Source organism: Pseudobacillus sp. FSL P4-0506, assembly GCF_038003025.1.
Taxonomy (GTDB): Bacteria; Bacillota; Bacilli; order Bacillales; family Domibacillaceae; genus Pseudobacillus.
In genome coordinates this window covers 222,844-338,186 of record NZ_JBBOOI010000001.1, presented here as the reverse complement: position 1 = coordinate 338,186, position 115,343 = coordinate 222,844, and the positions used below count along the sequence as shown (strand labels likewise).

Here is a 115,343-nt window from a genome sequence, read left to right as displayed (position 1 = left end):
CCAAATGTTCAGGCCTCCTTTAGGTATAATCCATGTAACCCCTTCAGGTGCATGTTTTTCTAACAAGGCAATCGTTTGGTCTCTTCTTAGTTCAAGCGCAATACGCAGCTTTTCCAAATGTGTATTCATTCTGTTTGAGCTTAAAAATGGAATCAGCGCTTTTTGTGTTAAAAGCGGGCTGCCCAGGTCCGTACAAGATTTCGCTGTTAGCAATCGCTGGTGAACGGTCCCGTTTGAAACCATTACACCAATTCTGCAACTGGGTGCTAAAGCTTTGCTAAACCCTTTTAAATAAATCACATGACCGCTGGTATCCAGAGATTTAATAGTGGGTGGCGGTGGGGTATCATCAAAATAGATTTCATTCCATGAGTCGTCCTCTACAATAAGAAAGCCGTTCCTCTGGGCCAGTTCTAGTAAATCTCTTCTTCTATTTTCACTTAAAACCGTACCTGTTGGGTTGTGAAATGTAGGAATGGTATACACCACTTTTGGTTTTTTAGCTAAACAAAAAGAAGCTAAAATATCTGTCTGCATGCCTTCTTCGTCCACAGGAATAGGAATAATATGCGCTCCTCGATTTCGAAAAACATCCAGTGCTGCCGTATAGGTAGGAGCCTCTGTAATCACCATGTCTCCAGGACCGATAAAAGTTCTTGCCACTAGGTCGATTCCTTGCTGCACACCGCTGGTAATGATGATTTCTGAGCTTGTTGTTTGAAGCTTACAATATAGCTGTAAATATTTTTTTATGACCTCTCGAACTTCGTCATCTCCTTGAATGGGACCGTATCGGGCTACAATTTGTGGATCGTCCTGCAACACTTGGTTTATTTCTTTTATTAAATAAGTGGAGGGCAGTAATCCGGGGTGTATAATGGCACTGGATAGTTTAAGCGCATTTTCCGGTCTCGAGTTTAACATGTACTGTGAACGCTGAATATAATCTGGAATGGCTAGCTGCCAATCATAACTCTCGCTTTTCCTTGTTTTCCTCTTTTCTGTCTTCCGAACAAAAGCCCCCTTGCCATGCATTAAATGAATGTATCCATTTCTCTCTAAGAGGCTATAAGCCTTGCTTACTGTAACGAGGCTAACTTGATTTTCTTTTGAAAATTTCCGAATTGAAGGCAATTGGCTGCCTTCTTCTAAAAAACCTGAACGAATTTTCTCCGCTAGAATGTTCGAGATCTGATGAATTAAAGATTGATCTGATTGGCGGTTAAGCTTGATTTTCATGTTTCCTCCTACTGTTATATTCGTTCGTTGACTGTTATGCATATCACTATATATCGTAAAAATAGTGAAAGGCAAGAAAAAATGGTTAAAAGAGGAGAGAGCAGAGGATGAATGTCATGCATCAAGATCAAAAAGAGTTTGAACAGATAGTAGCAGAAGTCGTACAGCATGTAACCAATTTTTATCAGGGCCTTGAAGATAGATGTGTATCGATTCCATACTATGAAATGCCCAAAAATGAACTATCTGAATTAGGTATGGGTGCAAGTGCAGCCCTTAAATATTTCACTCAACACTACGCTAAAGGCTTAAGCGGAAGTGTTGGTTCAAGGTATTTAGGTTTCGTTACAGGGGGCTCTACACCGGCATCTATTGTAGGAGATTGGTTAGTTAGTGTCTACGATCAAAATGTAGCTGGCTCACAAGATTCAATTGCCGGGTTCATTGAATTGGAAACGATTGATATGCTAAAGGAATTATTTCATTTAAGCCATGAGTACAGTGGCACCTTCCTAAGCGGGGCAACTATGGCAAATTTCGCAGGTCTTGCTCAAGCAAGGCAATGGATTGCTCATCACTATGGAAAAGACACCTCCATGGAAGGCCTGTACGATATTCCTCCGGTTAAAATTCTGAGCGGTGCCCCGCACTCAAGTGTTTTTAAAGCAACTTCCATGCTCGGCATAGGAAGAAAATCGATTCATTTAATACCTTGTCAGGAAAATCGCGAGGCGATCAATATTGAAAAGTTAACTGAATTTCTTGAACAGCATAAAAGTGAACCATGTATTGTTGTGGCCAATGCCGGAACAGTTAACACGGTAGACTATGATGATTTAGATGCTATTGGGAAGCTTAAAAAGCACTACCGCTTTTGGTTGCACATTGATGCAGCCTTTGGTGGTTTTGCCGCTTGTTCTCCTATGTATAGGGAATTAGTAAAAGGAATGAATCATGCGGATTCTATTACCATTGATGCGCATAAATGGCTGAACGTTCCCTATGACTCTGCGATGCAATTTACTCGTCATAAGCCACTTCAAGCAGAAGTGTTTCAAAATAATGCTGCTTATCTTGGCGGTTCGATTGAAAACCCGGAGTTTTTTGATCTTACACCCGAAAACTCCCGAAGATTCCGTGCCTTGCCAGCATGGTTTACGCTAAAGGCATACGGTAAAAGCGGTTACCAAAATCTCGTTGAGCAAAATGTTAAACTGGCTAAACAGCTAGGAGACAAAATAAATAACAGCCAGGAGTTCAAATTATTATCACCTGTAAGATTAAACGTTGTTTGCTTTTCTTTAAACGAAGAATCCATCACTGCTGAAATGAACAATCAATTTCTTGCTGCCTTAAATCAGCAAGGAAAAGTATTTATGACGCCCACTATCTATAGTGGTGTTCCTGCAATCCGCGCTGCTTTCAGCAATTGGCGCACAGAGGAAAAGGATGTAGAGATTATATGGGAAGCATTGCGATCAACCATTCGATCCATCAAATAGCTGGAGGCTTAGTTGAATAGAGAAAGGGTTGAATGTAATTTTTCCAGTCTACTTATGTATTTTCTTTATCCGAGAGTCTAAGAAAATGATCAACCTTTCCTTTAAGGCTTGAATCAATACTATTAGGGTTCCTAAAATCATATAATAACCTCTTTAAAATATCTTTAGAGGTTGATGTAGCCTCTTTATTATAAATCATGTAAAAAATACAAAAGATAGTTGCGAACGTTTGTTCTGTATTGTATAATCAAGATAACAACAAGAAGCAGGCCAAATAGAAAAAATATTATGATTGTAGGAGCTGATGATAGTGACAGTGCAGTTAATTCCTTACTTAGTGATGAATGGAAATGCCAAGGAAGCCATCCATTTTTATGAAAAAGCTTTAGGGGCAGAGGTTCTTCATATGCAATCTTTTGGAGAAGGCCCAGAAAATCCGGACTTTCCTTTACCCGAAGAAGCAAAAGGCCGCGTAATGCACGCGACAGCAAAGGTGGGGGAAACATTACTTATGTTTTCTGATACGTTTCCTGGTCAATCTCATCAGACTGGAAATCAGGTAACCATCTGTATTTCGACCGACAATCCAGAAGAAGCAAAACAAATGTATGAGGCATTACAGCAGGACGGTCAAGTGACTATGCCTTTACAAGAAACTTTTTTTAGCCCGGCTTACGGCAGTGTTATAGATAAATTTGGTGTAAACTTTCAAATTTTCACTGAAGGTCAGCAGTAAATTAATTCTAGTCATGCTACTATTTAGTATCTGCCTTGTGTCATTGGCTTTTAATATGTTTATTACCAGTAAAGATAGCATGACGGAACCGGGCATTCCCCTATAAAACTCATCATGTGATCGTACATACAGAATGTAATAATCCGGCTTTGTTTGCAGCACTGTAATCGGCCGTTTTCTTTTTCTTAAAAAGTTAAGCTTACTATAAAGTTGATTAATGAAGTCATAGTATGCAATTAAAGGGTGCTTTAACGGAGCAACGAAAATAGCCTCATGTCTCATTCTAATATTGAGACATGAGGCTGTTTCATATTGAGACACTTTAGCGTGTTACATCTGCTTTCTGCCATCTATTTATGTTAAGGGTCTTTTTTATTTTTCATTTCTCGAGCAAAAGCGAACGGCACGGCTTACTACCGTTGGCACGACAGAAGCATGATTTTCATCAGGAGCTATATAAAGTTCTGTGCTTAAATGATGTTCATTTAGTAAAGCCCTGATTCTGTTTGCATCCTCTACCATAAAACCTTCATGTTCACCGGCTGCGATAAATACATGATGTTTCCCATGGCTTGCTCCGTTTTCAACCAAAAGGTGAGCCATGTTTAGCAGTTCCTCGCTATTCCACCATACAGATGGGCTAATCGCGATATAATTTTTAAATGCCCGCGGGTTTGTGTATAAGCACCATAAAGCAAAGTAACCACCAAGTGAATGACCAAATAGATATTGAGCTTGGCGGTTCACAGAGTAGTGTTGCTCAATATAAGGTTTTAATTCCAATTCAATAAACTTAAAGAATCGTTCAGCTCCACCATAACCACTTGGCAGTTTCCCTTTTGCACGCTCGGGCATAATTACATGTTTAGCTGGTGCCGTAAAGTCGATAAAGCGCTGTTCTCGCATTTCTTCTTTTTGATGGCAAATACCGATAACAATAGCAGGATTGACACCTGTTTTCCCTCGATTTAATTGTTGAATACGTACAACATCGCGGACAAATGAAAAATAATACAGCCCGTCTAATACATAGTAAATAGGCAACCCTTCACTAGGCAGTTCTGTCTCCGGAATGTATATCTCGATGTCATATGTTTTATTGGTGTATTTAGAAGTCAATTGACTATGGCTCATAGATACTACCCTCATTTCCTGTTGATTGTTATAATAAAGAGAATGATAATCATTTTCATTTAAATAGTCAATATGGGAAGTGAAGAGATGGAATTGACAATCAATCAAATCATTGAATACTTTGCCCACTCATCTATACAATTTGTGGATGTCTTTATAAGCAGGCTGGATGCTTCGAGAACGGATACCGGTAGAAAGACTGCCCCGGGGGTTTGTGGGATGATTATTCCAATTAAAGGTTCTTCCTGTTTTTCCCTTAATGGCACGGCATATAGAATGAATCAGCGTACAATAGTTCATGCAGGATCGAGGATGGATATTGAAATTAAAACGTTTGAAAACGAGTGGGAGTATGCAGTGATCCATTATAGGATTATCGAGACAACACCGGCTTATAAAGAAATGCTGAACCACCATTTTTTGATTTCTATTGATGGTTCAGCAAAAATTCAGCAACTTGTACACTATCTTCTGCAACAACAGATAAAACCAGATAATATATCCAAATTTAAAGTGCAAAATGTATTTATGAATTTATTGGAAGTGATATTGCTGTCAGCAAGAAATGAGTGCTATGAAAATAAAATGGATCCTATTTTGGCTGCACTTGAATATATTCAGCTTTATTATGCTAAAGAACTATGTGTCAGTGAACTTGCTCAACAATTTGGCATGGAAAGAAGAAAATTTTCTTATTTGTTTGAACAGCTGACTGGCTTAACACCGATACAATACATTACAGAATACAGAATTAGGCGTGCAAAGGAGCTTTTAAGAACAAGTAATTTGCCAATTGCTGATATTGCAGAAGTGGTCGGCTATCCGGACAGCTTTTACTTTAGCCGGGTATTCAAAAAACTTACTAAAATGCCGCCTTCTATTTACAGAAAGCAATAGAAAAAAGTCCATATTTCACTATAATTTGTTCTTATGTAAGGCCGTTTCTATATAATGACACTATTTTCGTTATCGCTTCTTCATCTTCAACAAACAGGCAAATGTCCATGTTTTCTGGAAATTTGTCCATTCAATTCCCCATAGCTATTTGATAAAATTCATCTATAAATAGTAATGATAATCAATATCAATTAGGGGGGTTAACCATATGAAAAAGCATTGGTTATTAGGAGGTGCGGCACTTTTAGCAATATCTCTTGCAGCATGTGGATCGACAGAAGGAGCAAGTGAATCAGGTGCCAAAACAGAAGCAGTTGAAGCGGATGGCAAGAATACGGCTTCTACATCTGAAGAACAAGCAAAGGAAACAAAAATTAGCTATTTAGGTGATGAATATACATTCCCAAATCCAGCTGAGAATATCGTAGCGGCAAGCCTTGAAGCGATGGAGGATGCGGCAGTCTTGGGGGTTAAGCCAGTAGGTGTACTAGAGATCGCTGGTGAAGTTCCAGGTTACTTAGCAAAAGAATTAAAAGGAGCAGCATTAATTGGTGACAAATTTTCACCAAATGCAGAAGCGATTCTTTCACTTGATCCAGATGCCATCATCGGGACTTCCAAGTGGAATGAAGAGGTCATGGCAAAAATGAATAAGATAGCAACAACTTTACCTTATTCACATATTTCAACCAATTGGAAAGATAATTTATTGGCGTTTGGACAATTAACAGGAAAAACAGCAGAAGCAGAAAAAGTCATTTCAGATTATGATACGAAAGCGGCAAAAGCGAAAGCTGAGTTAGGCAATTCAGCAGCAGATAAAGAAGTATTAATTATTCGTGTTCGTGGGGGATTAATGAATATTTATCCTGCAGGCGTTTATTTGAATCCGGTGTTATATGAAGACTTAGGCTTGAAAGTGCCAGAAACATTAACAGCTGCTAAAGCGCAACAGGAATTAACGCTTGAAACATTATCGAAAATCAATCCGGATATCATCTTCCTTCAATTTGAAAAATCTGAAAACGCGGATGCACCAAGCGCTTTAAAGGATTTGCAAAAAAATCCTATTTTCACCAATTTAAAAGCAGCTAAAAATGGAGATGTTCATGTAAATGTTATTGATCCACTTGCACAAGGCGGTACAGCATGGTCAAAAGTTAAGTTTTTAGATGCAGCAGTGGAGAAACTAGTGAAATAAAGGGTTGTCCTACTCAAACTGTCTCTCAGACCTCCGCTTTAATAGAGCGAGGGCAACGAAAGTGTATAAGTAAGAGGGGAAGAGACAGTAGTTTCACTTTATAGAGAAAAGGTGTCAAAATTGAAGCAATCTGCCAAAAGAACCTTAATGATTTTTATCTTGTCTTCCATCCTCATTGTATTCATCGCTCTAGCCTCTATTATGTTGGGAACAAAGGACATAAGCATGCGGGTGGTTTGGGACTCCATCAGTCAATTTGATGCAAACAATGCAGATCATCAAATTGTTAGAACAGGACGAATGCCCAGGGCGATAGCAGTTTTGCTTGTAGGTGCTTTTTTAGCAGTTGCAGGGGCAGTAATGCAAGGAATCACACGTAATTATTTAGCTTCGCCTACGCTCATGGGCGTAAACGACGGCTCTGCTTTTATGATCACGTTAGCCGTTGTTTTTTTTCCGGGTCTGCCAAGCTATCAAATGATTTTATTGTCCATGTTGGGATCGGCAATAGGCGCTGCATTCGTGTTTGGATTTGGCTCGATTATCAAAGATGGTCTTTCGCCCGTTAGACTGGCCATTATTGGAACTGTTATTGGAACATTTTTAAGCAGTATCGCCTCAGCTATAGCAATGTATTTCCAAGTGTCACAAACAGTGGCAGCTTGGTATAATACCAAACTACAATCTGTCGACCCAGATATGCTGTGGTTATCAATTCCATTCGGAGTGATTGGGATACTGTTGGCTATTGCCAGTGCACGTGCTATCACTATTACATCTCTTGGTGAGGATGTGGCTGCTGGACTCGGACAAAAAACAAAAGCAGTACGGTTGCTTAGTATGTTTTCCGTCGTGTTACTTACTGGAACAGCCGTGGCGCTTGTTGGAAAAATTGCATTTGTTGGGCTAGTGATCCCTCACATTGTTCGGTTTTTAGTAGGGGAGGACTATCGATTTATTATTCCTAGCTCTCTTGTAGTGGGCGCCTGTTTTTTAAGTTTTTGCGATTTAATTAGTCGGTATTTAAACTATCCATTTGAAACACCAATAGGGGTTGTTACATCGATTATTGGTGTACCGTTCTTTTTATATTTGATTCGGACACGTGGAGGTGAAAAGCATGCTTAACTCCACGCCTAAAAGATTTTTTTTGCTGATCTTTATGTTCCTGGTCATTATTTTCGTTGGCTTCTATTTGCATATTACCAACGGGATGTTTGATATGTCTATTTTAGATATCATTCGCACTTTGTTAGGCTATGAAAGCAATGAAAAATTTAAGCTGGTTATCTTCGATTTTCGATTACCTAGAATCATCATCGCGGCTCTTGTTGGCATTGGGCTAGCTGTGGCAGGAGTTGTTTTTCAGGGAATAACGAAAAATGGGCTAGCTGATCCGGGAATATTAGGTATTAATGCAGGTGCAGGCGCTGCTATTGTCATTTTTATGTACTTCTTTCAATTCCAAGCATTACTATCGGATGGAAGCGATTGGGTTACTATTATGGTCATGCCGCTATTCGGTTTTGTTGGCGGTACAGTAGCAGTCACTCTTATTTTTGTATTGGCATTGAAAAATGGACGTCTTGACATGCAACGTCTTATTTTAGCAGGGATTGCCATTAATAGTGGATTCGGCGCCTTATCCATGTATATTTCCTTAAAAATGAATGAAAAGGATTTTGAATCGGCAGCTGTTTGGCAAGCTGGGTCCATTTATAATGCGAACTGGATTTTTATTTTAGCGATGCTGCCCTGGATTGTTGTTCTTGGCTTCTATCTGTATAAAAAAGCTTATTTACTTGATTATTTTCAATTAGAGGAAAACACAGTTGTCAGTCTTGGTATTAAGCTAGAGAAAGAAAAAATAGGTATGCTGCTTGCGAGTGTGGGATTAGTGAGTGCCTGTGTTTCTGTTTCAGGAAGTATCGGTTTCATCGGTCTCATGGCGCCTCATATTGCTAAACAACTGGTAGGAGTCCGACATAAATATGCGCTGCCGATAAGTGCATTAACTGGTGCAGGATTATTAATTTTCTCGGACTTTATTGCGAAAACCGCTTTTGCACCATCTGAACTGGCAGTTGGGATTGTTGTATCGATTATTGGTATCCCATATTTTTTATATTTACTTGCGAGAGTAAAGTAGGAGGAAGAACATGCAAACAGCATTTCGCATTGAAGAACTAACTGCTGGATACGATAAATCCATTATTTTTGATAACTTGAGTGTGAGAATAGCACAAGGCAAAGTGACCACTATCATTGGTCCCAACGGATGCGGAAAATCAACTTTACTGAAGACCATCGGTCGGATCTTAAAGAAAGAAAAAGGAAAGATATATTTGCAGGATCAAGATATGCAGCAGCTTTCAACAAAAGAAATAGCGAAACGCTTGGCTATTCTTTCCCAATCACCTACTGCGCCATTTCAATTAAAAGTAGAGGAGTTAATCTCGTACGGACGTTATCCGCATCGCAAGAATATCAACCGATTGTCTAAAAAGGATACCGAAATGATAGAGTGGGCAATGGAAGTGACACATACGCTTGAATTTCGTAATCGTGAGTTGGCGGATTTATCCGGTGGACAACGGCAGCGAGTTTGGCTAGCGATGGCGCTTGCCCAAGAAACTGACATCCTTTTATTGGATGAGCCGACCACTTACTTAGATATGGCGCATCAGCTGGAAGTGTTAAATATTGTCCAAAAATTAAATAGAGAACATCACTGTACCATCATTATGGTTCTTCATGATATTAATCATGCAACACGTTATTCTGATGAATTAATTGCAATGAAAGACGGAGCCATTATGAAGTGTGGATCACCCTCAACGATTATGACGCGAGAGGTTTTAAAAGAGGTGTTTAATATTGAAGCAAAAATCATATACGACAAAGAACTCGATACACCACTTTGCCTTTCGTATGATGTTTCGAAATAAAAACATGAGAATGCTGGCCGTCAAAAACAGAAGGAACCTGAAAGAGGGAGAAGGATGCTTATCCAATCAATCAATATAGAAGGATATATGGTAAAGGTTGTTTTACCTTACAATTACGGACAGTCGGCCACAGCTTATCCAGTGGTGTATGTACAAGATGGCGGGGATATGGTCATGGATGGCTATAATCAGCTGGATTACTTGGCTCGTACAAAACAAATAGAACCCTGTATATATGTAGGGATAGAGCCGATTGATCGTAACCATGATTATACACCTTGGCCAGCTCCAAGACTCGCTGAGCGCGCATCAGACTTTGATGGAAAAGCTGAAAGTTACTTGCATACTTTAGTAACATGGATTAAGCCATATATCGATAAAAATTACCGCACAAAACCAGGAGCAAGGTATACAGCTATAGCGGGCGGCTCATTTGGGGCGTTAGTTTCTTTATTTGCTTCTTATTGGTGCCCTGATACTTTTGGGAAGTATATTCTATTGTCTGCTTCTGTGTGGTATGAAGGAGTCATGGAGTTTTTAAGAGAAGAAAAATCCGTTATCAATCGAGACAAGCATAAGATGTATATGTATGTCGGGGATTGTGAAGGGATCTACCATTTAACACGCCAACGGCACATGGTACCATGTTCCAAAGAAGCCGCGGAGTTGTTAAAACGAGAGAATTCTCATTGGTTTGAATTTGTGATGAAGGATGAAGGGACACACGATGCTCATTTCTTTGCCTATTATTTTATTGAAGCGATGAAAAAGTTGTTTCCGGCAAGATAAGGAACGATGTTTCATTGAGCTGAGAGAGCTGTTGGCTTGGTTTTTAAGTCAGCCCATCCAACTCAAAGATCGTCAATTGATAGACAACTTGATAAACAGAGAAGCTAAATAAAGTGATTTAAGGCAAGAACAGAGCCCATCCACTGTAAAATGGGACTCCGTACATGGTTTTCACATACATACGCCGGCGAATCAGTAATGACAAAACCGCAGCGGCAACGACTAAACTAATTGTTACTAATGATGTGTAGGCAATGACCTCTATTTCCAAACTATATCAACCGATTTGCCTTTTCTATGAAATGGACTTGCTTTTTACTTATAGCCTCGATGTGGGCAGCAATCTTTTCAATTCCCGGGCGGATTTGCTCTTCATCGACTTGCGAAAGGCACAGCCGAATTAAGTTCCCTTTGCGGTATTCGGGCAAGAACATTCTGTCTGCCTGATCGACAAGTATATTTTCTTGTTGTAAAGACTGGGCGAGACGTTTGGAATGAACTGTTTTTGGAAGGTAAATAGATAAATAGAACCCTGTTGCAGGCTCAGTAAAGGAGGCGGTGGCCGGCAAATAATCTCGGCAGGCTGCGATCGCTAGCTCCATTTTCCGGCGGTACATGTCTCGAATATGGTGAATATGACTGTTGAACATGCCGTTTTTTAGGTAGAGCTCTAACGCGCCTTGGGAAATAGATGGGCTGAATAAGTCCTCCGAAAACTTAAACCGCCGGAAGGAATGGATCATTAATTCTGGAAGAACAGTCAGCCCAATTCTTAACCCAGGGAGCATTACCTTTGAAAAGCTCTTAATATAAATGACTCTTCCTGAAGGATCGAATGCAAACATCGGATCAATTTTATGGTTATAATCCAAATCCCCAAAAATATCATCTTCGACTATATACACATCATATTTATTAGCCAATTCCACAATTTTTTTCTTTTGTTCGTTCGTATAGCTATGTCCGAGGGGATTGTGAAATCTAGGAATCACATAAAAGAACTTAATATCGTTGTTGCGAAACATGTTTTCCAGGCGGTCCAGGTCGATGCTGTCCATGGTTAAATCAATGCCAAAGGTCGTAATATCATGTACTTGAACAGATTCAACTATGCCAAAATAGGACGGCTGTTCTATTAAAATATTTGATTTTCCATTCGGAAAGGGCATTTGGACAAGCAGGTTCAGCGCTTGCTGTGAGCCGGAGGTAATGAACACTCTCTCCGCCGCTGTAAATACCTGGTTGTTCTGCAGGTGATTAACAAGCTCTTGACGCAATGAAAGGAGACCTTGCTCATCTGAATAAGTGAAAAGCTCTTCCTTATATAGATCGATCGCTTGGTTCATACAATGTTGAACATCTTTGTAAGGAAGGGCCCTTTTATCCGGACCAGCTGATAGAAAGTCAATCTTATTTTGGTTACATGTATTTGTTGATAAATGAGAGTCATGAACAACAAAATATCCACTTTTTGGAACGGAATAGATCACATGCAGCTTTTCTAATTCCTCATACGCTTTTAGAACAGTGTTTTTGCTGTAACCATACTTTTCAGATAAATAGCGGATCGATGGAATTTTATCGCCGGCTTTTAACGTCCCTGCTATGATCTGATTTTTGATCTCGCTCATTATATTCATATATTTTATATTCATTTAAATTCCTTTCAACCTGTGCCTGCACAGATTAATAAAAAATGGATTTTTGTAATTGTCTGAATTTCGCATGCTTTGATTATATCAAATAAAGTTGCAAGAAGAGTGATTTCTATGGAGTGATACAGAGAGGATTATATGGTTAGTAACCATCTGAAAAGATAAAATTTTTTCTAATAATAAGACATTAGAAGTCAACTATGAACGATTTGAAATTTTACACTCTCGATGCATTTTCAGAAAGAAAATATGCGGGAACCCAATTAGCCGTTTTTACTGAAGGGGCCGAGCTTGCTAGGGAGGATATGAGACCCGCATGTTTATACAGGAATACAGTTGATTTCTAGAATGCTGGAGTTACAGGATGATCGAAAGGTTTTATGAATAATAAAAGATTCCAAAAAGCAAGGCGGTATGAGTGCACATCGTCCTTTTCCATATCATGTATAATAAATGAAATGTTTCGCAAACAGACAGGATGGAGGGAAAAAAATGAAGATTATCGAACTACCCATTGAGTTTGAATTTAATGGGCAAAAAAGCCGTCTTTACCCTAGCTTAATTGTATTGAATAATGAATTAACACTAGTTGATACAGGGTATGCCAGCTTTTTGCCTCTAATTGAAAATGAAATAATAAAAAACGGATATGAGATGAAGAACTTACAGAATATCATCATTACCCACTATGATGATGACCATATAGGTTCTTTACATGATTTTAAAGAGAAGTACCCGTGGATTAACGTTATAGCCAGCGAGGGGGAAGCAAAATACATTAGTGGAGAAATAAAGTCTGAGAGGTTAGTTCAGGCCGAAGACATGCTGGAAAATTTGCCAAGTGAAGACATCGAATTTGGCAGGTGGTTTATACAGCAATTAAAAAGCTTGAAGCATGTTTCAATCGATGAAAAGGTACAGGACGGTGATTTGATTTTAGATAATCAGTGTAGAATAATAGCCACACCAGGGCATACTTCAGGTCATATTTCATTATATTTCCCAAGCTTAGGGAGTGTCATTACAGGTGATGCGGCTGTTAATGAGAACGATGAATTGGTTATTGCTAACCCACATTTTTGTTTAGATATGGAGAATGCCAAGCAGTCTTTGAAAAAGATTAAGGATCTTCAAGCGGAAACTTACTATTGTTATCATGGCGGAAAATGCATTTTATAATTAGGATATAAATGTAAACATACAATTCTATGCATGGGAGTAGCAGCAGGAATATAGAATCGACATTGAATCATTGAATCGAGCATATGATGTATCGTTCTTATGACAGGCGCGATTCATGCACATACTTTAGGATTCATCAACATATAACAGTGAAGATCCCTGCTTCAAGTTGTTTAATTATTTCAAACATTGTCTGTGGAATAAAGGAGCAGTAGAAAAATCGGCTGTTAGGCATTCAGCCTTGTGCTAATGATTAAGTTTTCTGGGTAAACTGTGTTAGACTGGAAAATAAATAGCAAGCTTAAACTAAAATGGAAAGAGGTAAACAATGTTTAAAAAAATATTGAAGCAAATTAAGCATCTTTCCCAAGGAAGCAGCGAGCGAAGAAGTGGCTACTATCGCCGGGGCAGCAGTAGCAGCAGCCGACGGCATAAACGGTCACCGATGAGTGGAAGCAAATATTACAAGCGAAAGGGCCGGAGCAGCAGCTAACTTTCTCCCCCGGCCGTTAAGTGGCTTTTCCTTCCGCTTTAAGTGCCGCGCAAAGATCGGTTGAAATTTCACTAGTATTAGAGTAAGGCTCTTCAATACGTAATAGTTTCTTTAGCAGATAAACGGTTTCTGGTTCTAAAGAAAGTTCTTCTGTCCAAGGAAGAGCTTTTTTGTTTTTGGCAGAGTATGTTGTATAAAGCAAATATAACAATATTTCTCCTAAGTCATAGTAGTCCTGCTGTTGCAGTTCTTGCTTATTGAATGAAGAATTAAATGAGGTCTGAAGTGAGTCAGCTGCAGCTCCATGCTTTGATAAACCAAAATCGATCAAAAAAAGCTCCTGTTTGTTTAGCAAAATGTTTGGAATACGTAAATCTTGATGGTAAATGTTGTTCTGATGGAGGTAATCTATTAATTCAAGCAGTCGTGAGAGAAGGAGTAAAGACTCTTTCTCATTAAATGTTTTTTTGTTTAAAAAAATTTGGTCTTCCAGGTTATCCCCGTCAATAAGATTCATGGCATAAAACAAATAGTTATCATGTGTAAAAGCTTCAAATAGTGTTGGGATACTTCTATGGTTCAGCAAACGTAACACGGAAACTTCATTTTCAAACAATTCAATGTCTTTTTTGCTATGACGCTTGCTCGGACGAAGCTGTTTGATTACTTTATTGTCGTGTGTTTTTAGATCATGACAAAGATAAACGATTCCATAGCTTCCAGTCCCTATAACGCGGAAAATCTTATAGCGATCATGTAAGACTGTTCCTCTTTTCATCGGTTTGTCTGCAAAAAACTGATAAAGCTTCCGAATGGCACGCAAATCGAAACTCTCCTCCCTTCTATGGATTTTCATTCATGATTATTAATCGAAAAAGCCTCATGAAGATGTTTTTTTGTTGGAAACGGATCAAACTTTTATGATGCCGTTATCACAAGATATCATAATAAACCTAAAGGATGATAACAAATAATTTACATTATGAGGGACGGTATTTAGCGTTATATTTTTCCAGGTGATTTATACTATTCAATAGAGCATTCAAAATAAGGACAGCATTGGCAGGCTAACATCTAAAACAATAGGGGGAGTGGCAATGAGTGAGCAATGGACAGAAGATTTACAAGTCGCCCAAGTACGTATGGCGAGACCGACGGATCAGTTATCGGAAATAGAGCGGTTTTATTGTGAAGGAGTCGGATTACACAAAATCGGTTCGTTTACAGGACATCGGGGATATTCGGGTCTTATGCTAGGTTTGCCAAATGCCAGCTACCATTTGGAATTTACAGAGCATGTTAATGGCAGCCCATGTCCCGCTCCGACAAAAGATAATCTTCTTGTATTGTATATTCCGGATATAGAAAAGATCGAACGCATCAAAACAAGATTAGAACAAATGGGGTATCCAGAAGTTGAACCAGAGAATCCCTATTGGGCAGAAAAAGGGACGACTATTGAAGATCCGGATGGATGGCGTGTTGTGCTCATGAATACAGAGGGGATATAACCTTTCTATAGCCTTGCTACGCTAACATGATCGTACTCCATTTTCCTTTTTTAGACACTTATGCTACAATATCTTTACTAAAACATAGAAGGGATGATGGGTGGACGATGGACAAATAATCTTATTTTCAACATTTGAAATCGCATATTTCAAATCATACGAAATAGGATTAGTCTGCCCATTTTCTATATACTGTACAGCTATTTGAATCAAATAGCTTATTTGAGCAACGTAAAAATGCGACTAATCCTTCCAGATCAATTGGGAGGATTTTTTTGTCCTCCCTTTAAAAGAGAGAGGGATCAATTATATGAAAGAGCTATGTAAACTGCAGAATATTAACTTTGAACTAACGGATTTTATGGTTTTTGAAGGCGTAACTGCCAGCATCCAGCAAGGAGAGATCATCGGAGTTATTGGCAAAAATGGGGCTGGGAAATCTACTTTGCTGAGGATAATTAATAATAACTTGGTTCCGACGGCAGGACAGATCCGATGGCTGCAGCCGAACGTGAAAGTCGCTTTCGTTGAACAAGAACAAGAATCGTATTCCTTTGGAGAAGTGACCTCTTTAGAAGAGACCTTGCTAAAAAAATGGCAAGTACCAGCCCGCCATTTTTCGCAATTAAGCGGCGGAGAAAAGTTGAAAGCGCGATTGGCGAAGGGGCTTTCTGAAGATGCTCATCTTTTATTATTAGATGAACCAACTAATCATCTCGATGAACAAAGCACTGAGTTATTGATTGAGCAAGTGAAGAACTATAAAGGCACGATCATTTTCGTTTCCCATGATCGTTATTTTTTAGATGCGGTTGCCACAAAAATATGGTCGATTGAGGGGAAACAGCTAATTGAGCATAGAGGAAATTACACCAGCTATATGGACGCTCGCCAACAAAAAAGACTGACTCAGCAACGCGAATATGAAAAGCAGCAAAAAATGGTTGAGCGCATTGAATCACAAATGAAAGAACTCACTTCCTGGTCGAAAAAAGCCCATGCTCAATCGACGAAACAGGAAGGTTTCAAAGAGCACTATCGAGTAAAGGCAAAGCGGATGGATGCGCAAGTAAAATCAAAACAAAAGCGTCTTGAGAAAGAATTGGAAAAGGCCAAGGCAGAGCGGGTTGAACCAGAATATGAAGTGCACTTTTCAATGAAAGCGAGCAACAGGACAGGAAAGCGGTTTTTGGAAGTTAAAAACTTAACCAAGGCGTTTAGCGGACGTCCATTATTTGAAAATGCCAACTTTACCATTCAGCACGGGGAGAAGGTGGCAATTACAGGTCCAAATGGCAGCGGCAAAACGACTTTATTAAAAGTGATCGTTGGCGAGGAAACGGCAGAAGGAAAGGTGTGGGTTTCTCCTTCTGCCACCATTGGTTATTTAACACAGGAGGTCTTTGATTTACCACTTGAACAAACACCGGAACAGCTATTTTACCAGGAAACTTACGAAGCAAGAGGCCGGGTTCAAAATGTCATGAAGCATTTGGGATTCACAGCCTCTCAGTGGAAAGAACCCATTGAAAACATGAGCATGGGTGAGCGTGTAAAGTGCAAGCTGATGGCGTATATACTAGAAGAAAGAGACGTCTTAATTTTAGATGAGCCAACGAATCATCTTGACTTGCCTTCACGTGAACAGCTGGAAAGCACTTTAGCTCAATATGACGGCACCCTGCTTGTTGTTTCCCATGATCGCTACTTTCTTGAGAAAACGACAAGTAGTAAATTAGTCATAACAAATAACAGCATCCAAAAGCAATCGAAAGAAAATCCTAGAGAAAGAGATAATCGGGAAGAGTTGCGCCTAAAGCTGGAAACAGAAAGACAAGAAGTTTTAGGAAAGCTTAGCTTTATGACTCCAAACGATGAAGCATACAAGGAGCTTGATTTGAGATTTAAAGAGCTGACGAGGCAAATAAAGGAGCTTTCGTAAGGAGTAGAGTTCGCCTGCATAGATGTGTGAGAATTGTAAAGAGCTAATAAAGTTATGTAATTTTGGTATGAAGATATAAGAGCCTTGCTACATTTTATTGTGTAGTAAGGCTCTTTAAAGTTATTTACTTTTTATCCATCTAAGTATATTTGCGCTCAAAATCAATAATAAAGCCGTTTAATTCTTCTTCAACTAAAGCCCCCGATCGTATGATTAGATTAGCCAATATTATATTGGTTGTCCTTTTTGTTTAGGTCCTAGAATACTAATGGTAGCTGAGGTAGAACGCAAGCACCTGTAGGATTTAGACCTGACAGCTAAAAGATGCCAAAAAAGCCAGCTCGGCGCATTACCCATTAGTACTATTGTTCACCACGCCGGAAATCTTCCATCTGTTTCCGTACTATTGCTGGGGATTTTAGCAGGATATGTTCACCTTTATCATTGCAGGTGAAGATTCCTTTGAAAACTTCGGGCATGGCATCGTACTGTTTCTCTAACTGTTCATTAAATTTTTTGAAACAGTCATAAGGGTATTTTTCCAGCAGGTAGGGTATCAAAAAAGCTGATCGCAAGATTTCATATTCCTCATAATTATATGGTGTACTTTCAGGACGCTTTTTTAAGATTTCCAACATCTTGTTCATTAAAACGGCAACTTCTTCTTCGCTTGCAAAGGCAGCATATCCTCTAATGGCAGTAAGCCGCATATCCAAATATCGTTCTTTTTTATATGCTTTTAGAAAAAAGTCCTTTCCGTCCTCTGGCAAGTCAAATATCAATTGCTTTAATAAGGCATTACGTTTGGCAATATCCTTTGTATTAAAATATGTTTCCGTTTTTCCTTCGTCCATATATCTCATCTCCATTTACGGTTGGTGAGGTTACAACTTATTTTTTCGGAGCGGTTTAGTTCAGATACGGTAAGGGAGGTTAATCGTTGCTGTGTTTCTGTTGCTTCGAGAACGTACCATTTCCCCTTTTTATACTTACTAGAACCTTTTGAAAACGATTATTTATTCTTTAAATATCAAATTATACCTCCCATGACTTTTATGTTTTATATATTCTTTTCGATAATAAGGTTATTAAGGCCTCTATTCTAGTTGTACTAAACTGCCCTGTTCGTCCAATAAAAATTAAACAACCTTAATGTCACTTAATAAGAATGGGTACTAAAACGATTCCTTCGCTATTTTGTTGAAATTTCTCTTTTTGGGAATGTAGATTAACAACGGATAGGCTGATTTCGTTATGATGTTGTTTTCCGTAATTAGGTAAACATAATTTACAGGAACTAAAGGCAAAATGATAATAACAAATTACTTAACTTATGGATGTTCATGGAAAGAAAAGGTGATGAAATGGAACTGTCCAACGAAAATCAGACATATCATGCTGGGGATATTGTCTATGTTTTCTATCGTAATCCACATACTCAGGATGTAGCCAATATACAGGCGGCAGCGGTCGTAAATGACCCTGACAATTCCAATGAATTAGCTCTGTTTTTATATGAAAATTATTATCCGCTGTCAAGTGAGATGGCTATTTATCCGACAGAAGAAGAGGCAAAGCAAGCTTACCATTACTATTATGGAATGGAGTCAGAGGGGAGATTGGAATGAATAAACCATTTAACCCTAAGCTTGTATATTTTGAACCTGATGCATTGGAATATCCATTAGGCAAACAGCTGAAAGAAAAATTCGAAAAGATGGATGTCGAAATTCGATATACGACCTCTCACAATCAAGTAAGAAATCTTCCAGGTGAAAATGACTTTCAAAGATACCGAGTGGCCAAGTCTACACTAGTCGTTGGGATTAGAAAAACCCTAAAATTTGATACATCCAAACCTTCTGCAGAGTATGCCATTCCTTTTGCGACAGGATGCATGGGGCATTGTCATTATTGTTATTTACAAACGACGATGGGAAGCAAGCCGTACATCCGCACATATGTAAATGTGGACGAAATATTGGAAGCTGCTGATACGTACATGGCAGAACGCGCTCCTGAAATCACAAGGTTTGAGGCATCTTGTACATCTGACATCGTGGGGATTGATTATTTGACCCATACATTAAAGCGGGCGATCGAGCATTTTGGAGAGTCGGAGTATGGGAAGTTAAGGTTTGTAACAAAATTTCACCATGTAGATCACTTGCTCGATGCGAAGCACAACGGAAAGACAAGGTTTCGCTTTAGTGTGAACGCCGATTACGTAGTCAAGAACTTTGAGCCGGGCACTTCTCCTCTAGAAAAGAGAATTGAAGCGGCAGGAAAAGTCGCAAGAGCTGGGTATCCACTTGGGTTTATCGTCGCTCCCATTTATCTTCACGAAGGATGGGAGGAAGGATACCTTCATATGTTTGAGCGCTTGGATGCCGAATTGCCGCCGGAAGCAAGGAAGGATTTGACGTTTGAGTTTATTCAGCATCGTTTTACAAAGCCAGCTAAAAGAGTCATTGAAAAAAACTATCCCATGACAAAATTAGAGTTAGATGAAGAGAAAAGAAGGTATAAATGGGGAAAGTACGGAATTGGAAAATACATTTATCAAAAAGAAGAAGAAGAGGATATAAAAAATCATCTTTATTCCTATATGGAAAAGTTCTTCCCAGATGCAAAATTAGAATATTTTACGTAAAAGATGAATGGATTTTTTTGCAGGCAGGAAAGAACGACAAAAGGCAAGCGACTGTAGAAGTCTATATGAAAAGCAAAGGCCCCGGCTTCCTTGAAGCCAGGGCCTTGTTTTCTTAAGCTAGTTTTTTAATATTGATCTTTTGTCCTTGTTTGCGTCGCTCCCTGAATTCAGCTGTTGCTGTAAAGAGAACGTCTGTAGATGAGTTAAGGGCCGTTTCGAAAGAGTCCTGCAGAACCCCTACAATAAAGCCTACACCTACTACGGTCATTGCTACATCATTTGAAATGCCAAACAGGCTACATGCCAGTGGAATAAGCAGCAAGGAACCGCCGGCTACTCCTGAAGCACCACAAGCACATACAGCGGACAGTACGCTTAGAATAATAGCTGTAGGAATGTCCACTTGAATGCCCAGTGTGTGAACTGCGGCAAGCGTCAAAACAGAAATAGTAACAGCAGCACCAGCCATATTGATCGTTGCACCCAGAGGGATGGATACAGAATAAGTATCCTTGTCTAAATTTAATTTTTCACACAGTCTCATATTGACTGGAATGTTTGCTGCTGAGCTGCGCGTGAAGAAGGCGGTAATACCGCTTTCTCTTATACATTTAAATACGAGTGGATAGGGGTTTTGGCGTACAGCTAAAAATACAATGACGGGATTGATGACGAGAGCCACAAAAAGCATACAGCCAATTAAAACGGCAAGTAATCTTCCATAGCTGAGTAAAGCATCTACTCCGTTCGTCGTAATGGATTCAAAGACTAACCCCATAATTCCTAATGGGGCAAACTTAATAATCCATGTCACAATTTTAGATACGGCATCTGAAAAATTAGAAATCACTGTTTTGGTAGTGTCAGAGGCATGTTTTAACGCCACGCCTAGAAGAACAGCCCAGGATAATATGCCAATATAGTTAGCATTAGTAAGGGCATTTACTGGGTTATCCACCACATTCAACAGCAGCGTTTTTAGTACTTCAGAAACACCGCCGGGAGCTGCCAAGTCTTCTGTAGTCTTGGCTAGCGTTAAATTGACCGGGAATATAAAACTTACGATAACAGCGATAAGACCAGCTAAAAAAGTTCCCAAAAGATAAAGCACGATGATAGATTTCATATTTGTCTTTTGCCCGCTCTTATGCTGAGCGATCGCTGACATAACTAGAAATAACACTAATACAGGTGCAACGGCTTTCAAAGCACCTACAAATAATGAGCCTAAAATCACAACAGGTTTTGCTGCTTCTGGAATTGTTAGAGCTAGAACGATACCAACAATCAGCCCAATAATGATTTGTTTTACTAGACTCAATTGGTTCCACTTCTTAAATTGATTTTTCATAGACATCTCCTCTAATGGTTTAAGAAAAACTGCTACATTCAGTAAAATGCATGGCTATCCATTGGAAAGAATGAATAATTGCGGTACCTAAATGAAATAAAGATCTGTCATTTTACATTTTTAGCAGAGTTCTGATCAGTAAAATTATAGTGAATATTTAGATTTATTACAATAGTATTTTAAGGAAATATTACTCATCTGAACATTTGTGTAAGATAGAGAAATAAATGAATACTAGATTAAGAGGAGAAGGGGAATAGGTAATGAGCAACGAGGAAGAGGAATAGGATTTGAAAAGGCGTAAGATTCATTGTAGGAGGCAAACATGAATTTTCAAATGGAAGAAGCGATTGAGATACTGGCGCGTACACCACATACGTTGGAGTGTTTTTTATCTGGTTTATCTAAAGACTGGTTACAGTGTAACGAAGGAGATGGAACGTGGAATGCTGGTGAAGTGGTGAAGCATCTCATTGAGGGAGAAAAAGAAAACTGGCTGCCAAGGCTGGAAATGATCCTTCAGGAAGGGGAAGCTGCCCCCTTTCCATCATTTGATCGTTTTTCACATTTAAATGAAGGTACTGAGAAGCCGATAGAACAAAGTTTGCTTGAATTTAAAAAGGTTAGAGCACAAAACCTGACCAAACTGAAGGCACTTATTGAGCCGGAATTGCACCTTGAATTAACGGGCATACATCCCGAATTCGGCAGAGTAAAGCTGAGGGAGTTACTCTCTGCCTGGGTGGTTCATGACTTGACGCATATTTCTCAAATTGTACGGGTCATGGCCGATAGATACAGAGGTGATGTCGGACCCTGGCAAGAATACTTGGGTATACTAAAAAAGTAATCTTAACAGGGGAAAAGTTATCTATAGAAAATAAAAAAGAGCCTACTTTTGACTGCTCTCTTGTCAAAGCAGGTTCGTTTAGTTGAAAAGCAAGAGTTTACATGCGGGAAGTTTGATGATTTGTATATGTATTCGTTATTGAAAGATGATAAAAAACAGTACTAATAAAAGAGCAATCGGGTTATCAATTACTATCTTTATCTGTTCACGTGAACATAAAGACAGTAAATAAGCTTACAAAAGTGGAGGTAGAGCGTGTACGTTTTAAATATTGAAAATATGTTTTCTTTGTCAACAGAAGAAGTGGAGTATGAAGCGCGTGATAAAGAAATTGAACAGCAAAAACAGCAGCTATTTTATTATTTTTTGCGGCGGGCTGCCACATTGCGTGTACAAATGGACATTCATCACCGTGAACTTAAACGGTTGCTGCAAGCTCTTGATGTAAAAGGCGAAACGGCTAGGAAGAAAAAGATGGCCTATGGAAAATACGAACTAACAATTCAGTTATCACCGGTAGTCGTTGACGGTATTTTAAGATATGAAGAAGCTTTTACGCCTGCGTGTTCGCTTTGTTTTTTAGACCATCAAGGCAAAATCATGGCGCTGCTTGATCATGGTGTCATTTTCTATGAAGTGTCAGCTGATTTGCCGGACGTGAACTATATAGAAGTAGATAATGAACCTATTTATTTAGACATTTATCGTGATAATGATGCGGCTCTTATCGAAGTAAGGAATGCTGCACATCCATTAGGCATTTGGAATTGGGCAGATGACTATACGAAGGCGACGGAAGAGACAGCAAAGGCATTAGCAAAAAAGCTATTTGATTATCCGTTTTATCTCCACTTTGAGGCATATGATGACATGAAGGAACAGTTGTTAAAGGAGTGGCAGCCGTATCAGATTCGGTATCAGGATTCCAAACGAACGGTTTTAACGATGACAGCTTTGAAAGTATACCGTGCGGAAGTACCGGCATTTTCATTGGCGATCTGTGATGAGGCAGCGCTTGAAAAAGTATTTAAGGAATTGTTTTATTTGCCAATCCAAAATGAAGCTTTTACCCTTTCACAATGCGAGCAGATGCATTATCAAAGAGGCTATCAATTTGTTGATTTAAAAGAAGATGAAGCCATCATTGCTTTTGCACATGACGCTCAAGGCTGTGTGGTGTTTAGTAATAAGGCAAGTGTCAGTGAGCCTGCACACATTAAGCAATTCATACCGAATAGCTTGATTGTACAGGTGACTTAAATATATGCTTTCTAGATAAAGGCCGATGCTCAAAAAAGCAGTATCGGCTCTTTCTTTGCCCGTAAGTAGAGACTAATACTTGATTTTCGCGGCTAAGAGATCGGAATTTAAAACGTTTTCCATATAATGTATAATCGGAATAGGCAGGAGGGATATTATGGTTAAATCTATAAAGGGACAATTGATTCTATCAATATTAGTATCAATTGGATTTATGTACACAGTATTTTCATATATCGAATTCACGGAAGAGGGGCGGTTTTCCAAAATACTCTTTTACTTTGTGTTGATTTCATCCGTGTACAATACCGGTATGCTAACTGAAAAGTATCTTCAGCAAAGGAAAAAGAAATCTGTTTAATGAGCGGGATTTCCGATAACACCCTGTTATTTACACAGGATGTTATCTTTCAGTCAAGAATATGACAGCTTAGTTGTCCGAGGGAATATAAAAAAATGAGCGATCAAGTTAGAAAAGCTTTACTATCTTTCTAATAATGATTCAGTTGAAATATATAAGGATGGGGTACGAATGAGTAAACGATGTGCATGGGTAACAAAAGAACCGTTATACATTGAATATCATGATAAGGAATGGGGTGTACCAGTTTACGATGATAGATTACTGTTTGAAATGCTATGCCTGGAAGGGGCACAGGCGGGACTTAGCTGGTGGACCATTTTACAAAAAAGAGAAAATTACCGAAAAGCTTTTGATGATTTTGAAGCGGAAAAAATAGTCGATTATACAGACGAAAAATTGCAATCATTACTAGAAGACAAAGGAATTGTCCGAAACAGATTAAAAATCAAAAGCGTGGTAACGAATGCCGAGGCATTTTTGAGAATGAAAGAAGAGTACGGTTCATTTTCTAATTACATATGGGGATTCGTGGACCACCAGCCAGTCGTTAATTGGTGGAAAACAGCAAAAGAAGTCCCTGTTTCAAATGCCATCAGCGACAAAATGAGCAAACAGTTAAAGAAGGATGGATTTAAATTTGTGGGCAGCACCATTTGCTATTCGTATATGCAAGCGGTAGGAATGGTTAATGATCATACATTGGAGTGCTTTTGTCATCCATCTTATATGAGAACACTGTCTTAGGGGCTGGGTTTTATCTAGGAGCCGTATAGGTAGCGATGGTAGATAAAATGTAAATATTATTTTTAGAAGTTAGTTCATAAGAAATAACAAGTTGAAAGTCCCGGTTATTTTATAAAAAATCAACCATCTATGAAAAGAACATTTACCGATAGCCGTTGGCTATCGGTTTTATTTTACAATCGGTTTCTATCTGAATTAGAGCAAGACATAAAAAAGATGAAATTTCATGAGCCTAATTTTATGTTTTCAGGATGGTAAGGATGAAGCATGGTTTCCAATAATTTATTATCCTATAATTTAATTGTAATGAATTTAAAGGAAATAGAGTTAATTTATGTAACGAGAGGCTTAAGGCGCTTGTAAGCCTTTTGTTATTATCTTTGCAAAGAAGGAGGATCTAGTTCGATGAAAGAAATTATTGCAGTAAAGGAAATCCCCTCGTTTAAGACGCGTTCGGAAGAATTTAATCCATATGCCTGGTGCAAACAGATGCTGGAGAAAAATCCGGTAATGTACCATGAAGAAACCCATACGTGGAATGTCTTTAAATACGAGGATGTAAAGCGTGTGATTAGCGATTATGAACACTTTTCCAGTGCTCGCACTCGTACGACAATTGCTGTTGGCGTGGACAGCAAAGATGGATTTGCGCCTGACAAGACGAATCTCATTGATGCTGATCCACCGGAGCATAGAAAGCGTCGTTCGTTACTATCGGCAGCTTTTACACCTAGAAGTCTTAAAAACTGGGAACCTCGTATTCAAGAAATTGTAGATGAGCTCATTGCACAGTTGGGAACAGACACTGAAATTGAAATTGTCCAATCACTAACGAGCCAGCTTCCCATCATTATCATGTCTGACTTGATGGGCGTTCCCTCGAAAGACCGGTTACTGTTTAAGAAATGGGTAGATACTTTGTTTCTGCCTTTCAAAAAAGAAGAGCAAGAAGACATTAATAAAAAGAAACAGGTGGCCGCGAGGGAATATTATGAATATCTGTACCCTATTGTCGTGCAGAAAAGGCAACAGCCGGCAGATGATATTATATCTGATTTGCTAAAAGCAGAAGTGGATGGAGAGACCTTTACGGATGATGAAGTGATAAGGACGACGATGCTCATTTTGGGAGCGGGGATTGAAACAACAAGCCACCTGCTGGCTAATACGTTTTATTCTTTATTATATGACAACAATAAGGTCTACGAAGAACTGCATCATCATCCTGAACTGGTGCCGCAAGCAATAGAGGAGATGCTCAGATATCGTTTTCAATTATCTAAAATAGATCGCACGGTAAAGCAAGATAATAATCTGTTGGGAGTGAATCTGAAAAAAGGAGATGTGGTGGTTGCCTGGCTGAGCGCGGCGAATTTAGATGAAGAGATGTTTGAACATCCGTTTACAGTGGACATTCACCGGCCAAACAACAAGAAACATGTCACATTTGGAAACGGCCCGCATTTTTGTTTAGGAGCACCGCTTGCACGTCTGGAAGCAAAGGTTGCTCTCACCTCTTTTGTGAAGAAATATTCACGTATTGAGCCGATAACTGATTTTCATTTAGAAGAACATTTAACCGATTCAGCTACTGGTCAAACGCTGACCACTCTTCCATTTAAGGCATTTGTTCATAAGGATATGGCTGACCCTGTACAAAAATAGTAACGGGTTTACTTGTGGGGTGGAAAACAGCAAACCGCATGTAATATCTAACGATTAATCGTAGTTGTTTCATCTATACATTTACAGTATATTTCATAGAAAAAGCTTAGAGAAAAATCTAAGCCTTTTTCTATATTTATGTTTACTTCTTACTTTTTTGCATTTCCTCGCTGGTTCCTGCGGCAGTTTTTGATGATTTCCTCGTTACTTTTTAGCAAGCAGCGTACTTGCTTTGTTCTCAAGGCTGACGGGAATGCTCTTTCCGACTGTTACGCGGCGGACTACCCGGTGATGGTCTTCGTAATCGGCAACGGCGTAATGCTGGGTCGCTAAGTTATCCCAAATCACCACATCGCCTTCTTGCCATTGCCAACGCACGGTGTTTTCCAATCTTGTTACGTAAGATTGAAAGAGGCTGATCAACTTCTCGGATTCGCTCGTTGAGTAGCCGTCTATCTTTCCGGCAAAGCCCCCGAGCAGCAAATGTTTTTTGCCTGTTTCTTTGTGAACGTGAACGACAGGGTGCTGTGTCTGATAAATAGTCGATTCAAAGACAGCACGGTATTTCTTGGCTTCATCATTTAATGAATGAGACCTGTTGAAATTGGCATAATCGAATTCATTCGTGTGAATCGCCCATAGCTGCTCTGCTAATGTTTTCAGCCCCTCGGGCAGGTCCTCATACGCTGAATTTGTATTTGCCCAGACAGTGTCTCCGCCCACTTGCGGGATCGTCACCCCTCTTAAAATAGAATAAGCTGGTACTTCCGGAACGAAAGTGACATCTGTATGCCAATGGTTCGCTTTGGCTCCTAAGCGGGAGTCTAACTCAAAGATATAATTTGTCTCGTCTTTCACTGGGACAGTCGGATGGGCATAAGGTTCGCCTAGCAGTCTGGCAAATGCCTCCTGGCTTTTATCATCCACATGATGCTGCCCTCTAAAAAAGATCACTTTGTGTTCATCTAACGCTTTTTTGATTTCATTGAAAACAGCAGTATCCACATTTGCGCTTAATTGAACTCCTTGAATTTCTGCTCCAATTCTTCCTGCCGCCGGGACCACCTGAATTTGTTTTGTTGGAATAGTTGTCATGATAAACATCCTCCTAAAAATTTTTTATTTTTTGAATGCCGCATTGATATATTTATTGTTTATATGATCTTTAAATTGAAATTCTCGTTTAATGTAGCCTACCTTTGCTAACGTTTTAATTGAATCTTGCTGGGCTTTAATTCCTTGTTCTGTATAGAACATATTTGGAGGTTCAGCGGTAATGATTTTCTTTACCGTCTCAACCGGCAATTTTGTTTCTGCTGAATAGATTTCTGCTGCTTTATCGGGGTTTTCAATTTGCCAATCCGCCGCTTTTTTATAGATTCTTAAATAAGCTTCGACTATATCGGGGTGTTTTTTGCCAAAGTCTGTGCGGGCGATGATGCCGCCCGGGGCCAATATTTTCCCGTTTACTTTCAGTTCGATAGCTGTTCCTTTGTCGACGTTATTAGTGATATAGGGGTTCCATGTAGCCCATGCGTCTAATTGCTTTGTTTCAAAGGCCGCCTGGGCATCGTCCGGCTGCAGATTGATAATCTTCACATCATTTATGGATAAGCCGTGATTCTTCAAAGCCTTAATTAAATACACATGGCCCGTTGTTCCAGCAGCTACTCCGATTCTCTTTCCTTTTAAGTCCTCAATTTTCTCTACTTTTCCATTAGTCGGCACGATGATTCGTACGGCGGATTCTCCAGTTCCGGTTTGCCCAATTACTTCAAATGGAAGTTTTTTTTCAAGGCCAGCTATGAGCGCTCCGTCGCCAAGAAAAGATAAGTCAACTCGATTGGAAGCAAGTGATTCTAATAAAGGCGGTCCGCTCGGAAACTCACTCCATTTCACTTTGACATTATATTTGGCGAACTCTTCCTCGAACCAGCCTTTTTCTCTCCCGATAATGAGAGGGTTCAGACCGCCGTTAATGGCGACATTTACTTCGGTTGGTTCGTTTTTTTTCGTTAAGTTTGATCCTGAAGCTAAGCTGCATCCTAATAAGCTGGCGGCACTTACGATAAAAAACAGGACCGCTAACCAATAATTGCTATACTTCTTCATATACTCCCTCCTTTAATTTTTATTTAGCACATAGACTTACTTGGTTTACCGACAAAAAAAGAGACCCAATAAAGAACATAAAAGGTTGTTCTTTATCGAATCTCTGGTCGTCCAGTCGGTTCACTTTTCATTTATTCAAATAGTCTCATGTGCTTGAATGCATAGTAACACCAGACAAATTAAACTGTCAATACTATATTTAATAATTCTTATAAGTTTAGTGAGATTTAATAGTTGATAATGTTTAAAATAAGTGATAAGTTAATAATCAAATATTCAAACAGCTGTTGTTTATACAGTATCCAACTGAATCCACTAGACAACTGGAGATTCAGCGAAAGGGCTTAATTGCCCCTTCGTTGAGTCTCCTATTTTATTTTAGAAAGGATGATGACTCATTATGGTGACTACGCTGGAAATTCATCGTGTCAGCAAAACGTTTAAAAATGAAAAGGAAAATGTCCGCGTTCTGGAGCATTTGACCCTTCCTGTTAAAAAAGGGGAGTTTGTAGCCGTTATTGGGCCGAGCGGATGTGGAAAGAGCACATTATTAAAGCTGATTGCCGGACTGGATTCCGACTTTGAAGGCGACATCCTCGTAGAAGGAGAGAAAGTGAAAGGGCCTTCTAAAGACCGCGGGTTTATTTTTCAAGAGCACCGCTTGTTTCCCTGGTTGACTGCGGAGAAAAACATTGCAGGCAATCTGTCTCTTAAAGATCCGGATGTTCGCAACAGAGTAGGTGAGTTAGTTGAGCTCGTGAAACTCACTGGATTCCAAAAGGCGTATCCCCGGCAATTGTCCGGAGGCATGTCCCAGCGCGTAGCCATCGCTCGCGCTTTGCTGCGCAATCCGAAAGTGCTTTTGCTGGATGAACCATTTGGTGCGCTAGACGCTTTCACCCGCACGCACCTGCAAGAAGCGCTGCTGGAAATATGGAAAGCCAATCAGGCGACAATGGTCCTCGTAACGCATGATATTGATGAAGCGATCTTTCTGTCAACGAAGGTGGTAGTAATGGGAGCAAAGCCAGGACGGATTAAAGCTGTCGTCCCTATTGATTTGCCTTATCCGCGAGGAAGGGCTTCGAAGTCATTTCAAGAATACAGAACTGTTATTTTAAAGCATTTGGATCATCAGGCTTCCGATACAGAAGACTGGAGTATTTAATAAGAGAGGAGATGGGTGACATGTCTACACATACAGTTGTGCAAAATGAAAGCATTGTTATTAAAAAAGTGAAAGTAAAGAAAGGAGGGGTGATTTTCAGGGGAATGGCTCTTCCTGCTCTGGTCATAGTTTTATGGCAGCTGCTCAGTTCGATGGGCCTTTTGCCGGCTCAGCTATTTTCCTCGCCCTTCTTGATTATCAGCCGTTTTATTGAATTGATTCGGTCGGGAGAAATAGCTGTTCATTTACAAATTAGTTTAACCCGCGCTTTTCTTGGCTTCGCTTTAGGCAGCTTTTTGGGCTTGTTCATAGGCATCATTGTCGGGATGAACAAAAAATCAGAACAATATTTGAACCCAAGTATCCAAATGTTACGAACCATTCCTTTGCTCGTTATCACGCCTCTGTTCATTATGTGGTTTGGTTTCGGCGAGTTATCGAAAGTGTTGCTTATTGCATTAGGGGCCTTTTTCCCTTTGTATTTACAAACCTTTTTAGGTATCCGTAATGTGGATAAAAAGTTATACGACGTGGCCCAAATCCTGGAGTACAGCCGTTTGGAGAAAGTAACGAAGCTGATGATTCCTGCTTCGTTGCCTAACATTTTGCTCGGCATCCGTTTGGCTTTGAGCACTGCATGGATGTGCTTAGTTGTTGCTGAGTTGTTAGGGGCGGATAAAGGAGTTGGCTTTATGATTCAGGATGCCCGTTCCTTTATGCAGACAGATACTGTGTTTGTAGGGATCATCATCTTTGCTTTAGCCGGCAAACTATCCGATTCACTTGTCAGGCTGCTGGAGAATCGTTTGCTGAAATGGCAGGATAGCTTTAAAGCTTAATGAAACAGTGAGAAGGAACACTAAACAAGCTGCGCGAATCATTGCGCAGCTCAGGATGTAGATAAACTCAATGACATTCGAATTGAACGGGGACTGTTGCTTTCTATTCCAGACGCTTCGCTTTCCGCGGGGCGGGCGGTGAGCCCGCAGGAGTCTTCGCGTTCTCTATTCCAATCAACAGGGTTTGCAAAGTGAGGGTAGGTGTACGACTATATGAACTTGGAGAGGCTATCTTTCTCTCGAATGGCGTTAAAGCTAACGAAAAACCAAGAGGGGTTCGGAATGAGACGATTCCGAACCCCTTTTAGTTTTCATGTATTTACGAAAAATTATTTTTTACTGGTTAATTTCTTGTTAGTGGTGAAGCGATTTTTCTCTATGCTATCAATTTGAGTAATCTGACCATCATGTATAGTAATAACTAAAGAGCCATATTTAATATTTGTTAACATTTTTAAGATATAATTGATTTTTTCCTCTTCAATGTTTTCCATACACTTATCCCCCTTGCACTTTTAATCCACTAGGAGTGCTTGTTTCCCAATAAGAAGATTTCTTTTACTACTGTATGTAGGCGTTCGCATGGCTACAACAACATAAAGAGTATGTGTCAAAAAAAGCTAACATAACAGAAAAACTCCTTTCTTTTTATAAAAAGATAGTTTTTTCTTAATTATTTAATAATAATTTCATTATTCCGATAAGTCAAGTTGGTTTTAGGGATTGAGAATCATTTTTTCTTCAATAACGAAAAATCATTCTTGCTAAAAATCAATAAAAGAATTATAAAGATCGATCATGATTTTCTAATTATCAACGCTAGAAAGCAATTGATTTTCTAGGAAAGAAGTAGCTTTTGCAAGGTAGGTGAAACGTCTAGCAAATCAATAAAGTTAAGAATGATCTGTGAGAAGATCGTATGATTTATCATTATTTTCCTTATTTTATCTTGAAAGTAAATAAATGTATATGCTATCTTTGTGTGGATTTTAAGAGGTTGATATTTATTGTGCATAGACCTATTTGAGGATAACTAAATTCAGAGTACTGAATGGAGAGATTGATATAAAGAGGTTATTCATTTTAACAGCGTTAATCCTTACTGTAGTAGCAGCCTATTATTTCATCTCAAAATATAGTATGAAAAGTACCGGCTCAGAGGAATTAGTTGCGATTTCTAAGGCAGACAGGGAGGATCTTGATGTATCCAAACGAGAGTACTCAAGCTGGGCTTATAGGGCATTACTGGACGATTTTACGTTTAGGAAAGACATAAATTACCAATTGAAAATCGCAATTTTAGATAGCGGTATCGATGGCAAACATCCGGATTTAGCTGGCCGGATCAAGAAGGAATATAACGCCATTGACAATAATAACAGCGTAAAAGACGAGTTTGGTCATGGAACAGCTGTCGCTGGAATTATAGCAGCTAACCACAATGATAAAGGGATTAAAGGAATCAATCCGTTAGCGGCTATTTATTCAGTAAAAGTATCAAATGGTAAGGGGGTGAGTGAGGTTGCTTCACTAGTAAGAGGGATTGAATGGTGCATTAAAGAAAAGGTTCACATCATGAATATTAGCCTGGGCCTGTCCCGTAATAGTGAAGAGTTAAAGAGAGCTATAAATAAAGCGATCAAAGCAGGCATAGTAGTAGTGGCGGCCGCGGGGAACAATTATATGACTTGGACGGACTATCCCGCCCAGTATCCTAAAGTGATCTCTGTAAATGCAGTAAAACATGATTATGCTGTGGATGAAACTTACGCCGGGTACGGGAAAATAGATGTCGCGGCTCCAGGGGAAGCTATTTTAACAACCGTTCCTGGAGGCGGCTATAAAGTTTTCTCAGGCACCTCTATTGCTACAGCATACATAACAGGGATGGTGTCTTTAATCATGTCGGAGAATGAAGCTAAATTAAGGTCAATGGAAGGCGAGTCAAGGGTGGATGAAACCTTGTCTTTGTTAAAACGCAAAGCGATCCCGCTCGGAGAGGAGAAATCTTACGGAATGGGCTTCGTAAAATACTGATTGGAGGAATAAACAGTGAAAAAAGCCGGCAGTTTATTATTGATTATTGTATTCACGTTCTTCAGTGTATTCTGCTCTTCGGTAAATGCCCCTCATGCAGCAACAAATGATGAATTACAAGTTCAAAAATTAAAGAAGAAAGGCTTTAAAAACCCTAAGTTTTATAAAGATGCTAAGAAAACTCAATTTAAAGCACAAAAGAAACACAATAATAAAGAGTACGACATCATTGCCACTATGGAAGATAGCACGAAAAATGTGGTCCTTGAAGTGGAAAATGAGGGAAAGAGCAAGCCGGAAGTGTACCAGGTAGATATTCATGAAGCAGATGGTGACTTATTAGTAGCTACCTTTACAGACAAAGCTACCGGAAAGAAATATGAAGTAGATAATACAAAAGCGAAATCGAATTTTGCTTTTGTCATTCCTATAGGTATTGTGATAGGAGAAGCCCTTGTTGCCCATCTCTTAGCAGCGTCACTAGCCATTGTTGTAGCAGGGGTAACGTATGTAGCTGCTACTGAAGTTGCTTCTAAATTAAGAAAAAATAAGCGCTATGATCATTATGCTGCCAGTCTGAACAAAGCAAAGACAGCAATGTATATCGGACCTTCTTTAACTTACAATCAGGCAAAGTCCAAATTAAAAAAGGGAGATGTGTGGTCCATCTCTAAAAGTTTAGCAAGAAAGGTAGCCCAAGGTGCGGGAGGAAACCGAGTTCCTATTGGCCCGGAAATCCATAATAAAGATAAAAATGGAAAGGTGAAAAGCGGGAAATATTATTATCACTACCACACCTACAATAGAGCTGGCGGACACTCCTTTTATTAAAATATTATTGTATGAACGTTAAAATGCCGTCATCACATTGTATGATAAATATGATGTGATGACTTTTTCTTATTAATCGAAAACTTTCAATTTTATGGGAAAGGGGCTTTTTTTATGAGGGATGATTATGGTGTTTACCAGGATGTATTGAACAAGTACAAAAAATCAGGAACCGTTAAAAATTATACCTTGTCGGAGATCGTCCACATTTTAAAAAATGAATTTGGCATGATGGAATTTGATAAGAAAGAAGTGTCAGATTTGAAAAAGGATGAATTCGTCAACTTCAAGCAAATTCAATGCTGTTTGTACACAGAAGATAAAGAGATGTTAAAAAGGCTTCGCATTGAGCAAGATGATGATCTAGAAGAACCAGAAAGAGATTTATATAGAAACGAAAAGGAATTTGCACGGGCAGTCATGTATTACAAAATACAGAAAGGTGAACGAATGAACATTATTCTGGAAGGAAAAAAAGATTGCCTGACAAATTATACAGTACAGGGAGAGTCAGAATATATTTATAGACTTTTATATATACTTAGAGGGGCAGAGGAAGAAGAGCTTCAACTCTAATGGATAGATGATCATGCCGTCGTACTTTTTGGAATAATAGCTAGGAGCCAGGTGAATGAAATGACACAATTCTACTATCTTTCTGCTAAGCGGCCTTTAGATACAGGGACATTTGGCGAAGTGAAGAAGCTTTCTAAAAAAGGAAACTATGTATTCGAAACTACGGTGGATGAAGCATCCATCACAATTAAAAAGCTGGAAGACGGTGCTGTTTCGAATTTATCTTATCCTTATCAATATGAGGTGCTGACACACTTAGGCGACTTTGGCGTGAATAAGGATCATATAAATGAATGGGACAGAAAATGTCTACAAACTTTATTAAATTACTTGAAAACCGCCATTAATCAAAGTTTTGTGCTGGAATTTTATACGGCATGGGCGGGAGAAGAAGAAAAAAGCTTAGAAAAAGAACGGGAAATAACGATCGATGAGTTGACTGGTCCCGATCAATTAAAGCTGAGAAATAGAGAAAAGCTAATCGTATATCGTCAAAAATATTATTAATTGAGCAAAAGAAACGGTGCAGTTCGAAAATAGTTTTTACTAACTATTGAGCTGCCGTTTATTTTTGTCTTTGCCATGACGGGTTTCACTTTTTCTGCTCTCCCTGCGGATGTCTATTCATTTCTTCTTCTATTATGACGTGATACACTTTTTATAAAGGGAAACAAAGGAGGAATGACAAATGGGTCAATTACAAGGAAAAACAGCTATTGTAACAGGGGCAAGCAGTGGAATTGGTTTGGCGATTGCAAAAGAACTAGCGGGTGAAGGGGCCAATGTCGTCTTGGCCGCTCGCCGGATAGAAAAGTTGCAAGATCTGGAAAACGAAATTAATCAAAGCGAGAGTGCAAAAGCCCTAGCTATTCAAACAGATGTAACGAATACAGAGGATGTCCGGCAGCTAATTCAGAAAGCTCAAGAAACATTTGGACAGGTAGATATTTTGGTGAACAATGCCGGCCAAATGCTTGCGTCAACTATACGGTCAGGGGAAGTAGAAGAATGGGACCGAATGATTGATGTCAACATTAAAGGCGTACTTTATGGAATCAATGCGGCATTGCCGTCCATGCTTGAACAGATGAGCGGTCATATTATAAATATTGCCTCAGTTTCTGGTCTGGAAGTAACTAAAATGAGCACCGTTTACAGTGCAACAAAATTTGCTGTCCGTGCCATTTCTGCGGGGCTGGAAAAAGAACTTGCCAGAACGGGCGTGCGTGTGACTAACATTTCCCCTGGTATGGTAGATACACCTCTAAGCCGCAGTGGAAATGACCGAAAAAAATTAGAGGCGACTGATATCGCACGAGCCGTCGTATATGCAGTCACTCAACCCGATTATGTGAATGTCAATGAAATCACAGTTCGACCTGTCTAGAAACACTTGCTGAAAAGGCGCCTCCCGCTCGTCCAGCTTTTATTTTTTAGCACTGACATACCTTTTCTTTTATGTGAAACCGCCCTTGCTATAAGGGCGGTTTTTATTGTGAAAATAACTGAAAAAACAGCCAGGCTCTTGTTGGATAAAGAAGTATTTCTCTGTCGGAAGGGAAGGGATTACAAAGGGTTTTGTCTATAACTTTTCTGATAGCACTGACAAGAACTGCCAAACTATCTGTTTTTCCCTTCCTATACTAAAAAAAGAGGAATCTGTTACCGGGTTCTATTTTATTTGGGGAGGTTTTTGTATGAGAAAGCTGAGAGCATTTTCGAAAATCTTTGCGCCGATCTGTGTCAGTGCATTGCTTCTCACCGGCTTTAACGGCAGTCCGGCAGCAGCGTCGACTGTAGTCAATCCACCAATCGCAGAAGAGAAGGCTACATTGGTCACTATTTATTTGAAGGACAAAAAGTCGCTAGACAAGCTTGTTAATGAAGGGTTTGATCTGGTCGAGCATGTACATGAACAGAACGGAAAGCTCGAAATAGACGCTGTTGTGACTGACAGAGAACTGCAACAGTTAAAGGAGAAAGGCTATCAGGTTGAAACAGTAACGACTCAGGAACAAGTACAGAATATTTTAATCCAGCGCCAGCAAAAGGTGGAAGAGGAAGCAAAACTAACTGCAGCGGCAGATGAGATTAAGATTTTGAGAGCCAACTATTTTGAAAGTCAAAAAGAAACGTTTCTGTACATAGAAGCCAAATCTAACGCAGGAACAGTAGCAAGTGTCATATTGAACGCTTCCTGGAAAGAGAAAGGAACGAGCCAAACGGCTACTTTGCAGAAAGTTGAGGATGCAGGAGCTTACCTGTACCATTCTTTGCTTATTCCTGTTGAGAAAGTCCCGAATGAAGTAACGGTAACAAGCAATCAGGGCGGAAAAACAGCTAAAAAAGTGACAGAATGGGTCGGCGGCGGTAAGCCAGATAAGCGGAACAAGCATTATGTTTCGGACTTTGTAGACCATTATATGAATCCGACGGAAGTGACCGATAGAATTGAAGCGCTAGCGAAAGAATTTCCGAAACTTGCAGAAGTTGTAGAAATGCCGAATAAGACGAACGGGTATCGCAGAAAAGCGCAAAATATTGCCGGCAAAAAAGAAAATCATTCGTCTATCGTCATTTCTTCAAAGGCATGGGGCCATGAGGGTGGAAATGATGTAATGATAGAACTGGCTAAGCCGAGTGAGAAAGGGGCTCCTTTAAAAGTAACGGTCGATGGCTCGAAAGTAAATGTTTCGTTGGCGACCGACGAGAGTGGACAAGCAATCAGCACGGGCAATCAAGTAAAAGAAGCGATTAATCAAACTGCTGGGTCCCTTGTGACAGCAAGCAAAGCCTATCAATCTACTGGAAATGGTGTGATTGCTCCACAGACTGTAAGATTAACAGACAGTTTAAATGCGCCAGCTACCGTTTCAAGAGATCCATTCGCAATGAAGGCCCTCCGTATCGGAAAACAGCGTGATGGTTCGAAACTGGGAGTTCTAGCCTACTCACAGGAGCATGCCCGTGAATGGGTGACACCGCTTGTCTCAGTGGAAACGGCTGAGCGTTTGCTTCGCAACTATGCCACAGACAAAGAAACGCGAAACCTGGTAGACAACCTCGACATTTTTATTGTTCCAACCGTAAATCCGGATGGCGGCCACTATTCATTTTATGATTACAACATGCAACGCAAAAATATGACTAATTATTGTGAAGGCACGGAATATGGTGATCCGTCGATCAGAAATTCATGGGGCGTGGATCTGAACCGCAACCATGAAATAGGGTCCGTCTACGATGGATATAGTGGAGCCTCGACTTCATGTACCAGTGGATCATTTGCTGGACCGGAGGAAGTATCTGAGCCGGAAGCTAAAAACTTAATATGGTTAGCCGATCAAAATGCCAACATTAAATTTGCGATGAATATTCATAGTTACGGCGGCTATTTCATGTGGCCTCCAGGTGCCTATAAGGCGGAAGGGCGTGAAACACTTCCAAGACCAACAGCCGGCCAGGAAGCTTATTTCTGGGCTGCCTCCAATACCATCCTTGATGAAATCAAAAATCACCGCGGAACAGTCATTCTTCCGAGCAGAACGGGCCCGGTGCCAGATGTGCTCTATTCTGCAGCTGGAAACTCTGCCGACGCTTTATGGTATAAAAAAGGGATCTATGCATGGGATTTTGAAGTGGGAGCTGATTTGTATGATGCAGCGACAGGAAAATGGCAGCCAGTCGGGTTCCAACCGGAGTTTAAGGAAGGGCATGAAGAAGCAATGGAATTTTCTAACGGATTAATTGGCATGCTGAAAGTAGCCAATGACTATCAAAAAGACAAGAAAGCCCCTGCTTCTAAGCTGGTAAAGAAAAAAGCAACTAACGGATTTGAAGTGGAGTTTACAACGAGCGAACCAGCGACTGTGTACTATACGTTAGACGGCAGCAGGCCAACCTTCCAGTCCCCGACGATCAATTTAAGAGGGATTCGTGAAACAGATGGGGAAAAGCTCTCTATCACAAAGTCGACCGTTATCAACTGGTTCTCTATGGATGCTTCCGGAAACATAGAAAAAAACTATCATCCGGACACAAATCCTAAAAAGTATAATTCTGAAGTAATTAAAATTAAATGATCTAAATGAGCGATTGGGAAGTCCTGCTTCGGGAAGCAGGACTTTTTCTTTCTGCACAATAATATAATGAGTTGTTCAATCATTAGAAGAGAAGAATTCATTATGTAAATGGCTGGATGATTCAAGAGCAAGCTAAAAGGCATAGGGGCAGCGGGGAAGGGTCATGGCGCCCTGTTATAAAGGAAAAATAGATGAGGATTTCTCTTTCTATATGTCATTTTAATGGTACAATATCATTCAAAACAATGGTTGGGGGAGTAGTATGGTTAATGAAAAGAGCAATTTGAAGTTTGTTGTGACGGGACTTCTTCTTGGTATTTTGATGGCTGCCATGGATAATACGATTGTGGCGACCGCCATGGGAACGATCGTGGCTGATCTAGGCGGCTTTGAGAAGTTTGTCTGGGTCACTTCCGCCTATATGGTGACCGTTATGGCGGGGATGCCTATTTTCGGAAAGCTGTCTGATATGTATGGCCGCAAACGCTTTTTTATTTTTGGCCTGGCCATATTTTTGATTGGTTCAGCGTTGTGCGGAATTGCGCAGACTATGAATCAACTAATTATTTACCGAGCAATTCAAGGGGTTGGCGGCGGCGCTTTAATGCCGATTGCTTTTACGATTGTATTTGATATTTTTCCGCCAGAGAAGCGCGGAAAGATGACGGGGCTGCTTGGTGCTGTATTTGGTACATCCAGTGTGTTAGGGCCGCTTTTAGGTGCCTACATTACAGACTGGTTTAGCTGGCATTGGGTATTTTATATTAATGTTCCTATCGGTATGGTTTCTGTATTTTTAATTATTAAGTATTATCACGAATCGACACAGCATCAGAAGCAGCGCATTGACTGGGCAGGTGCCATTACACTTGTGGCTGCTGTTGTCTGTCTGATGTTCGCTTTGGAGCTTGGTGGCAAAGAATATCCATGGGACTCAGCGCAAATTCTTAGTTTGTTTGCCGGCTTTGTTATCTTTTTTGGCGCTTTTTTGTGGGCGGAAACAAAGGCAGAAGAGCCGATTATTTCTTTCTGGATGTTCAAGCGGCGCCTGTTTGCCACTTCGCAAATTCTCGCTTTCTTGTACGGTTCGACCTTTATTATATTAGCTGTCTTTATCCCTATCTTCGTGCAAGCAGTGTATGGCGGTTCAGCTAAAAATGCGGGCTTAATTTTAACGCCGATGATGCTCGGATCTGTCGCTGGCAGTGCTATGGGTGGGATTTTTCAAACAAAAACCAGCTATAGAAATTTAATGGTTATTTCAGTGATTTCTTATTTTATCGGCATGTTCTTACTTGGGAATATGACGCCTGAAACAGCGCGCTGGATGTTGACGATTTATATGATTATTGCCGGCTTTGGAATGGGCTTTTCTTTTTCTTTGCTTCCATCCGCCTCTATTCACAATCTCGACGCGCGTTACCGGGGTTCAGCCAATTCAACGAATTCTTTCTTGCGCTCGCTCGGCATGACACTCGGAGTGACAATCTTTGGGATTATGCAGCAAAACATCTTTACAGACAAATTGCAGTCCGCTTTTAAGGGAATGAGTGGAAATGGCCCAGGCATGGAGATGAATGATCCTCAGCAGTTGTTTGAGGCCGGACAGCGTGCCAAAATTCCGGACTTTATTCTAGATAAAGTGGTTCTTGCCATGTCCGATTCAATTACGGCTATCTTTTTGTTTGCCCTTATCCCGATTGTTCTGTCTGCACTAGCCATCCTATTTATGGGAAATGAGCGGGTGCGAATCAATCAGAAAGTTGAAAAAGCGGAGAATTAATGATCAATCCCGGACAGCTGTCCGGGGTTTTTTATTATTTTAAGATTTTGTGTATTCGGTTGTTTTTTCGCTACAATAAAAGAAATATGAACGAAATGGGGCCGCTGCAGGTGAGGAAAATTTTAGTCGTTGATGATGATAAAAACATACTTGAACTAGTAAGCATTCATTTAACATACGCGGGATACCAGGTGATGAAGGCGGAAAATGGAGTGCAGGCGCTCGGCATTTTGAAAAATGAATTCCCTGATTTAGTTGTTGCAGATGTGATGATGCCTGGGATGGACGGTTTTGAGTTAACAAGAAAATTAAGAGAAGACCAGGACGTCCCGGTATTGCTGCTCACTGCAAAGGGGGAGTTGGAGGATAAGGAACAGGGCTTTCTTGCAGGTTCGGATGATTATATGGTCAAGCCGTTTGAACCGAAGGAGCTGCTCTTTCGTATTGCTGCCATTCTAAGGCGCTACGATAAGCCGACAGATACGATCCTCCAGGTGGGCTCTATAACAATTAATCGCAAAAACTTTGAAGTAACTGCAGGAGCTAATATGTTAATTATGCCGTTGAAAGAATTTGAGGTGCTATCCTTGCTTGCTTCTAAACCGAATCAAGTATTTCAGCGTGCTGCTATTATGGAGAGCGTTTGGGGCTTTGATTATGAGGGAGATGAACAAACACTGAATACGCACATTAAGCGAATCCGTGAGCGCCTCGCGAAAATTTCAAAAGATGTTGAGATTGTGACGGTTCGTGGCATTGGTTACAAGTTAGAGGTACACAGCTCATGAAATCGTTGTATGGGAAGTTCCTGTTAATGACTGCATTAATTATGATATTTAGTACAGTAAGCGGCTTTCTTATAACCAATACGTACTACCATCGAGTGGTGAAAGAGCGTAATGATAAAAAGAATGTGGAGATTGCCAAGACAATTGTTAAGCATATTGAGGAGACGCCGCAACTCAACTTAAATGAGTACTTACAGACGATTAGCGATATCGGCTATCAGCTTTATGTGGTTGACGCCTCCGGCAGCGAATCTTTTTACGACGGCAAATACCGTGTGAAAAACTTAGATAAGTCAGCTGTGAAGCAGGTACTGGCGGGGCGTATTTATCATGGAATGAGGGATTTTCCACGTGAAACATTTGTGACAGGCTTCTTTGCCAATGAACTATCAAATACAATTGGAGTCCCATTCAAGTATGAGAGCAGGCGATACGCGCTCTTTATCCGGCCGGATATTAAGCTGTTATTTAGTGAAGTTCATACCCTTATGGGCGGCCTTGTGATTGCTACTGCCCTTTTAAGTTTGCTTGCGATGCTGCTTGTAGCAAAGATGCTTATCGTGCCAATTACTCAGTTAACTGCCGCGACGAAGCGTATTGCCGATGAGAAATATGACATGCAGTTAAATATTGATCGGAAAGACGAAATTGGCCAATTAGCGGCAAGCTTCAATACCATGACGGAACAGCTCCAGGAAAATGATAACATACGCAAAGAATTTATTAGCAATGTTTCGCATGACTTTCAATCACCGCTGCTTAATATTCAAGGATATGCCGGATTGCTGGAAGCGGACAATCTAGCCGATGAAGAGCGAAAAAATTATGCGGGTATTATTCAATCAGAAACCAATCGTTTGTCGAAGCTGACACGCCAGCTTTTATTGTTAACCTCTCTTGATCAGTCCTCTCGCATGGTGAAATTTAAAGATTACCGGTTAGATGAACAGCTAAAAGCCTGTATTAATAAGTACCGCTGGTGGCTCGAAGAAGAGAACATTCATTTACATTTAAGAATGGAGCCGACGATGTACCGGGGGGATGAGGCTTTATTTGAAAATGTGTGGGATAATCTGCTGACGAATGCGATTAAATATAACCTTCCCGAAGGAGAAATTCATATTGCGCTGGAGAGGCAAGATGATTATACCGAGGTAACCATACAAGATACAGGAATCGGAATTTCAGAGACAGAACAAGCTCAGCTGTTTCATCGTTTTTATCGGGCAGATGCATCGCGTACAAAAGAAGGAACAGGACTTGGCTTGTCCATCGTGAAACAAATCATTGAACTGCATAAAGGAGAAATTCATGTGGCGAGTGCACCAGGTCAAGGAACGTCATTTACGATTAAACTGCCAAATTTGTAATACAAAGTTCATATAAAGTTTATATTGACATCGTAGTATAACCTCCATGGAGATAAATATTTATGGAGGTTAATAGAATGGAGAAAAAATGGAGTCTCAGATTAATTCGGCTGGCTGCGATTTTTGGCTTATTAGGAGCGATACTCGGATCACATATGGCGGGCTCGGGCAGCTACCAGTTTCGTCCCATTCACGCGCATATTTTAGTTGTCGGCTGGTTGTCGGTTTTTGCGTGGGGCATTTTCTATCGTGTGTACACAATCAAGTCTTCAAAGCTAGTATCTGTTCATGGCTGGACGGCAGTGATCGGATCCATCGGTTTAACAGCCGGCATGTGGCTAAATGCTCTAAAGCCATTTAATGTTAATGACACATTCGCTTTAGTTTTCTATATCGTTGGCGGAACGATCCTGTTAGTCAGCTTTGGAATTTTTATTATCACTACGTTCATGATTGATACGAGAGAATGAAGGAGGCGGTCTATATGCAGACCGCCTCCTTATATTTCATCTATTTAGAAATTAGAAAGAAGAAGGATGTTTCAAATCACTTAACGGCTTTGGCTTACGAAAAAGATCGAAAGCTTCCGTAATAAAAATGCCGCCTAAAATAAATAAAATCCCCATGCCAGTGTTAAAAGTTAAGGATTCTCCCCATAGCCACCATGATAGTAAGAAAGCAAAGACAGATTCCAACGATAAAAGCAGGCTTACATGTGTAGGTGGAGAAAATTGCTGAGCTTTAATTTGCACGATATAAGCTAACAATGTTCCGATCAACAAGTCAAAGGTATACGCATACCACCCGTAAGAAGATAAAGGCGTTGGGAATGGCTCCAGCCAAACAGCAAATGGCAAACTAAATACTCCGACGATTAATAATTGAATAGCGATAAAGCTGAGTGAATCAACAGATTCGTTATTTTGATAAGCGCGGTCTACTAATATAACGTGAATAGCAAAAAAGAAGGCGCAAAGGAATACTAAAATATCCCCGGCATTGACCCCTGTCCAGCCTCCATCCCATGAAAGAATGACGAGTCCCAGGAACGTAAGCAGACTTCCTAACAATGCTCCTCTCTGGATGGCTACTTTTGACCAAAAAAAGTATAAGAAAGGAACGATGACCACCATTGTTCCGGTTAAGACTCCAGCCTTGCCGGGAGTAGTCAGCTCAATGCCTATTGTTTGCAAGGCAAATCCTGCCCATAAAGCGGTTCCGGCAAAAATACCGTATTTCCACATCTGCTTTGACATATTCTTAATATCTTTCCATTTAAATAATAAAAGAATAAGCGCAGCAAGGAAAAATCTTGTTCCAATAAAGTACAAAGGAGTAATTTCATTTAACAGATCTTTGGTCAAGACAAAGCTGTATCCCCAGCCAAGTGAGATTCCAACCAGGGAAAAGTCTGCAATGATGACTTTCTTTTTTAACGACAATCTATCCCTCCTAAGAGCAGCCCTATTCGGGGCTGTGCCATACTCTATGCAAGAATTGCACCAAAAACAAAAAAGCGGCACAGAGAAGCGTGCCAAGCAACGACAGATTGGGGATCGGATGAATGAAATGAATCTAGTAGAGACCGTCTGTATATAAGATTTTTCAAATGAAATATTCAAAAAAACATACTTTATTCCGTATAGAATAACGAGCCACCCATTCACTCGGTATTAACCGAGAACACTCTCTGGATTTAACCCTAAGGAGAATCAGGCCTACCGGTGTTACCAACCTATTCGGACGGACTGGCTGCGCTTGCCTCATGATCGTAGGCTCTTTAAGTCTCGCCTCTAACAGCCATCTCCTTTATCGGCCGGGCCCTTTCTCTTTTCTCTTTCCAAAGCAAGAAGCTAACACCAGCTAAAGTCAGAATCCCACCAGACAGTGAAAGGAGAGAAGGTACTTCCCCTAGACAAATCCATGAAATAATTAGAGCGGCTATCGGAGTTAAATAAAGAGAACTGGTTGCTTCCGAAGCCCCTGCTTTTGAGATCATATAGGCTACAGCGAAATATGGAACAATCGTCGGAAATAGGCCTAAATAAATAACAGCAAAGGTGGCAGAGGAAGAGGCTGCTACTATTTCTGCTGCAGCACCCGGTAGAAAAAATAACATAAAGAAAGTCCCGGATAAGATGGTGTAAATTGTAAACGGTATGAATCCATATTTGTTTAAGTAGTTTGTTTGAAAGACAAAATAACAACTTTCACCTATTGCTGCAATCAAAATCAGCAGAACACCTGCAGCCACAGCCGATAACGAGCCGCCGTTTCCAAGTGAAATGACAGCCACTCCTGAAAAAGCGATCAGCGAGCCGATCCATCCCATTTTAGAAAATCTTTCTTTAAGAAAAACAGCAGCTAATACAGCAGAAAAGATCGGTGTGATGGATATTAATAAGCTGGCAACACCGGCGCTCACTGTTTTTTCACCTACGCTTAACGCGGTATGATAAACAGTAAACCCTAAAAAACCTAGCAGTAAAATAGCTGGTACATCTTTCAGGTCAGGCAGTTTTATTCTCTTGGCAACAGCAAAAATAACTAATCCAATCGAGCCGATAAGAAGCCGCAGCAAAGCAAGGTGCTCCGGGCTATAGGATGCAAGAGCGATTTTAATACCCGGGAAAGCAGAGCCCCAGGCAATAACAGTCATACTGTAGGCTATGGCTATTCTCCAATTCATAACAATCCTCGTTTCTCTTATTTATTAAAATTTCTGGTGAATTTATAATAAGGTAACTGGTATTGGAAATCGCCAACCAATCGACTAGAAAAAAAACCAACAGAAGCAGGAATGCGGATAGAGAGGAGGCCTTTCGTTGAGTAAGATGCCCCGTTATCTTCAGATTGTCCATTCAATTCGTGAGAAAATAGACAAGGGGGAATGGGTGGTCGGAAGCAGAATTCCTCCCCAAAGAGCCATCGCTGAACAGTTCGCTGTAAATAGAAGCACAGTGATTACTGCCATTGAAATTTTGAAGGCGGAGGGCCTGCTCGAAGGCAGAGCAGGTAGTGGCGTATATGTGGTGAACAATCGCTGGTCGCTCTCAGCTGCTATCTCTCCCCCGGATTGGGAGAATTTGACCCAGTGGTCTTTACAGCCTTCAAGTAATCAAACGGTACAGTCAATCAATGAACTGGAAAATAGAAAGGATGTCATTCAGTTAAGTAAAGGCGAGCTCGGTCCCGACTTGTTTCCGCAAGCCGACATAGCTGCAGCCCTTACGAAGGTTTCAGGCGAGTTGCAGGAATTTGGTTACGGAAATGGATTAGGGGATGCAGGATTAAGAGGGGAAATCAGCAGGCATATGGAGGAATATGGACTATCTATTGCGCCGGAGAGTATATTGATCGTATCAGGTGCTTTGCAAGCTCTTACGCTCATTGCTATTGGCATATTAAAAAAAGGCTCTACCGTTTTTTTGGAGAACCCTTCGTATTTGCATTCAGTCAATTTATTCCGTACGGCAGAGATTTCCATCAGGCCGATTTCTGTTCATGAGAATGGTTTGAATATAGAGGAGCTTTTTCAACAAAACATCCCAAAAGGCTCATCTGCCCTTTATATTAATCCAACTTATCAGAATCCTACGGGTACTACGATGTCAAAGGAGCACAGACAGTTATTGATGGACAAGTGCCGGTATTTTCAGTTGCCGGTAATCGAAGATGACATATTTAGAGACCTATGGATTGATGAGCCTGCACCGGCACCTTTGAAGACGCTGGATAAGAGCGGGCAAGTTTTGTATGTAGGCAGCTTCTCGAAAACAGTTGCCCCCGGTCTTCGGATCGGCTGGCTTGCCGGGCCAGAAGACGTCGTTAAGCGTCTTAGTGATGTCAGAATGCAGACCGATTATGGTTCTAGTTATTTATCACAAGTACTGGTCAGAGAGTTGCTTCGTTCCAGACTGTATGAGAAGCATTTGAGAAAAGTAAGAATCTATTTAAAGGAAAGAAGAGCGCATCTGCTTAAGCTATTGCGTTTGCATTTAAGTGAGTATGCTACATGGCGTGCTGCCTCAGGGGGATTTTTTATATGGGTTACTTTAAATAAAAAGGTGAATATGCATACATTTTTTAAAGCGTGCTTAAATAGCGGCGTATTAATCAATCCTGGCTTTATATACAATGATAGCCATTCGACTATACGGTTATCTTATTCCTATGAGGAAGTTGAGCGCATGGAAGTAGCTATTATCAAGATTAAGAAAGTTTTAGAAGGACAGTAGTTATTTTTTCAAGTCTCTATGAGTAAGGCCTACCCAGGGGCGGGTTCTTAGTGAAAATATCTTTACTCACAGAGAGAAAATTTTCCCTTTATTTTCGAATGTTTGCGGTTATTTCTCCAAAATACTCTCCTTTTATGTCATTTGTAAATAGCGGAAAGATCACGTTATTACAGGATATAACTAATATAGCAAGACAGTATTTGCTTCGTAACAATTAGTTGGCATGGAAGTAGCAATTTGTTTAAAACAAATGGGAGATCGCTGATTTTAACTAACAAGATAACTGGCGCGCGCTATAAAAATGAACGCGGTTTCCCAGAGAGTGAAATTGGGAGAAAGGATGCAACAAGATGAACAAGACGATACAACATAGCCTGATATTGGGCTTTGCCTTATTTGCTCTTTACTTTGGAGCGGGCAACTTAATTTTCCCGCCGTCTATCGGCAATGTGTCAGGGACCAACTGGATTCCGGCATTGGCTGGCTTTACAGTTACAGGCATTATACTTCCTTTGCTCGCGGTTATTGCCATCTTGAATGCCGGTGGAAGGTTTGAAGAGTTGACAAGACCGATTAGCCCTTGGTTTTATAAGGTCTTTAATCTTTTGCTTATGGTCGGAATTGGTATGCTCGTTACAATCCCGCGAATGGCCGCTACTACACATGAATTGGGAGTTCAAACCTTATTTCCTCAAGTTCCTTCTGTTTTAACCATCGTCGTTTTTTTTGCCATTAGTTTTTATTTTGCGATGGACGAATCAAATGTTATTGATAAGATCGGGAAAATCTTAACGCCTCTTCTCGTTATCATTCTTTTAGCAGTCGTAGGCAAAGGGATATTCGATCCGATTGGAACCCCAGTTGCAACAGATTTAAAAGGACCTTTTTCAAATGCTTTTATTAGCGCTTACCAGACAGGTGATATTGTGACCGGCATTTTTTGTGCCCCCATATTTATTGCTGCTATTACGAGCTATGGGTATAAAGGAGTACAGGCGAGGAAATTAGCTCTTACTGGAACACTTATAGCCGGAGTGGGCCTGCTCATCGTGTATGGAGGCCTTCTCTATATTGGCGCATCAGGCAGTGGAGCCTTTCCTAAAGATATTGGAGATACAGCACTCGTATCGCAACTAGTCCATACATTGTTAGGAAGAGCGGGAACAGTTGCTTTATCGATTGCTATTGCTCTGGCGTGTCTCACTTCGACTATCGGCGTTATTGCCGTTATTGCTGAGTTCTTAATGAAGCTGACTAATGAGAAAATAGGCTATCGTTCTTGGTTGCTCGTTATTTGTATGACAGGCACTGTCATTGGCACAATGGGCGTTGGGAAAATCGTTAACTATGCGATGCCAATCTTCTTGGCGTTGTATCCAGTAGCCATTGTGTTGGTCTTCTTGGGAGTGTTCCGCAAATATATTCCCAATGCAGGAGCCTACAGAGGAGCCATTCTTTTAACATTCATTGTCAGTCTATTCGAAACATTAGGGTCTGTTTTAAACATTGGATTTTTAAGCAGTGTGGTTTCCATGCTTCCGCTCAGTGCAAACGGGTTTTCATGGCTTGCACCTGCCATCGTTGGGTTAATAGCCGGAGCGCTTATCGACAAGGCGAATGGCCAGAAGAAAAGCCAGGAATCTGTTTTGGATCATGCAGAAAACAAATAAGAGTTATACGGTTAAAAAAAGCAGGAGGGAAGCCCTCCTGCTTTTTAAGATTCCGTTGTTCTTTCGCTTGATGCCTTCATTCGCTCCTGCGGATGGGTATTCGTTGTGCCGTCCGCCCGTTTAGACGCATATCGCGCTTTAGCACGAGCTTTTTCACCCTCGCCAGTCATATTATCATCGGGAAAGTTCTTCGCTTTGTTTCTCATTGTTCTCCTCCAAGCGCAAAGTAAAAAGTGTAAGCTCTCACGCACTATTAGTATGAGTAGAAGATAAAAAAGTATAAGGGCTGTCCCGATAAAATTTGTGGGAAACGTAAAATAATATTTTCGCTTTTTACCGCTCTGCTTCGAGGTTAACCGTTCCTTCAGAGGTAAAACGAACATTGGTTGATATGGAATTTTTTTTGCCGGCTTCTACATGTATGATGCCTCCTGGCTGATGGACAATGAATGTGTGATCTTGATTGTCTTGAGCTAAATGAAAACCAAGAGCTAATGTGCCGGAGCCGCAGGCACGCTCGAAAAATTTGCTGCCAGTTTCTTTAACGTAGACAAAGGGACGGATTTCATATTCATTTTTCGTTAATTTTTTATAGGGAATAATTCCAATAGCTTTATCATCGACTTTTTCCAGAAGCTTCTGGAGAACGAGTTCAAACTCTTCTTCACATAGCCAGCGATCGGTCAAGAAGTGAGTAATTCCCTCCAGCCGTACAAGACTTCCGATAACAGGGTGGTCATGGGCATTAACAGCCAGTTCTTTAATCGAAAGAGGATTGGGCATTTCGGCTTTTGCTTCAAAAAAAGAAGGCGACTTAACGTTTACTTCACAGGCCAGCTGTGTGTCGGAGCCAGAAGACTCCAGAAGAAAGCGTGTTTCTGTGCTTAATCCTTTGTAGAGACAATAAGCGGCTGCAGATAAAATCGCGTTACCGCAAAACTCTCCGCCCGACATCTCTAAGCGGAGAACAGAATCATCTCTCTTCGGTGAAACGATAAAACCAACTTGTTCTGCATTCAGGTATTCATAGCCCATGATCGTATTGGCAATCGCAGCATAATGAGCCGGTGCTACGTAGTTTGTAATTAAAGCAGTTATATTTTGTGAAGGACTCGCTTTAATAAAATCAAGCTTCATAATGAAAACTCCTTTTTCGGTAGGCATTTAAGTAGATCCCCTTTTGTTCAGCTGTTGTTAAAGGTTATTTTTAACAACTCGTACTTCAAAGGGGTCAATGTGGGCATTTCTGTTTGGCCTATTATTCATGGCAATACGCTGCATAGGCGAGCAGCTTCATTTTCTCTCCTGCTTCATGATAGCTGAAATAGCTGCCTGGATCTTCTGTATAGCCAATTTCTTCTTTTTTTGTCGTGAATAGTCTGTTGTGCCGCAGGCCTTTTTCTAAGTAGTCCAAGTGAAGGGCGCGAGAGCTTGCTGCCGGATAAATCGTTTGAATCTTTTTTAGTGATTTAGCATGGGTACTATAGAAGACGTAGCTGCCTATCATGCGCGCCGTCTTCTTTAAATAAGGCCTTAAAATGGCGACCGGTGATTCTTCGTAAATTAAAGAAAATTGAGTAAACGATGTGCTATCAATAAAGAAATCAATCGATTGATGAACTAATGGCAAATGAAGATCACTGTTGACGATATACAAAACGGTTAAATTCGGATTGGCTTTTTCAATTTTTTTCTTTAATTCCACAATTGTCTTAAGGGAATGACAGGTGAAAATGTAATAAGCTTTATCGGAAAGGGATGATAGATATTTAGGTAAAAGCATAGAAACTTCGATATTTGTCTCCACAACGATTTTACCAGCTAAGTCATTTTTCATTAATTCCTTGATCATCCATAGCTTTCCTTTTTCAAGCAGGCTAACAAAGCCAGGGTTCCACTTCTTCACATCAATTTCATAGATCGAATATTTATTCGGTGAAGACTTCAGTTGATCAGTTAAGAGAATTCCTTCTTTGATGATTGCCTGGTAGCCGCATGGACAAGAGAGCACGCCTTTATATATATAATGTCCCTGTATGGAAGCATCTTTTAAGTTTAGTAACTGGTGACAATGCGGACAGCAAAATAAAGGAACAAAGAATAAAGGCATCCCCACTTTGGCAGGATTTGAAAAATCATCTTTGTTTGAATGAATCTTTGTTTCAATCAAATGAATCGCTTTTGAAATTTCATCTTTTTCGATCATCAGGTCAGCTTTTTTTTCAAGAAGCAGATTAGTAAAGTAGCTGGCATCCTCGTTATCATTACTGTTGGTGAGTCGCTTAAGGGACAATATTTTATGGATTTCTTTCAGGGAAAAACGGACCTGTTTTAGCTGATGGATGAAAGCCATATCTTCCAGACACATTTGGTTCATTTGATATTGTGTTTTTTCCTTGTCTGGGATTAAGAGTCCAAGGTCGATATAGTATCTTACTGTATCGATGGACACACCAAATTTCTTGGCGAAACTTCCAATTTTCACCCTGCCATTCCCCCATTTCGTTCTGTTTTATAAAAAGTAGAGTAGGCTCCATTTTTTCTGAAAATTCAATTAAAATGGTTATTGACATCCGGTTAACACCACTCAATAAACTGATTATACGGAAAAATTAAAAGAATTTGAACCGTTCAAAACAAGTAAGGGGGAATTTCCTATGACAGTGCAACAAGCCTCACTAAAAGAGGAAGTCATTTCATGGAGAAGGCATCTTCATGAGAACCCGGAGCTCTCTTTTCAAGAGATCCAAACTTCTGAGTATGTCTACAACCATCTCACAAGCTTTTCAGGATTGGAAGTAACGAAACCTACAAAAACAAGTGTACTGGCCGTGCTAAGAGGGGCCAAGACGTCTGTTGGGAATCAGCCTGTCATTGCTTTTCGTGCAGATATGGATGCGCTCCCCATTCTGGAAGAGGCAGATACTGCTTTCCCTTCAAAACATCCGGGAATTATGCATGCGTGTGGTCATGACGCTCACACAGCTATGCTGTTAGGTGCAGCGAAGGCGCTTTCTGAGATAAAGGATGAAATTAGCGGGGAAATTCGATTTATCTTTCAGCACGCAGAGGAAATGCCTCCAGGAGGAGCAGTGGAGCTTGTTGAAAAGGGAGTGGTGGATGGAGTCGATTATGCCTTTGCCCTTCACGTAACACCGTATGAACGGAACGGACGGGCACAATTTGCATGAGAGAAGGAGTGCTTTGCGCGGGTAACGCAGATTTTGTCATCAGAATCATCGGTTACGGCGGTCATGCTTCTACTCCAGAACTGACCATCGACCCAATCATGGTTGGAGCAGAGATAGCAGTGAATATTCAGCAGATCGTTTCTAGAAAACTGCCGGCTTTAAAATCACCGGTTATTTCTGTCACAAAATTCAATGGTGGAAGTGCCCTGAATGTTATTCCGGATACAGTAGAACTCGGCGGGACAATTCGTTCACTTGATGATGATATCCGCTTACAGGCCAAGGGTTATGTCAATCAAATTGTAAAAGGACTCACAGAGGCACACGGTGCCAGCTATGAAATCATTTGGCACGAGGGTTATAAAAGTGTAGTGAATGATAAAGAAGCAGTCAAGATTACGAGAGAAGTGGCAGAAGATGTGGTTGGCAAGGAAAATGTGATTCATGTAGAAGAGCCTTTATTTGGGGGAGAAGATTTCTCTGCATTCTCTCAAGAAATCCCCGCTTCTATGCAATTTATCGGTGTTCATGACCCGGACTTTGGCGAAGCATATCCACTGCATCATCCTAAATTTAAAGTGGACGAAGAAGCATTGCAGTTCGGCGTAAATTATTTCGTAGGAATCGCTAAAAAGTTATGTTGTAAATAAAAGTTATTGTATAGGTGATCAGAGAGACGCAGTCAATGAGAAGAAAAGACGACAAGGCCCTCAACATTCAACACTCTAATGATTGAAAGCGTTTTACTTAGAAGAGTTGAAAATCTAATAAACGAAAAAGGGGAAGTGATACGAATGTTGAAAGACCCGGTTATTGCTACTATGATTATTTTGTCATTAATCGTTGTCGGAGAAATTGTGTCAATTAAAACAAGGGCCCGGGTGCCTATGTTGGCCATTGCGTTATTCGGATATTTAGTGCTTATTTGGATCGGCGTGTTTCCGGAGGATCTCCTGGATCATTCGACACTTGCCACACTGGGAGCCTTAATGTTTGCACCACTCGTTGTCCATATGGGAACGCTGATTCCTATGAAGATGATTAAGCAGCAATATAAGTCTGTTATCATTGCACTGATTGGCATCATTCTTTCAACAGGAACGATCCTTTTAGTGATGACACCGCTCTTTGGTTATGAGACTGCCGCATCCGGCGTCGGTCCGATAAGTGGGGGTGTGGTCGCCTTTATCATTACATCAGATAAATTACACGAATTGGGCTTGGCTGCCTTAGTGACCGTGCCAGCTGTTATTCTTGGCTTGCAAACACTGGTCGGGCTACCATTGGCCTCGTTTTTTCTTCGCCGCTATGCCAAGAAGCTTTCAGCGAATTTTGATCAAGAAAAATATCTTGCCGCAACGAGCGAGGTCGTTCTTCCAAACGAGGAAGTGGGTCCAGAAGCAACAAAAGCAGAAAGAAAGCATTGGCTTTCTGATAGGTATGCGACAGCTCCAATTTTAATTTTTCAGTTGTTTATCGGCGGATCTTTAGCTGTTATGCTAGATAAAGTAACAGGCATCAACTATGCTCTTTGGTCATTGGTTATTGGTTTAATCGGCACGTATGTTGGTTTTTACCGTCAAAGCATGCTGGAAAAATCCAACTCCTTTGGGATTGTCATGCTTGCCATCGTATTTGCTATTATTCAGTCTATGAATGGGATCACTTTCCAAATGCTGCTGGATTATTTTCCAGCCGTTATGGCCATTCTTGCTATCGGAGCCGTCGGCATTATCCTTGGTGGGTTTGTCGGTTCAAAAATCGTCAAGTGGGATACAGACAAAGGGGTTCCTGTCGCCTTAACAGCGATGTTTGGCTTTCCAGGTGATTACTTAGTTTGTGAGGAAGTGAGCCGCAGTATCGCAAGGACAAAAGAGGAAGAAGAATATATTTTCAATGAAATTTTATCTCCTATGCTGGTGGGAGGGTTTACAACCGTTACGATTGCTTCCGTTTTTATTGCCGGTGTTGTAATGAGCACGCTTTAGAGAAGAAGCTTGTATAACGCTGATCTTTAGCGGTGAAACATCCAGTTTAGTCAGCATGCTTTCCAGCTATTAAAGATTGCTATATTTATGCTTTTTCTATAAGATTGTGTATCTTTTGTTTACACGATATTTTGATCGATGAAATAATGGGAGGTGAAAGCTATGAATAAGAAGGCTTTTTTGATGGCGGCTTTCACTATCATCATATGGGGTTCTTCATTTGCAGCTATTCGCGCAAGTTTGCATGGTGGTTACTCTGCAGGTCATTTGGTTCTTTTCCGCTTTATGATCGCTTCAGGGATTTTTATTTTATATGCTGTTTGGCCGGGAATAAAATTTCGATTGCCAAAAAAAGAGGACATGATGAGAATCTGTATTCTCAGCTGGGTTGGGATTAGTGTCTATCAGATCTGTGTGACATTTGGAGAAGAAACCGTTATAGCGAGCACAGCTAGTATGTTAATTGCTGCGGCACCCGTTTTTACGGCGGTTATAGCCGTTTTTGTATTGAAAGAGCAGCTAGGCTTATTTGGCTGGATTGGGCTATTTGTTGGGTTTATAGGCATCTTTCTAATTACATTAGGAACAGCAGGGTCTACATTTGGCATTTCCAAAGGAGCCTTTTTACTATTAATTGCGTCGATTGCAACATCTGTTTTTTTCGTTTTTCAAAAACCGCTGTTGTATCGCTATCAACCCATTGAGCTGACCGCTTATTTCACTTGGATAGGCACTTTACCTCTTTTCACTTTCTTTCCCGGTCTCTTCCAACAAATCGAGGGAGCGACAGTGGAAGCGACCATTTCGGCCATATATGTTGGTATTTTTCCAGCTGCTCTAGCCTATGTTACATGGGCTATTGCTTTGTCCATGGGTGAAGCGAGTGCTGTGACGAGTATGATGTATATTGAACCGGTGTTCGCTATTCTAGTTGCTTGGATCTGGCTTCATGAGCTGCCGAGTACTTTGTCTGTTGTTGGAGGCATTGTAGCTGTCTTAAGTGTTGTGGTAGTAAATGTATTCGGGAGAAAACAACGAGGAACTTTAAGGAAAAAAGCAGAGAGCAGTGCATAGATTGATCATTTGATTTCTGCTGTTTATAGAAGAGAAATGGAGACGGGATAGGAGATGGACATTCATTTAGTAGCAAAGGACGAACTAGAAGAACAGGGCATCCGATGGATGATTGAATCTCACCTGACTGGAGTCCGGCTCATAGTATGGGACACAACCAAAGACTTTGAGGTTGCTATTGAGAGGCAACATGTGACTCTTGCTATCTTGAACATGGACGGATGGACAGAAGAGAACATGCAGCTCGGAGAAATCTTAAAACAAAAAGGAATTCGTTGGCTAGGTATTTCTTCTGAAAGGATTTTCCAAACAGCTTATCGGGCCTTGCGTTATCGCGCAGAAGACGTATTATTCCGCCCTTTTTCTCCACTAGAATTGATTAAACTCATCCAGCAGTTGCGTTATGAATTACGAAATGGATCATCCGTTTCCGACTTTAGTCTGCAAGATGAATATGCCGGCTTAGTCGACTATCCTGATCTCTTTCTTACAGAGCGCCCGACTGGGGAATCGGTAACCATGGCGGCCTTTTTAGCCCCTCAGCCAATGATGCTTCCACTAGTGTATGAGCAGCTTCAGCGGCATTCCTTTAGTGGAAAGTATCGGATTTTTGCTTTATCAGATTTCGTTTTATGTGTGCAGTCAACGAAAGAAGCTACTGTTTGTAAAGAGGAGTATCAAGCATTTCTCGCTGAATGGAAGGAACGGATGACTGAACCGTTGGCCATTGTTATTCAAACAGCTTCTTCCAAAGAAACATTTAAAAGCGCTTATCAAAAAATACGTCAGCTGACCCGTCAGGTTTTTTTTCAAGGGTATGATATTATTTTGGCAGAAAGCGGACAAACCAACCCTCCAGAAATGGATCCGTTTTTAACACCGTTAGAACAGCGACAGTGGATTGAAATGCTTGAAAAAGGAGAGACAAAGGAAATCCGCAGCTGGATGGAAGCAGCATTCTTGACATTCCAGCCGCCTTATCCTGATCCGGAAATTGTCCGAATTCGTCTAACCAGCATTTTAGCGCAAGTAAGAAGGCATATGAAGTCACACGAACTTCAAAGCCCTTATCTGGAAGCCAACTATCATAAGGTGTTTCAAGACATTATTCACCAGCCTGTCATTTACAAAATTATTGAAGAATTACTGGTTTTTATTGAAGATTTACTTTTCCAAAATCATGGGCAGTTAAAAGAAGGGGCGCATTCTCTCGTAGAGAAGACGAGAGAATTGATTGAAGCGAATTACTGGGATGCCAGCTGGAACTTGGCAGCATGTGCGGAAACATTGCGCATGAATAAAAGCACACTTAGCCGTCGTTTTGCTGCTGAGTCGGGGCAAACTTTTCGTGACGCCCTGCATCGAGTGCGTCTACGAGAGGCAAAGCGGCTCTTAAAAGAGACGGATTTATCATTGGAGGAAATAGCCCGGTTAGCGGGGTATACCCACCAGTCGTATTTTAATGCGAAGTTTAAATTATATGAATCCGTTACGCCATCCGTCTATCGTTCGGGCTATTAAAGGGTCTTCATTCTATTCATTAATAAAAATTGCTCTATTCCTAGCGATTCAGTTGGTGCTGAATCGTTTTTGTTTTGCAAAAATGAAAGTTAAATAAAACAAAACATAAAAAAATTCATTAACATAAACTTTTTGTAAATAAAATATAAAATAAAAAATAATTCATAAAAAAGTATCAGAATTTTCACTATAGAATAAAGATAACAAATCAAGGAGGTTGAAGAAATGAATACGATTTCAAAGGAAAAAGTAATCCGTTACCGAGGCACGGAATTACACACAAAAGGGTGGCAACAAGAAGCCGCTTTACGCATGCTGATGAACAACCTAGACCCTGATGTAGCGGAGCATCCCGATAAGCTGGTCGTTTATGGAGGCATCGGGAAAGCTGCCCGTAACTGGGAAGCATTTGATGCGATTGTTGAAACGCTGAAAAAGCTTGAAGCCGATGAAACACTTCTCATCCAATCAGGAAAACCCGTTGTGGTGTTTAAAACACACAACGATGCTCCTCGTGTATTGATCGCCAATTCCAATATTGTGCCAGCTTATGCCAACTGGGACACGTTCCATGAGCTTGACCAAAAAGGGTTAATGATGTACGGCCAAATGACGGCGGGAAGCTGGATTTATATTGGCTCCCAGGGAATTGTACAAGGCACATATGAAACCTTCGCGGAGCTGGCGAAGCAGCATTTCAACGGTACGTTAAAGCATACAATCACGGTGACGGCAGGACTTGGTGGCATGGGTGGTGCTCAGCCTCTAGCTGTGACCATGAATGGCGGTGTTTGTATTGCTATCGATGTAGATGAAACGAGAATTGACCGCCGAATTGAAACAAGATATACAGACGTGAAAACGAACTCATTGGACGAAGCCATCCGTTTGGCGGAAGAAGCAAAAAGAGAAGGTAAAGCTTTATCAATCGGCCTGCTTGGCAATGCAGCAGAGATTCTGCCGAAGATGATTGCCCGCAGCTTTATTCCAGACGCCTTGACGGACCAAACATCAGCTCATGATCCATTAAACGGCTATGTTCCAGTGAATATGTCCTTAGAAGAAGCGGCTAAGCTTCGGGAATCGAATCCAGAAGAATACGTGAAGCTTTCGAAAGCATCGATGGCGACTCACGTGAAAGCGATGCTTGACATGATGGAACAAGGCGCGATCACTTTTGATTACGGCAACAACATCCGCCAGGTTGCTAAAGACGAGGGTGTGGAAAATGCGTTTGCCTTCCCGGGCTTTGTCCCTGCCTATATCCGTCCGCAGTTCTGTGAAGGAAAAGGGCCTTTCCGCTGGGCAGCGTTATCAGGAGATCCGGAGGACATTTATAAAACAGACGAGGCGATTTTACGTGAATTTGCGGACAATGAGCATTTGTGCAATTGGATTCGCATGGCACGGGAGAAAATCGAATTCCAGGGGCTTCCTTCCCGGATTTGCTGGCTCGGTTACGGAGAACGTGCCCGCTTCGGCAAAATCTTGAACGATATGGTGGCAAGCGGAGAATTAAAAGCACCGATCGTCATCGGCCGCGACCATCTAGATTCCGGATCGGTGGCGTCTCCTAACCGTGAGACAGAAGCGATGAAAGACGGATCAGATGCTGTCTCGGATTGGCCGCTATTAAATGCCATGGTTAACGCGGTTGGAGGGGCGACATGGGTTTCGCTTCACCATGGCGGCGGGGTTGGCATGGGGTACTCCCAGCATTCCGGCGTTGTTATTGTCGCGGACGGTACGAAAGAAGCAGAAGCGCGTCTTCAGCGGGTATTAACGACTGACCCGGGCATGGGGGTTGTACGTCATGCCGATGCCGGCTATGAGCTTGCAAAGAAAACAGCACGTGAGAAAGGCATTCACATGCCAATGCTTGAGAGAGGGGATCAGTGATGACAAAACCAATCTGGATCAAACATGCGGCACAGCTCGCGACTCTGGCTACAGACGTGAAAGGGCCCCGTTCCAAGGAGGATGCTTCCAATCTTGGGTTAATCGAAAACGGCAGCTTATGGATTGAAGATGGAATAATTCAAGCTGTGGGAACAACGGAGGAGTTGGAAGAGCGCTATAAAGATAAATTAGCTCAAGCGGACATCTTGGATGCCTCGAACCATTTGGTTACCCCAGGGCTTGTAGATCCCCATACACATGTTGTTTACGGGGGAAGCCGTGAACGCGAGTTTGAAATGCGTCTGGAAGGCGCTACTTATATGGAAATTATGAATGCAGGCGGAGGAATTCATGCGACTGCCCGGATGACTCGGGAAGCAACGGAGGCCGAGTTAATGGAACAAACCATTTGCCGGCTGAACTCATTTTTAGAACATGGGGTAACTACAGTAGAAGGCAAAAGCGGGTATGGCATGAATATAAAAACAGAATTAAAGCAATTAAGAGTAATGAAGAAATTACAGGAGCAGCATGCGATTGATCTCGTGCCGACATTCATGGGTGCCCATGCTGTCCCGCCAGAATTCAAGGGGCGGGAAGATGAGTTTGTCGAGCATCTCATTAATGATATGCTTCCTGTTGTAGCGGCAGAAAAGCTGGCAGAGTTTAACGATGTATTTTGCGAAAAGGGTGTGTTTACCCCAGAACAATCTGAAAGAATATTGGAGGCGGGAAAAGAGTACGGACTCATTCCCAAAATACATGCAGATGAGATTGAGCCTTATGGTGGAGCTGAACTGGCAGCCAAAGTAGGGGCCATTTCTGCAGAGCACTTGTTGAAAGCCTCGGATGAAGGCATAGAAGCGATGGCGAAAGCTGGGACGATTGCTTGTCTTCTTCCGGCAACGGCCTTGTATTTACGTGAAGAAGCTGCGCAAGGAAGAAAAATGATTGATGCGGGCGTTCCTGTTGCTATATCTACAGACTGCAACCCAGGGTCCTCACCGACCACTTCCATGCCGCTCGTGATGAATTTAGCCTGTATTTCAATGAGAATGACGCCGGCAGAAGCCCTGACAGCTGCTACGTATAATGCCGCTTGCGCGATTAACCGAGAAAAACAAATTGGTTCATTGGAAGCTGGCAAGCAGGCGGACGTGGTCTTATGGAACGTAAAGAATTATCAGGAGCTGCAATATTTGTTCGGTGTGAATCATGTTCATTCTGTCTGGAAAAAAGGCGTGCGAGTAGTAAGTGGCAAACAGACAAAGGCTAATGTAAATGCACATGTGTTTTCCGAATAGAAGGAATGTTTCACGTGAAACATTGTTGACACGATAAGAACTAATCAAGAAGAACCTTTCAAAAAGCCTAGCTTTTATGAGAGGTTCTTTTTTGTTGAATAGATATGGAGAGAAAGAGAGTATTCACGCTGAGATAGTGGTTGGAGGGATGGCAAGAAATCCCCTTGATGTGCAGAGATAATAAAGTTGTTTAAACATCCTTCTTCCATATTTTTAAAATAATTGATCGGTTCTTTTGTACTCAACCGATCAATTATATAAAAACAACTGCAATTACTAACATAAATAATAGTTGATTCACAATCTTACTTCTTTCCAGTTTAGAACCTTTTTCATCATGTTCATTAATTAAATATTTTTATTCTCTATACAGCCGTCACAAAGTTGTCACTTACGAAGAATTTGTGAAATCTATATACTGACTCTATTAACAGAAAGGAGTGTTAACATATGCCAACTACTAGAAAAGAAAGCCTCTATTTTGGTTTAATCATGTGTTTTGGAATGGTGCTTTTTATGACTCTTTATAACCTTTACCTTAATGATGCATTTGGACAAATTTCTTTCTTGGGAGGAATAACGGATTTTCTTATAGGGTTTATTGTTGCATTAATTCTTGACCTGTACCTAGTAGGACCTCTAGCTAAAAAAGTAGCTTATAGATTAACAACAAATACAACAAATGTGCTATATAAGGTTCTAACAATATCCACATGTATGGTTATTGGAATGGCTTTTTTCATGTCCATTTACGGTTTGGTGACAAGTTATTTCCACAATGGTTTTTCTTCCAACTCGGTTATCAAGGAATTTTTCTCCGTATTTTTCAGGAATTTTGTAGTAGCATTACCTTTGCAAATCATTATTATAGGGCCAATAGTTCGCTATATATTTACTAAGTATATAAAAACTACTCAAAATAATTTAGTAGTCTAACTATGTTACGTTACAGGTAGCTCCTGAGATTATTCTTTTTATGTCTTGGGTTAAATTATCTGGGGCGTTAGCTCAATAAGAAGTAAACAACTTCATTATTCATTTTTTAAGTAATACATAAGCAGATGGATATAATTTGCAACAACTTTAAAGAGCTTTACTGCGCATAGAATGTAGTAAGGCTCTTATCCTTTTTAATCAAAATTCAATAACTTTATTATCAATAGATACTTGAGGGAATAGCTACTCTTTTGCCTTTTCTAGCCTTTGAAATCACCGACTGTAAAATTTTCTCTTATGATATAATCTTTCTGTACTAGTTAACTAGAGACATAAAGGGGAGTTATTATGCGAAGAGTTGTAGGTAGTCTGGCTGCTTTATTCATTATATTTACCTTCGTCATCCATGCCTCTGCCCAATCCCTCACCGATATAGACAGTCATTGGGCGAAGAAGGAGATTGAGACACTTAATAGCATGGGAATCGTTAGCGGTTATGAAGATGGAAAATTTCGTCCATATACTCAGGTGACACGAGGACAATTTGTTGCTTATTTAGTCCGTGCATTAGATTTGCCAGCGGGTGAATCAGCATTTCCGGATGTGCCGGCCAGCAGCCGTCTTTATAAGGAAATAGCTGCTGGTAAGAAAGCAGGCTTGATTAGTGGAAATGCCAAGGGGTTAGCTCTTGCTGATGCACCGGTGACACGGTCAGATGTTGCTGCTATGCTGGATCGGGCGATGCAGCTGAAAGGCGATTATACAAAAAGACAGCCACTCACATTCACAGACGCCTCGAAAATCGGAAAATACGCATATGGCGCTGTTGAGCGAATGAGTTACTATGGCTTAATTAAAGGAACTGCCGATAATAGATTTGAACCACAAAAGGTAGCTACACGTGGAGAAGCTGTTGTATTCATATATAGAATGATGGACAAGCTCGATCTGCTAGGTGGTGAACAGAAACCGCAGCCTTCAGATAACCAGGAGGTCGTCATTCCTGTTAATGATCAGCAGTCTGTGAAGGTGAGGATGAATACGAAAGGTGTCCCGCTTATATACAACAAAAAGGTGATGGATGATCATGTTTTATCTACAGATAGCCACTACTATTATTATTTAGGGCAGGTATCTAAACCACTTGGCTCCCTTCAAGTCACATTGCGCAAGCTTGATAATGGCGATACATTTGTATTTACGAAATTTATTCACAATGGTTCTGATACGTATTCCGCTTCTGTTAGCCTGCCATTTGAGCAAGCCAATGAACATTCGATAGCAAAATACTCTTCATTCGGAACGGTTAATCAATCACATCACTCTGTATTTGGTGTTGATAAAACCTCCCATCCTGTTGGTATCCTATCGGTGAAAAACGGGACAACATTAAAAAATGAAATGATGGTCGGTAAAAATTATATTTCTCTCCAACGACAGACGAACTACTCAAACGGACAAAGATCTGTTATTCGAGAGCTACTTGATGAAAAAGAGAGCTATGAAGTAGTCGAGGATACAGCGAAGCAAACGATTACTGCCCAAATGAACATGGAAGTAAGAGGAAAAGCCATTTCTGAATCATGGCTGCTGCTCTCAGGCAAACCGCTGTTTGAAAATGCGAGTAACCGGGACGACTGGTTCAAACGTACAATCGCAGAGTATATTTCTATTAATAACTGGCTCACAGCGGATGGAGCCTACACAAAATTGCCTTGGTCTATTGAACCGGCTCATCAAATGGGATATGGACGCAATGTAGGGCGTCTACAAGGAGGCGTTTACTTAACCGTTTATAATGAGAATAAGGAGCGTTACCTTCGTGATCTCGTTGTTAATTCACTGGCCGATCTTGATACTCTTTCCGGGGGAGCATTGACTGCTGGTGAAAATCCTATCTTTGAAACCGAGTATACAAGCTCAGGGCTCAAAGAGCAGTATGGTCTGACAGCTCCTTACATTGATACCCGCCATAATGAAAACGCCGCTTTATTTCTTAAGAACACAGCCGAATCCTTAAATATTTCACAGCTAAAAGGAGCGAATCTGCGTTATGCCGATTTTCTTGTCTCGCAAAAGGGGCTTGGAAATATTATTCCAGTGACGGCATCAAGTTATTTAATTGCTGATTATTATAAGGCTGATGGGCCGAAAGTGAGAACTCATGCCTCACTTAATCACACACTTGGTGAAATGAGATTTTTACTTGAAACGTATAAACAGACGAAAAATAATGCTTATTTAACAACAGCCCGGCAATTAAAAGCAGGGGTTGAGAACTTAAACTGGGCTCGTCCGAACGGCGACCTTTGGTATCAATATAACGGCAATGGCAAATTTGGCGGCAATGATTATGAAAACTTAACGCTGATGGATTTATTGTTGAGCCAAAATATCTTTGCGGAAGTAGATATTCCGCGCAGCAAAGCGTTTGATGCCATGATTAAACAAAAAACAAAGTACCTTGTTGATAATGAAAAACCGATTATTCCAGCGGTTGTTCAGCTGCTTCGCGAGCAGGGCTTCGGTGCCATGATTAATGAAGCGTATCCTGCCACTACAAGAAAAGCAGATGTGAACGAACGACCGAAAGATACACTTGACTTGCTAGCTGAATAAAAAGAAGCTGTCCTAGCCCATGCTTGTTGGCTGTGGACAGCTTCTTTTTTATAGAACTGATTTTTTGTTTTGATTATTCAGGAAAATCCTTGCCTTAATAAAGCGTATCGATTAAGATATTATTAACAAAAATGGAAGGGTGGACCTGAAGCTATGATCTATTAATCCTATTCTTTAAGAAAAAATCGTTAATGAGTATACGAAATTTTTTCTGAATAGGATTAGTTTGTACATTTTTATACAACCAACAAGATCATTGTGTCTCTTCCATTAGGGATATCATGTCCTGTTTGACATTGTATTGTACTGATTTCCTCCTGTTCAGAAACTCTCTGAGGGGGTTTTTATTTTGGAAAAAAACATTTCAAACAAAGCAAGTGATAAAGCTGAAATAAAGCCATCGCCTAATTTATTTCGGAACCGCGTTTTTCAGGCGATTATTATTTCAGGTCTTTTTTTACAGATCGGTATATGGATACGGAATTTTGCTGTTCTACTGTTCGTTATGGAGCAGACAAATGGTGACCCGTTTGCAGTTTCAATGATTTCAGTAGCAGAGTTTGCGCCGATTTTTATTTTTTCATTTATTGGAGGCGCGTTTGCTGACCGTTGGAGTCCAAAGAAAACAATGGTATGGTGTGACATTTTAAGTGCTTTATCTGTATTTGCGGTGCTGGTAACGCTTGTTATGGGAACTTGGAAAGTGGTATTTTTTGCCACGTTGATATCAGCGATTCTTTCACAGTTCTCTCAGCCGTCGGGCATGAAGTTATTTAAAATGCACTTAGCCGGAGAGCAGATGCAGGCGGGGATGTCAGTCTACCAAACATTATTTGCCGTGTTTATGGTCTTAGGCCCTATTATTGGCACGTTTGTCTTTGAATCTTTTGGCATCAACATTTCAATTGCTATTACAGGCGCTGCTTTTTTGCTTTCGGCTTTCGCACTCGGTTTTCTACCTAAAGACCGGAGCATGGAGGAAGAAAATAGAGAAACAACTTTATGGCAGGAAATGAAAAGCGGCATTCAATATGTGTTGAAAAAGAAAGAGTTAAGTTTGTTGGGGTTATGCTTTATGGCAGCAGGGCTGGGCATGGGGTTTATTCAGCCGCTTTCGATCTTTCTCGTAACAGAGCAATTAGGCTTGCACAAAGAAAACCTTCAATGGCTATTTATGGTGAATGGCGTCGGCATGATTATAGGTGGAGCAGGCGTGATGGTTTTTGCTAAAACAGTCGCTCCGCAAAAGCTTCTTATCTGCGGAATGCTTGCGAACGCCATTGGTTTGGCGGTAATGGGATTATCTACGAACCTTTGGCTGACACTCATAGCTGAATTTTTTAACGGGCTAATGATGCCTTGTATCCAGATCGGCATTAACACGATGATTTTGCAAAGAACAGAAGGTGCTTTCATTGGCAGGGTCAATGGGATTTTAAGTCCATTGTTTACTGGTTCGATGGTATTAACGATGAGTGCAGCAGGCCTCCTAAAAGGTTTGTTCTCTCTCACCGCTATTTTTGAAGCGGCAGCCGTTTTGTTTATTATCGGTATGATCTGTGTTCTACCTTTATATAATATGAGAGGGGAAACAAAGCCGGATCCTGTGGACCCTCAGGGATAGAGTAAATATAGGGAATTAGAAAGAAGCAGCTCCTCACCCATCTTCATGGGTGAAGGGCTGCTCCTTTTTAATTATGAAGCACTTTAGCCTGCGACGTATAGAAACGATAGACAGCAAAAGCGATGAAAGACAAGATAATTCCTGAAATATATGGCAGGCCAATCATGATCGAAAACAGCCAGCCGCCTAATGGAGGACCAATAATTCTTCCGAGTGAATCGAACGATGATAGCAATCCTGTGGCATTCCCGTAGCCGCTTGTTGATGTTTTGGTAAGCAAGGCAGAAACGCTTGGGCGGATCACTCCATTTCCTATTCCAAAAATCGTTAAGAAAATAGCCGCTGTCGCAAAGTTGTTGACCAATAAGATTAAGCCAAAGCCAATGGCTGAAACAAGAATGCCGATTTGAATAACTGTGCCTTCACCAAATTTTTTCGTTAGCCTCCCGACTAATCCACCTTGGACAATGGCACTGGCAAATCCCATAATCATAAAAACATAGCCTAGATTTACACTTTCGAGCCCTGCTTTTTTAGCGCCGTAATAGGCAAATGTAGCTTCTAAGCCGGATAGGGACAACGAAATGAAGAATTGCAGGACCAATAAAATAGATACAGGTCCACGCACAGTTTGGCGGAACGGCTTTTTTTCTCGATGTCCTGCCTTTCTCTTTTCTGCTGGGAGTGATTCTTTCAGCAAAAGCAGGACGAGAAAGAAGGTTACCAGTGAGGAAATACCGGCAATATAAAATGGCATGTTCAGGCTTGTCTTTGAAAAAATACCGCCAATCGCTGGTCCAAAAATAAAACCAAGACCGGTGGCGGCCCCGATAATGCCCATACCCTTTCCGCGTTCTTCCGGCGTGGTAATATCAGCAGCATAAGCCATTACTGTCGGCATATTGGCGGCTGATAATATGCCGCCGATGATCCTCGCAACAAACAGCATCCAAAGGGAAGAAGACCATCCCATGAGGAAAAAAGAAAGGGACAATCCTAGAATTCCGATCATAATAACAGGTTTGCGGCCAATACGATCTGAAATCCGGCCCCACACCGGCGCAAAAAGAAGCTGCATCAATGAGTACACAGCCATAAGTAAACCTAATTGTGTAGGTGAAGCGCCGATATTTTCTGCGTAAAATGGCAGCACAGGAATAATGATTCCAAAGCCAACCATAACGAGAAACATAACGACAAATAAAATAGGCAATGCTTTTTTTGTTTCTGGCATGACCATTCCTCCAATTTTATTGGACAACTAAGCATCCTGCTCATCGTAATTTTATTAAAAATAATATGTATACAATAAATTAGTTTAACAACAAAACATAGAAAAGAAAACTGGGGACCTTTATTAGGGACCGGACATTGTCAGTGCATGTAAAGCAATAACTATGTATGTTTATAAAAAAGAAAACGTTCCTTTTCAAGAAGCAGCAAGAATTTAACTATGTGCTTTTACCGTTTTATCCAATAGTTGCGGGGAAAAGAGTACTATAGCGAGGAGGGGATTCCAATAAGAACAAGTATCATACTGTGCGGGTCACTCATCGTTACATTAGCCGGCTGCAATTCGATCAGTTCAACTGAAGAAAGGCCGGTTGCAGGACAAGAGGATCCGTCACATTCAGAAAGCCATCCAGGTAATGATCAACCACCTGCAATAAGCAGCGGACAAAAAAGTGCTTTGGAAGATCAAAAGCTCTTAACTCCTGAAGAAGTCATTCAAGCAACAAAAAAGCAGTTACACACAACCGTACCCGTTCAACTGCCAAAGAGCATGGATATTTCAGTAGATCACCATTTAACAGCTGAAACAAGTTCAAGAAGCAATGAGTATACGATTCAATTTATTGAAATGAATGAGCCTGTGCCGATCAATAATGATGCTTTGAAAAATGAAGAAGCGAACGTAGCTGTGTTGAGAGGAATGAAATATAATAGCATGAGCACAGCGGCTAAGCAGATTAATTATCAAGATCACTCAGACAGTGAAGGAGAAGCTGTTGATCTTGGCTTCGGAATAAAAGGATATAAAGATGCGGGGGCTGGTTCCCAGTTCATCGGCTGGAATGAGGGCCGGTGGTCCTTGGCTATGCGAGCGTTAACGGAACAAGGAGACGATCTTGAAGCAGAAGCAAAAAAAGTCGTTCAATATTTGGAAAAACATACACTGCCTGTTCCGCATGAAGCAGGGATGGTTATGCTGGACATCAGCAAAACGGGCGGAGAACACGTACAGCGTGTTGCCTGGCAGGAAAACAATGCCGTTTATGAAATTGAAACGCCGAAAGGCTACATGGAAGCTTTAAAGGTAGCAGTCTCTATTCAACAAAATCATTGACTACATTTATAGATAAAGTCCAATGGATGCCCATTAGGCCGACGAAGAAGCTGATGTTTTACTATAGACAATCAGCTTTTTTCTTTTCCTGCGCTATGTTACAAAGCTGGGCAAGCGATGAAGGCGATTGGCGTTCTTTTTTACTTGCTTGGCAAAAATTGCAGGAACGAGGGCATGTCCAATTGATTGCAAAGTGTAGTGGGGAGGCTGATTGCCGAAAAGGAGGACAAGAAGAGCAGGCTGACGAAAGGATAGCAGAGTAAAGTAATTTTATTTCTGCCATTCTTTATTGGCAGTGCCTGCACGCCGGGTTAGACCAATGGACAAAAATGAATGATAGCAACTGGACTCTTCTTCCTGAACTGATGGATGCTTATAGCGGCTTTTATGAACATAAAATGATGGAGCGGGCCTATTCATTTGGCATTATAGTCGGTGGCTATGGTGTTTCCAAGCTGTTTAAGTGGGAAATTTTAACAGGAAATCCCAGTTGTATTCACAACTATATTTAGCTTTCCCGATGATTTTATTCTTCGTGCTGAAATTAGCCGGAGAGCAGGGAGAAGCGAGAGTAAAAGACCGGCGATTTTAGATGAAATATGAATCCCAATACCCATGCTTATCAGAGGCTTCACAACGGTTATTGTCGCATCCGTTATTATGGCAAGCATCCTGATTTTAACAGGATAAAACGATTTTATTTTTTAAAAGGAGTGGGGTAGGTGGAAAAATTATATCAATTATTAGACGAGGTATTTGATGAGATGATAGCTATCCGTCGTTATCTGCATGAGTATCCGGAATTATCATTTCAGGAAGTAGAAACACCGAAATACATCGCTGAATATCATAAAAAATTAGGGACCGAAGTACGAACAGGAGTGGGTGGACGCGGCGTCGTAGCAACTTTGCGCGGCAGCAAGCCTGGAAAAACGGTCGCATTGCGGGCGGATTTTGATGCATTGCCGATCCAGGAAGAAACCGATGTGCCTTATAAGTCAAAGGTAGACGGCGTTATGCATGCGTGCGGTCACGACAGCCATACAGCGACACTGCTTGGACTTGCAAAAGCATTAAGTGAAATGAAAGATGGAATAGCGGGGAATGTTGTATTTATCCACCAGCATGCTGAGGAAGTGCTTCCAGGGGGAGCGATTGCCATGATTGAAGACGGTTGCCTTGAGAGGGTAGATGTGATTTTTGGTCAGCACATCTGGTCGAATGCACCGGTAGGAACAGTGGAATACCGTCCAGGCCCAATCATGGCAGCGGCTGATTTCTTTAAAATAAAAATTCAAGGAAAAGGCGGACACGGCGCACAGCCACACCAGACGAAAGACAGTGTGGTAATAGGTTCTCAGCTTGTCGGTAACCTCCAGCAAATTGTTTCACGAAGAGTGGACCCGCTTGATACGGCTGTTCTCTCCATTGGCTCTTTTGTGGCGAAAAATGCACCTAATGTTATTGCTGATACGGCTGTGCTATCAGGCACGGTAAGAACGTTTAGAGAAAGTACACGTGAGTCTATTGCGCAGGAAATAGAGCGTATCATAGTGGGCACTTGTGTCGCCGGAGATGTGGAATATACGTATGCATACGAAAAGGGTTATCCGGCAGCAGATAACCCGAAGGAAGAAATCGAATTCGTCATGGACATTGCTAGAACTGTTCCCGGTGTGACAGCAGTTAATGAATGCGAGCCGCAAATGGGCGGGGAAGACTTTGCTTACTATCTCCAGCATGTAAAGGGAGCGTTCTTCTTTACTGGGGCTCAAAATCCGGAACTGGGAGCAAGCTACCCTCATCACCATCCAAAGTTCAATATCGATGAGCGGGGCATGCTGGTGGCAGCGAAAGTGCTGGGTGCAGCAACTTTAGCCTATTTGAAAAAAGAAATGAAATCAATTATTTAAAGAGGAAAAATGATGCCTGTCCAGACATTTGCTGAGCAGGCATTTTATTTTTTAATCAAATATGTAAGCAAGTGCCTTCATTGCCTGATCTACACTTTCAACGGTCGCACTGGCTTTCCTCGACAATTCTTTTAATGGATGATGCAAAGATTCTGGACGGATTAAAATAAGGGGCTTTCCAAAAGTAATGGCGGCACTTGCATCCATCGCTGTATTCCACTGTTTATATTTTTCTCCAAATAGAGCGATGACAAGATCAGCTTTTTGCATCAGCACCTCTGTGCGCAAGTTGTTAAAGCTGGATGCCGCTGCGTCGCGAAAAATGGCGTTCGGCTGCTTGCCTAAAATTTCTTCACCAATAGAATCAGAACGGTCATGGTCTTCCATTGGGCCGACAAAGTCAATAGGGAGTTTGAGCGCTGCAGCTTTCTGTTTGATTTCCTCACGCCAAGCACTGTGGATTTCCCCAGCGAGATAAATAGTTAACCTCATTATTCACCCTCCTAGTAAATATTTCCTTCAGTATATCATGCTTCGCTCTTTTAATTAACCAGCATATATGTGGTTACATTGCTGAAAGAAGTTTACGGGCGTCTAGCCAAGGGAATCTCCGGCAATGTTTTTAAGGCCGTTTATGCGGTTGCCCCCATTGCTGGTTGCCTTTAAATAGTTTTCTTTTCACTGTATTCCATTAAGACTTTTTATGTTTTCGGTCGGCCAGGTTTATTAAGGAAAGTTCTTCTATTTTCTTTTCAACAGATTGCAACCGGTCTCTTATAGAAGTGATGCGGATGCTCATGGATGATAGGGAGTCCAATATTTCTTTCAAAGTTGCTCTCGGCATGCGATCTCCTTCTTCCTTTGTATTTTTTATCGTAATTTTAAAAATCAACAGAAATCGGATTCTTTATGCAACCATACACTTTAACGGATAAGTTAGTAAAGAGGGAGTTCCCCTCATGTTTTCATATGTTTAAGACAAGGAAGCACCTGGTTTTACCGTGCATTTGTAATGAATACTTCCTTATTGGCTAATTTACCCATTCGTGTATCGAAAACAAACATGCGGGGCATAGAGAGAGGTCGCTGTTTTTACAGTTCTCTAGACATAAAGTATAATAAAGGGATATTCTATCAATAAAGGTGGTGTGTACCAATGACTAATCAAAATGAAAATACAAATTTACCCCCAAAAACGTGCACGATTGAGCGCTTGGTAACAGTTCCGGCGGATGTTGAGAAAGTGTTAAAAGGACAGAAAACAGCTACACGCCGTAATGGCAGATATGCGGATATTGGTGAAATTATGACGCTTGAAGGCAAGGAGTTTGTTATTGAGCGTGTGTATTCGCAGTCACTTGGAGAATTAACAGATGAGCAGGCAAGGCAAGAAGGATATGAAAGCCTCGAAGAATACAAGGAATCGATTTTATCTATGCATCCCGGCATGCCTTGGGTGCCAAGCATGAAGGTATGGGTTCATGAATTTCAGCCTGTGCAGAAATAATTTTAAGAAATGAATATCGTTTATCAGCTTCTTCTGTATACACACATTCTTAGTGCCGTCGCATCCATCGGTCCATTTTTTGTTCTGCTCGTCTTAATTAAGAAAATGCAGACAGCTGGGATGGATGCGCAACAGGCCTACATATACGTATTTACTTCTTCTGTCAGGCTGGTTAAACACGCTGGACACGTATTGGTGGCCTCTGGAGCCTTGCTGATCATAAATGGGCCGTGGCCATGGAGTACGTCATGGGTTGTTATGACAATTATTATCATGTTCAGCTCTATATTCTTTCTCGCCCGTGCTTTTTCTCCGACATTGAGAAAATTTGATGAGCCGGGGGCCGATAAGCAGATGCTTGTAAATAAGCTGCATCGGTCTGTATGGATTTATATCTTTTTATTAATGCTCATGCTCTGGTTTATGACAATGAAGCCGAATCTATGGTAGATTACTTGAAATGATGAAGAGACCAAGCGAAGATAGACGCTCAAAGCAGCTATCTTCGCTTGTTTTTTGTTTTAGCCATGCTTTATCGTGATAATATGATAACATGGTAGTATGCTAAAATTTTCCAATTAATGATTGACGGATATTTTCAACTAAGATTATAATAGGAAGTGAGTAATGAATATTTTTTATTTTCAGATTTGGGTGGTGGTTGAATGTCACAAACGATACAGATCGGTAAAATTGCCACCTTGCTCGCGATGCTCGATGAGACAGAGTGCCGCATGTTTGATTCGGCATTTGATCAAGTATCTTTCTGCCAGGGAAAAGTAGGATCTATGAACACGCAGAAAGTGATTTCGGCTGTTGAGACAGCAGTAAAAAGAAATCAGTTAATTGAGGAAGATGTGTACAGGGAAACCCACGCTTTATATCACGCTATTCTCGAAGCATTGGAAGGGGTAACAAGAGGCAGGCTGGCCATTGGTGAAATGTTGAGAACGGTCGGACTTCGCTTTGCTGTTGTACGGGGAAGGCCGTATAAACAAGCGAACGAAGGAGAGTGGATTGCCGTCGCTTTTTACGGCACGATTGGCGCACCTGTAAAAGGGTTAGAGCATGAGGCGATCGGTCTTGGAATTAATCACATTTAATTAGGTGGTTGCACATACAAGTTCTTTGCTGCTCCTCACTAGGCTGTACGCCTTAAAAGGTAAGCATTCTTACTCCGTTCAACAAGATCTGAGGCCAGCGATTGTACATCCACACATTAATAGCACAAGCAGCAATGAAGGCAGCTGATGCGGGCAATTAGTTGCATCAACCTTCTGTGCGGGCTGTGTCAGTAAAAAGTTTAATTGAATACAATGAATCATGACCTATAGTAACTAGTCGTTAGGAGGTGATGATGGCTCATTCTTTATATGCCATCGTCGCCTCTTTTTATGTTTTAAAATTAAAAGGAGGAAAAGAAAATGGTGGAATTAACAGGAGGCTCTTTAACAATTGAACAGCTAAGAAGAATTTGTTTTGATCAAGAGAAAGTAGCCATTTCGGTTGAAAGTATGGAACGAGTACTAAAGAGCCGGTTGGCGGTCGATCGGATTGTATCGGAGAAAAAAACAATCTATGGGATTACGACAGGATTTGGTAAATTCAGTGACGTCATCATTAATGAAGAAGACGTACAGGACTTGCAGCTGAACTTAATCCGTTCCCACGCCTGCGGGGTCGGCCATCCTTTTCCGGAAGTTGTTTCCCGGGCAATGATGGTACTTCGCTTGAATGCCTTGTTAAAAGGATTTTCTGGGGTGCGTCCGGTACTAGTAGAAACATTGGGAGAGCTTATTAATCAATCGATTCATCCGTACATCCCTCAACAGGGGTCTTTAGGAGCATCCGGTGATCTGGCACCGCTCTCTCATCTTGCTCTTGTGCTAATTGGCGAGGGGAAAGTGCACGGGGAAAATGGTGAACCTGTTGATTGTGCGTCCGTTTTAAAGCAAAAAGGTATTGAACCGATTGTTTTACAAGCGAAAGAAGGGCTGGCACTTATTAATGGTACGCAAGCTATGACAGCGATGGGCGTTATTAATTATCTGGAAGCCGAGCAGCTCGCTTATGATAGCGAATGGATTGCCGCTATGACGATGGAGGGATTGGAAGGGATTATTGATGCTTTCCATCCAGCTATTCACGAAGCAAGGGGTTACCCGCAACAGCTTGCTGTAGCTCAGCGTATGAGTGAATGGGTAAAAGGCAGCCAGCTAATTACACGCCAGGGTGAAAAGCGCGTTCAAGATGCTTACTCTATCCGCTGTATTCCTCAAGTACATGGAGCTTCATGGCAGGCGCTTGATTATGTGAAAGAAAAGCTGGAAATTGAAATGAATGCAGCCACCGACAACCCGCTTATTTTTGAAGAAGGAGATCTCGTAATCTCGGGTGGCAATTTTCATGGACAGCCCATTGCACTAGCAATGGATTTTATGAAAATCGCCGTTGCGGAACTGGCCAATATTTCTGAACGCCGAATTGAGCGGCTCGTTAATCCACAGTTAAATGATTTGCCGCCATTCTTAAGTCCGGAACCTGGCCTCCAGTCTGGTGCTATGATTATGCAGTATGTAGCCGCCTCTCTTGTCTCGGAGAACAAAACACTGGCTCACCCGGCGAGCGTGGACTCGATTCCCTCCTCCGCAAATCAGGAAGACCATGTTAGCATGGGAACAACCGCTGCCCGTCATGCGAGCATGATTATTCAAAATGTCCGCCGTGTGCTCGCTATTGAATGCATTTGTGCTATGCAAGCGGTAGAATATAAAGGCATAGAAAAAGTAGCACCAAAACTTCGTAACAAGTGGGAGCAACTGCGCAGCATAGTTCCAAGTATAGAAAAAGATCGAGTATTTTCAGAAGATATGGAAAGAATGAATCAAGCTTTACACCCCATTACAAGTGACCGGCTTAAAAGAAGCGTATCGGATCTTGCTTAAGTGACAAAGGTTGCCAGTTCTCTAGGAGGCTGGCAATTTTTGTTTTATGTTCCCTACTTTTTAGGAAGGGGAATATGATATGATGAAGGCAGAATCTTTGTTAAATAAAGACAACCATTATGAATGAGGACAGCCCTTTTGGATCTTCCGCTATCTATTGAATGAAGGAGAAGATAAAGTTGAACCAGTTCATAACACTTTTAATTTACTTGATTGGAATGCCTATGGCCGGATGGACGATCTATCGTTCGCTGGAGCGTTTCATTGGCCACTTGGACGCCAGAGCAAATATAAAGACAAAGCTGAATGAACTGAACCAACTAGGGGAGTGTAGCCACTGTGGACGGTTAAGTCGTACATACCAAAGGGAGTTGGTTCGCTACGAGCTGCTTTTTCAAGAGGATAGGCTAGCGAATACGGATCAGGCTTGCCCTCATTGTAAAAAAGAAGCGTTTTTTCTGCAGGTCGAGCAATCTCTTCCATTTCATGATAAGCATATAGACTGCCTGCCTCTTGAGAAAAGTGAATATGCTGAATATGAAAAGCAAATAGAGCAACATGAGGAGCTTGTATATTTATCCAAGACGAATGAGCTTTTTAAAAATAAACTGACGTAAGTGTGTGGCGACTACATCTATAGGTAAACAGAAAGAGCTTCGTATTGTCTGAAGCTCTATTTGGTTTGTAGATCAATCTAGAAACAGAATTAGCTATTGGATTAGGGATGTGCTTGTTTTATTGCAATATGTATTTCAATCTCTCCGCTGGGATAGTATTTCTCGTAATCAAACGTATAAGCTCGGTGCAGGGCGCCTGATTCTTCTAAATCCCATATCTTGCTCCAGGTCTTAAATAGTCCTTGTTCATCGGCTGCATCCACTTTGAATACTTGATAAAGCTCATTCGCAGGAATCTTTAATACGGTTTCTGCGTTGCTTTCCATACCGACACCTAATGAATAATCTCCTTTGTAGTTATTTTCATAATCATAATAAACCCCATAAGTACAATTTTGATTGTCTACCAGACTTCGGGAAGCCTCTTCCCACAGCGTTTTAATTTTCTCCATTACTTGATCATCGTTAAAATTATTGGTTCTAATGCTGTTAACTAAATACAATTGCATCATTAATCAGCCCTTTCGAATAAATTAGCTTATTTGATTAGTAGGTAGGAAGGGAAACACAATTTTTATTTATCAGCCCTTATCAATAGAGAACAAATGTTCCTTTGTTAAAATATAGAACATTTGTTTTTGTTTGTCAAATAGTAAAAAGACCAATCGTGCTTCAAAGTAGAAAAACTCTGTTCACTTGCAAGGAGTGAACAGAGTTTTTTTATTGGTTGAGTTTTCTAGCTCCTCTTATAAGCAACCATTGAAGCGGCAGACGGCCCCATAACAACGGCTTGGGCAATTGTTTTCCGTTTAACGGTAAATTTTTAACGGCCATATAAATATTAGCGGGAAATACAGCAACGAAAAAAGTTGGCAGCAGTCTTGAAACAGCGGTCACCGCTTTGTTTAAAAGCAATAGTCCGCCGAACAACATTTCAATTACACCGCTAATCCAAACAATCTCCTTTTTAAAAGGGATTTGACGGGGGATGATCGATTGAGACCCTGCCGTTCGTGTAAAATGAAGAATACCCGCAGCAAAAAGTCCAATCCCATATAGGAATCGCAATAACTGTCTCATTCCAGCAACGCCTCCTTTCCTTTTTCTCTTACTGTACCCGATTATAGATGAAATGAACAAAATAGCTCTATAACCAGTCGAGGATTACAAATAAAAGTTCACAAGCAGATTTCTTGGGAAATAAAACTGATAAAATAATAACGAATCATCAGCATTCATTTTGAGACCGTGCCTCTTTGCTGTACAATTTTTTACAGGCGAACCGTTGAGCAAGACATTAAAGTGGGGGTGATTGAATGAGTAGTGACGGGCCATTACGACCCTTTACTATCGAGGTGATCCGCATATTAAAAGAGATTCCTTCTGGATATGTTGTTACATATGGACAAGTTGCCCGCATGGCTGGCAGTCCGCGTGCAGCCCGGCAGGTGGTTCGGATTTTACATTCCATGAGCAGGAAGTACAAACTGCCTTGGCATCGCGTAGTTAATGCTAAAGGGGAGATAGTTGTACCAGATGATAATTCCCGGAAATTGCAGCGGTTATTACTGGAAGACGAAGGTGTTCCGTTTACGAAAGATGGGCGGGTGGATTTGAAGCAATTTGAAAGTTCTCATAAAGGAAGATAATGAAACAAAGAAAACATCTGATAAAGAAGGCATGAAAGAATCAATTAATCAATATATAGTATAAGCGGAATCTAATCATTGCTTCAGTTGTTGGAAAAGTTAAAAAGGCAGTAAAAGAGATGTTCATCCATAATTAGAAAGGAGTTGATCGAAGTAGGAAGGCGGTCTCCCTTTCCAAAATAGTTTTTTTTGATTAGAATGGAGGAGAGGAAGGACAGTATCTTCCTGGTGGATTTTTTAATAATACGATAAACGTAATGAGGTATGAACATATGCTGAATGAAGACATTTATAAAGAATTGGTCACCATTTGTGGTGAAAGAAACGTACTGCGTGATGAGCCGTTGAAGGATCATACATTAGTAAAGATCGGCGGCAAAGCAGATTTTTTAGTGATGCCTGAAACATATGAAGCGGTGGCTGAGGTCATTCGTTTAAAGGAAAAGCATCAACTGCCGTTTACTTTGCTTGGAAACGGATCGAATGTAATTGTCCGGGATGGTGGAGTTCGGGGAATTGTATTGCAATTTAAGCATTTGGCAGCCCTTCGCGTAGAAGGAAATCAGCTAATTGCTCAAGGGGGAGCAAATATTAAGGATGCTTCCCGTTTAGCGTATGAGCATAGTTTAGCTGGACTGGAATTTGCCTGCGGAATTCCAGGTTCCATCGGCGGAGCGATGGTGATGAATGCTGGCGCTTATGGCGGTGAGGTGAAGGACGTCATTGATCATGTCAAAATAGTGACCCAGCAAGGCCAGCTTCGCACGTTGAAGAAAGATGAATTAGCACTCGGTTACCGTACAAGTATTATCAGTCAAAATAAAGATATCGTGCTTGAAGCTGTTTTTACGCTTGAAGCTGGTGACCAGGCGGAAATTAAAGAAAAAATGGATGATTTTACATTCCAAAGGGAATCAAAACAGCCACTGGAGTACCCATCTGTGGGCAGCGTATTCAAACGGCCGCCAGGCTACTTTGCCGGGAAATTAATTCAGGATAGCGGTCTGCAAGGAAAAGGAGTCGGTGGAGCGGAAGTTTCAACCAAGCATGCTGGGTTTATCATTAACAAAAACAATGCAACAGCAGCTGATTATATTGCAACCATTGAAATGGTCCGCCAGAAAGTAAAGGAAACGTTCGGAGTAGAACTTGAACTAGAAGCAAAAATCGTCGGTGAGGAAATAAAATAGTTTTATGAAACAGTCCCAGGATAGGGCTGTTTCAAGCTGTTGGCAAACGCTCGATTTCTTTGTTGCTGGCTTGTCTGCGATGCTCATGATTCCATGATCAATTCGCTTCTCGCCAGGAAAGACAAACGTCTTTAATCCGCCTGCAAACATATAAAACAGACTTTATCTGCACTAAAAAACAGTCCCGTCTCAGGACTGTTTTTTAGTTAAGTGTATCTTAATTCCTCTAAAACTAATTGCAGTTTTTCCAAGGAAGAGATAAAGTCAAATTGGAGTTGTTCATATAGATAAATAGATCAAGGGACAGCGGGGAGAGAACATGATTTTTCTAAGCTTTTTAATAACAATTATTTGTCTGGTTGGCAGCATTACCGGACTCGTATCCAATCCAACTGATAGTGAAAGAATGATCTTGATTGGCTGGCTTATACTCGGCATTGCGTTATTTGTATTTACGGTGCTCCGGTACAGAAGAAAAAAGGGGAAGAGGGATGACTTATCAGATTGCTGTGATTGTCCGCCGAATGTATTTAGCTTCAAAGGATTTGATTGTGACAAGGATGGAGACTGCGATTGCAGTCCGGATTGCTCACCATGAAAAGTTTTTTTATGGATCTTCTTACATTAAGTTTTATGCCTTGCCATCGTAAGCCGGAGCGGTCGCTAATTGTAAAAGGAAGGCAGTTCCCTGTCTGTTTCCGGTGCATGTTTTTGCTAATCGGCTTGCTTTTGTCAGGGCCTCTAGCCATTTATGGGCCGTTATGGCCACTCCTGCCCTCTCTTGTCGCAGCTGTTGCCGCCTGCCTCCCGTTGCTCGTCGACGGCTTCACACAAAAGTGGAAATTGCGTTCAAGCAACAACTTTTTACGAAGCCTAACGGGATTGGCAGCTGGAGCAGGTCTCGCCCAATTTGCTGTAGCGGCAGCGAATGCTGGTGTCCGCTTTATTCTTTACTGACTTTCTTTCATGACGGGCGGTTCTTTCAACAAGCTGCCAACAGCGGCAACCACTAATAAAATACCAGTAAAAAGAAAGCCTTGGGCTATTGTAAAAGCTAGCCAGCCGATTACTCCTGAGCCAGCAACGACACCGAATGAAAAGAAGGCGTAAAAGTATCCATAGGCTTTTCCGCGGTGATCAGGAGTGACGGCTCCAATGAGCAGTGAATTAAGAGAAGGAAATAGAAAGGCGAAGCCAATACCGTATAGTACCATACATAAATAAAGCAATTGAATGGCTTCAATTTGACTTGCCAAGGCGAGGCTTATTCCCATCATTGCCATTCCAAATGCTAGCGTGAATGAGGGTTGGATACGGTCAAATACTGTATTAACAGGTAAAAGAAAGATCATAACAGCTGTGATCCCGAAGACACTTAAAAGCATTCCGCTCGTCTGGGCATCGTAGCCGAGAAGAATGACTTTCAACGGCAGCATATAGGCGAGCACTCCCTGAGAAAACATAAGTAGGAATGCCCCGATAAATGCTTTCACTACTTCTGCATTTTTAAAGAAATCCCTCACGTTCATTTGTTCATTTTGCTTACTCTCTTCACTAGCTCTCCTGTTGGTACGCAACAGAAAGAATGCAAGTACACCTAACAGGAGCAGAGCCAAGGCGGTAACGGTTAAAACAGTCGTTTCACTCGTCCGGCTGGCAACGATGCCGCTGAATGCTGGTCCGACAATGGCTGCTAAACCAACAAATGCTCCAGAAATAGCTGCCCCTTTTCCTTTTTTTCCTTCTTTTGCTGCGTTCGCTAAATAAGTGAAAGCAGCAGGAACGATCAAGCCAGCGAGCATCCCATGTATAAAGCGAATAGCGAGCAGTGACCAGGCATCGACAGCAAAATGATAGAGTAATAAAGCCGCTCCTGTAAATAACAGGCCAGCCAGTAATACTCGAAAGGCCCCTTTTTTATCGGTGAGGAAGCCGGAGAGGATATTTCCGATTGTATTAGAGAAAGAATACATGCCAACAGCAAGCCCTGTTAAAAACGGTGTGGCACCGAGGCTTTCTGCAAAGGGGCTCATAATCGGCAGTTGTGTAAACAAGTCAAAAAACGAAAAGAAGATAATAATATAGACAAACACACGCATATTTTTAGCCGCTCCTATCCCGATGTTCTTCCTATTATTCTTCTTTTTGAAGAAAGTTTTGTCAAGGCAGCCTGTATTTTTTAGAAATTTCCATGCTTAATGGTTGAGTCTCGATCATAAATGATTCAAAATAAACAAGAGGATTTTCATCTCTTGGAGCATAAAAAGAGGAGTTTTTAACATGAATAAAGTTTTGTTTTGGTTGACGTGGGGGCTGGCTTTTCTCATTATTAATCTGTCTGTTGTTCCCATTACGGCATTTATATTATATGGTGCAGGGGAAAATGAAGGAATATTTTCCGCTACTTTTATAAGAATAGTCGGTCTTTTTCTGCTTGTTAATCTAATTACATTGCAAATGTTTATTGCTGGCCGCAAAGACAATAAAAGAGGCTTTCTTATTGGAGTGAATATGGCTGTCCTTCAGGTAGCAGGACTTGTCCTGTTTATTTCTACTATTTCAACTGTAGCTGTTATTTTTGTGATGGTTATTCTTCTTGTTGCGGCTGTCCTGCTTGTAAAAGAGATACGCCGGCCCGCATACTAAGCACCTGAACTGTAGTAATGGATTCTAGAATGATAGTTTTTTCCAACTCCAATGAGAATAACTGTGTTTAAAAAACTTTGTCTATGAGGGCAAAGTTTTTTTAGTTCTTAAATTTTGAGCCCTTCTTCATCCTATGATATGGTTTAGTAAATCAGTAATTTTTTGTAAAAACTACTATTGCGGAGGTTTTATCACAAATGAATAACTCTCAAGGCAATGACAACTTAGTCCCATTTACAAAAGAATTTACCAAGAACCCATACCCTGCTTATGCAAGATTAAGAGAAGAAGATCCTGTCTACCGCATCGCTTTGCCTGATGGGCAGCACGGATGGATGATTACAACATATGAAGCAGCAGTTGAGGCTTTAAAAGATAAACGATTTATTAAGGATTTTGCAAAACTATTCGGCGGCAATATGGATCATGGCAGTGTGTTTACTGAAAATATGTTATTTTCTGATCCGCCTGACCACAAACGGTTGCGCGGTTTAGTTCAAAAAGCCTTTACGCCGAAAATGATTGCAGGCATGAGGGGACGAATTCAAGAAATTACAGATGAGCTCTTAGATCAGGTGTCCGACCAGGGAACAATGAATTTAATTGATGACTTTGCTTTTCCGCTGCCGATTATCGTTATTTGCGAAATGCTTGGCGTCCCTTCAGCAGACCGCGATAAGTTTCGTGTTTGGTCTAACTCGTTAATTGAAGGGTCAAATGGAGAACACGCAGAGAACATGTATCAGCATATGACAGAGTTTGTTACCTACCTTGGTGAGTGGTTTGCCAAGACTCGAGAGCATCCGGGCGATGATTTGATTAGCCAACTCATACACGCGGAGAATGAAGGCGATCAACTGACGGAAAAAGAGCTATATGGAGTTGTCTCGTTGCTCATTATTGCTGGCCATGAAACGACTGTCAATTTAATTGGAAATGGGGTTCTTGCCCTGTTGGAGCATCCCGACCAGCTAAAAAAGCTAAAAAACAATCCCGATTTAATTCAAACGGCGATCGAGGAATTGCTTCGCTTTAATGGACCAGTTGAATTTAGTACTTCCCGCTGGGCAGGGGAGGATTTTGAGTTCAAAGGAAAATTAATGAGAAAAGGTGAAGTGGTGATTATCGCCCTCAATTCTGCTAATCATGATCCTGCTCAATTTAAGGACCCGGAAATTCTTGATATTACAAGAGAAAAGAGTCCGCATCTGGCATTTGGAAAAGGCATTCATCTTTGCCTTGGTGCACCGCTTGCTCGTCTAGAAGGTGAGATTGCCATTAACAGCCTGCTTCAGCGCTTTCCTGAGATGAAGCTCAGCGTTCACCCAGATAAACTGGAGTGGAGGCCGGGGATGATTGTTCGGGGGGTCAAAGAAATTCCAGTTTCCTTATACTAATGTGAAGAATAAATTAAAGCCGTCATTATTTGTAGATCATGGCTGCTTTAGTTGCCATGATCAGCGGTTTTGCCATTTTGATCGCAGAAAGAAGTTTTTCTTTTTAAAAAGCACGTGCCAATTAATTAAGACTTAAAACAATGAAGTGATCAAGCACAACTGCAATGAAGAATGAAATCTCCAATAAAAAAGCGCCGCTGCTTTTTAGCAGGGACGCTTTTTAGTGTTTATTGCTGTTCTTCTAGCTGCTTGACTCTTTCTTGCCACTCTTCTTCAGAAATTCCATGTTCAGCTACATATCTGTTGCGTGGATGGACACGGCATTCATGAGAGCAGCTGCGTAAATACTTATGCTCATTTTCTTCTGAAGCTAGAATCTTTTCATTACACTCCGGATTAGCACAGTTCACATAGCGCTCGCAAGGCTCACCGGAAAAATAGTCACGGCCGACAATTACATGTTCTTTTTGGTTAACAGGAACGCTGATGCGCTCATCAAATACATAACATTGGCCGTCCCATAATTCCCCTTGCACCTCAGGATCTTTTCCGTAGGTGACAATTCCGCCGTGCAGTTGTCCGACGTCTTCGAAGCCTTCTTTTAATAGCCAGCCGGAGAACTTTTCACAGCGGACACCGCCTGTGCAATACGTTAAAATTTTCTTGCCTTCTAATTTTTCTTTATTTTGACGAACCCAGTCTGGAAGCTCACGGAAATTCCGGATGTCAGGCTTGATGGCTCCTCTAAAATGTCCAAGGTCATATTCATAATCGTTGCGGGCATCGAGAACGACGGTGTCTTCCTGCTGCATTTGTTCAAAGAATTCTTTAGGCTCCAAGTATTTACCCGTCAGCTCTAAAGGATTAATGTCTTCTTCCAGGCGCAGGGTCACAAGTTCTTTTTTCGGACGAACTTTCATCTTTTTAAATGCATGCTCGTCTGCTTCATCAATCTTATATACCATGTCAGCAAAACGAGGATCCTTCTTCATTTCGCTCATGTATGCCTCTGCTTGTTCAACGGTTCCTGATACGGTTCCATTGATCCCTTCATGAGAGACTAGGATGCGCCCTTTCAACCCAAGTTCTTTGCAAAATTCCAAGTGCTCTGCTGCATACTCTTCCGGATTATCTATAGAAACATAATGGTAATATAATAAAACTCTATATGGTTTTGTGGTAATCAATGTTCTTACCGCCTTCTATTTAAAATGATTTCGAGTCATAAAACAAAAGAAAAGAGCCTTTTGTTTTATTTTTAAACATACATTACTATTTAAACAATTTTTCAGCGAGATAGCAAATGTTAGTTTTTTCAATTGAAAAGAAGCTAGCAGTTTAAATGTGATGGAACATTCTGTACAATTTTGATAGGAATATCAATTAATAAATAAAAGTGAGAAGGAGGAATAAAATGGGTGCTATTGATCTGCAGAAAAAGAGCTTAAAAGTAGTTCTGGAGAAAAAACAATTAACAGCGGTGACAGCACGTGTCGGTTTAGTGCTGGATATTACAGGTTCGATGAGAACACTCTACAAAAAAGGTACAGTTCAAAAGGTAGTGGAACGGATTTTAGCTGTGGCTGCGGAATTTGACGATGATGGAAAGCTGGATGTTTGGGTATACGATAATGAATTCTCACGCCTTGAGCCGGTGACAGAGAAAGATTTTGAAGGGTATGTGGATAGAGAAATTTTGCAAGATGATAGCGTGCATAAATTTGGCAGGAATGAGGAATTGCCTGTTATGAAAGATGTTTTGACGAAGTATTTGCAGGAAGAGACTGCAAAAGATCCGGCCTTTATCGTTTTCATCAATGATGGCGGCTGCCGGAAAAATATTAAGTCCCTTATCGAAGGATCAGCGGACAAGCCATTGTTCTGGCAGTTTGTTGGGATTGGCAATGGCAATTTCGACTTCTTAAAAAAGCTAGACACACTAGAAGGACGAGAGACGGACAATGCTAATTTCCTTCACATCGAAGAGATTGAGAAAATTTCTGACAATGAGCTCTATGATGCTTTGTTAAATGAATTTCCAAGTTGGCTAAAGGAAGCGGCACAAAAGGGGATATTAACAAATAATATGGCACAAAAAGAAACGGCAGCAACAGCAGAGCCGGAATCAGAACCAGAATCATCCTCTAAAGAGCAAAAAGGGTTTTTTAGCAGGTTGTTCGGCAAATAAAAGGGATCAGGCGAAGGTGCACCTGATCCCACATAGTCTTATCTGCAAAGGCTAATTTTTATTGTTGTCAGCATAAATGGCCATTGCTTCACACATAAATTTCGCAAGCCCCGGCCCAAACTGATCAATGTTTTTCGTGAATCGCTCATCAGCAACATACATCTGGCCCAACCCTTTAAATGCATCAAGAGAATAGCTGCCTATCTTATTCAAAAACAAGTACCATTCCTTAATAGCTGTCTGTACTTCTTTGGACTCAGGCGGATCATTGCGGAGAGCCGCAAGCTTTATATAGATGGCATTCATCCCTTTAGATAAGTCGTCTTGTTCTTCTTTAGACATGCTGGCTAGCTTAGCGTTTGATTCGTCTACTGCTTTGTTGCCCCAACGTTCTCGGGCCTCTTGTTCGTAAGGGTTTTGACTAAAATCAAAGCCCTCAAATTTTTCTTTGTTTGACATCTGAATGTCTCCTTTCATATGTTGAATGGTTTTTTCGACAGTCGCAATCATCTGATTAAGCCGGCGGCGTTTTTCAATTAGCATTTTCTGATGCAGCTCCAACGCTTCCCTGCGGTCAAATGAAGGACTGTCAATGATTTCTTTTATCTTTTTTAAAGGGAAGCCGAGTTCTTTGAAAAATAAGATTTGCTGGAGCATCTCAAGGTCTTCATTTGTATACAAGCGATAGCCCGCTTTTGTTGTATGGGTTGGACGCAACAGTCCAATTTGATCATAATGATGCAGTGTGCGCACACTAATTCCTGCCATATCAGCGACTTCTTTAATTTTCATTACCATGATTGTTGCCTCCCTTATATTTGTAATATAAAGTATGACGTAACGAGAGAGTCAACAGCAATTTACATATTATTTTAGCGCTACGAAAATGATAGACTAAATAAAATTTTATAGGAAGTGATTACGTTGATCTCAGTTGATCCAGCAGCTAACAGCATAAAGGATAATTATAAGCTTTTGATTGGTAGCATTGTCCCAAGGCCCATTGCTTTTGTGACGACAATAGCAGAGGATGGAACATTAAACGGTGCGCCCTTCAGTTATTTTAATATTGTTTCTGCCAATCCGCCGTTGATATCTCTGGCGATCCAGAGAGCCGGAGAGAAGCAAAAAGACACAGCCCGCAATGCGATACAGTTAAAGGAGTTTGTTGTCCATATCGTGGATGAAAGGAATGTAGGAAAAATTAATGAGACGGCAGCTATGCTTCCGGCTGATGAAAGTGAAATTGATTTGGCCGGCTTAATACCAATCGAGAGCACGAAAGTTTCTGTACAGGGTGTGAAAGAAGCGGGTGTTCGAATGGAATGTGTGCTGGAACAGGCCTTTGAATTGGGAGGGGAAGATGCTCCTTCAACTGATCTGTTAATTGGAAGGGTTGTTCTCTTTCACTTTGAGGAGCAGATTTATAACAAAGGAAAAATCAATTATAGTGAGTTAAAAGCTGTTAGCCGGCTAGCAGGGGCTGATTATGCTAAAGTAGGTGAAATTTTTTCTTTGGAACGGCCAAAATAATAAGAGCAGAAGAAGACAGATAAAACATTATTCCAAAAAGTAGGAGAATCATCCAAGCTAACACTATTTTTGCTTTATGATACAGGCGGCATTGACAGGCTTCATACATTTAAAAATAAGCGGCTTCAGAACGAGTATGTTAGGATTTGTCCGCATTTTAAAGAGAACTTTTTAAAGTTCTCTTTTTTATGTATAGAGGAACCGTTTGTATTTAACCGGCTGTTAATGCTTATCTTCAGGCTTTTACATTGACATTCATTAGTTGAGCCCCTAAACTTATATAATGTTTAGGGGGGCAACTAATGTGAAAAAACAATTAAGAGAAGCGGTGGAATTGTTCGAGGAAGTGATCATTTATGGGACAGAAAGGGTAATTAAATCAGTGGATAATCCGTTATGGCGTGAGTACTCACCGGAGCAGATGCAGTCGCTGAAAATTATCAACAAGCATGGTCTCATTGCTGTAGGACAGTTGGCAGCCATGCAGGGAGTTCACAAGAGTGCCATTTCCCACCGTCTAAAGCAACTAGATGAAAATGGATTGATTCGAACAGGGAAAGCAGAAGGGGATCAGCGAACAAAGCTTGTGGAGCTGACGGAGAAAGGAAAAGCCATTGTGCAGCAGTCGGATCAAGTGTTATATGAGTACATTGAACAGCTGCTGTCTGATGAGGTGGAAGAACAGGAGGTTGAACAGTTTGTTAAAACGTTCCGCAAGCTGAAGGAAGTGTTGAAAGTGAAGGGAGTGTAGTGAATGAGAAAAGTGATTAAATGGAAATGGCCTATTACGGTGGGGATCATTGTATTGACAGCCGTTCTCTTTGTCCTGGCACCTAACCTAACAAAACAGGCGGAGAAAGCAGGCACATTTCAGTTGCCAGATGATGCTGCTTCTCAGCGGGCGACCGAGATATTAGAGAAAGCAGGAGCGGGGGAAGAAACAATATCGCTTGTTTTCCCGTTAAAGGAAAAGCTTAATGAAGCATCTAGGAAGGAGATAGCCCAAACAGTAGATGATCTAAACAAGCTGGGTACTCCTGTAAAGGAGGTACTTAATCCTTTCGAGAATAAAGATTTGGAAGAGCAGCTAGTGTCTGAGGACAAAAAAACAGTGCTCGTTCCAATCACAGTAGATGGCACAGATGAAGAAGTGAATGACCTTGCGGAAAACATACGTTCAAAAGTGGTACCAAAAGATCGAACGGTTTATTTGACGGGAGAGGCGATCATTAATCATGATGTGAACGTGAGTGCTCAGGAAGGTTTGAAGCGAACAGAAGTCATTACAGTTGTTCTGATTTTTGGTTTGCTGCTGGCAGTATTCCGCTCATTTGTTACGCCATTTATCCCACTGCTTGCTGTCGGCATTACGTACTTGCTCAGCCAATCATTCGTCGCCTTTTTTATTGACTGGTTTGGCTTCCCGGTATCAAACTATACCCAAATTTTCTTAGTGGCTGTTCTTTTCGGTATCGGAACAGATTACTGTATTTTATTGCTGAGCCGGTATAAAGAAGAGCTATTTGCCGGACATACAGTCGAGGAAGCGATAGTAAACACATATAAAACAGCGGGAAGAACATTGTTAATCAGCGGATTAGCTGTATTTATCGGGTTTTCTGCCATCGGTTTTGCACAATTTCCTATCTTTAAATCAGCTGTTGGCGTCGCTGTTGGCATCATCGTGTTGCTGTTTGTGTTATTTACAATCATGCCGTTCTTTATGGCGGTGCTGAAGGATAAATTGTTCTGGCCTTCAAAGAAATCAGCTGCTCATCACGATAGCAAGATTTGGATCTTATTCAGTTCGTTATCTGTTAAACGGCCGCTTTTATCTATGCTTGTCGTAGCTGTGATAGCCGTTCCGCTACTGTTTACGTACGATAATGACCAGTCTTATAACACCGTGGAGGAAATTGGCAGTGACTATGAATCTGTTAAAGGGCTGAATGCGATTGAAAAAGGCTTTGGAAAAGGAGATTCCTTGCCCGTACAAGTGATTCTGAAGCACAAGAAAGATATAGTAACAGAAGAAACGGTTCCTTATGTAGAATCCATTAGCAGGGAGATAGAAAAAGTGAAGGGCGTCAAAGAAGTGCGTACCATCACTCGCCCGACCGGCAAGGTTATTGAAGATTTATACGTTGATCAGCAGCTTGGTCAGCTAGCTGAAGGTGTAACGAAAGCACAAGAGGGGCTTGGTGAAGTCCAGGGCGGATTAACAAAAGTACAAAATGGACTTAATGAAGTGACGAAGCAGCTGCCGGCTGGAGATCAAGCATCTGCGGGAGCGGGAGGTCTTGGTGAAGCCGCCAAAGGGCTTGGAAAAATTAATGAACAAATTGGCCTCGTTTCGAAAGGGCTTCAGCAATCACAAAATATTCCGCGAACCGTTCAACAGTTGGGCATGCTCCAACAGCAGCTTGGCCAAGTACAGCAGGGGATTGGGAATGCTGCCGGCCAGCTAGAAAACTCCGCAGGTCAAATCAGCCAGTTAAAAGGCGGGTTAACAAAGCTTTCGGAAGGTGTTGGATCTGCTAACAATGGTTTATCAGAAGTAAAAAAGGGCCTGAATACCGTTTCCTCAATGATGACTAATATGAGCGAATCGAAAGGGCTGCGGGATACGGGAATGTTTATCCCGGAGGGGACACTTGAAAATAAAGACTTTGAGCAAGTGCTGGACCGGTATACAATCGATCAGCAAACAGGTGTGATGCTTGAGGTAATTCTTTCCGACGATCCGTATTCAACTGAAGCGATTAAAACGGTTGAAAAAGTGAAGGCAGCCGTACAGCGCGCGGTGACAGGCACACCTTTTGAAAAGGTGGAGACTGCGTATAGCGGAGTATCAAGCATGAACAGTGATTTAAAAGAGATTGCTTCTGAAGATTTTACCCGCACCGTAACCATTATGCTTATTAGCTTATTTGTTGTTTTAACCGCCCTGTTTCGGTCTCTTATCATGCCACTGTATATGATAGGCTCACTATTGCTTACTTATTTTACGTCTGTAGCCGTATCAGAGCTAATTTTCGTTAATTGGCTTGGCTATGATGGTATTAGCTGGGCTGTGCCATTCTTCGGCTTTGTCATGCTTGTAGCACTTGGTGTTGATTATTCCATCTTCCTGCTTGACCGCTTCCGTGAAGAAGCAGCAGATGGCGTGACTATCCCGCAGGCAATGGTCAAGTCAATGGCTAAAATGGGTACAGTTATCATTACAGCGGCTGTTATTCTTGCCGGTACGTTTGGGGCAATGATGCCATCAGGAGTGCTCAGTCTTGTGCAAATTGCTACGATCGTGATCACCGGGCTGCTGCTCTATGGTTTAATTATTTTGCCACTGCTTATCCCGGCTATTACGGTTTCCTTTGATCGGGGAGTCTGGTGGCCTTTTAAAAGAAAAGAATCATAATAGAAAGAAAAGCCGTTGGCAGTCATTATATACATGACTGCCAACGGCTTTTTAGGTGGAATTGAGGTAGCGGCTCTCTCTACAAATGACGAAAAATGTAAAAAATAAAAAGTCGAAATATGAAAATAGCAAAAAAATTTTGCAGCAAATAAGAAAAGAAAGCAACGAAAACTTGCTGAGAAGTTGAAGGGAAAAAGGATTATTTCCCAGCATTTTTTAGCAAGGGAGAGAAGAAAAAACACAAAATCAAGAATAATAGACAGATTGATATGAGTGAATTTATGCATTCTGGTTGTATATAAATACATAAGAAGATGCATAAAGATTAATATGTTAATGCATGATTAATATTTTAGAATAAAAATGCCCAAAACTACCTTGTCGAATTGCGTTATATAAAAAATGGTACTCACCCACCTGGTTAAACAGCCCACCTTCATAAACAGGAAGGAAGAGAAAAGCTACAGCGATCCGTTGTTTTTAAAAGCCTTATTTTAACTGTATTTGGAACCGGTTCCCTAAAAATAGTGAAAAAATCGATTTTTGTTCCAAAAATGAGGAACCGGTTCCGAAAGAAGAGGTAAAAATAAGCCCTGGCCGGCTTTAAAAAGGTATCTATTCTTTTTCAATAGAATAGTTGTTTTCTCTTTTAGCGCATGTTTATTAAACATACATGAATGCAGTGATCAGCCAGGGACAAATCGTTTGTCGACGCTTTCTCTTGGGATAATCTCAAAACCTGAATACGTGAGCTTGGGAATTTCTTCTCCGTTAGCTAATTTAATAATGTTTCGGGCCGCTGTTTCTCCGGCTTCGACAAAGTGAAGTTTAACTGTTGTTAAAGCAGGGTTCATCATCTCTGTAATGCTATACCCGCCAAACCCGGTGACAGATATGTTGGCGGGCACGTGCATGCCTTTCTTATAGGCCGCTTTCACTGCACCGATAGCAATATCGTCCGTCGCACAAATCAGAGCGGAAGGGAAGTAGCTTTCAAAAACTGCCAGCGCTCCTTTTGCTGCTTCTTCCATAGTAAAGCCGGTTTCAAAAAAGTGGACCTCGCACCCGTTCGCTTCTCTAACTGCCCGCTTAAAGCCTTCTTTTCTATTCACGCCGATGGCTGTGTTATCCTCGCTGACGCCTAAAAAGGCGAGACGCCGATGCCCTTGTTCAATAATATATTTTCCAATAGCATAACCAGCTTCTTCATCGTTGTGGATAAGGCTGTATACTTCCTCATGCTGCTGGCCAACTAATAGTATGGGAACATTAATTTCACTAAATGCCTGTAAGTGCGCATCGGTGATTTGTGTTGCCAATAAAATAATACCAGCGACTTTTTGTTTTGCCAGCATATAGATGCTTTCAATTTCACGCTCTATGTTTTGGTTGGTATTAGAAACGAGCATGTGGCAATTCCATTTTCGTAATTCATTATCGATGCCAGTCAGGATTTGGGATGTTTCATACGAATCGAGATGGGGGACGATTGTACCGATCATGTTTGTTTTCTTTGCTTTCAAGCTTTGCGCAAAGGTATTTGGTGTGTATCCGGTTTCTTTGATGATTGTTTCGATTCTTTGTTTTGTTTTCTCGCTCACTGACCCGCCGTTTAAATATCTGGATACGGTGCTTTTTGCTACGCCAGCAAGTTTGGCAATATCTGCAATCGTCTTCATTTTGCCACTCCTGTTTCCCGGTATATTCGCTCTCATTATACACTATTCCGAAATTAGGCAGAAAGAATGAATCATAGCTAGGTAGAGACGTTGTCTATACTAGCCTATCAGTTATATTGTATGATAAGCGAAAAGAAACCATTTTGAATACAGAACGGTTTCTTTTCGTGCCATCTGAGTAGCAGCAGGCGTGATAAAAAGTTGGCAAACATTTCAGCTAATAGTCATTTCGTTAATAACCCATTAATTCTTTAACTTTCTCAGCATTGGCTTTAGAAGTCAGCATTTCTAGAAGTATAAAGGCAACTTCCATGGCTGTACCGGGATTTGATGAAGTAATCACATTTTCATCTACCACAATGCGATTAGTTGAGATTTGCACTTCATACGTGGCTAATTGTGCTAAACGTTTACTGGAGGGATGATTATAGGTCGTAGCTTTGCGATGTCGTAGTATGCCGCTATGCGCAAGCGCTAAAGAAGCTACACAAATAGAAGCAATCGGCTTTTTATGTGTATTAAAATGTTGAATGACCTCTTGAAACGTTTCGCTAAATGCATCCTCGTAAAAATTCGCCTCTTCAAACCCGCCAGGAATCGCTAATGCATCAAATTCATGTAAATCAATGTCTGCTAATCGTTTTTCTGGGGTGACTCTAAAGTTCCATGTCGCCTGTAGCTCTGGGTGAAGTCCTGCTGAAATAACCATTGTAGAGCCGTCACCTTCTAATTGATTCCATCCAAGTACGTCTGTAAACACACTGGCCTCGTATGCTTCAAAGCCATTTGCTAATAACAATAATACTTTCTTCATTGACTATCGCCTCACTTTCTCACTTCAGTTTAATGGATTTTGATCGCCTGCTGAATATTATGACAAATGTATTTCTTTGAAATTGCTTTTGTTTTTATGGATAATTCATACAAATACTTCATTTAATAAGGAGAGACTATGGATCATATTGATTATGAAATTTTAAAACAGCTAGAACAAAATGCCAAAGTGACGACAAAAGAAATCGCTGCACATGTACACTTATCGGCACCCGCAGTAGCTGAGCGAATTAAAAAGCTCGAGGAGCAGCAAGTTATCACAGGTTATCAAGCCTTGTTTGATTTAAAAACACTCGATCGTTCAATTGTGGCGCTCGTGTTATTTAAATCAAATGACTGCAAAAAATTAGCGGAATTTTGTTACAGCCATCCGGATGTGCTTGAATGCTACCGAGTGGCAGGTGAAATCAGCTATATCGCAAAAGTTGCGACACAATCGGTAGAAACCCTCGAAAGATTTATTGATCAATCGATGCCGTACGGGACACCATCCACAAATATTGTGCTATCCGAGCATAAGAACGCGACATTGTAAAAGAGGCTTTCTGGTTGTGGGTCAGATCGGCCCATTTATTTTAAAACTATGGAAGAACGCTAGAGTATAAAAATGAGATGGTGTATGATGGAAAAAAATAAGTGGCACATTTGCTGTCATAGAAATAAGGAGGAGAAAGGGTGAAACAATCTGCGCTACAACAATTGCCAGATCAGGAAGCGATAAGGCAGCCTAATCGATTATGGATGGTTCTTTTGCTTGGTTTGCTGTCTGCATTCGGGCCTTTATCGGTAGATATGTATTTGCCAGCCTTGCCAACTCTAGCGAAGGACTTACATGCATCGGCGTCTGTTGCCCAGCTTAGCTTAACTGCTTTTTTAATTGGTCTAGCTTTTGGTCAAGTAATTGCTGGTCCTTTGAGTGATACAAATGGAAGACGAAAACCCTTGATGGCCGGCCTTATTATCTTTACTGCTGCTTCTATTCTATGTATAATCATGCCCTCTATTTGGGGCCTTATCGTAATGAGGTTTATTCAAGGAGCTGCCGCAGCAGCAGGAATTGTTATTTCGCGCGCGGTGATTCGGGATCTTTATTCAGGTTCGGAACTAACGAAGTTTTTTGCCTTAACTATGCTTGTTAACGGTGTAGCCCCGATTGCTGCTCCAGTTATCGGAGGACAGCTCCTTTCTTTTGTATCCTGGCCGGGTGTGTTTGGAGTGCTTGCTATAGTGGGAGCAGTGACTTTTTTTGCTGTTTTTAGCGGCATGCCTGAAACGCTCTCCGTTGAGCGCAAATCCGCAGGAGGGTTAAAACAGACACTTCTTACGTTTAAAGTATTAATGATTGATAAAGTGTTTATGGGCTATTGCCTCGTACAAGGGTTTGTGATGGCAGCCATGTTTGCTTACATAGCGGGGTCACCATTTGTGTTGCAGGATTTTTTTGGATTATCACCGCAAGCCTTTAGTCTATGCTTCGCCATTAATGGCCTGGGAATCGTCATCGCTACTCAGGTTACCGGCCGGCTTGCCGGGAGGGTCAGCGAATCGGCTTTATTGAAGGCAGGGCTTTTGATGGCGTTATCGGGAAGCGTTTTGATGCTTGCTATGCTTGCGATAGAAGCTCATCTCATCGCTGTTCTTATTCCGTTGATCTTTGCGGTATCAAGTGTAGGGGTAGTATCGACCACATGTTTCTCGTTGGCCATGAATAATAAGGAGAAAACAGCAGGAAGTGCATCAGCGTTTCTCGGACTGATGCCTTATATTTTTGGTGCTGTCGCTGCTCCGCTTGCCGGCATTGGCGCTGGTCACACTACGCTGCCGATGGGGATCATTATGGTTGGCTGTCATTTAGCAGCAGTGTTTTCTTATTTTTTCCTATGCCGAAAATAAGGCTGCTGGCAAACAGACTTTGCTTACAAAAAAAGAGATCCAAAAGCAGCTGCTTTTGGATCTCTTTTTTTGTTCAGTCCGCTCCGCCACCACCGCCGCTGTCTCCACCGCCCCCTCCATCACTGCTGAAAAATCCGCCTCCATCAAAAGAGCTGTTTCCGGATGAACTATCTGAACTTGCTATTTTGCTCCATTTCCATGTGTCTTCTAAGTAAGAAACAGGGTTGTGATCTGCTGACAAAAGAAAAGTGAGTGGTGCAGCTGAGAATAACGCTGTTTTGACTTCTGCTGCTTCTTTAAGCAAAGGATGATGTCGTCTGGCCTTCAGGATTAATGATCGGATAGCCCATTTATCAAGCTCAGTTTCTGGCAGGGAAACGGGGATTCCATGTTTCCTAATTTGCTTGCGGAATATCCGGATATCCGCATAGAGAGCCGCTGCTTCACTTGATAATGTCATGCGCGGCGTAAAGAGATAGAGTAAAGTACTTGCGGCGATGAAAAGAGCTATTTGTTTCACCAAGGCTGGATCGTATAGCATGAGAGCTGCAAGAAACGATACAAGCAAAGAAAGCAGAGAACGCCACCTTTGCGCAGGATTCCGGCAAGCCAGCAAAAATAATCCAAGGCTAATGATGGAATAAATAAGCATCGCTGCCGTGGAGAGCGAATCCAGCATGTAACTATAAAGAACGATTAAGTAGATAACTGCAAGCAGTATAGGGACAAGAAGGCGGATCACTTTGTCTCCCATCAATCGTTCTTCTTTCATGTATTGAAGGGCGGCATGAAACCATTCCTTTTCTCCTTCTTTGAACAAAGAGTGTTTCGTTCGGTAACTGAGCAGTTGGCGATGGTTGTCTTTTTCTTTTTTCGTTGCTCCGGCTATATTCATCATGGCAAAGGAGGTCCTGCTTTTCTTTCCTAGCTTTTTAAAAAGCCATAAAATGAGTTGATTTTCATGCGGCGCGAGCAGGTCAGGCGTACGTTTTAGTGTGAACAAAAGCTGATGATCGGGAGCGTCGGGATCATTTTGAAACCGCTTGGCCGCTTGATCCAGTTTTACTTTGGCAGCCCCTTTCTCAACAAGTGAATATAAAGCGGCAAAATAACCATACCGGTCTTTTTTTCCAAGGCGATGGATGAAATACAAAACGAGTGGATCTGTGTGGATAAGCTTATTTACATTCCCGCTTCCTCTCAGGTGACGCATGCGAAAGATAGCCATCGCAAGGCAACTAGACCCGGCTAGTGCTGTTAAATAAGGTAGAAGTTGTTGTAGTTGTTCCCGTTTCTGTTCGTTCTCAGCTATTCGCTTTGCCTGTCTTTCTTCTTGTTCGAGTACTTTTTCCAAGGTGGCTGGGGCAGCTGCTTTTCTCTGTTCAGACATGACTGCAGAAGGAAACAGCAGCCTTGTTTCTGTAAGAGAATACATGGCGGAAGTCGGTGTAGTAAAGCGCACAACGAGTGGTTCCTTATGAATATCCCCTTCTTCGCGATCATGCAAAAAAGCATAGTAGCGGCTTGGTTCTATTTCTTGTGGGAACACAAAATCAATCGTTATATGATGAAGGTCTTGATCATGATTGCTGCCAGTCCCGAAAAAAGGAACAACGAGATCGCTATACGTTTCATACGATTTTACTGCTCCTTTCAAGCGATAAACGTAAAAGATGGTCTTTTTTTCGTTTTTAGCAGAAAGGGAAGCGTAGTAACTATTATCTTCCTGTGATACGTTAAGCGTCCGCAAGTCTTGTTCGTTTACAAACCCTGGTTTAGCATTTGGATCTACCAGTTCGTATGCATGAAAATTGGTGACTCCTTGGTGATGATTTGTCTGTATTGAACGTCTTACTCGGCTATATTCCCCCTTGAACGTATACTTAAATACCTCGTTGAGAAGCAAATCGCCATTTGGTTGAATCCATGCGCGAATGTCGACTTTATCAATGGTATAGGATTTAGCAAAAGCCGAGGGACTGCAGGCTAGAAAAATCAAAATGGTCAGCACGGGAAGTCGAAGTGTTTTCAAGTTTTCACCTCTCTTTCTATAGGAATCTATGTTTCTAATTCCAAATAATAGCATAACTGACAAAATAGAAAATGCAACGAAGGAACTGCTTTGTCTGTAAAATAAAAGAGGGTAAAGGTTATTTTGAATGGCCTTTAGGAGAGATATTTATTATCAAATCTTTTGAATAGGGCCGTTTTAGACGTTTATGAGAAGGGTAATTTTGAGAATAGCTATCTGGAAATAGGCCCACACGGTAAAGTGTCTGGTATGATCCAGAATCAAGCTAGGAAGGGGACCAAAAGAATGGAAAATGTAAAAACAGCGATTGTTTATTACAGTTCAACAGGTACAAATTATCAGTTAGCTAAATGGGCGGAAGAAGGAGCCAAAGCGTCAGGTGCTGACGTAAAAGTATTGAAAGTGCCGGAAATCGCTCCACCAGAGGCGATTGAATCAAATGCAGCCTGGAAAGCTCACCATGAAAAAACAAAGGACGTTCCTAAAGTGACAGTGGACGATCTTATATGGGCAGATGCCATTATCTTTAGCGTTCCGACCCGGTTCGGAAATGTACCCGGTCAAATGAAGCAATTTTTGGACACAACCGGTGGAGCATGGGCTAAAGGAAAATTAGCGAACAAAGTAGTCAGTGCAATGACATCTGCTCAAAATCCACATGGCGGACAAGAACAAACAATCCTGCAATTATACACCTCTATGTATCATTGGGGAGCGATCATCGCAGCGCCTGGCTACACTGGAGAAGCAGTATTTGCTGCAGGTGGAAATCCTTATGGTACATCAGTCTCCGTGGATCAGGAAGGGAAAATGAAAGAAGATGTTGAGGAAGCTGTAAAGCATCAAGCAAAGCGGACTGTTATGGTAGCCAAGGCAATAAAAAATGGCCTGTAATCACAGATAAAAATAGGAAAAAGGTTTCCGGAAAATATTCTTTCGGAAACCTTTTTCCTTTTAGATAAACCAGCTTAGAGGCTAATCAAATGATCGAGCAGCCATTTTCGCCGATTAATCGTTGCTAAACATTTTAAATAATCCACCGATTCCACTTTCATCTTTGCCGCCAGTACCTGCCGGCATCGCAGCGAAGACACGGCTGGCTAGACGGCTGAATGGAAGCGACTGAATCCAGACTGTTCCTGGGCCGCGGAGTGTAGCAAAGAATAGCCCTTCGCCACCGAATAGAGCGGTTTTCACACCGCGTACTGTTTCAATATTGTAAGTAACGTCACTTGTCATGGCTACTAGACAGCCAGTATCAATCTTCAATACTTCACCTGGGGCTAATGTTTTTTGATGAATTGTCCCCCCAGCATGAACAAACGCCATGCCGTCACCCTCAAGTTTTTGCATAATGAAACCTTCGCCACCGAAGAAGCCCACGCCCAATTTGCGCTGCAATTCAATACCGACAGATACGCCCTTTGCCGCTGCCAGAAAAGCGTCTTTTTGGCAAATAACTTTCCCATTTAGCGCACTCAGGTCCATTGGAATAATTTTGCCCGGATAGGGAGAAGCAAAGGAAACATGTTTTTTTCCTTGTCCCTCATTTGTAAACATCGTCATGAACAAGCTCTCTCCGGTTAACACCCGTTTACCGGCGCCAAGCAGCTTGCCCATTAATCCACTGCCTTGATTAGATGAACCGTCACCAAAGACCGTTTCCATTTCGATTCCATCTTCCATCATCATTAAGCTGCCTGCTTCTGCGATAACTGTCTCGCGCGGGTCAAGCTCGACTTCGACAAACTGCATATCATCGCCATAAATCTTATAATCAATTTCGTGGTTATTCATTAAAAATTCCTCCTTCTCACAAAAGGTAGTACGAATATTTATAAAAGAAGGTTTCGTTATTTTTCAACTATTTTGCAAAAAAAGGTGAAATGATGAGAGATTTTTCTTAATCGGTGAGGTCTTTTTTCTGTGCATTCGTCCATTCTACTTTATAGAGTAAAGCGATTTCTGTTTCTTTCAGCCCTCGAGGCAGCTCCCCGTGGTCACTGTGGAGAGAGCCCATGCTGTTTTTAGTAGTACTAGACCAGCCGGCTAGATAAACGGGCTTGTCTTTCTTTAAAGTGATTTTTTCATGAATCAAACTGTTGAATGACCAGGCCGTCATCTTGTGTTCAAATACTGTTGCAGCCAAGCCATCTGGTAATCCTTCAAGCAGTTTGACGAAACCCTTTTCACTGTCTAAGTCACTTGTGCCAAAAGAGATGATTTTATCCCTGAATGCGTGTTTTATTTCGCCGAACGAGACGAGCATATTTTGTTCAAATTTTCCGTCCTTATACAAAACAACTGTATATTGGATGTCGTCTCCTTTTTTCAATGTGCCATTTAAGTTAAAAAATTCAATGTGATCCGCTCCTGTTTTGCTGATTAGCTCTTTTTCTCTTTCGGTTAGGTTATAAGGCTCAATGGTAAGTCTCGTGCTTGAGGGCGTTTGTTTTTTCTCCGCTTCTGTACACCCAGCAATCAATAAGAGAAAGCTGATATACATTCCCCATTTTAATAACTGTTTCATCTCATTCTCCTTTCAGGAAAAAAATGTATTTTTATGATCTTTTGTTACATTATATCTCGAATGAGACTTACGGAAGAAAAAGAATTTCAACAAAAAATGGTTGGAATATCCAAATAGTACTTTTTTCGCGTATTTTTGTAAAAAATTAATTAAATATCTTAACTATTATTGGACTAAGCCGATTAAATCAAGGGGACATCTTATGAGAAAGGGAGAGAAGCGGATGAAAAAAACAAAAAGCATTGCTTGGAAATTATCCGGATTAATTATTGGGCTATTTTTACTACTTTTTGTAGTGTATTCTATTGTAACGAATACCATGTTACACAACAAAAGCGTAAAAGATTCCGAAGAGTATGCGAATGAACATGCGAAACTGTACGCAGCTGGTCTGAGCCAGCGCTTTGAACACACGAGCAAAACCTTAATGACTGCAAAGCATATGTTTGAAGCTTTAAATGATGAAAAAAAGATGACAGCTCAATCTGCTTTGCAAATGGTCAAGAAGAATCTTACTGAAAATCCTAGTATTTTTGGGATGGGACTCATACTCGAGAGCAATGCAGTTCCTATTGAAAATACGGTGAATAAAACGTTTATTGATCAGCAGCATCGTTTCATCCCTTATTTATATAAAGAAGGAGATACTATTCATACCGAGGCGATTAATGGTTACGAAACAGAAGGGGATGGAGACTGGTATCAAATCCCTAAGAAAGAGGGACGGCCAGTTTTAACGGAACCATACGATTACCAGGCTGGAAGCCAGACCATTCCAATGGCAACCATCTCTGTGCCTTTATTTTCAAAAGAAAATAAATTTATTGGAGTCATGACAGCTGACTTTTCTATTGAGTTCTTGAATGACGTAGTGAAAAGCATGAAACCGGACGGCGGTTATGCAAGTATCGTCACTGATCAAGGTTTTGTAGTAGCGAACAGTATCAACGAAAAATTAATTGGAACAAACATGGAAGAAGAATTAGATTGGAAGAAGGTTCGGTCTGATTTGGGAGAGAGAAAGGTCTCGACTTTATATGTCGATTCAAAGCAACTGAAGGAAAAAGCATTTAATACGTTTGCTCCTGTATCAGTTGAAGGAATAGATGAGATTTGGTCTGTTCAGACGGTTGTGCCCAAGTCTAGTATTTTACGTACGTTTAATGCCATTTTACTGTTAACAATTATAGCGGCAGTATTAATGATTATTTTAATGGCTGCTGCTTCCTCTCTGTTTATTCACAGACAGTTGAAGCCTTTAACTTACTTGAGGAAGTCGATTGAAACAGCCGCATCCGGTGATTTAACACAAAAAGTAGACCCATCACACATTCGTCAGGATGAGATTGGGCTGGTGGCCTCTGCCTTTAATGATATGCTCGATAAAACAAATGAAGCGATCTATGTTGTTAAGGGCTCCTCTGTAGAATTGAATGATTCTACTTCCCAAGTACATCAGGCATTTGAAGAGGTTTCGGCTGCAAGTGAAGAAGTGGCGGTTGCCATAGATGAAATTGCCCAGGGTGCCTCACAGCAGTCAATAGACACAGAGGATGCTAACCAACGGATGGCTGACTTGTCTGCACAAATCGATGCATTGGCAACTCTTTCCGATAAAATCAATCAGCTGTCAGCACAGTCGGGACAGTCAACTGAACAAGGAATGAAACAAGTCAAATTGCTGCGGGAGCACAACGAAGATACAGATAGAATGAATGAAAAAGTGCAAGAGCAAATTCAGGCATTATCCAAAAAGATTGCGAACATTGATATTGTCATTGCTTCGATCCACGGCATTACAGCCCAGACGAATTTGCTTGCTTTAAATGCCAGCATTGAAGCGGCCCGTGCCGGTGAACATGGAAAAGGCTTTGCCGTTGTCGCGGAGGAAGTAAGGAAGTTAGCGGAGCAATCACGCGAAGAGACCGACGTTATTCAAAAAACTGTCCATGAAATATTAGAAGAATCCAAGCAAACGGTTGCTGTTATTGCCAAAAACATTGAATTGATGGAAGTGAAGAATCAATCTGTCTCCAATACAGAATCTTCATTTAAGGAAAATGCTGAGCTAGCCAACCAACTTGGTGAATCAATTGTTCAACTATCTGCGAAGTTAAGGGAAATGATGGAATTTAAAGAGCAGGCCATTGAATCGATTCAGAGTGTATCGGCCATTTCAGAGGAAACAGCCGCCTCTGCTGAACAGGTCAGCGCTTCAGCTACTGAACAGCAGAGAGAAATGACCAAAGTCGCCTTATCAACCGAGCGGATGAACAATATTGCTGGAGAATTGAAGGAAGTTGTCAGTCGTTTCAAAGTGTAATCATTGTTAGATAGTCCGAAGAATAAAACCCCTGGAGATTAACATAATAATGTATAATCTCCAGGGGTTTTTGTTTTGTTCACTCTGCCTCTGCTGAGAATCTAATGGGGAATAACTGTTATGCCGTAACAAAGGACATTTTATAATTTAATGGATAAATAACGGGGGATTCGGGGTAAATCAATAAAAAATAAGGAGGCGAAATATGGGGTTTGTTCAATTGCTGAAAAAGGGAAATACGTCGTCAGGCATTGCGGCTATCGGAAATACAGTACTTGCTATTTTAAAAGGAGTGGCCGCTGCCTTTAGTGGAAGCGGCACGATGTTTGCATCTGCCATGCATTCGCTGGCGGATGCCGTTAATCAGGGGTTTGTTTACTTTGGCAGCGCCTTAGCAGAAATGAAGCCATCCAAAAGATTTCCAGTTGGCTTTGGTAGGCTTATTAATATCTTTTGTATGGTCGCCGTCATTGTCGTAACGATTATGGCTTATGAAACGATCATGAAGGGCTGGAAGCTGTTAAAGCATCCAGCGGAATCATCTGATTTTCTGTTGAATTTTTTTGTGCTCGTTGCAGCGATTGCCGTCGATGGATTTATTTTATTTAAAGCGATGAAAGAAATTGCTGAAGAAGCACGTGTAGAGAAAAAAGGAAATATTCTTGTCACCGCTTTTAAAAACGTCGGCAAAGCGTCTCCTGCTACACGGCTAGTGTTTTATGAGGATTTAGTAGCAACCTCTGGAGCGTTTCTTGCTTTAATCGGTATTGTAGCGGCACAATTTTTTGGCTTGCTCGCCGCAGATGGTGCCATTACGATATTGATTGGTTTATTGATGGTCTTCGTTGCTTTTCGTGTTGGCTATGATAACATGGTCGGCCTAATCGGTGTCGCTGCCCCGAAGGAAGTCGAAAATAAAATGGCGGATATGCTGCTGGCTGATCCTGACGTAGTCGATATTTACAAAATGCGCATTATTCAGGAAGGCCGAGTTTATCACATTGATGGCATTGTCGAACTGAGAAAAGGTCTCTCGCTTGCACAAGCAGACGATATTAAGTTCCGAGTCATGGACCGGCTGCTCCGGGAACCAGAAGTTGCAGACGTTACACTTGGCATTATTGAAGATGATGATAAAAAAGGTTGGAAGGGAATGCCCGAGCCGACATGATCTCTTCCAAAAAATGATTGACCATTCGACCGTTTGTTGCTAGAGTTAAAAGCATAATTACTTAAATAATCCATGCTTTCTAGGGTTCCGCGGATGCGTCCGGTCTGGTCCGAGAGAAGGCACACAGAGTCTTTCTGTGACACGGAGGGATAAAAGCCCGGGAGATTGCCACGATATAATTGTGGAATCTTTCGGGTTTTTCTGTTTTTGAAAGGGAGGAGAACGAATGAATAAGGAATGGATAAAAGTATTCATTGCTGCTTTTTTTGAGGTATTCTGGGTGGTTGGCTTAAAGCACGCCGACAATATGTGGGAATGGGCAGGAACGGCGGTGGCTATTCTCGTCAGCTTTTATTTATTAATCGCGGCGGGAAATAAATTGCCGGTTGGCACGGTGTATGCTGTGTTTGTTGGTATGGGAACGGCAGGAACTGTTCTATCAGAAATCATCTTTTTCGGGGAGCCGGTCAAAGTGGCAAAACTGGTATTGGTTGTTGTGCTGCTTGTCGGGGTAATCGGCTTGAAGCTTGTTACAGATGAAGCGGAAGGAGAGCGAGCCTCATGAGCTGGTTGTATCTCGTACTTGCGGGTATCTTTGAGATGACGGGTGTAGCGATGATCAATAGCCTCCACAAACATAAAAACTGGCAATCGTTCGTTCTTATGCTAGTCGGCTTCTCCGCAAGCTTCCTCTTTCTCGCTTTAGCTATGAAAACATTGCCAATGGGGACAGCCTATGCTGTTTGGACAGGTATTGGCGCTTCCGGCGGTGCAATTTTAGGGATGCTGCTGTATGGCGAATCGAAAGATTGGAGAAGAATTGTTTTCATCGTGATGGTACTTGGAGCTGCTGTCGGTTTAAAGTTAGTATCCTGACCTTAAGGCCACTCTTTTATTGAGTGGCCTGTATTTTTCTCTTTATAATCAGTAACAGAAAAAGCGGTAGACCCGAGCGTTAAAATTGATTGATTTTCTGTGTTTTGGAACAATAAACCCAAAGGGAAGGGAGATGCGTGAATGAAAGTACTAGTTATAGGAGCGAATGGCCAAATTGGCAGGCAGGTTGTCGAGCTTCTTCAAGAAAGAGAAGAACATACTGCACGAGCATTGGTAAGAAGTGAGGAGCAGGCTGAGTCTTTTGAAAAGACTGGGGTAGAAGCGGCGGTGGCGAATCTTGAGGGAAGTGTGGAAGAAATCACAGAGGCAGCAAAAGGTTGTGAAGCAGTTATTTTCACTGCTGGTTCAGGTGGACAAACCGGCTGGGATAAGACGCTTTTGATTGACCTCGATGGTGCGGTGAAGACGATTGAGGCTGCCCAGGCGGCCGGCATTAGCCGTTTTATTATGGTAAGCGCCCTTCAAGCTCACCGCCGAGAGAATTGGAACGAAGCGATCAAACCATACTATGTAGCAAAACATTACGCAGATAAAGTACTGCAATCAAGCGGCCTGACGTACACAATTATTCGTCCGGGCGGGTTGCTGAATGAAAAGGGGACGGGGAAAGTAGCAGCCGCGGAGAACTTGGAACGCGCCTCGATCCCACGCGAGGATGTAGCTAGAACAGTAGTCGCTTCACTTAGCGAAGGCCATACGTTTAATCGTTCTTTCGATCTTGTTTCAGGAGGTGTGCCTATTTCGGAAGCGCTAAAACTTATATAAATTCTATGTATTTTATTACGAGGGCAAAGCTGCCAGTGCAGTTTTGCCTTCTTTTTATTCCACCTATGAAGGCTATTCAGATGGTTACCATCAATGCGGCCACCTATTTACGCCTTGATGAGTGCATTGGCGGGATCGCTCCCGGAAGAAAAGCGGATATTCTTCTTCTCCCGGATCTGGTTGATTTCCGTCCGGATGTAGTCATTGCCCGTGGGGAAGTAGTAGCTGAACACGGAGAATTACAAGTGGAGATGCCAGAAATCGATTGGAATGAGTATGCAGTCAGAGAACCATTCGCCTTCTCCAAAGAAAGACTGGAGAACACAAATTTATACAGGTACCCGCATATGTTTCCGAGTGAGCCTGTGCCCGTTGTGTATTTCCGCAGCAACGTGATTACACAGAGAAAAGATACAGAATTGCCTTCTATCAGCGGCTGTGCAGACTTATCTAATCATGATGGACTTGTGCAAGCTGTGTTAATGGATAGAGACGGCGAGTGGGTATCCAAAGCAGTTCTTGAGCGATTTGCGGTCGATTTGGATGGTTTGGCGTCCACTTACAATACAACAACTGAGCTGCTTGTCATTGGAAGAAATCATGAATCAATGGCAAAGGCAGCAGCCAGGGTGCATGAAATAGGAGGTGGAATAGTCATCGTTGATAGCGACGAGGTGGTGTTGGAAATTCCGCTGACATTTACAGGGATGATGACAACGGACTTTTCATTTGATACGGCAGTAGGCTATCATAATCAGTTATTGGCGGCCATGCAGGAGCGCGGATTTCCTTTCCACGATATTTTATACACTTTGCTGTTTTTAACATGCGATTTTCTTCCGGGTCTCCGGTTAGTTCCTCATGGGCTGTATGAGGTGAAAACGGACAACATTCTGCTGCCATCTGTTTCTTTCCCTGCTTTCAACTGTGAGATAAGAACATAAAGCCTTTAGGTTATGACAAGAGGAGGGCGATTAAATGGCAAAGTATACAATGGTTGACCAAGATACTTGCATTGCCTGTGGGGCATGCGGAGCGTCTGCGCCGGATGTGTTTGATTATAACGAGGAAGGAGTTGCCTATGTAGTTTTAGATGATAACGAAGGCGTAGCGGAAATTCCTGAAGAGCTGGTTGATGACGTAGAAGAGGCGTTTGAAGGCTGTCCTACAGAATCTATCAAGATGGCAGAAAAGCCTTTCTATAGCAAGATTCATTCATAAGTCAGTATGAGAAAGATAGGTATTCTCCTCATCTATTCAGATGAGGATTTTTTATTGGAATGATTACCATCATCCTGTTCGTTTCACAGGGGCTTATCGGATGAATTCCAATAGTTACTTTAAATTAATTATTGTCTCCACCCTTAAAGGCATGGTACTATCGAAATAGACAAAATATTTAAAAAATAAAATTGTTTGGACAGCCTAGGAGGAGAACAAATGAAAAAGTGGCTAATGGTAGTACTGCTCGGCTTGCTGCTCGTATTGACGGCCTGTAATTCGGGTGACAAGGAAAGCGGCGGCAGCTCTGAAAATGGGGACGAGCCAAAGAAGAAAGAAGCAAAAGTAGGAATTACACAGCTCGTTGAGCATCCGTCTTTAGATGGGGCAAGGGAAGGATTTATCGAAGCTTTAAAAGATGCTGGTTATGAAGAAGGGAAAAATTTAACGCTTGATTATCAGAACGCCCAAGCAGATGTAAACAATAACATGACCATTGCGCAAAAGCTTGTTAATGATGGAAATGACCTCATCTTAGCTATTTCTACACCGAGCGCGCAGGCAGCTTTACAATCAACGAAAGATATTCCTATTCTTTTTACAGCAATTACAGATCCTGTAAGTGCCAAGCTTGTTAAAAGTATGGAAGAACCCGGAGGCAATGTAACAGGCACATCTGATACACACCCGGAGGCCATTAAAAATACAATTGCTTCTATTAAAGACTTTTTCCCTGATGCGAAAAAAGTAGGCGTGATTTATAATTCGGGGGAACCGAATTCCGTTGTTAATGTGGATAAAGCAAAAGAAGCGATGAAAGAAAACGGATTGGAGCCGGTAGAAGTAACAGTTTCTGCCAGTTCAGAAGTAAAACAAGCAGCTGAAACGCTTGTTGGACGAGCGGATGTCCTCTATATCCCAAAAGACAATACGGTCGTTTCTGCCTTAGAATCAGTCATTACAGTAGCAAATGCCAAGAAGATCCCAGCATTTGTCGGAGAAAGTGATTCAGTCAAACGGGGCGGATTTGCTTCTTACGGATTTGAATACCATGATCTTGGCTACTCAACAGGAAAAATGGCTGTTGAAATCCTTGAAGGCAAAAAGCCAAGTGAAATTCCAGTAGGTGTTCCTGAGAACCTGGAGCTAGTTGTTAACAAGAAAACAGCTGATATTCTCGGTGTGAAATTAACAGAGGAACAACAAAAGAAAGCTAAATTAGTAGAATAAAAGATGAGAGTCCCCCTGTAATCGTTCATTAGTTGCAGGGGGATTTTTATCTGACAAAGAAATTTGGCTGTTATAGTTCATTAGAGTAATTTTTAGAGAACTTTTTCTTTTGTTGTACGTATGAGTAAGTAGCCGAAAAAAAGGCAAAGATGATTAAAAATAACATGATTGTATGATAACAGAAAAGAGTTGCTGCATATACTTACAAGAATAGGGAAGAAAATAATCGTTGTTAGATAGCAATAGCGTGAAAGGGTGAAGAGAATATCCTGTGAAAGAATTTCATTGGAAAGATGCCATTCCATTAATTGAAGAAATTGAGGTACAAGCAGGTGAAGGGAATGTACCCGTAAAGGTCAGGAGTGTCCCCGATAAATTGCGATGTATCGGGGAAGGAACTGACGCCGCCGTGTTTGTTCACTCCCTTAATCCGAAATATGCTTTTAAAGTGTATGCTAAGGGAAAAGAGCACAAGAAGGAGAATGAAGTACGTGCCTATGAGAAGCTTGCCGGACTGCCATATTTCCCTGTTTTTTATGGTTCAGGAAGCCGATTTATTGTGATTAGTTTTGAACCAGGAATTCACCTATATGATTGTCTCGTAACAGGAACATATATTTCTCCCGAAGTGATTGGACAAGTTGACCAGGCAATAAGTGAGGCGAGGAAAGCAGGGTTAAACCCACGAGATATTCACTTGAAAAATATTATCTTGCAGGAAAATAGAGTAAAGCTGATCGATGTCTCAGAATACGTCAAACCGGGAAATGATCAACGATGGGAGCATTTAAAAGAAGCCTATAGGCTTTATTATCCTATCATTGCTTCCAGACAAATATCCCCTAAGTTTTTAGAATTTGTGAAGGGGCAATATGAAAAGCAAAAATATAGCAACTTTTCTCTAAGAAGATTTGGCCGGCTGTTCACTGTTTTGCTGGAAAAGGAAAAGAGCTGACAGCTTCAACGTTTTAATTTTCTTTTTGAGAAAAATAGAGATGAAATATCAGGAGTGAAAATCATTATCAATTAAAACAGGGAGAAATATTTTAATTGGAAACGATTCATGTGTTTGTTCAAATGAGAACGATTAAAACAATTGAGGGCCATTCCAAGCAAGTGGTAGAACGATTCAGCTGTGAAGACATCGTCGAAAAGCAGCCTGGATTTGTAGATCGCACAGTCATGGTAAAGAAAGTGAGACGTGGCGAAGAGGAAGTCATAGTAATGATTTGTTGGCAGTCTGAAGACGATTGGAAGCAGTGAGAAAAGAGCGATGCTCATATTGCCGGTCACAAGGCCAATCTATGAAAGCCAAAGCCTGACTATATCATAAGCTCAGAAGGCGCATTGTATTATGTAGAAACGGTTATTCAAGCAGCAGAACAAGCTTCCAAATAAAAAATAAAGCCTAGTCCAATACTCGTTATGTGATTGGACAGGCTTTGTTTTTATAGGAAAGTGTCTTAAGAAGAGGATGATACCTTTTCTTTAAAAGTGTTGATTTTTTCTACAGTTTCCTTAATTAAAGGTTTCATTTTTTCAGCATCGGGTTTGTCCTTTTTCGTTTCATCAATCAGCGGATATAAGCTGTCCTCAATGTTTTTGTAATCGTCTGGATAGTTCTCTTCCACTTGTTCTTCAATATCATCCCATTTTTCTTCTACCTTTTTGCCAGTAGTTTGTAGCTGTTCAGCATTTTGTGGCACGGTATCGACGTTGCCCTGCAGCTCTTTTAGAGAAATGGATACTTCTTCAAGACCGCTCGGCAGATCAGCAGGTTTTTCTTTTTCCTTTTCCTTTGCCTCTTCTTCTTCTTCTTTCGTCGTTACCTGCTCTTTAGGCTCATCTGTGTTTGTTGAAGCAGGCTCAGCTGCCTCTTCCTTTTTGGATCCACAACCAGCTGCTATTAATAGCATAATTGTCATAACGGCTAATAAGTAAATGAATTTTCTCATTTCACTCCTCCTTTGCCAATATCATTCCCAGCTGCCATTTTCTTTAAACTCGGAGAAATGCATTCATCAATCATATTGAAATATTTAATAAATCGCCCATTTTTTTTAACATTGAATCAATATAGGCTTTACTATAGTCATATCCGATAAGCGCCACCACTCTTCCAGTCTCATCTGTAATAGGGGCGAAGCTAGTTTTCCATTTTCCATAGCGGTCTTCATATACTGATGTGACAGTCGCTTCTCCATTCATTGCTGAAGTTGCCACTTCCATGATTTCACTTGGACCTTCATAAATTTCACCCGGCTGGATAACGAACCCTTCATCAGCCACAAGCGTAAGCATCCTCTTATCATCTAAAAATTCGAAAATGTATACCCATTGAATGGTTCCCTCTTGCTCTTGAATCATGGTCAGTTTTTTTTGCAGCTTTTGATAAGCCGGATTGGAGGGGGATACATTCGTTTTTAATTGAACAATTTCTTCCGGCTGAATAATAGCTGCTGTGACAATAGCAATGGAACGCAGCCGCTTATCCAATTGTTCTTCAAGAATCCTTCTTTTATTGGAGGGAGAAAGGTTGGCATGGTGAATTTTTTCTCGTATTTTTTTGTATTTTCTACTCATTGTCGGCTGGCTGATGTCCAGTACCCTAGCAGCCAGCTTTACTGATTTATATTGATCCATGGCCATTGTAATAAGCTGTTCTTCCACAAAATCTATCGCTTCCTGTAAAGGCATAAGCTGCTCAAAAACAGGAGGTGCCTTAACGATTTCTTTTTTCCAAGGGATAAGATGATGAATGGCAGGGGCATCTACTTCTGTTTTTCTGCTTGTGACAACAATACGTTCGATCATATTTTCAAGCTGCCGGACATTGCCAGGCCATGGGTAGATAGACAGCAGGTCAACGGCATCGGGAAGGATATTAATTTGCTTCCGGTACATCTGATTATACTTTTGAGTGAAATAATAAATAAAATGAGGAATTTCCTCGATTCTCTCTCTTAGTGAAGGGATATGAATGGGAACAACATTCAAACGGTAATAAAGGTCCTCTCGGAATTTGCCGTCCTCTACCATTTGCTCCAGCGACTTGTTTGTAGCTGCAATCACTTGAATATCAATTTTTTTTGGTTGAGATCCCCCGAGCGGAGTGATCTCTCTTTCTTGAAGGGCCCGCAATAATTTCACTTGCAGCCCAAGCGGCATTTCAGCAATTTCGTCGAGAAAGAGAACGCCTTTATCAGCGATTTCGAATTTTCCGCGTGCGCCGCTCTTTTTTGCCCCGCTAAAAGCACCTTCTTCGTATCCAAATAATTCACTTTCTAGTAGGTTTTCAGGGATTGCGCCACAATTAACTGCCACGAATGGTTCATTTTTCCGAGACCCCATTTCATGAATCGCTTTCGCAATCACTTCCTTGCCTACCCCTGATTCACCTAACAATAGAACAGTGGAGGATACCACGGATACCATTTCAGCTGTATGAAGGACATCGATCATCTTCGGGCTGTGAGCGACAAGTGGAGAAGCAAGTTTTGCTGCAGCCATGTTATTTAAATCTGTTTCACTGGCTTCTTTTAGTCGATCCTCATTAAGATCTCTGAGCGCCCATATGAGTAATTCACTTTTATCGGCAGTCGATACCGGAATAATAGTCATCAGTATTTTCTTGCCATTCCAGGATGTCTGCAGGGTAGAAGTCTTTTCTTTCTTTAATAGGTCTTTCATTGAGGGCTCTTCAAGAAATATTCTCTTTTCGAGCTCTAACAGGCTGGAGCCGACCATCTGATGAGGGGAGGCTTCCCACAATCCATTAATGCTGCCGGCCCTTTCTAAAATAATACCGTTTATATCGGTGATAAGAATTTCATTATAAATGGATAGAAGCATGGTTTTTAACGCATGTATCGTTTGGTGAAGCGTGTCTGCTGAAGGGGAGGATACAAACTGGTTACTCTTCATTTCATGCACATCCTTATAAAAATGATAATTGACTAGAGAAATGACATTTCAAAATTGAATTAATATTTCGAAAATGAATCTGACTATTGTTTTTAAATGGCTATTTTACTGCAATTTTCGCTTGGTACAATACTTGCAATTAGTTAAACATCGATCATAAGAAGGAGTGAATTACTTGAACAAGAAAAGTTTTATCCAAGAAAATATGAATTCCCAGAATCCATTTATCAAAAATTTATACACAGATCTTCACAGCCGGATTAATGACTTTGAAGAAGCAAACACTCGAATTGAAAAAATGAAGCTGATGGATGCAGGCGGTTCATTTGTTATTGTTGGCGCGATCGTTCTTTTTTTAATAAGTGTCATTGTTTGAATGCAAGTTTTATTTTTTACTATACAACTAAAATGAAAAACTGTCAGGAGGTAAATTATGAGTAACGAGAAATCAGCTATCTCCAAAGATGTCGCTTTTGGCTTTCTTCCCGCTCAGAAAAATGACCGGGTGTTCGGTCTCTGGGATCTGGTATTGATCCAGGTTGGCATCGGTGTTTCGTGTTTTTGTTTGCTTGTTGGCGGTTATACAGGCATGATCGTCAGCGCAAAAGAAGCCATGGCGACCATTTTATTCGGAAATGCCTTGCCGGTTTTGCTGATTGTACCCATCACTATTCTTTTTGCCCGCTACGGGGTGGATACTTTTATTGGTTTCCGTAGCTCGCTTGGTTATTTGGGGTCCAATATTTTTTATTTTGTTTTTATGGTATTAACAATCGGTTATATGTCAGTCGCTCTTTTCATGGCCGGCCAGGCAGTTGTAGAAATTGCTAGCCTGTTTCATCTTCCTGAGTTTTTTACAACAAGAACAACAGGGGCGCCGCTCTTTGCTATTCTATTGTTTGCTGTTGCGTTTTTCGTTACATTTAAAGGTCCGCTCGTTATCCGTAAATTTAATTTAATTGGTGTGCCAGCCATTTTATTAGTGATGTTCGGATTAATCTCTATTTTACTAGTAGGACAGGGTCTCGATAAAATTTTTGCATTAAATCCTGCTGAACCATATGAAGAGCATTCTCGTTCGTTCGCAACTGCTCTTGAATTAAATATTGGATTGGGTTTTTCCTGGCTTCCTTACCTCGGCCAATACAGCCGGCTGGCAAAAACTGAAAAGGCTGCCTACAAAGCAGGCTTTTTAAGCTACGGTGTTCTCGTAAACGTAGCTGCCATTTTGGGAGCGCTTACGGCGCTGGTTGTAGCTTCTCTTGATCCAACAGATTGGATGTTTGCAATCGGCGGCACATGGATTGGATTAATTGGGCTTGTCCTGCTTACACTCGGTAATTTAACGGCGGTTATTTTTTTAATGTACTCCCAGGCGATCAGCTTCAAAACCGTTCTGCCCAAGAAATCGTGGTCCTTTGCTATGGCAACGGCTATCCCGACTGTTTTGTTGCTGCTCAGTTCCAGCTTCTATGACGCGTTTAATTCTTTCATTACAATTATTTCTTATATTATGGCTGTATTTGGCGGAATCGTGATTTCAGACTTTTTCTTTGTTAAAAAACAGCAAGTATCCATTCGTGACCTGTACGATACAAACGGCAACTATTTTTATTGGCGCGGAGTAAATCCCTCTGCTATTACAAGTTTTATTGCCGGCACGGCTGCCTACTGGCTGCTGTATAACCCGCTTCTTGACGCAGCAAGTGGATGGTTTCACTATATCACAGCTGGCATTCCTGCTTACTTTGCCGCAGGTATCTGTTATTATATTTCGGCTAAATACATCTTTGCTTATGAAGTAGATCGCAAGGCGAGTAAATTTACACCAGCTACTGTAAAAGAGGCTCTTCCATATAAAGACAGTATGTAACAAGCTGATTTCATATATGAATATTTATTTTATAAATGAATGTGAAAAAGGAAAGCAAGGCGTGGAAGTAGCTATTAAACTCTTTTTGTAAGTTGGCATGATTTTTGCTTTCTGAATAATGAGAATAGTTTTGTGAATATTTCTCGCCTTCGTAGCTAAAGTTTTCAACGGCTTCTTATGAGAAAGGGAGGGATGAAGTGTCTATTTTGGTCGTAGGGTTAAATCATGACAATGCGCCGCTGTCTATTAGGGAATCGCTTGCTTTTGAACGGGAGGAAAGAAAGCAGCTTATTCTTAAATTGAAAAATATTTTTGGTATCCACGAATGTGTGATTCTGACGACATGCAATCGAGTGGAAATCTATGCTTTAACAGAAAAAGAATTTCTACAGGTAGGAGAAAACATTCTTAAAAAAAGTCTGTGCGAAAAAGCAGGCGCAGATTCATACCTTGTAGCCGGAGCTCTTTATGTTAAACGGGAGCATGAAGCTGTTCGTCATTTGTTTCGCGTGGTTTGTGGCCTTGATTCTATGATCATTGGTGAAACACAAATACTGGGGCAAGTAAAGCAAGCGTTTTTTGAAAGCATGGAAACAGGCGGAACAGGGCCAGTATTTAACCGCTTGTTTAAACAGGCTATAACAATGGCAAAAAAGGCTCATACAGAAACAGCCATTAGTGAGCAGCCTGTATCAGTCGGCTATGCTGCCGTTCAGTTATTGCAGCAGCAATGCGGCAGCCTGGCAGAAAAGAAGGTGGCCGTTCTTGGAGCAGGAGCAATGGGTCAGCTTGCCATTAAGCACTTAATAGCAGCCGGCTGCACGGATTTATTTATCGTAAACCGTACGTTCAAGAAGGCTATCGCAGTGGCGGAACAGTTCTCCGGAACTGCTTGCCAATTTGATCAGCGGTTAGCTGTCATAAAGGAGATAGATATTCTTGTTTGCGCAGCAGAGACAGACCATTTTCTAATAGAGTATGAAGAAATGGCTAACATCATCCGAACAAGAAAGAAACGCCCACTGCATATTGTCGATCTTGGGGTGCCGAGAAACGTTGACCTTTCTGTATCATCTATTGCAAACGTTTACTTGTTTGATGTTGACCATTTAAATGGCATTGTTCAATTCAATGTTCAGCAGCGGAGAGACGTAGCCCGGAAGATCACTGACATGATTGCAAAGGACGTAGCTAGCTTCTATTCCTGGATTCATTTGCTGGAAGTGAATCCAGTGATCAGCGAGCTTAAGAAGAAGTCGGTGCAGATTCAGGAAGAAGCCTTCCGTCAGATTGAAAATAAACTGCCGAGTCTTTCAGAGAGGGAAAAGCGAGTCATCTACAAGTATGCAAAAATGATTGCCAGCCAGATGACTCATCAGCCTGTTATCAAAATGAAAGAAATACTAGCAGAGACAAGCGGCAGCAAAAGGGAAGAATACTTACAGTTATTTACCCGATTATTCACATCAGAAAAATCGGAAGAAGAACCGAGGAATCCTTTCCAAGATGGAGCGTTAAAAGAACTATTCCAAGAAACAGGCAGCTGATAGAAATTTTTTATTAATTATCTTTTTATATTGAAGGAGGACTTCACTATGTTTAAATCTACTAATCTCGATCAATTTCCTTTTCCGTTTACAAGTGGAAACTACCGTTATTCCAATGACTTAAAGAAGCTGGAGAATATAAATTGTGTTGAAATTACGCCGGAGTACAAAATACAAGTCTTGAAGAAACGGGAACTGCTAGAAGAACAGCCGGAAGTGCGCTTTCAATCCTTCCCTCATACGTTAGAAATGCAATGGGAAGTAGCTGAAATGCTGATCGATATGGCCGTTACTAGATACCCGGAATACTTCAAAGTTGAAAAAGATGGCGATAAGTGGACATTCCAAAATCTAATTTTTGGAGAAACCGAAACCTTCATTTTTGGAGATGAAACGAGCATCCCATATGAGCCTCTTGACTTTATCGGCCGTCATTTTCATACAGACTTCGTGTTAATGGTGCATAGGGATGACAACTTTTATTTAGAAGTTGCTCAAGAATCGTACGCCGCCCTATTTTCCCCTCATTGGAACAAGGGAATGTCGTTTGATGAAATTCATGGCCCTGTTCCTTTCGTTTCAAGGACGGGAGTCGATCTTGTAGCAAGAGTAAGAGAATTTTTACTTCGCATTGAACCGGGTACGCCATGGACAAGAATCAACTGGAATTTGATGGCTGACCGCTGGGACGTAAACTATGAAACGATGGACATTTGGGGACCAGAAAGATTAAAGGTAAACGCGGAAAATGCAGGAAAACTTGTCCATCTTCGTGTAGAAGAGCAGAAGTTTTACCGCATGCCGCGCAGCAATGCCATTTTGTTTGTATTAAATACACAGTTTCTTCCATTAGAGGATCTTGCGAAAAGACCAGAATGGCTCGATTTAACGTACAGCGTTCTGCAAGATATTCCAGAGCCGATGGCTGAATACAAAGGAATGGCGCCTTTCCTGGCTCCTTCAGTCGAGTATTTAAAGAACTTAGTGGAAAGCATCAAAGTAAATTAAGAAAGTTTATCTGGAGGATGGTGAAAAAGTATGTATAACAGTCCTGTGTTTTTTGATCGTTCAGAAGCAATTGTTGAAAAGTTTTCTATACAGCCTGAAAGAAGAAAGTATCTCATCGTTTTTGATCAGAAAGCCGATCACGAGCTCAAACATTTTTTGAACTATATTGAGCAGGAAGTAGACTATGAAACGTTTGAAATGGCAGAAGAAAGAGACAGAGAAGAGATTCAGGAAGTGCTGCTTAATCAAAAGATGGGGACACAGCTTTATATTGCGACTGATTGGGATAATGCAGAAGCGGTCTTCACGGCAGCGATAGAAGCGGGATTTACGGAGGAAGAAATTCAGGTAGTCGTTTACGGACCGAAAAGGCGATATGTCTACTGTATGAAATGTTATAGCTTGAGTGAAATTGATGAAGCTCCAGAAGTCCAATGTTCTCATTGTGATGCCCACATGGAAGTGGGACCGTTCTTTTCGAAAGTACGTAAAGGCTATATTGGTTATCCATTTATCCCGAATTAATCAAGATAGATGAAAACTTTATACAACGATAGGAGTGATTCATATGAGAGTAGCAGGAAATATCAAGATGTACGTCGGGAAAATCGAGAAGGTAACAGAGACCGTTAAACGTTTCTACCTGCACCCGGAGGATCAAAAGCCATTGCCTGCATTTACAGGCGGTGCGCATGTTACCACCTTTATAAAAGCAGGGGAGAATGTAATTGAAAGAAATTATTCACTCGTCAGTCATCCGACAGACCGCTCGCATTATTCCATTTCTATTCGCCGCGATGACAATTCGAGAGGAGGATCTGTCTACTGGCATGATCGTGTGAAAGAAGGAGACTGTCTGGAAGTAAGCTTTCCAAAAAATCATTTTCCGCTCAGCTTTCAGGCGAAGCACCACGTTTTTTATGCTGCTGGTATCGGCATTACTCCATTTTTAACGATGATGGCCGATCTTGAAGCGGAAGGAAAAAGCTTTGAATTGCATTATGCCGCCAGAACAAAAGAGCTTTGTGCTTTTTATGATTACTTAAATGAAAAGTATCCGGGAAAATGCACCTTTTATTTTTCCAGGGGAGAGCAGCCTGCAAAAATGTCTCCAGAAACGATGAAAGATCACCGAATTGGTTCACATGTGTATTTCTGCGGACCGGTTTCAATGGTAACAGAATACAGGAAGGCAGCAAAGTCATACGGTTATCCAGAAAAATCCGTTCACTTTGAATTGTTTGCAGCAGCAGCCGATGGACCAAATCATCCATTCGTTGTTGAACTTTCCAACAGCAACAAGCTTCTGGAGATTGAGGCGGATCAATCTCTTTTAGAGGCCCTTTTGAGCGCAGGAGTGGATGCCCCGTATTCTTGTAAAGTTGGCGGATGTGGAAGCTGTGAAGTAGAAGTGGTAAATGGGGAAGTGGATCATCGCGACCTGTTTTATAAAGAGGAAGAAAGAAAAGAGAGAAACACAATCTTAACTTGCTGTTCAAGAGCGAAAGAAGGAAAGCTCGTTCTAAATCTATAAAAGTGATCATGGGAGGAAAATAAAATGACTGTGACAACACAAGTGTTAGAATTGAAAAATTATATTAACGGGGAATGGAGAACAGCAAGTAACCCGGATACGAATGAAGTGTTTAACCCAGCAAATGGAGAGCTGATTGCCAGAGCTCCACGGGCAACGAAAGAAGAAACAGAAGAAGCGATTCAAGTAGCAAAACAAGCATTCGAAAGCGGAGTATGGTCTGATTTGAGTGCACAGGAACGAGCAAAGTTTCTTTTCAAGATCGCGGATAAAATTGAAGAAATGTATGATGAGCTTGTTGAGCTGGAAGTAAGAGATAACGGTAAAACAAAGGGAGAGGCTGGGTTCGATGTTGCCGATGCGGCTACATGTTTCCGCTATTATGCTGGTCTTATTACAACGCCGGACGGTGAAACTTATCATGTACCGGAGCCAGTGCAGGCAATGGTTGTACGTGAGCCGGTGGGAGTGGCTGGTCTGATTGTTCCATGGAATTTCCCATTATTAATGAGTGTTTGGAAAATTGCTCCGGCACTTGCGGCAGGGAATACGATCGTTTTCAAGCCGGCAGAAGTAACACCATGCACAGCCATGAAGCTGTTTGAAATCCTTGAAGAAGTGGGTATTCCTAAAGGCGTCGCTAATATGGTGATGGGCAAAGGATCTATCGTTGGCCAGACGATCGCTGAAAGCAAGGATGTAGATGTCGTTTCTTTTACAGGAAGTACAGAGGTAGGTCGCTGCATCATGCAGGCTGCTTCAGGCAACTTAAAGAAAATCTCGCTTGAGCTCGGCGGAAAATCTCCTAACATTATTTTCGCTGATGCTGATTTTGAAACAGCGGTCGATTATGCGTTGTTTGGAATTTTCTTTGGAGCCGGCCAAGTTTGTTCTGCCGGAAGCCGCATTCTCGTGGAAGAGAGCGTTCACGATCAATTTGTTGAGAGATTTATCAAGCGGGCAAAAAGAATTAAAGTAGGGCCTGGTCTTGAAGAAGGATCAGAAATGGGAGCTATCGTTTCGGAGGAGCAAATGGAAAGCATTTTGAAGTATATTGAGATTGGCAAACAGGAAGGAGCGACGCTAGCTTTAGGCGGAAAGCGCCTGACTGAAAATGGCCTTGATAAAGGTTACTTTATTGAACCTACTGTTTTCACAAATGTCACTTCGAATATGCGCGTTGTCCAAGAGGAAATTTTCGGGCCAGTCGTCGTGATCCAAAAGTTCAAAGATGAGGCCGAAGCGATTCAATTGGCCAATGACTCTGATTTTGGTCTTGCAGGCGGCGTATTTTCACAAGACGGGGCAAAAGCATTACGGGTGATTAAAAAGGTTCGCTCTGGTATTACTTGGATTAACGCTTATCACCCAACCTATGTAGAAGCGCCTTGGGGAGGCTACAAGCAAAGCGGGATTGGCCGCAGTCTCGGAAAGTACGGACTTGAGGATTTCCAGGAAATTAAGCAAATTAATATTAACCTGGCTGTTGAGCCGGTAGGCTGGTTTTCAAATTAATAGAAGATAGTAGAAAGGAGCTGCTTCAGAGGCCGGTCAGTAACCGGTTGTCTGGCAGCTCCTTTTCGAATGTTTACAATTTGAAGTTATATAATGCTGCGATTTCCTGACGGTACTTATCAAATGTCTTGATGCCTTGAAAGTTTGAAAGCATTCCCTGGATCACGGGAATTCGCGGGTTCACTTTAGCTGCTTCTGCTGCCAGTACTTCCAATGACACATCCAAGCCGTTTTTATCATCCATGTTCTCT

The 115,343-nt window shown here is 41.3% G+C and carries 106 protein-coding genes, 3 pseudogenes and 1 riboswitch (2 of these 110 only partly in view); of the genes and pseudogenes, 79 read left to right on the top strand and 30 right to left on the bottom strand.

Annotation, left to right across the window (positions count from 1 at the left end; translation table 11 throughout):
- A protein-coding gene (gene pdxR, locus MKZ02_RS01610) for a MocR-like pyridoxine biosynthesis transcription factor PdxR (RefSeq protein WP_340851541.1) crosses the window boundary here: on the bottom strand, nt 1–1,239 show its 5' portion. The gene continues 213 nt to the left of window position 1, outside the view; the window shows 1,239 of its 1,452 coding nt (coding positions 1–1,239); the start codon lies at nt 1,237–1,239; its stop codon lies off the left edge, out of view.
- A 107-nt stretch (nt 1,240–1,346) separates the two neighbouring features.
- Between pdxR and MKZ02_RS01605 the strand changes: the two genes are divergently transcribed.
- Both MKZ02_RS01605 and MKZ02_RS01600 read left to right on the top strand, forming a co-directional pair.
- Nucleotides 1,347–2,741, top strand: coding sequence for a pyridoxal phosphate-dependent decarboxylase family protein (locus MKZ02_RS01605; RefSeq protein WP_340851540.1), 1,395 nt, complete (start codon nt 1,347–1,349; stop codon nt 2,739–2,741).
- Nucleotides 2,742–3,051: 310 nt separating this feature from the next.
- Nucleotides 3,052–3,477 carry a VOC family protein gene (locus MKZ02_RS01600; protein ID WP_340851539.1) on the top strand — a complete coding sequence of 142 codons (426 nt, stop codon included), beginning with the start codon at nt 3,052–3,054 and terminating at the stop codon, nt 3,475–3,477.
- Between the two features lie 372 nt (nt 3,478–3,849).
- Here the strand turns inward: MKZ02_RS01600 and MKZ02_RS01595 are convergent, their stop codons facing one another.
- Nucleotides 3,850–4,611 carry an alpha/beta hydrolase gene (locus MKZ02_RS01595; protein ID WP_340851538.1) on the bottom strand — a complete coding sequence of 254 codons (762 nt, stop codon included), beginning with the start codon at nt 4,609–4,611 and terminating at the stop codon, nt 3,850–3,852.
- A gap of 87 nt (nt 4,612–4,698) precedes the next feature.
- On the opposite strand from MKZ02_RS01595, the gene MKZ02_RS01590 reads away from it, so the two are divergent.
- The 6 genes from MKZ02_RS01590 to MKZ02_RS01565 all read left to right on the top strand — a co-directional run bounded on the left by MKZ02_RS01590 (nt 4,699) and on the right by MKZ02_RS01565 (nt 10,446).
- Entirely contained in the window at nt 4,699–5,508 is an 810-nt protein-coding gene (locus tag MKZ02_RS01590) for a helix-turn-helix domain-containing protein (protein ID WP_120035905.1), read from the top strand.
- 208 nt (nt 5,509–5,716) lie between these two features.
- A complete protein-coding gene (locus MKZ02_RS01585) occupies nt 5,717–6,709 on the top strand; it encodes an ABC transporter substrate-binding protein (RefSeq protein ID WP_340851537.1) in 993 nt (330 codons plus the stop codon).
- A gap of 147 nt (nt 6,710–6,856) precedes the next feature.
- Nucleotides 6,857–7,837, top strand: a complete 981-nt coding sequence (locus tag MKZ02_RS01580; protein ID WP_340856298.1) for a FecCD family ABC transporter permease — start codon at nt 6,857–6,859, stop codon at nt 7,835–7,837.
- Nucleotides 7,830–8,858 carry a FecCD family ABC transporter permease gene (locus MKZ02_RS01575; RefSeq protein ID WP_340851536.1) on the top strand — a complete coding sequence of 343 codons (1,029 nt, stop codon included), beginning with the start codon at nt 7,830–7,832 and terminating at the stop codon, nt 8,856–8,858. The genes MKZ02_RS01580 and MKZ02_RS01575 overlap by 8 nt, the downstream gene beginning before the upstream one ends.
- Nucleotides 8,859–8,868: 10 nt before the next feature.
- Entirely contained in the window at nt 8,869–9,657 is a 789-nt protein-coding gene (locus tag MKZ02_RS01570; protein WP_340851535.1) for an ABC transporter ATP-binding protein, read from the top strand.
- 54 nt (nt 9,658–9,711) lie between these two features.
- Entirely contained in the window at nt 9,712–10,446 is a 735-nt protein-coding gene (locus tag MKZ02_RS01565) for an alpha/beta hydrolase (RefSeq protein ID WP_340851533.1), read from the top strand.
- Nucleotides 10,447–10,718: 272 nt separating this feature from the next.
- Here MKZ02_RS01565 and MKZ02_RS01560 read toward each other — a convergent pair whose 3' ends face one another.
- Nucleotides 10,719–12,101: an aminotransferase-like domain-containing protein gene (locus MKZ02_RS01560; RefSeq protein ID WP_340851532.1), complete on the bottom strand. Its 1,383-nt coding sequence runs from the start codon at nt 12,099–12,101 to the stop codon at nt 10,719–10,721.
- Nucleotides 12,102–12,593: 492 nt separating this feature from the next.
- Between MKZ02_RS01560 and MKZ02_RS01555 the strand changes: the two genes are divergently transcribed.
- Nucleotides 12,594–13,280, top strand: coding sequence for an MBL fold metallo-hydrolase (locus MKZ02_RS01555; protein WP_340851531.1), 687 nt, complete (start codon nt 12,594–12,596; stop codon nt 13,278–13,280).
- 331 nt (nt 13,281–13,611) lie between these two features.
- Complete coding sequence (locus tag MKZ02_RS01550; RefSeq protein ID WP_182917062.1) at nt 13,612–13,776, top strand: hypothetical protein; 165 nt, start codon at nt 13,612–13,614, stop codon at nt 13,774–13,776.
- 16 nt (nt 13,777–13,792) lie between these two features.
- Here the strand turns inward: MKZ02_RS01550 and MKZ02_RS01545 are convergent, their stop codons facing one another.
- Entirely contained in the window at nt 13,793–14,554 is a 762-nt protein-coding gene (locus MKZ02_RS01545) for a protein kinase domain-containing protein (RefSeq protein ID WP_340851530.1), read from the bottom strand.
- A gap of 319 nt (nt 14,555–14,873) precedes the next feature.
- Between MKZ02_RS01545 and MKZ02_RS01540 the strand changes: the two genes are divergently transcribed.
- Nucleotides 14,874–15,287 (top strand): VOC family protein, encoded by a 414-nt coding sequence (locus tag MKZ02_RS01540; protein WP_340851529.1) that lies wholly within the window; start codon nt 14,874–14,876, stop codon nt 15,285–15,287.
- 310 nt (nt 15,288–15,597) lie between these two features.
- Nucleotides 15,598–17,229 carry a ribosomal protection-like ABC-F family protein gene (gene abc-f, locus MKZ02_RS01535; protein WP_340851528.1) on the top strand — a complete coding sequence of 544 codons (1,632 nt, stop codon included), beginning with the start codon at nt 15,598–15,600 and terminating at the stop codon, nt 17,227–17,229.
- A 362-nt stretch (nt 17,230–17,591) separates the two neighbouring features.
- Here the strand turns inward: abc-f and MKZ02_RS01530 are convergent, their stop codons facing one another.
- Nucleotides 17,592–18,083, bottom strand: a complete 492-nt coding sequence (locus tag MKZ02_RS01530) for a hypothetical protein (RefSeq protein WP_120035914.1) — start codon at nt 18,081–18,083, stop codon at nt 17,592–17,594.
- A 510-nt stretch (nt 18,084–18,593) separates the two neighbouring features.
- Between MKZ02_RS01530 and MKZ02_RS01525 the strand changes: the two genes are divergently transcribed.
- Together MKZ02_RS01525 and splB are read left to right on the top strand one after the other, a co-directional pair.
- Nucleotides 18,594–18,857, top strand: a complete 264-nt coding sequence (locus MKZ02_RS01525; RefSeq protein ID WP_120038055.1) for a transcriptional regulator SplA domain-containing protein — start codon at nt 18,594–18,596, stop codon at nt 18,855–18,857.
- Entirely contained in the window at nt 18,854–19,882 is a 1,029-nt protein-coding gene (splB, locus tag MKZ02_RS01520) for a spore photoproduct lyase (RefSeq protein WP_120035915.1), read from the top strand. The genes MKZ02_RS01525 and splB overlap by 4 nt, the downstream gene beginning before the upstream one ends.
- A gap of 112 nt (nt 19,883–19,994) precedes the next feature.
- On the opposite strand, the gene sstT is transcribed toward splB, so the two are convergent.
- The gene (gene sstT, locus MKZ02_RS01515; RefSeq protein WP_120035916.1) at nt 19,995–21,233 is read right to left on the bottom strand and encodes a serine/threonine transporter SstT; all 1,239 of its coding nucleotides are present in this window, start codon (nt 21,231–21,233) and stop codon (nt 19,995–19,997) included.
- Nucleotides 21,234–21,558: 325 nt separating this feature from the next.
- Here sstT and MKZ02_RS01510 point away from each other — a divergent pair, with 325 nt between their 5' ends.
- The 4 genes from MKZ02_RS01510 to MKZ02_RS01495 all read left to right on the top strand — a co-directional run bounded on the left by MKZ02_RS01510 (nt 21,559) and on the right by MKZ02_RS01495 (nt 26,116).
- Nucleotides 21,559–22,083 carry a DinB family protein gene (locus MKZ02_RS01510; RefSeq protein ID WP_120035917.1) on the top strand — a complete coding sequence of 175 codons (525 nt, stop codon included), beginning with the start codon at nt 21,559–21,561 and terminating at the stop codon, nt 22,081–22,083.
- Nucleotides 22,084–22,338: 255 nt separating this feature from the next.
- Nucleotides 22,339–23,343 (top strand): hypothetical protein, encoded by a 1,005-nt coding sequence (locus tag MKZ02_RS01505; RefSeq protein WP_340851524.1) that lies wholly within the window; start codon nt 22,339–22,341, stop codon nt 23,341–23,343.
- Between the two features lie 532 nt (nt 23,344–23,875).
- Nucleotides 23,876–24,451 carry a DNA-3-methyladenine glycosylase I gene (locus MKZ02_RS01500; protein WP_340851522.1) on the top strand — a complete coding sequence of 192 codons (576 nt, stop codon included), beginning with the start codon at nt 23,876–23,878 and terminating at the stop codon, nt 24,449–24,451.
- A 405-nt stretch (nt 24,452–24,856) separates the two neighbouring features.
- The gene (locus tag MKZ02_RS01495; RefSeq protein WP_340851521.1) at nt 24,857–26,116 is read left to right on the top strand and encodes a cytochrome P450; all 1,260 of its coding nucleotides are present in this window, start codon (nt 24,857–24,859) and stop codon (nt 26,114–26,116) included.
- A 204-nt stretch (nt 26,117–26,320) separates the two neighbouring features.
- Here the strand turns inward: MKZ02_RS01495 and MKZ02_RS01490 are convergent, their stop codons facing one another.
- Both MKZ02_RS01490 and MKZ02_RS01485 read right to left on the bottom strand, forming a co-directional pair.
- Complete coding sequence (locus MKZ02_RS01490) at nt 26,321–27,211, bottom strand: TauD/TfdA dioxygenase family protein (protein WP_340851520.1); 891 nt, start codon at nt 27,209–27,211, stop codon at nt 26,321–26,323.
- Between the two features lie 24 nt (nt 27,212–27,235).
- Complete coding sequence (locus tag MKZ02_RS01485) at nt 27,236–28,228, bottom strand: ABC transporter substrate-binding protein (RefSeq protein WP_340851517.1); 993 nt, start codon at nt 28,226–28,228, stop codon at nt 27,236–27,238.
- A 400-nt stretch (nt 28,229–28,628) separates the two neighbouring features.
- On the opposite strand from MKZ02_RS01485, the gene MKZ02_RS01480 reads away from it, so the two are divergent.
- Together MKZ02_RS01480 and MKZ02_RS01475 are read left to right on the top strand one after the other, a co-directional pair.
- Nucleotides 28,629–29,396, top strand: a complete 768-nt coding sequence (locus MKZ02_RS01480) for an ABC transporter ATP-binding protein (protein ID WP_340851516.1) — start codon at nt 28,629–28,631, stop codon at nt 29,394–29,396.
- A gap of 20 nt (nt 29,397–29,416) precedes the next feature.
- Nucleotides 29,417–30,235, top strand: a complete 819-nt coding sequence (locus MKZ02_RS01475; RefSeq protein ID WP_340851514.1) for an ABC transporter permease — start codon at nt 29,417–29,419, stop codon at nt 30,233–30,235.
- 329 nt (nt 30,236–30,564) lie between these two features.
- Here MKZ02_RS01475 and MKZ02_RS01470 read toward each other — a convergent pair whose 3' ends face one another.
- The gene (locus MKZ02_RS01470) at nt 30,565–30,729 is read right to left on the bottom strand and encodes a YezD family protein (RefSeq protein WP_340851513.1); all 165 of its coding nucleotides are present in this window, start codon (nt 30,727–30,729) and stop codon (nt 30,565–30,567) included.
- Nucleotides 30,730–31,258: 529 nt separating this feature from the next.
- Here MKZ02_RS01470 and MKZ02_RS01465 point away from each other — a divergent pair.
- The 10 genes from MKZ02_RS01465 to MKZ02_RS01420 all read left to right on the top strand — a co-directional run bounded on the left by MKZ02_RS01465 (nt 31,259) and on the right by MKZ02_RS01420 (nt 42,172).
- Nucleotides 31,259–32,272: a S8 family peptidase gene (locus MKZ02_RS01465; protein WP_340851512.1), complete on the top strand. Its 1,014-nt coding sequence runs from the start codon at nt 31,259–31,261 to the stop codon at nt 32,270–32,272.
- A 15-nt stretch (nt 32,273–32,287) separates the two neighbouring features.
- Entirely contained in the window at nt 32,288–33,103 is an 816-nt protein-coding gene (locus MKZ02_RS01460) for a hypothetical protein (protein WP_120035928.1), read from the top strand.
- 114 nt (nt 33,104–33,217) lie between these two features.
- Nucleotides 33,218–33,679, top strand: a complete 462-nt coding sequence (locus MKZ02_RS01455) for a hypothetical protein (RefSeq protein WP_120035929.1) — start codon at nt 33,218–33,220, stop codon at nt 33,677–33,679.
- Nucleotides 33,680–33,739: 60 nt separating this feature from the next.
- Nucleotides 33,740–34,186: a hypothetical protein gene (locus tag MKZ02_RS01450; RefSeq protein ID WP_340851510.1), complete on the top strand. Its 447-nt coding sequence runs from the start codon at nt 33,740–33,742 to the stop codon at nt 34,184–34,186.
- A 181-nt stretch (nt 34,187–34,367) separates the two neighbouring features.
- Complete coding sequence (locus MKZ02_RS01445) at nt 34,368–35,066, top strand: SDR family oxidoreductase (protein WP_340851508.1); 699 nt, start codon at nt 34,368–34,370, stop codon at nt 35,064–35,066.
- Between the two features lie 310 nt (nt 35,067–35,376).
- Nucleotides 35,377–37,761: a M14 family metallopeptidase gene (locus MKZ02_RS01440; protein ID WP_340851507.1), complete on the top strand. Its 2,385-nt coding sequence runs from the start codon at nt 35,377–35,379 to the stop codon at nt 37,759–37,761.
- 262 nt (nt 37,762–38,023) lie between these two features.
- Complete coding sequence (locus tag MKZ02_RS01435) at nt 38,024–39,544, top strand: MDR family MFS transporter (protein WP_340851505.1); 1,521 nt, start codon at nt 38,024–38,026, stop codon at nt 39,542–39,544.
- Between the two features lie 110 nt (nt 39,545–39,654).
- Nucleotides 39,655–40,332, top strand: a complete 678-nt coding sequence (locus MKZ02_RS01430) for a response regulator transcription factor (protein ID WP_406909193.1) — start codon at nt 39,655–39,657, stop codon at nt 40,330–40,332.
- Nucleotides 40,333–40,358: 26 nt separating this feature from the next.
- The gene (locus MKZ02_RS01425) at nt 40,359–41,702 is read left to right on the top strand and encodes a sensor histidine kinase (RefSeq protein ID WP_340851501.1); all 1,344 of its coding nucleotides are present in this window, start codon (nt 40,359–40,361) and stop codon (nt 41,700–41,702) included.
- A gap of 77 nt (nt 41,703–41,779) precedes the next feature.
- Complete coding sequence (locus MKZ02_RS01420) at nt 41,780–42,172, top strand: hypothetical protein (protein WP_120035934.1); 393 nt, start codon at nt 41,780–41,782, stop codon at nt 42,170–42,172.
- Between the two features lie 51 nt (nt 42,173–42,223).
- Here the strand turns inward: MKZ02_RS01420 and MKZ02_RS01415 are convergent, their stop codons facing one another.
- Entirely contained in the window at nt 42,224–43,144 is a 921-nt protein-coding gene (locus MKZ02_RS01415; protein ID WP_340851499.1) for a DMT family transporter, read from the bottom strand.
- Nucleotides 43,145–43,482: 338 nt separating this feature from the next.
- The gene (locus MKZ02_RS01410; protein ID WP_340851498.1) at nt 43,483–44,391 is read right to left on the bottom strand and encodes a DMT family transporter; all 909 of its coding nucleotides are present in this window, start codon (nt 44,389–44,391) and stop codon (nt 43,483–43,485) included.
- A 145-nt stretch (nt 44,392–44,536) separates the two neighbouring features.
- Between MKZ02_RS01410 and MKZ02_RS01405 the strand changes: the two genes are divergently transcribed.
- Nucleotides 44,537–45,940 (top strand): aminotransferase-like domain-containing protein, encoded by a 1,404-nt coding sequence (locus MKZ02_RS01405; RefSeq protein WP_340856294.1) that lies wholly within the window; start codon nt 44,537–44,539, stop codon nt 45,938–45,940.
- A gap of 350 nt (nt 45,941–46,290) precedes the next feature.
- Complete coding sequence (brnQ, locus tag MKZ02_RS01400) at nt 46,291–47,610, top strand: branched-chain amino acid transport system II carrier protein (RefSeq protein WP_340851497.1); 1,320 nt, start codon at nt 46,291–46,293, stop codon at nt 47,608–47,610.
- A 44-nt stretch (nt 47,611–47,654) separates the two neighbouring features.
- On the opposite strand, the gene sspK is transcribed toward brnQ, so the two are convergent.
- From sspK to MKZ02_RS01385, 3 genes are all read right to left on the bottom strand, one after another.
- A complete protein-coding gene (sspK, locus tag MKZ02_RS01395; protein ID WP_120035939.1) occupies nt 47,655–47,816 on the bottom strand; it encodes a small, acid-soluble spore protein K in 162 nt (53 codons plus the stop codon).
- A gap of 127 nt (nt 47,817–47,943) precedes the next feature.
- The gene (locus MKZ02_RS01390; protein WP_340851495.1) at nt 47,944–48,747 is read right to left on the bottom strand and encodes a hypothetical protein; all 804 of its coding nucleotides are present in this window, start codon (nt 48,745–48,747) and stop codon (nt 47,944–47,946) included.
- Nucleotides 48,748–48,868: 121 nt separating this feature from the next.
- A complete protein-coding gene (locus MKZ02_RS01385; protein ID WP_340851493.1) occupies nt 48,869–50,095 on the bottom strand; it encodes a MerR family transcriptional regulator in 1,227 nt (408 codons plus the stop codon).
- Nucleotides 50,096–50,267: 172 nt separating this feature from the next.
- Here MKZ02_RS01385 and MKZ02_RS01380 point away from each other — a divergent pair.
- The 9 genes and pseudogenes from MKZ02_RS01380 to MKZ02_RS01340 all read left to right on the top strand — a co-directional run bounded on the left by MKZ02_RS01380 (nt 50,268) and on the right by MKZ02_RS01340 (nt 63,766).
- A pseudogene (locus MKZ02_RS01380) lies at nt 50,268–51,451 on the top strand (M20 metallopeptidase family protein).
- Nucleotides 51,452–51,595: 144 nt separating this feature from the next.
- Entirely contained in the window at nt 51,596–52,789 is a 1,194-nt protein-coding gene (locus tag MKZ02_RS01375; protein ID WP_340851492.1) for a hypothetical protein, read from the top strand.
- Between the two features lie 162 nt (nt 52,790–52,951).
- Nucleotides 52,952–53,863 (top strand): DMT family transporter, encoded by a 912-nt coding sequence (locus MKZ02_RS01370; RefSeq protein WP_340851490.1) that lies wholly within the window; start codon nt 52,952–52,954, stop codon nt 53,861–53,863.
- Between the two features lie 54 nt (nt 53,864–53,917).
- Entirely contained in the window at nt 53,918–55,384 is a 1,467-nt protein-coding gene (locus MKZ02_RS01365) for a response regulator transcription factor (protein ID WP_340851489.1), read from the top strand.
- Between the two features lie 225 nt (nt 55,385–55,609).
- Nucleotides 55,610–57,283: a urocanate hydratase gene (hutU, locus tag MKZ02_RS01360; RefSeq protein ID WP_120035945.1), complete on the top strand. Its 1,674-nt coding sequence runs from the start codon at nt 55,610–55,612 to the stop codon at nt 57,281–57,283.
- Nucleotides 57,283–58,587 carry an imidazolonepropionase gene (gene hutI / locus MKZ02_RS01355; RefSeq protein WP_340851487.1) on the top strand — a complete coding sequence of 435 codons (1,305 nt, stop codon included), beginning with the start codon at nt 57,283–57,285 and terminating at the stop codon, nt 58,585–58,587. Before hutU ends, hutI begins: the two co-directional genes overlap by 1 nt.
- 450 nt (nt 58,588–59,037) lie before the next feature.
- Nucleotides 59,038–59,523, top strand: a complete 486-nt coding sequence (locus tag MKZ02_RS01350; RefSeq protein ID WP_340851485.1) for a DUF2798 domain-containing protein — start codon at nt 59,038–59,040, stop codon at nt 59,521–59,523.
- Nucleotides 59,524–59,871: 348 nt separating this feature from the next.
- A complete protein-coding gene (locus tag MKZ02_RS01345) occupies nt 59,872–62,142 on the top strand; it encodes an S-layer homology domain-containing protein (RefSeq protein ID WP_340851483.1) in 2,271 nt (756 codons plus the stop codon).
- A 391-nt stretch (nt 62,143–62,533) separates the two neighbouring features.
- Complete coding sequence (locus MKZ02_RS01340; protein ID WP_340856293.1) at nt 62,534–63,766, top strand: MFS transporter; 1,233 nt, start codon at nt 62,534–62,536, stop codon at nt 63,764–63,766.
- Nucleotides 63,767–63,833: 67 nt separating this feature from the next.
- Here MKZ02_RS01340 and MKZ02_RS01335 read toward each other — a convergent pair whose 3' ends face one another.
- Complete coding sequence (locus MKZ02_RS01335; RefSeq protein ID WP_340851482.1) at nt 63,834–65,000, bottom strand: MFS transporter; 1,167 nt, start codon at nt 64,998–65,000, stop codon at nt 63,834–63,836.
- A 456-nt stretch (nt 65,001–65,456) separates the two neighbouring features.
- Between MKZ02_RS01335 and MKZ02_RS01330 the strand changes: the two genes are divergently transcribed.
- The 3 genes from MKZ02_RS01330 (at nt 65,457) to MKZ02_RS01320 (ending at nt 68,026) form a co-directional block, all read left to right on the top strand.
- Complete coding sequence (locus MKZ02_RS01330; protein WP_340851481.1) at nt 65,457–66,113, top strand: hypothetical protein; 657 nt, start codon at nt 65,457–65,459, stop codon at nt 66,111–66,113.
- A 53-nt stretch (nt 66,114–66,166) separates the two neighbouring features.
- Nucleotides 66,167–66,376, top strand: a complete 210-nt coding sequence (locus MKZ02_RS01325; RefSeq protein WP_340851478.1) for a hypothetical protein — start codon at nt 66,167–66,169, stop codon at nt 66,374–66,376.
- A gap of 459 nt (nt 66,377–66,835) precedes the next feature.
- Nucleotides 66,836–68,026 (top strand): M20 family metallopeptidase, encoded by a 1,191-nt coding sequence (locus MKZ02_RS01320; RefSeq protein WP_340851476.1) that lies wholly within the window; start codon nt 66,836–66,838, stop codon nt 68,024–68,026.
- A 51-nt stretch (nt 68,027–68,077) separates the two neighbouring features.
- Here the strand turns inward: MKZ02_RS01320 and MKZ02_RS01315 are convergent, their stop codons facing one another.
- Entirely contained in the window at nt 68,078–68,518 is a 441-nt protein-coding gene (locus MKZ02_RS01315) for a YtoQ family protein (protein WP_120035951.1), read from the bottom strand.
- A gap of 199 nt (nt 68,519–68,717) precedes the next feature.
- Nucleotides 68,718–68,870: a hypothetical protein gene (locus MKZ02_RS01310; RefSeq protein WP_182917064.1), complete on the bottom strand. Its 153-nt coding sequence runs from the start codon at nt 68,868–68,870 to the stop codon at nt 68,718–68,720.
- Between the two features lie 312 nt (nt 68,871–69,182).
- On the opposite strand from MKZ02_RS01310, the gene MKZ02_RS01305 reads away from it, so the two are divergent.
- From MKZ02_RS01305 to MKZ02_RS01285, 5 genes are all read left to right on the top strand, one after another.
- On the top strand, nt 69,183–69,533 hold the full coding sequence (locus MKZ02_RS01305) for an ASCH domain-containing protein (protein ID WP_120035952.1): 351 nt from the start codon (nt 69,183–69,185) through the stop codon (nt 69,531–69,533).
- A gap of 15 nt (nt 69,534–69,548) precedes the next feature.
- A complete protein-coding gene (locus MKZ02_RS01300; RefSeq protein WP_182917165.1) occupies nt 69,549–69,983 on the top strand; it encodes a hypothetical protein in 435 nt (144 codons plus the stop codon).
- 215 nt (nt 69,984–70,198) lie between these two features.
- Entirely contained in the window at nt 70,199–70,636 is a 438-nt protein-coding gene (hutP, locus tag MKZ02_RS01295; RefSeq protein ID WP_120035954.1) for a hut operon transcriptional regulator HutP, read from the top strand.
- A gap of 321 nt (nt 70,637–70,957) precedes the next feature.
- Complete coding sequence (hutH, locus tag MKZ02_RS01290; protein ID WP_340851472.1) at nt 70,958–72,478, top strand: histidine ammonia-lyase; 1,521 nt, start codon at nt 70,958–70,960, stop codon at nt 72,476–72,478.
- A gap of 179 nt (nt 72,479–72,657) precedes the next feature.
- The gene (locus MKZ02_RS01285; protein WP_120035956.1) at nt 72,658–73,095 is read left to right on the top strand and encodes a hypothetical protein; all 438 of its coding nucleotides are present in this window, start codon (nt 72,658–72,660) and stop codon (nt 73,093–73,095) included.
- A gap of 101 nt (nt 73,096–73,196) precedes the next feature.
- Here the strand turns inward: MKZ02_RS01285 and MKZ02_RS01280 are convergent, their stop codons facing one another.
- Both MKZ02_RS01280 and MKZ02_RS01275 read right to left on the bottom strand, forming a co-directional pair.
- On the bottom strand, nt 73,197–73,607 hold the full coding sequence (locus MKZ02_RS01280) for a GyrI-like domain-containing protein (RefSeq protein ID WP_340851470.1): 411 nt from the start codon (nt 73,605–73,607) through the stop codon (nt 73,197–73,199).
- Nucleotides 73,608–73,815: 208 nt separating this feature from the next.
- On the bottom strand, nt 73,816–74,175 hold the full coding sequence (locus tag MKZ02_RS01275) for a DoxX family protein (protein WP_340851469.1): 360 nt from the start codon (nt 74,173–74,175) through the stop codon (nt 73,816–73,818).
- Between the two features lie 236 nt (nt 74,176–74,411).
- Here MKZ02_RS01275 and MKZ02_RS01270 point away from each other — a divergent pair, with 236 nt between their 5' ends.
- The 4 genes from MKZ02_RS01270 to MKZ02_RS01255 all read left to right on the top strand — a co-directional run bounded on the left by MKZ02_RS01270 (nt 74,412) and on the right by MKZ02_RS01255 (nt 76,891).
- On the top strand, nt 74,412–74,744 hold the full coding sequence (locus MKZ02_RS01270; RefSeq protein WP_340851467.1) for an MGMT family protein: 333 nt from the start codon (nt 74,412–74,414) through the stop codon (nt 74,742–74,744).
- A 272-nt stretch (nt 74,745–75,016) separates the two neighbouring features.
- Nucleotides 75,017–75,934: a UDP-N-acetylmuramate dehydrogenase gene (gene murB, locus MKZ02_RS01265; RefSeq protein ID WP_120035959.1), complete on the top strand. Its 918-nt coding sequence runs from the start codon at nt 75,017–75,019 to the stop codon at nt 75,932–75,934.
- Nucleotides 75,935–76,253: 319 nt separating this feature from the next.
- A complete protein-coding gene (locus tag MKZ02_RS01260; protein WP_340851463.1) occupies nt 76,254–76,532 on the top strand; it encodes a hypothetical protein in 279 nt (92 codons plus the stop codon).
- On the top strand, nt 76,529–76,891 hold the full coding sequence (locus MKZ02_RS01255; protein WP_142927235.1) for a DUF2085 domain-containing protein: 363 nt from the start codon (nt 76,529–76,531) through the stop codon (nt 76,889–76,891). The genes MKZ02_RS01260 and MKZ02_RS01255 overlap by 4 nt, the downstream gene beginning before the upstream one ends.
- On the opposite strand, the gene MKZ02_RS01250 is transcribed toward MKZ02_RS01255, so the two are convergent.
- Nucleotides 76,885–78,033, bottom strand: coding sequence for an MFS transporter (locus MKZ02_RS01250; RefSeq protein WP_120035961.1), 1,149 nt, complete (start codon nt 78,031–78,033; stop codon nt 76,885–76,887). The genes MKZ02_RS01255 and MKZ02_RS01250 overlap by 7 nt on opposite strands.
- A 181-nt stretch (nt 78,034–78,214) precedes the next feature.
- Between MKZ02_RS01250 and MKZ02_RS01245 the strand changes: the two genes are divergently transcribed.
- The gene (locus MKZ02_RS01245; RefSeq protein WP_340851461.1) at nt 78,215–78,580 is read left to right on the top strand and encodes a hypothetical protein; all 366 of its coding nucleotides are present in this window, start codon (nt 78,215–78,217) and stop codon (nt 78,578–78,580) included.
- Between the two features lie 197 nt (nt 78,581–78,777).
- A complete protein-coding gene (locus MKZ02_RS01240; RefSeq protein WP_340851460.1) occupies nt 78,778–79,977 on the top strand; it encodes a cytochrome P450 family protein in 1,200 nt (399 codons plus the stop codon).
- Between the two features lie 227 nt (nt 79,978–80,204).
- Here the strand turns inward: MKZ02_RS01240 and trhO are convergent, their stop codons facing one another.
- A complete protein-coding gene (gene trhO / locus MKZ02_RS01235) occupies nt 80,205–81,164 on the bottom strand; it encodes an oxygen-dependent tRNA uridine(34) hydroxylase TrhO (protein WP_340851459.1) in 960 nt (319 codons plus the stop codon).
- 227 nt (nt 81,165–81,391) lie between these two features.
- On the opposite strand from trhO, the gene MKZ02_RS01230 reads away from it, so the two are divergent.
- The gene (locus MKZ02_RS01230; protein WP_340851457.1) at nt 81,392–82,165 is read left to right on the top strand and encodes a vWA domain-containing protein; all 774 of its coding nucleotides are present in this window, start codon (nt 81,392–81,394) and stop codon (nt 82,163–82,165) included.
- Nucleotides 82,166–82,216: 51 nt separating this feature from the next.
- Here MKZ02_RS01230 and MKZ02_RS01225 read toward each other — a convergent pair whose 3' ends face one another.
- Nucleotides 82,217–82,963 (bottom strand): MerR family transcriptional regulator, encoded by a 747-nt coding sequence (locus MKZ02_RS01225; RefSeq protein WP_340851456.1) that lies wholly within the window; start codon nt 82,961–82,963, stop codon nt 82,217–82,219.
- Between the two features lie 126 nt (nt 82,964–83,089).
- On the opposite strand from MKZ02_RS01225, the gene MKZ02_RS01220 reads away from it, so the two are divergent.
- The 3 genes from MKZ02_RS01220 to MKZ02_RS01210 all read left to right on the top strand — a co-directional run bounded on the left by MKZ02_RS01220 (nt 83,090) and on the right by MKZ02_RS01210 (nt 87,116).
- Entirely contained in the window at nt 83,090–83,698 is a 609-nt protein-coding gene (locus tag MKZ02_RS01220) for a flavin reductase family protein (protein ID WP_120035967.1), read from the top strand.
- A gap of 304 nt (nt 83,699–84,002) precedes the next feature.
- The gene (locus MKZ02_RS01215) at nt 84,003–84,449 is read left to right on the top strand and encodes a MarR family transcriptional regulator (protein ID WP_120035969.1); all 447 of its coding nucleotides are present in this window, start codon (nt 84,003–84,005) and stop codon (nt 84,447–84,449) included.
- A 3-nt stretch (nt 84,450–84,452) separates the two neighbouring features.
- A complete protein-coding gene (locus tag MKZ02_RS01210; protein WP_340851453.1) occupies nt 84,453–87,116 on the top strand; it encodes an MMPL family transporter in 2,664 nt (887 codons plus the stop codon).
- 686 nt (nt 87,117–87,802) lie between these two features.
- Here the strand turns inward: MKZ02_RS01210 and MKZ02_RS01205 are convergent.
- A complete protein-coding gene (locus MKZ02_RS01205) occupies nt 87,803–88,795 on the bottom strand; it encodes a LacI family DNA-binding transcriptional regulator (RefSeq protein ID WP_120035971.1) in 993 nt (330 codons plus the stop codon).
- 232 nt (nt 88,796–89,027) lie between these two features.
- The gene (locus MKZ02_RS01200) at nt 89,028–89,609 is read right to left on the bottom strand and encodes a DJ-1/PfpI family protein (RefSeq protein ID WP_120035972.1); all 582 of its coding nucleotides are present in this window, start codon (nt 89,607–89,609) and stop codon (nt 89,028–89,030) included.
- A 138-nt stretch (nt 89,610–89,747) separates the two neighbouring features.
- Here MKZ02_RS01200 and MKZ02_RS01195 point away from each other — a divergent pair, with 138 nt between their 5' ends.
- Complete coding sequence (locus tag MKZ02_RS01195; RefSeq protein ID WP_120035973.1) at nt 89,748–90,164, top strand: Lrp/AsnC family transcriptional regulator; 417 nt, start codon at nt 89,748–89,750, stop codon at nt 90,162–90,164.
- A 206-nt stretch (nt 90,165–90,370) separates the two neighbouring features.
- Entirely contained in the window at nt 90,371–91,522 is a 1,152-nt protein-coding gene (locus MKZ02_RS01190; protein ID WP_120038066.1) for a multidrug effflux MFS transporter, read from the top strand.
- Nucleotides 91,523–91,595: 73 nt separating this feature from the next.
- Here MKZ02_RS01190 and MKZ02_RS01185 read toward each other — a convergent pair whose 3' ends face one another.
- On the bottom strand, nt 91,596–93,554 hold the full coding sequence (locus MKZ02_RS01185; protein WP_340851451.1) for a DUF2207 domain-containing protein: 1,959 nt from the start codon (nt 93,552–93,554) through the stop codon (nt 91,596–91,598).
- Between the two features lie 285 nt (nt 93,555–93,839).
- Between MKZ02_RS01185 and wrbA the strand changes: the two genes are divergently transcribed.
- Nucleotides 93,840–94,448, top strand: a complete 609-nt coding sequence (gene wrbA, locus MKZ02_RS01180; protein ID WP_120035976.1) for an NAD(P)H:quinone oxidoreductase — start codon at nt 93,840–93,842, stop codon at nt 94,446–94,448.
- Nucleotides 94,449–94,562: 114 nt separating this feature from the next.
- On the opposite strand, the gene MKZ02_RS01175 is transcribed toward wrbA, so the two are convergent.
- Both MKZ02_RS01175 and MKZ02_RS01170 read right to left on the bottom strand, forming a co-directional pair.
- On the bottom strand, nt 94,563–95,351 hold the full coding sequence (locus MKZ02_RS01175; RefSeq protein ID WP_120035977.1) for a TIGR00266 family protein: 789 nt from the start codon (nt 95,349–95,351) through the stop codon (nt 94,563–94,565).
- Between the two features lie 106 nt (nt 95,352–95,457).
- Nucleotides 95,458–96,084: a hypothetical protein gene (locus MKZ02_RS01170; RefSeq protein ID WP_340851449.1), complete on the bottom strand. Its 627-nt coding sequence runs from the start codon at nt 96,082–96,084 to the stop codon at nt 95,458–95,460.
- A 223-nt stretch (nt 96,085–96,307) separates the two neighbouring features.
- On the opposite strand from MKZ02_RS01170, the gene MKZ02_RS01165 reads away from it, so the two are divergent.
- From MKZ02_RS01165 to MKZ02_RS01120, 10 genes and pseudogenes are all read left to right on the top strand, one after another.
- Complete coding sequence (locus tag MKZ02_RS01165) at nt 96,308–98,407, top strand: methyl-accepting chemotaxis protein (RefSeq protein ID WP_340851447.1); 2,100 nt, start codon at nt 96,308–96,310, stop codon at nt 98,405–98,407.
- Between the two features lie 205 nt (nt 98,408–98,612).
- Nucleotides 98,613–99,578: a cation diffusion facilitator family transporter gene (locus MKZ02_RS01160; protein WP_120035980.1), complete on the top strand. Its 966-nt coding sequence runs from the start codon at nt 98,613–98,615 to the stop codon at nt 99,576–99,578.
- A 68-nt stretch (nt 99,579–99,646) separates the two neighbouring features.
- Nucleotides 99,647–99,744, top strand: a riboswitch (guanidine-I (ykkC/yxkD leader).
- 60 nt (nt 99,745–99,804) lie between these two features.
- Nucleotides 99,805–100,143, top strand: coding sequence for a DMT family transporter (locus tag MKZ02_RS01155; protein WP_120035981.1), 339 nt, complete (start codon nt 99,805–99,807; stop codon nt 100,141–100,143).
- Nucleotides 100,140–100,454, top strand: a complete 315-nt coding sequence (locus tag MKZ02_RS01150; protein WP_120035982.1) for a DMT family transporter — start codon at nt 100,140–100,142, stop codon at nt 100,452–100,454. Before MKZ02_RS01155 ends, MKZ02_RS01150 begins: the two co-directional genes overlap by 4 nt.
- A 141-nt stretch (nt 100,455–100,595) precedes the next feature.
- Nucleotides 100,596–101,240 carry an SDR family oxidoreductase gene (locus tag MKZ02_RS01145; RefSeq protein ID WP_120035983.1) on the top strand — a complete coding sequence of 215 codons (645 nt, stop codon included), beginning with the start codon at nt 100,596–100,598 and terminating at the stop codon, nt 101,238–101,240.
- 50 nt (nt 101,241–101,290) lie between these two features.
- Nucleotides 101,291–102,184: pseudogene (locus MKZ02_RS01140) on the top strand (adenine deaminase C-terminal domain-containing protein); the annotation flags it as partial.
- A gap of 34 nt (nt 102,185–102,218) precedes the next feature.
- Nucleotides 102,219–102,461, top strand: a complete 243-nt coding sequence (locus MKZ02_RS01135; RefSeq protein WP_340851445.1) for a ferredoxin — start codon at nt 102,219–102,221, stop codon at nt 102,459–102,461.
- A 219-nt stretch (nt 102,462–102,680) separates the two neighbouring features.
- On the top strand, nt 102,681–103,691 hold the full coding sequence (locus MKZ02_RS01130) for an ABC transporter substrate-binding protein (protein ID WP_120035986.1): 1,011 nt from the start codon (nt 102,681–102,683) through the stop codon (nt 103,689–103,691).
- 271 nt (nt 103,692–103,962) lie between these two features.
- On the top strand, nt 103,963–104,646 hold the full coding sequence (locus tag MKZ02_RS01125) for a serine/threonine-protein kinase (RefSeq protein ID WP_120035987.1): 684 nt from the start codon (nt 103,963–103,965) through the stop codon (nt 104,644–104,646).
- A 110-nt stretch (nt 104,647–104,756) separates the two neighbouring features.
- A pseudogene (locus MKZ02_RS01120) lies at nt 104,757–105,089 on the top strand (antibiotic biosynthesis monooxygenase family protein).
- Nucleotides 105,090–105,154: 65 nt separating this feature from the next.
- Here MKZ02_RS01120 and MKZ02_RS01115 read toward each other — a convergent pair.
- Together MKZ02_RS01115 and MKZ02_RS01110 are read right to left on the bottom strand one after the other, a co-directional pair.
- The gene (locus MKZ02_RS01115) at nt 105,155–105,646 is read right to left on the bottom strand and encodes a hypothetical protein (protein WP_340851441.1); all 492 of its coding nucleotides are present in this window, start codon (nt 105,644–105,646) and stop codon (nt 105,155–105,157) included.
- Between the two features lie 70 nt (nt 105,647–105,716).
- Nucleotides 105,717–107,615, bottom strand: a complete 1,899-nt coding sequence (locus MKZ02_RS01110; RefSeq protein WP_340851439.1) for a sigma-54 interaction domain-containing protein — start codon at nt 107,613–107,615, stop codon at nt 105,717–105,719.
- A 175-nt stretch (nt 107,616–107,790) separates the two neighbouring features.
- On the opposite strand from MKZ02_RS01110, the gene MKZ02_RS01105 reads away from it, so the two are divergent.
- The 7 genes from MKZ02_RS01105 (at nt 107,791) to MKZ02_RS01075 (ending at nt 115,092) form a co-directional block, all read left to right on the top strand.
- Nucleotides 107,791–107,991: a hypothetical protein gene (locus MKZ02_RS01105; protein WP_340851436.1), complete on the top strand. Its 201-nt coding sequence runs from the start codon at nt 107,791–107,793 to the stop codon at nt 107,989–107,991.
- A gap of 57 nt (nt 107,992–108,048) precedes the next feature.
- A complete protein-coding gene (locus MKZ02_RS01100; protein ID WP_120035993.1) occupies nt 108,049–109,488 on the top strand; it encodes a purine-cytosine permease family protein in 1,440 nt (479 codons plus the stop codon).
- 197 nt (nt 109,489–109,685) lie between these two features.
- Entirely contained in the window at nt 109,686–111,035 is a 1,350-nt protein-coding gene (gene hemA / locus MKZ02_RS01095) for a glutamyl-tRNA reductase (protein ID WP_340851435.1), read from the top strand.
- Nucleotides 111,036–111,083: 48 nt separating this feature from the next.
- Complete coding sequence (locus MKZ02_RS01090) at nt 111,084–112,043, top strand: heme-dependent oxidative N-demethylase family protein (RefSeq protein ID WP_120035995.1); 960 nt, start codon at nt 111,084–111,086, stop codon at nt 112,041–112,043.
- A 30-nt stretch (nt 112,044–112,073) separates the two neighbouring features.
- Complete coding sequence (locus MKZ02_RS01085; RefSeq protein WP_120035996.1) at nt 112,074–112,568, top strand: hypothetical protein; 495 nt, start codon at nt 112,074–112,076, stop codon at nt 112,566–112,568.
- 43 nt (nt 112,569–112,611) lie between these two features.
- On the top strand, nt 112,612–113,577 hold the full coding sequence (locus MKZ02_RS01080) for a PDR/VanB family oxidoreductase (protein ID WP_259455673.1): 966 nt from the start codon (nt 112,612–112,614) through the stop codon (nt 113,575–113,577).
- Nucleotides 113,578–113,619: 42 nt separating this feature from the next.
- Nucleotides 113,620–115,092, top strand: coding sequence for an aldehyde dehydrogenase family protein (locus MKZ02_RS01075; RefSeq protein ID WP_340856289.1), 1,473 nt, complete (start codon nt 113,620–113,622; stop codon nt 115,090–115,092).
- 73 nt (nt 115,093–115,165) lie between these two features.
- Here the strand turns inward: MKZ02_RS01075 and MKZ02_RS01070 are convergent, their stop codons facing one another.
- A protein-coding gene (locus MKZ02_RS01070; protein ID WP_120035997.1) for a TetR/AcrR family transcriptional regulator crosses the window boundary here: on the bottom strand, nt 115,166–115,343 show its end. It continues 689 nt past the right edge of the window; the window shows 178 of its 867 coding nt (coding positions 690–867); the start codon falls outside the window, past its right edge; its stop codon occupies nt 115,166–115,168.

Coding starts and splice junctions, on each gene's coding strand:
- MKZ02_RS01605 (WP_340851540.1), top strand. CDS start 1,347: ATGAATGTCATGCATCAAGATCAAAAAGAGTTTGAACAGATAGTAGCA.
- MKZ02_RS01595 (WP_340851538.1), bottom strand. CDS start 4,611: ATGAGCCATAGTCAATTGACTTCTAAATACACCAATAAAACATATGAC.
- MKZ02_RS01590 (WP_120035905.1), top strand. CDS start 4,699: ATGGAATTGACAATCAATCAAATCATTGAATACTTTGCCCACTCATCT.
- MKZ02_RS01585 (WP_340851537.1), top strand. CDS start 5,717: ATGAAAAAGCATTGGTTATTAGGAGGTGCGGCACTTTTAGCAATATCT.
- MKZ02_RS01580 (WP_340856298.1), top strand. CDS start 6,857: ATGATTTTTATCTTGTCTTCCATCCTCATTGTATTCATCGCTCTAGCC.
- MKZ02_RS01575 (WP_340851536.1), top strand. CDS start 7,830: ATGCTTAACTCCACGCCTAAAAGATTTTTTTTGCTGATCTTTATGTTC.
- MKZ02_RS01570 (WP_340851535.1), top strand. CDS start 8,869: ATGCAAACAGCATTTCGCATTGAAGAACTAACTGCTGGATACGATAAA.
- MKZ02_RS01565 (WP_340851533.1), top strand. CDS start 9,712: ATGCTTATCCAATCAATCAATATAGAAGGATATATGGTAAAGGTTGTT.
- MKZ02_RS01560 (WP_340851532.1), bottom strand. CDS start 12,101: ATGAATATAAAATATATGAATATAATGAGCGAGATCAAAAATCAGATC.
- MKZ02_RS01555 (WP_340851531.1), top strand. CDS start 12,594: ATGAAGATTATCGAACTACCCATTGAGTTTGAATTTAATGGGCAAAAA.
- MKZ02_RS01550 (WP_182917062.1), top strand. CDS start 13,612: ATGTTTAAAAAAATATTGAAGCAAATTAAGCATCTTTCCCAAGGAAGC.
- MKZ02_RS01545 (WP_340851530.1), bottom strand. CDS start 14,554: ATGAAAAGAGGAACAGTCTTACATGATCGCTATAAGATTTTCCGCGTT.
- MKZ02_RS01540 (WP_340851529.1), top strand. CDS start 14,874: ATGAGTGAGCAATGGACAGAAGATTTACAAGTCGCCCAAGTACGTATG.
- abc-f (WP_340851528.1), top strand. CDS start 15,598: ATGAAAGAGCTATGTAAACTGCAGAATATTAACTTTGAACTAACGGAT.
- MKZ02_RS01530 (WP_120035914.1), bottom strand. CDS start 18,083: ATGGACGAAGGAAAAACGGAAACATATTTTAATACAAAGGATATTGCC.
- MKZ02_RS01525 (WP_120038055.1), top strand. CDS start 18,594: ATGGAACTGTCCAACGAAAATCAGACATATCATGCTGGGGATATTGTC.
- splB (WP_120035915.1), top strand. CDS start 18,854: ATGAATAAACCATTTAACCCTAAGCTTGTATATTTTGAACCTGATGCA.
- sstT (WP_120035916.1), bottom strand. CDS start 21,233: ATGAAAAATCAATTTAAGAAGTGGAACCAATTGAGTCTAGTAAAACAA.
- MKZ02_RS01510 (WP_120035917.1), top strand. CDS start 21,559: ATGAATTTTCAAATGGAAGAAGCGATTGAGATACTGGCGCGTACACCA.
- MKZ02_RS01500 (WP_340851522.1), top strand. CDS start 23,876: ATGAGTAAACGATGTGCATGGGTAACAAAAGAACCGTTATACATTGAA.
- MKZ02_RS01495 (WP_340851521.1), top strand. CDS start 24,857: ATGAAAGAAATTATTGCAGTAAAGGAAATCCCCTCGTTTAAGACGCGT.
- MKZ02_RS01490 (WP_340851520.1), bottom strand. CDS start 27,211: ATGACAACTATTCCAACAAAACAAATTCAGGTGGTCCCGGCGGCAGGA.
- MKZ02_RS01485 (WP_340851517.1), bottom strand. CDS start 28,228: ATGAAGAAGTATAGCAATTATTGGTTAGCGGTCCTGTTTTTTATCGTA.
- MKZ02_RS01480 (WP_340851516.1), top strand. CDS start 28,629: ATGGTGACTACGCTGGAAATTCATCGTGTCAGCAAAACGTTTAAAAAT.
- MKZ02_RS01475 (WP_340851514.1), top strand. CDS start 29,417: ATGTCTACACATACAGTTGTGCAAAATGAAAGCATTGTTATTAAAAAA.
- MKZ02_RS01470 (WP_340851513.1), bottom strand. CDS start 30,729: ATGGAAAACATTGAAGAGGAAAAAATCAATTATATCTTAAAAATGTTA.
- MKZ02_RS01455 (WP_120035929.1), top strand. CDS start 33,218: ATGAGGGATGATTATGGTGTTTACCAGGATGTATTGAACAAGTACAAA.
- MKZ02_RS01450 (WP_340851510.1), top strand. CDS start 33,740: ATGACACAATTCTACTATCTTTCTGCTAAGCGGCCTTTAGATACAGGG.
- MKZ02_RS01445 (WP_340851508.1), top strand. CDS start 34,368: ATGGGTCAATTACAAGGAAAAACAGCTATTGTAACAGGGGCAAGCAGT.
- MKZ02_RS01440 (WP_340851507.1), top strand. CDS start 35,377: ATGAGAAAGCTGAGAGCATTTTCGAAAATCTTTGCGCCGATCTGTGTC.
- MKZ02_RS01435 (WP_340851505.1), top strand. CDS start 38,024: ATGGTTAATGAAAAGAGCAATTTGAAGTTTGTTGTGACGGGACTTCTT.
- MKZ02_RS01425 (WP_340851501.1), top strand. CDS start 40,359: ATGACTGCATTAATTATGATATTTAGTACAGTAAGCGGCTTTCTTATA.
- MKZ02_RS01420 (WP_120035934.1), top strand. CDS start 41,780: ATGGAGAAAAAATGGAGTCTCAGATTAATTCGGCTGGCTGCGATTTTT.
- MKZ02_RS01410 (WP_340851498.1), bottom strand. CDS start 44,391: ATGAATTGGAGAATAGCCATAGCCTACAGTATGACTGTTATTGCCTGG.
- MKZ02_RS01405 (WP_340856294.1), top strand. CDS start 44,537: ATGCCCCGTTATCTTCAGATTGTCCATTCAATTCGTGAGAAAATAGAC.
- brnQ (WP_340851497.1), top strand. CDS start 46,291: ATGAACAAGACGATACAACATAGCCTGATATTGGGCTTTGCCTTATTT.
- sspK (WP_120035939.1), bottom strand. CDS start 47,816: ATGAGAAACAAAGCGAAGAACTTTCCCGATGATAATATGACTGGCGAG.
- MKZ02_RS01390 (WP_340851495.1), bottom strand. CDS start 48,747: ATGAAGCTTGATTTTATTAAAGCGAGTCCTTCACAAAATATAACTGCT.
- MKZ02_RS01375 (WP_340851492.1), top strand. CDS start 51,596: ATGTTGAAAGACCCGGTTATTGCTACTATGATTATTTTGTCATTAATC.
- MKZ02_RS01370 (WP_340851490.1), top strand. CDS start 52,952: ATGAATAAGAAGGCTTTTTTGATGGCGGCTTTCACTATCATCATATGG.
- MKZ02_RS01365 (WP_340851489.1), top strand. CDS start 53,918: ATGGACATTCATTTAGTAGCAAAGGACGAACTAGAAGAACAGGGCATC.
- hutU (WP_120035945.1), top strand. CDS start 55,610: ATGAATACGATTTCAAAGGAAAAAGTAATCCGTTACCGAGGCACGGAA.
- hutI (WP_340851487.1), top strand. CDS start 57,283: ATGACAAAACCAATCTGGATCAAACATGCGGCACAGCTCGCGACTCTG.
- MKZ02_RS01350 (WP_340851485.1), top strand. CDS start 59,038: ATGCCAACTACTAGAAAAGAAAGCCTCTATTTTGGTTTAATCATGTGT.
- MKZ02_RS01345 (WP_340851483.1), top strand. CDS start 59,872: ATGCGAAGAGTTGTAGGTAGTCTGGCTGCTTTATTCATTATATTTACC.
- MKZ02_RS01335 (WP_340851482.1), bottom strand. CDS start 65,000: ATGCCAGAAACAAAAAAAGCATTGCCTATTTTATTTGTCGTTATGTTT.
- MKZ02_RS01325 (WP_340851478.1), top strand. CDS start 66,167: ATGTTTTACTATAGACAATCAGCTTTTTTCTTTTCCTGCGCTATGTTA.
- MKZ02_RS01315 (WP_120035951.1), bottom strand. CDS start 68,518: ATGAGGTTAACTATTTATCTCGCTGGGGAAATCCACAGTGCTTGGCGT.
- MKZ02_RS01310 (WP_182917064.1), bottom strand. CDS start 68,870: ATGCCGAGAGCAACTTTGAAAGAAATATTGGACTCCCTATCATCCATG.
- MKZ02_RS01305 (WP_120035952.1), top strand. CDS start 69,183: ATGACTAATCAAAATGAAAATACAAATTTACCCCCAAAAACGTGCACG.
- hutP (WP_120035954.1), top strand. CDS start 70,199: ATGTCACAAACGATACAGATCGGTAAAATTGCCACCTTGCTCGCGATG.
- hutH (WP_340851472.1), top strand. CDS start 70,958: ATGGTGGAATTAACAGGAGGCTCTTTAACAATTGAACAGCTAAGAAGA.
- MKZ02_RS01280 (WP_340851470.1), bottom strand. CDS start 73,607: ATGATGCAATTGTATTTAGTTAACAGCATTAGAACCAATAATTTTAAC.
- MKZ02_RS01275 (WP_340851469.1), bottom strand. CDS start 74,175: ATGAGACAGTTATTGCGATTCCTATATGGGATTGGACTTTTTGCTGCG.
- MKZ02_RS01270 (WP_340851467.1), top strand. CDS start 74,412: ATGAGTAGTGACGGGCCATTACGACCCTTTACTATCGAGGTGATCCGC.
- murB (WP_120035959.1), top strand. CDS start 75,017: ATGCTGAATGAAGACATTTATAAAGAATTGGTCACCATTTGTGGTGAA.
- MKZ02_RS01260 (WP_340851463.1), top strand. CDS start 76,254: ATGATTTTTCTAAGCTTTTTAATAACAATTATTTGTCTGGTTGGCAGC.
- MKZ02_RS01255 (WP_142927235.1), top strand. CDS start 76,529: ATGAAAAGTTTTTTTATGGATCTTCTTACATTAAGTTTTATGCCTTGC.
- MKZ02_RS01250 (WP_120035961.1), bottom strand. CDS start 78,033: ATGCGTGTGTTTGTCTATATTATTATCTTCTTTTCGTTTTTTGACTTG.
- MKZ02_RS01245 (WP_340851461.1), top strand. CDS start 78,215: ATGAATAAAGTTTTGTTTTGGTTGACGTGGGGGCTGGCTTTTCTCATT.
- MKZ02_RS01240 (WP_340851460.1), top strand. CDS start 78,778: ATGAATAACTCTCAAGGCAATGACAACTTAGTCCCATTTACAAAAGAA.
- MKZ02_RS01230 (WP_340851457.1), top strand. CDS start 81,392: ATGGGTGCTATTGATCTGCAGAAAAAGAGCTTAAAAGTAGTTCTGGAG.
- MKZ02_RS01225 (WP_340851456.1), bottom strand. CDS start 82,963: ATGGTAATGAAAATTAAAGAAGTCGCTGATATGGCAGGAATTAGTGTG.
- MKZ02_RS01210 (WP_340851453.1), top strand. CDS start 84,453: ATGAGAAAAGTGATTAAATGGAAATGGCCTATTACGGTGGGGATCATT.
- MKZ02_RS01205 (WP_120035971.1), bottom strand. CDS start 88,795: ATGAAGACGATTGCAGATATTGCCAAACTTGCTGGCGTAGCAAAAAGC.
- MKZ02_RS01200 (WP_120035972.1), bottom strand. CDS start 89,609: ATGAAGAAAGTATTATTGTTATTAGCAAATGGCTTTGAAGCATACGAG.
- MKZ02_RS01195 (WP_120035973.1), top strand. CDS start 89,748: ATGGATCATATTGATTATGAAATTTTAAAACAGCTAGAACAAAATGCC.
- MKZ02_RS01190 (WP_120038066.1), top strand. CDS start 90,371: ATGGTTCTTTTGCTTGGTTTGCTGTCTGCATTCGGGCCTTTATCGGTA.
- wrbA (WP_120035976.1), top strand. CDS start 93,840: ATGGAAAATGTAAAAACAGCGATTGTTTATTACAGTTCAACAGGTACA.
- MKZ02_RS01175 (WP_120035977.1), bottom strand. CDS start 95,351: ATGAATAACCACGAAATTGATTATAAGATTTATGGCGATGATATGCAG.
- MKZ02_RS01170 (WP_340851449.1), bottom strand. CDS start 96,084: ATGAAACAGTTATTAAAATGGGGAATGTATATCAGCTTTCTCTTATTG.
- MKZ02_RS01165 (WP_340851447.1), top strand. CDS start 96,308: ATGAAAAAAACAAAAAGCATTGCTTGGAAATTATCCGGATTAATTATT.
- MKZ02_RS01160 (WP_120035980.1), top strand. CDS start 98,613: ATGGGGTTTGTTCAATTGCTGAAAAAGGGAAATACGTCGTCAGGCATT.
- MKZ02_RS01155 (WP_120035981.1), top strand. CDS start 99,805: ATGAATAAGGAATGGATAAAAGTATTCATTGCTGCTTTTTTTGAGGTA.
- MKZ02_RS01150 (WP_120035982.1), top strand. CDS start 100,140: ATGAGCTGGTTGTATCTCGTACTTGCGGGTATCTTTGAGATGACGGGT.
- MKZ02_RS01145 (WP_120035983.1), top strand. CDS start 100,596: ATGAAAGTACTAGTTATAGGAGCGAATGGCCAAATTGGCAGGCAGGTT.
- MKZ02_RS01135 (WP_340851445.1), top strand. CDS start 102,219: ATGGCAAAGTATACAATGGTTGACCAAGATACTTGCATTGCCTGTGGG.
- MKZ02_RS01130 (WP_120035986.1), top strand. CDS start 102,681: ATGAAAAAGTGGCTAATGGTAGTACTGCTCGGCTTGCTGCTCGTATTG.
- MKZ02_RS01115 (WP_340851441.1), bottom strand. CDS start 105,646: ATGAGAAAATTCATTTACTTATTAGCCGTTATGACAATTATGCTATTA.
- MKZ02_RS01110 (WP_340851439.1), bottom strand. CDS start 107,615: ATGAAGAGTAACCAGTTTGTATCCTCCCCTTCAGCAGACACGCTTCAC.
- MKZ02_RS01100 (WP_120035993.1), top strand. CDS start 108,049: ATGAGTAACGAGAAATCAGCTATCTCCAAAGATGTCGCTTTTGGCTTT.
- MKZ02_RS01090 (WP_120035995.1), top strand. CDS start 111,084: ATGTTTAAATCTACTAATCTCGATCAATTTCCTTTTCCGTTTACAAGT.
- MKZ02_RS01085 (WP_120035996.1), top strand. CDS start 112,074: ATGTATAACAGTCCTGTGTTTTTTGATCGTTCAGAAGCAATTGTTGAA.
- MKZ02_RS01080 (WP_259455673.1), top strand. CDS start 112,612: ATGAGAGTAGCAGGAAATATCAAGATGTACGTCGGGAAAATCGAGAAG.